This is a genomic window from Vibrio sp. 10N.286.48.B8 (assembly GCF_003050085.1).
GTDB classification, from domain to species: domain Bacteria; phylum Pseudomonadota; class Gammaproteobacteria; order Enterobacterales; family Vibrionaceae; genus Vibrio; species Vibrio crassostreae.
On sequence record NZ_PIGD01000001.1, the window covers coordinates 346,030 to 461,372 of the forward strand.

Consider the following 115,343-nt stretch of genomic DNA (forward strand, 5'->3'; position numbering starts at 1 on the left):
CACTGGTTGCTGGCGCGGAAGGTGCTACTCCTCCTCAAGGTATTGGTGAAGTTCTTCACACGCTTCTATTCAAGCTTGTAGACAACCCAGTTAGCGCGCTAATGAGCGCAAACTACATCGGTATTCTTGCTTGGGCGATCGGTCTTGGTCTTGCTCTGCACCACGCATCTGCAACAACCAAAGCGGTTTTCGAAGATCTAAGCCACAGTGTTTCACACATTGTTCGCTTCATAATTCGCCTAGCGCCATTTGGTATCTTCGGTCTAGTTTCAGCGACTTTCGCAACCACTGGTTTTGAGGCGCTAGCAAGCTATGGTCAACTTCTAGCGGTACTACTAGGTTCAATGCTCATCATTGCTCTAGTGGTTAACCCACTGCTTGTTTTCGTTAAAACAAAGCAGAACCCATACCCTCTAGTATTCCAATGTATTCGTGAATCAGGCGTAACTGCATTCTTCACTCGTTCAAGTGCTGCGAACATCCCAGTAAACATGAACCTTTGTAAGAAGCTAAACCTAGACGAAGACACTTACTCTGTATCTATTCCACTAGGTGCAACCATCAACATGGCTGGCGCTGCGATCACTATCACTGTGTTAACGCTGGCTGCTGTACACACGATGGGTATTGAGATTGATATCTTCACTGCAATCCTACTAAGCCTAGTTGCTGCGGTATCGGCATGTGGTGCATCTGGTGTTGCTGGTGGCTCACTGCTACTTATCCCTCTTGCATGTGGTCTATTCGGTATCTCAAACGATGTTGCGATGCAGGTAGTAGCGGTAGGTTTCATCATCGGTGTGATTCAAGATTCTGCTGAAACAGCGCTTAACAGCTCTACAGACGTAGTGTTCACAGCTGCAGTATGTAAAGCAGAGCAGAACAAAGCTTAATAAGCCTTTATTGGCTCTCAAGCCAAAAACTATATAAAGAAAAAGGGAAGCATCTGCTTCCCTTTTTTGTTGTCTAGATTTTCTAGATAAGAGTTAAAACTTAAATCAACTCATCGCTGATAGGTAGCAGGCTCAATAAATAAGCCGATGACCACCATCGACTAGTTTCTGTTCCAGTTGGACTGACTAAAATCTAGAGGGTCAATACTGTGATTGGCTTGTGTCTCTGAGGATGTTTGTTCGGTACTAGGTTGCTGGCTGTAATCGACATTCGCTTCCTGTGCAGTCGATACCGGTATTTCTAGATGGCTGGTCTCTACACTTAATGGCTCAGCCTCTTCATCAGACGCTTCTTTCACTTTCTTTGGAATCGGTATATTGCGTTTGTAAAGCTTGTTGAGCGCCTTAATAATTGAGTGCTTGGTGATTGCTTGTTGGGTCAGCTTGGTCATGATCGGTTTAGTCAATGCTTGTAAGCCCACAACCGCATCGACACCTAGCTCACCGCCCACTTTATCTCTCTGCTGCTTAGCTTCTGAGTAGCCAAAATGAGCAGATAGGAATAGCCAGATATAAGCAATTGCATTACCGTGTTCACCATGGTCGATCCACGCTTCACCCGCTCTAAACATCGCCTCTGCACTGTTCTTTTCTGCTGCTGTCTCAAACCAGTACACAGCCTCACCATGGTTAGGCTCTACGCCAACACCATTTAAGTAACTCATACCCAGTTTGATCTTGCCATCTAGGTTGTTTTTCTCTGCCGCTTTGCGATACCAACCAACAGAGCTTTCTGCAGAGTAGTCTGGGTTTTCTTTGTCTAGGCACCAGTCACCCATGAATAGCATCGCTTCGGTATTACCACCAGCGGCAGACTCTTCAATATAGGTGTAGCCTTTGGGGATGTTCTTCACGGTCCCGCGTCCATGGACCAGCGCTTTACCCATCTCAAATTTCGCCGACATATCGTTATCTAAGGCAGAGATCGCAAGCTGCCAAAAGTTGGCTTGTTCTCTCAAGATCAGATCTTCTTTGCGCTTCATACTTAAGCGAACAATGCCGTACATGCCGTTGACGTTATCCAAATGCGCCGCTTTATCGTACCAATACAACGCTTCCTTGATATTGTTACGTTCAGCCTCTTTCGCTAAATATAGAATCGACGGGACATGCCCTGTTTCTGCTTTAAAGTGGCGCTCTTTTTGCTCTTGGATACGTGCTTTTTCAATCGCCTTTCGGTAAGCGACAGCTCGCGCTTTACGTTCTTGTTCCAAGCGCTGCTTTCTTAGTGATAAAGAAATCAGCCACACAGCAACAAGTATTAACGAAAGAGCGGTCGCACCAATTGCGATTCCCATTGTACTCATAAAATGTTTAACCTAATTCGGTTCCGTTCTACCCTATATCGGCCACAAGCAACCTATATTGAGTAGTTAATTTCTGGGGCTATTAGCCCTGATGGTGACAAGAGACGCAGTCTCTATACGCTTCGCCTTAAACTCGGTTCAGTATCTCAGGAATACATAACGATAAGAAGTCTGCAAAGACTAATCCGTACGCACTCCATAAATCGTGTGATCTTGCTTCAATAAGGAGGGTTTCTCGAGCTTGCCTTTCATCAAGTTAGACTCAACCATTCACCAGAAACTGATGATTAGAAGCCTGTGCCTAAAGGCTGCGATGACTAGGTCAATTGACCATAGATGTAAGCTAACTCAGCGACCGTTTTTGCAGAAAACTTCTTCATCAAACTCGCTCGGTGAACTTCAACTGTTCTTACTGCGATGCACAGCTCATCGGCAATTTTCTGATTGCGTTTACCATCAATAATCTGTTTAAGGATGTCTATCTCACGCTCGGTTAACGAGGCATAAGCTTGACGGTAGACGTTCATTTGCAAATGCTTTTCTGATGCAACTAAGCCTTGCTTGATCGCCTCAGCTAACTCACTGCCTTTGACCGGCTTCTGGAAGAAATTCACCGCACCAGCCTGTAGCGCTTCAACCGCCATAGGTACATCACCATGACCAGTGAGATAGATAACCGAAAGTGGGCTCTGTGCTTTCAACATCAGTTCATGTACTTGCTGCCCTCTCATCTCAGGCATTCTGCTATCGAGCACCACACACCCAGCCGCACTTAAATCAACGGCATCAAGAAAACTCGGGCCATCTTGATAGGCTGACACCTTAAAATCATGCTCTTCCAGTAAGAACACCAATGAATCGCGCATTGACTCATCGTCATCAACCACATAGACCTGCAACGTTTGATGAAGTTCAGACATAACAAGATTCCTCATGAATCATTTGAAAGAGAGAAAGGTAACGTCACCGCAACATGACAACCATGTGGAGTGAGAGACGTTATGCTCATTTGACCGCAGTGGTCTTCAATGACGTCTTGGCATATCGCAAGCCCCAGCCCCAAGCCGTTTTCTTTGCTGCTCACAAAAGCTTGAGTCACTTGATGCTCGGTAAAATCTAATCCCGTGCCATTATCGATAACCGACATCATCATTTTATCGGGTTGATACTCGGTAATCACTTTAATTGTCGCTGGCTCATGGTTTTTATTATCAATATCAGACATTGCACGCTGCTGTTGGGTGTTACACGCATCGGTCGCATTGTTGATGAGATTAACTATCACTTGTTGGAGGCCCACAGGGTCAATATAGAGCTCAACAGGTTGACCCACGACGTAACGCTCAATGGTAATTTGGTGCTGTTCGAGACGGAATTGCAACAGTTCAATAGTGTCCGTGAGCAACTGCTCTATATCGCCTCTTGACTTCTCTGCTGAGCGTTTCTTTATCATGTTTCTTAGGCGCTGAATGATCGCGTCTGCTCGATCCACTTGCGATTGGATCTTCTCAAAGACCGGCTCAATATCGGTGATTGGTTTGTTTTTGGAAATACGTAGCAGACCACCTTCACTGTAGTTTCGAATAGCCGCCAAAGGTTGATTGATCTCATGTGCGAGGCTGCTCCCTAGCTCGCCCACGACGGCGATGCGTTGAGAATGCTCTAACTGTTCACTCTTCCTCTTTAGCTTGTTAAGTGTCGCTTCTAACTGCTTTTTGCTGCGGCTGAACTTGTATTCCAACCAAAAGTGGTAAGCATTCAAGAACACGACTAACAAGAAAAACGCCCATGCCCATTGCTGATTGTACTTAAGCCAGATTAACGCTTCTTTCCACCAAGGTTGTTGCAGTGGATGCATGTCGAGTTGTTGGTATAGCTTATCGATCGACAGCAGGCTTGTCGGTGAAGTCCAACCCGATGCATTCGCTGCAATGGCTGGCGCACTGCTTTTTGGCACCGCAAATAACACCTGACTCATTTGTTTCGCCAGTGCCGAAGACGCTCGCTCTGTTTTGGCAAACGACCAGTTAGGGTACAACGGCGTAGACACCTGACATCGGAACCCTTCTGGTGCTTGATTGTCGATAACACGATATTGACTAGCCACCAGCAAACCTTCGCTGATCATGCTCTCGACCAAACACGCAGGCACCACCGCAGCTTCAATGTTCCCTTCACGCAGTTGATACAAGCTGGCATCAATAGGGAAACCTAAGAACTGAGTATTAGAGAAAAAGTGATTGGGGTTGAGCCCTTGTTGCATTACTTGGTAACGCATAGTCAGGTAGCCACCAAACGCATTTTCAGAAACCGCGGCAATCGGCTTTCCGCTCAGTTGTTCAAACGAGATATACGGTGACATCCTTCTGACCACCAATGCAGAACCGATACTACGCGTGCTACTCACACCTTGAGCGTCGTAATTATGACTGGTCATGGTTGCCATCCAAGAGAGATCATACTGACGACCTAAACGAACCGCCTGACCTGGATTAGTGATTACAAAATCGACCTCGACCTTCTTTACCGCTTCGGCCATCTCTTCCAAGTTAAAGGGCTTGAGAACAAAGTGTTTTCCCGGGATACGCTCAGACAACCAGTCCATCGTTGGTTGCCAGCGTTGTTGCGCTGCAAGTTTGCCCCTGATGGCTAAAACACCCACTTCAATCGTCTGGTCTGATTCAATCGTATTTGTCGCTACCGAAACCGGTTCCGTTTGAGCAGCGAAACAAATACCTGCACTCAAACTCAGCCAGCACGTACTGATGAATGTAGTGAAGTTGCGAACAGTCACGGACATCTCTTTATTCAATCGGGTTACCTATTCAATGATTTCTCAATGCGTTGAAGCACTTTTAAATAAAGCATAACAGCTAGATAGCGAAAACCACATTTGTTCTAGATCAACTTTGATCTGGGAATGTGGAAATCCACAATACCCCGTGTAGGGTCAAAATCTGACAATGAGCTCAACAGAACCAATACCCATTTATAGGTACCAATATGGACTCATTGAAAAGACGGTTTCTCAGCCAGTTCGGCAAAGTTTCCGCCGGTGCTGCGCTCATTCCCATTACCGGAATCAACACCGCAGTCGCAAGCACAGCCATTCGCAATAACAACCAACCTGACCGCAAAGGCGAAGTAGGCAAACGCTACGCCATGGCGATTGATTTGCGTAAATGCGTAGGCTGTCAGGCATGTACTGTTGGCTGTAGCGTTGAAAACCAAGCGCCAATTGGTCAGTTCAGAACCACAGTAAAACAGTATGAAGTCTCCCTTGATGATGGTTCGACAGCTCGACAAGAGGTGAAGTCATTCATGCTGCCTCGCCTGTGTAATCACTGTGACAACGCACCTTGCATCAAGGTTTGTCCTGTTCAAGCCACTTTCCAACGTGAAGACGGCATTGTCATGGTCGACAACGAACGCTGCGTAGCTTGTGCTTATTGTGTTCAAGCCTGCCCTTACGATGCTCGCTTCATTAACCATGACACACTGACCGCCGACAAATGTACTTTCTGTGCACACCGCCTTGAAGATGGCTTGCTACCCGCTTGTGTAGAAACCTGTGTCGGCGGCGCGCGCGTAATCGGTGACCTTAAAGATCCAAACAGCGAGATCAACCGTCTGCTCAATGAAAACCAAGACGACATCAAGGTGCTTAAACCAGAACAGAATACCAACCCACATGTTTTCTATATCGGCATGAACGAGCGGTTCGTTAGTCACATTGAAGGCCAACCTGCGATTTATGATCCTGCCGCCATTGATAACTCATCTTCTAGCGAACAAGAATTGGCAATCGCGACACAAAGCAAACAAGGAGAGACAGCATGAATATCACTGAGGTGTTAGTTCCCGCTCAAGAGATCGCTTGGCTACCGTGGGCGGTTCAGTATTTCTTCTACATAGGTTCGGCTTACGCGGCTGCGATTCTGTTTTTGATTGCCCTGATATTTAAAAATTCAACCAGTCATCAATTTCGTGCAGCCCTTGTGCTTGTGATGGCCATCGGCGCGATTGTTGGACCATTAGCCCTTACTGGTGACTTACACCAACCTGGAAGGGCGTGGCACTTCTACGCTCACATCACGCCTTGGTCGTGGATGTCTCTAGGTTCTCTGTTTCTCCCTCTGTTCTCTGGTCTGGCTGTCGCGACGGCTTGGGTTTACTTACGTGATGACATCGCACAACTTAAAGAGAGTGAAAACCCACTTCTAAAACGTTTGTCTTGGCTAACCCTAGGTCAATGGCAGGTTTCAACAAAACTGATGATTGTACTCGCTGCTGCGACGGCTATTTCTGGCTTAAGTATCGCGCTTTACACAGGTGCCGAGATTGCAATTTTGGCAAGTCGCCCGCTTTGGCATCAACCGGCCTCTCCGCTGCTTTGGTTTACGACCGCATTCTTTGCTGCAACAGGTTTAACGTTGTTGATTTGGGCTCTGCTTCCTTCAACCAAGCCTAGCTTAAAATCGACAGACCTCGCTCTCGTACAAAGAACCATTACCTTAACGGGCGGCCTTGCCATCATTCTTACGTCGATTTGGGCCTCTAACCATGGTCACTTCAACCTGTATGAGGACGACGCTTGGGGTATTAATTTAGGCATCATGACCACCAGCATTTTGCTGTGCATGATCTTAGTTCTTCCATTGCAGCGCTTATCTCAAAGCAAGCTTGGAATTATCTGTGTAGCACTTGCGACCATAGTTTCTGCATGGGCGGTACGTTGGGTCACCATGATGGAAGTTCAAACCATTCCACGTTTCGATGTGGGTGCATTCCCTTATGAATTGCCAATGGGTAGCTCAGGTCTACTTGGCATTGTTGGTATGTGTGGTCTTTGGTTAGCACTTGCGTTGTTCGCCTCTGAAATCGTATCGACAAAAACAATATCAGCTAAATCAGCTAAATCAGCTCAAAAAACATCGTCACCACTTAACCGCTCACATAGCTTGTAGTCTGGGGAATCATCATGGATAACAAACGTCGTCAATTTTTAAAAGCAGGCCTTGCTGCCGGTGGTGTTGGAGCTTTTGCTGCAGGTTATGCGACAACCACAAAACACATGGTTCACGGTGCTATTGATGGCACCGCGGGTAAGAAAACCAACCACATCCACCACGGTAATTCGCTAGAAACGGAATACAGTGTCGATGAACAAGGTAAGATCTCGCCGAATCCAAATCAGCGCGTAGCACCATCAATGTGTTTCGGTTGCTGGACACTGTGTGGCTTGCGTGTACGTATCGATAATCGCAATGACGAAATTTTGCGTATCTCGGGCAATCCCTACCATCCGCTATCAAGTGATCAGCAAATCCCGTTCAAAACACCGGTAAAAGACGCCTACATTGGCTTGTCTGGAGAATCCGGTATCAATAATCGTTCGACAGCCTGCGCCCGTGGTAACGGCATGTTAGAGATTCAAAACAGCCCATACCGAATCACTCAACCGCTCAAACGTGTCGGTAAGCGTGGTGAAGGCAAGTGGGAACCGATCAGCTACGAGCAACTAATCACTGAGATCACCGAAGGTGGTGACTTGTTCGGTGAAGGCGAAGTGGAAGGCTTACGATCGATTCGCGATATCGAAACACCACTTGATCCAAACAACCCTGAATACGGTCCCAAAGCCAACCAATTGTTGGTGACTAATGCCGGTAATGAAGGCCGTGATGACATCTTGAAGCGCTTTGCATTCAACAGCTATGGTACACGAAACTTCGGTCACCACGGCTCTTACTGTGGCTACGCATTCCGTGCAGGTTCTGGCGCGATCATGAATGACTTGGACAAATTCTCGCACTTAAAACCCGACTTCAACAATGCGGAATTCATTCTTTTCATCGGCATGTCTCCGGCTCAAGCAGGTAACCCGTTTAAGCGTCAAGCACGACAACTTGCTGAGGCTCGTACCAACGGAAAACTCAGCTACACCATAGTGACGCCTAGCCTTCCTGCAGGTTCTTCAAGCCTTGCGGCAGGCGATCGCAACAACTGGCTTCCAATCAAACCGGGCACCGATTCAGCATTAGTACTAGGCATGATCCAATGGATCATCGAAAACCAACGCTACAATCACGACTTCTTGTCTCGCCCAAGCGCGCAAGCAATGCAAAAAGCCGGCACCACACACTGGTGTAATGCGTCTCACCTAGTGATCAGCGACGAAACGCACCCACAAAACGGACGTATGCTTCGCACATCGGATATTGGCTTGCTAGAAACAGGCGAACCGATGTCTGACGATGATGCATTTATCACACTAGATGTGACAACGTCACTATTAACATCAAACATTCAGGTCGATGAGGCGGCTCTGTTCGTCGATCAAGATGTAGAAATCGATGGTCAGGCTGTTCGCGTTAAATCTTCTCTACAAAGATTGAAAGAAGAAGCCTTCAAATTTGACCTTGCTTACTACAGCGAGCAGTGTGAAATCCCACAAGATCAGATCATTGCGTTAGCAAAACGCTTCACCAGTTACGGGACAAAAGCCGTCGTCGATACTCACGGTGGCAACATGCACACCAACGGCTTCTACAACTCATTCTCTATTCTGATGTTGAACGCTCTGATCGGTAACATCAACGCGAAAGGCGGCGCGATGGCGAAAGCGGGTGGCTACCCGACTTCTGTTGCAGGCCCTCGTTACGACTTTACCAAGTTCAAGGGTAAGACGAAGCCGCAAGGTGTGTTCTTGTCTCGCAGCAAGTTCCCGTACCAAAAAACCAGCGAATACAAACGTCGCGTTGCAGCCGGTGAGTCACCCTACCCAACTCGCGCGCCTTGGTACCCAATCTCAGCACCGCTGCTAACCGAGCATTTGTCAGCGGCGATTGATGGCTACCCATATCGCGCAAAAGCGTGGATCAACCACATGGCGAACCCACTTTATGGCGTTCCGGGGTTAGACAACCTATTAGGCGAGAAACTTAAAGATCCAAAGCAATTGGGTTTGATCGTCTCTATCGATGCCTTCATTAATGAAACCACAGCACTATCAGATTATCTCGTGCCTGACACGGTAACCTACGAAAGCTGGGGCATGGCAACACCTTGGCATGGCGTTGCAACTAAAGCGATCACTGCTCGTTGGCCGATTGTTGAACCTAAAACCTCTCGCACTCAGGACGGTCGTGCCATCAATCTAGAGAACTTCTTTATTGATCTGGCGAAAACACTCGAGCTGGGCGGCTTTGGTGATGATGCAATCAAAGACAGCCAAGGCAATTGGCACGGTATCCACAGTGCAGAAGACTTCTACCTTCGCTCTGCGGCGAACTTAGCATTTGCCAAAGGCGGCGTGCCGAATGTGGATGCAGAAGACATTGTTTGGTCTGGTCTTGAGCGCCTTGTTCCTGTGATGAACAAAACACTTAAGCCTGAAGAGATGTTAAAAGTGGCGTACATCTTCGCGCGCGGTGGTCGTTTTGAAGACGCTACCAATGCCTACACCAACGAAACCATGAAGTACAAATGGACCAAGCCCCTGGCTATTTGGAATGAAAAGCTTGGCACCTCTCGCAACACCATTAGTGGCGAGCGGTACATGGGTTGCCCAACATGGTATCCACAAAAACTGGCAGACGGCACACCACTGGCAGAGCAGTTCCCAGCAAAAGAGTGGCCATTTACCCTGACTAACTTTAAGTCCAACATTCACAGTGCGGTGTCTAACCTGTCACCACGCTTGGAGTCCATCAAAGGCGTGAACCCAGTGTACATTCACCCGCAAGACGCCTCTTCAGCGGGCATAAAAACCGGTGACGTATTTGCGATCGAAACGCCGAGCGCAACCACAAAAGCGTTGGCGATGGTGATTGATGGCATCAAGCCGGGCACATTAGGCTTTGAACATGGCTTTGGCCATAAAGAACTCGGCGAACGTGCGCACTGGATTGGTAAAACACAGCAACCAGTGAAGATGAAGTCCAACGATGGCGTTAACATCAATGATATTGGCTTAATTGACCCAACGAGAGAAGGCAAAGGCGTCATGTTGGATTGGGTTGTGGGCGCAGCGGCAAGACAGGCGCTTCCTGCGAAGATCTACAAGGTCTAGGTGTTAAAACCTCCCCTATTTCAGTCAAATCAAGACTGAGCATATTAGAGCAACTTCGTCATTCGAGGTTGCTCTTCTTTTTCTAACCTATTCAACACCAAACCATCAATTCTTCATATCACTTCCCTGCAAGTTTCTCACCTAGCCCCATCAACCGTCTATGCTTATACAATCGGTGCCATAAAGAGCCTTAACAAGCAGTCACACCGAGGCGAACATGGCAGTTCCCTTGCACTTCGTTAACGGCAGCTGGATTCGCCTATTGAAATCCACATCAATACCACCATGGTGATTGAGGTTATTAATGTGAGACTTACCTCAAGTTCCAAGTGAATTAATGTGGAAATCCACAATAGCGCGAGCAATCAATTATGTCGAAAATGCGTGCATTATAACCAATAGCGACGCCTCATGATTAAGCTGAATATAAAAACTCAAACTCTCACGCTTTGCATCGCTGCTTTAGGAAGCCTTTCTTTATCCGGTTTTGCACAAGCAGCGTCTAACCCAATGCCCGAAGCCGCAGAAACCTGTAGCGGGTGCCATCAAGCTGACGGGAAAGGGATGCCTAACATCGCCCCTATGCTTGCCGGGCTGAATGCTGACTACCTAGAACATCAATTGATTCTATTCTCTAGTGGAGAGCGTCAAAGCGCGATCATGAAAGGCATGGCCGATGGCGTGTCTGACCCAGCTATTCGTCGCGAAGTTGCCGAATACTTTGCCTCACTACCTTCATACGAATTCACAGATTTAGAGCAGCGCGGCTCACAAGCGGATATCGAGAACCCGTATCGCAAGCTTGTATTTCAGGGCGATTGGGACCGAAATATTCCAGCATGTGCTACCTGCCATGGACCAAGCGGAATGGGCGTAGACAAGTTTCCACGCCTTGCGAGCCAACATGCCGACTACATTCAATCTCAGCTTAACGCATGGAAAAACGGCACTCGCAAGGGTGATGATTTGAACATGATGGGCAACATCGCAGGCAAATTGACCGACGATGAGATCAAAAACCTGTCTTACTACTTCGCATCTTTTCGATACTAAAGGGCTAGCATGAAAACACTACTTTTAATCACCGCAACCCTTGCCTCTGGACTCGCTTATGCCGAAGGTGAATTACCCGATCGCCAAACCGAACTGCCAGCCGTCGAAAAAGTGAAAGACAACAAGTACCTAGTGCCACGCGACTTAGTGGATATCCCAGCAGGAGAATTTGGCGACAAAGTAAAATTAGGTTACTCACTGTTTGTTGACTCGCAACAGATGCGTGGCGAATACGTCGGCAACGAGCAAAACTGTGTTAACTGCCACATGCAAGCAGGCATGAAGCCCAATGCAGCGCCACTTTGGGGCGCGTACATGGCTTATCCGGCTTATCGTAAGAAGAACGACAAGGTCAACAGCTACGCTGAGCGTATTCAAGGCTGTTTCACCTATTCAATGAACGGAATCGCACCAGCCTTAGACTCAAAAGAACTGGTCGCACTCAGCGCTTACTCCTACTGGTTGGCGATGGGCGGCATCTTAGATAAGAACGGTATGCAAGATACGCCAGTTCCTGAGATCAGTGATGCAGATTTACAAATCGGTGGTAAAGCGGAAAGCTTCCCTCTTCCGGAAGAGCTGTTAAGTAAATACCCGATCGATGATCGCAGCAAGTTGGCAGGCCGTGGCTACCCTAAGATTGCTAACCCTGAACAAGAACCGTCAATAGCGCGTGGTGAGAAGGTTTACCAAACCAGCTGCCAAACCTGTCATGGTCAAAATGGTGAAGGTATTAAAGGAGCAGACGGCCGATCATACTTCCCACCATTGTGGGGCGAAAACGCGTTTAACTGGGGCGCGGGAATGCACCGTATAAACACAGCGGCTTATTTCATTTACGAAAACATGCCGCTCGGAAAGAGCCAGCAGCTTTCGATTCAAGATGCATGGGATGTGGCTGCATTTGTGAATAGTCATGAACGCCCACAAGATCCTCGATACAAGGGCGATGTGGCTGATAATGCAGAACGCTATCACAAACATCAGGGCTACTACGGTAAAGAAGTGGATGGCCACGTATTGGGTACAAAAGCTTATCCAAGTGGCAAAGAAGTGATTCATAATCACTAGCTTCACTTAAAGAGGGACTCTTTTCGAGAAAAGAGCCGTTCACACCAGCTATAGCTACACTTTACATTGTAAATCAGTTATAGCCTGAGAGTAAAAAGGAGCCAGTTCGTATGAAGTTCTGGCTCCTTTTTTTATTTGATATGGCATAGAAGCAGCTAACCTTGCTGCATCTTCTCCCAAATGGTTGGAGAGCCAATATAGTCTTGAACCGTAGTGATGAACTCTTTCACCAGCTTGGTCTGCTTACGGTGCGGATACACAGCGTAGATTGCGGTATCGATTGTAGAGATCGGATAATCTGGCAGTAAAGTGACCAAGCCAAGTTCTTTCATTGAGGCATACAGGTTTGATTGATCAAGGAAGCCATAACCTAGACCATCTTTCACACAAGACACCATGGTACGAACATCACTCACCTTATAGTTGCCACGAATCGTCAGGCTTTGGAAAGTATTGCCATGCGGCTCTTCACTGATACGCAGATGATCAACCGTCATATCGCCATTGGTATAAATCACCGCAGGCAAAGCTAGCAAATCTTGTGGTGTCTTAGGTTCACCGTGCTGCTTAACAAAATCATTCGACGCGACCAACATGAAGTTACTGTCAGCAATCTTCTTCGCAATCAAATTCGATTCAACAAGCTTGCTGAAGCGAAAGGCGATATCGAATTGGCCTGCGATGATGTTGGCGATCTTATCGTCCAGTGAAAGGACAATCTGAACATCCGGGTACTTTCTCATAAACTGAGTGATGATAGGTTGCAGGTATTGCTGACCAAAATAGATCGGAGATGTAATTCGTAACACACCTTTGGGTTCAGACTGGTATGAATCAGCAATGCCTTGGATCTGATTGATGGTGTCTTTCAACACATAGGTTTGCGCGAGAATATCTTCCCCTGCCGACGTCAATGAGAACGAGCGCGTAGAGCGGTTGAGCAACTGAACACCTAAGTCTTGCTCAAGCTTTTTGATCTGTTTAGAGAGTGATGAATTGTCCATATCATGCAAGGTTGCCGCTTTGGTGAACGACCCTTGTTGAACCACATCTAAGAACAATAACAACTGATTAGTATTGGGCACTTCGCCTCTCCTGCAATAAAACTCGATTAGCGTTCATCTTTAGGGGTATCCATCACAACCATAGTCGTTATGGATTGAACCTGAGCACATTCCCCAAGTACATCGGCATGAAACTTCTTATATCCCGGCAGATCTTTGGTTTCGACTCTCAATAAATACTCGTTAGCGCCAGTGATGTTGTGACATTCCACTACCTCTTTTTCCATGCTGACATGTTGTTCAAACTCTAGTTGAGCCGATTTGCTGTGGCTCGATAAACCAATCGAAACATAGGCAATAAAGCCGACACCCATTAGGCCATTATCCAAAACCGCGCGGTAACCTTGGATGATGCCTTTGCGCTCAAGATCTTGTACGCGTCTTAAGGTTGCAGAGGCCGACAAACCAATTCGTTCTGAAAGCTCAATGTTGGAGATTCTGCCGTCCAATTTAAGCTCTTGCAATATCCTTTCGTCAAATCTATCCATAGGTACTTATTATTGTGCAATTAGTGATAATAGATGAAATAAAAGCACATAATTGCCTCACTTTCCACCTACTATGTTTCTCAACACGTGAAAGTCATGACCGGTCAGTCACTTCGTTCATTTTATTGCTGGAGAACCATAATGCCTTTAGAACAACTTAGCGCACTTGCCTTATTTGCGTTTGTCTCGACCTTCACGCCGGGTCCAAATAACATCATGCTGATGACATCAGGTGCCAATGTTGGCTTTGCTCGTACCATTCCGCACATGCTTGGCATTGCTCTAGGTTTTGCCGCCATGTTGCTGTTAGTTGGCTTCGGTTTAATGGGCATTTTCAACGCGTATCCGGTGACTCACCAAATCTTAAAATACCTGAGCCTTGCTTACTTGGTTTACCTAGCGATTAAAATAGCAAAGAGTGGAAAAGCTAAAAGCACTGAAGCTTATAAACCGATGACCTTCATTGGCGCGGCAAGTTTTCAGTGGGTTAATCCGAAAGGTTGGTCAATGGCACTGACAGCCATTTCTGTTTATAGCAGCGGTAGTTCATGGTGGGAACTTGCAATCATCGCAGCGATATTCACACTAGCTAACTTGCCATCCGTAACTTTCTGGACGGCAGCAGGCAAGCAACTGCAACACTGGCTAACAACGCCAGTCCGCATCAAAAGCTTCAACTATGGCATGGCGGGGTTGCTGTTAGCCTCAACGATTCCGATGTTGTAGCCAGATAGCTTCCATATGATGGTTAGCAAGTGATTACTAACCATCAATTTCATTACAAGTATCCAATAACCTCACTAACCCAACGACCGAATATCGCCTGCCCACTCGGTGTTAACGTCCATATAAACACTGCTATATTCATCGCCACCGTCAGCCAATAAATCGCTCTGAACGGCTGCTTTTGCGTTTTATGACGCAGCTTGTCTTGTGCGAGCAAAGCCCCCAACCAACCACCAGCTACAGAAAAAATATGCAAAGTTTTCTCTGGCACACGCCAATTGCCATTGATTGCCGCTCTCTTGTCCTTCGCGTACACAAAAAACGTCACCAATCCGATAACCAAATACCACACCAACAGCGCTTTAGAACTTTCTGCAAACAACACAGATATCGCAACCAACATCAGATAGGTGATAGCAATTTTAATAGATGAAGACAACATCAACTCCTTTTGGGTAACAGCTCACATATTGTGGCAATTACGCCCTGTAGATTTTGATAGAAAGAGCTCAGTAGCACGGAGCTAGTCTACTAAGAAACCTCTTCCTAAACACACGTTGGATCTATCGTAATCGAAAGGATCTGAAAATAGAAATGACAGTATTTTCACACTTATGTGAATCCATTTTTAGTGTCAAAATATTTGTGGTTACTCCACACTAATTAATAGGGTTATTATTAGCTATAGTAGCAATAAAAACGGTAATAAATAAAACTTTATTGCCATTGAAAAATAAGAGCCAAAAAAAGTGGCATTCGTCTCACATTAATAAGGATGAGTTCTCATCCTTATTATCTACTCCTATCCTCTACGCCTTAGGTTATTGATTCCGAACATATGAGTCATTGATCCAATTAATCCAGCACTAACCAAATACAAAGCGTGATATTGACACTAGGTTTCTTATAATTACGAATTAAAAATAACTTTATACATTGCCATCACAAATAGTTGACCTTGGTTAAAGCTAGGATATTTATCTTCATAAAAAGTGAAATATGGATATCAAAACGTGAACAACATAAATATTAATAAAATTATATCTCTACGAAACACCTTCAATATGACCAAAAAGAGAAGCTTCAAGCGCTCGACTTTGGCCAAAGCGATTTTACCTCTATTCACCGCTACTTTGATCGCAGGTTGTGGCAGTGATAGCGACAATGACACAGACGCAGGCAACGATGGCTTATACAAAGCAGGCGAAAACGAAGTCGTTGTGTATTACAAACGTGATGTTGCAGCCGCGAGCACTTCGGGCTCAACTTACGACGGTTGGGGGCTTCACCTATGGAATGGCGAAGGCTGTACTAGCACAGACTTAAAAGGCATGGGGCTAAGCGAAACGGGTACTAACTGGGAAGCACCTTACGAATTTGATGGTATCAGTGATACCTACGGCGCTTACTATGTGTTGAAAGTCGATCCAGATGCTTCTGACCCACATAAATGCATGAACTTCATCTTACACAATGGCGACGAAAAAGCGTTTGGTAGTGCCAATTCAAAAATCGAGTTAACCAAACTTGGTGATTCGCAAGGTGTATTCGGGTTCCATGGCAGCAGCGAGCTGTACTACGACCCAATTTCAGAGCGCCCAGTGAATATTGATGGCCAAAAAGCGCATTGGTTAGACGCAGACACTATCGCTTGGGAAGCCGCTGGTAACGCCGATTCTGTCAAGCTGTTCTACGCACTCGATAACAGCATCACGATGAACGACGACAAAGAGATCGTGGGCGGCACTGCAATTGAACTAAGCAAAGATGGGGAATTGTCTTCTGAATTGAAAGAGCGTTTCCGCCACCTTGCAAGCTTACCTGCCCTTGCTATCGACGTTGACGACAACACATTACGCACCATCTTAAAATCTCAGATAATTTTTGTTGCCTATAATGCCAATGGCGATGTTATCTCTTCAACTGAGGTTCAAAAGCCAGGTGTGCTTGATGCGGTATTTGCTAGCGAAGATGCTGGTAACGCAATGGGTGAAGAACTAGGCGCGATTGTTGAAGGCAGTGCAGCGACCTTCAAGCTTTGGGCACCAACCGCGCAAGATGTAGAACTCGTCTTGTACAGCGAAGATCTGCAAAGTTCACAAGTGTTCCCAATGACGGAAAGCACTGAGACGGGTATTTGGGCGACTGACGCGGTACCTAACGCTGTCAACAGTTACTATCGCTACCAAGTGAAGGTTTACCATCCAACCACAGGTAACATTGAAACTCGCCTAGTAACCGACCCTTACTCACTCAGTTTGTCGAAAAACTCAGCATACTCTCAAGTGATCGATCTTGATGATTCAGCATTAATGCCTGAAGGTTGGGTTGGATATGAGCGTCCAACGGTAGAGAAAGATGAAGATCATGTACTTTACGAATCACACCTTCGTGACTTCAGCTTCAGCGATAAGCTCGGCACACCTAGCCTAAATGGAAAATACCTCGCTCTCACAGAAGCAGATCGCGAGTCGGTCAAGCACCTACAAGCTTTGAAAGATGCAGGTTTAACCACGCTGCATATCTTACCAGCATTTGATATCGCTACCGTTGATGAAGATGAAGCAAGCCGCGTCGATATCACCGACACCGTTGGCAAACTGTGTGATGTAAAACCGACTGCTGCCTTATGTGGAAACGAAGACGAAAATAAAGTCATCGAAGATGTACTCGATGGTTATGACCCTTCAACAGGCGATGCGCAAGCATTAATGAACGACCTGCGCATGCTGGACAGCTTCAACTGGGGCTACGACCCATTCCACTACACTGTGCCAGAGGGCAGCTACGCGACCGATCCTAATGGTTCTCAACGTATTCTAGAATTCCGTCAAATGGTGAAAGCCACGCACGACATGGATCTCAAGCTGATCATGGACGTGGTATACAACCACACCAATGCGTCTGGTGTGAACGATAAGTCGGTACTGGATAAGATTGTCCCTGGGTACTACCACCGTCTTAATGTGAACACAGGTGGCGTGGAAAACTCGACCTGTTGTGACAACACTGCGACCGAAAACCTAATGATGGGTAAGTTAATGGTCGACTCACTTAAGGTGTGGGCTGACGACTACAAGGTGGATGGTTTCCGTTTTGACTTAATGGGTCACCAACCAAAAGACGTAATGGTAGAAGCTCTTGCTGAAGTTCGTAAAATCGACGAGAACACACTGTTCTACGGTGAAGGGTGGGACTTTGGTGAAGTAGCTAACAATGCACGCTTCGACCAAGCGAACCAAATCAATATGGCAGGCACAGAGATAGGTACATTCTCTGATCGATTACGTGACGCTGTTCGTGGCGGTAGCCCGTTTGATGGTGGCGTCGATTCAGAAGGCAACCACCCACTTCGCTTTAACCAAGGCTTTGGTAACGCAGCGATTGCCAACGAAGAAACCAAAGTTGATCAAGATTCGATTAATGGTCGTTTGCATAACCAAGACCTTGTTCGTTTAGGTATGGCAGGTAACCTCGCAGAATACGTACTGATTGATTACAAAGGCGATACCAAACTGGGTAAAAACGTTGATTACAACGGCGCGCCAGCTGGTTACACTAAGATGCCTTCAGAGAACATTTCTTACGTTTCAAAACACGATAACCAAACGCTGTGGGACAACAACGCTTACAAGATCGCTGCAGGTACTAGTTCTGCAGAGCGTGCTCGCATGCAATCTGTATCGCTCTCTACCGTCATGTTAGGCCAAGGCATACCATTCATCCATATGGGCTCTGAACTGTTGCGCTCTAAGTCAATGCAGCGCGATTCTTACGACTCTGGTGATTGGTATAACCGCGTCATGTTTGACGGTACTGACAACAACTGGAATGTTGGCTTACCACGTGAAGATAAAGATGGTGCGAACTGGGATCTGATCAAAACTATCATTGCTGACAGCACTGCTAAACCAGACGCAGACGACATTGAACTGACTAAGCAGCAATTCCTAGAACTACTAAAAATCCGTAGCTCAAGTGAACTGTTCCGCTTAGATACAGCAGACGAAGTCATGAAGCGTGTCGATTTCCGAAATGTTGGCGAAGATCAAGTCGAAGGCCTGATTGTCATGTCTATCGATGATGGTGTGTCTGCGGGCGACGATCTTGACCCTGCAAATGATGCGATTGTGGCAGTTGTAAACTCAACTAATGAATCTCAATCGTTCAAAATCACAGGAGCGACAGGCTTTACACTTCATGACGTTCAACAAAACTCTGCTGATGATACAGTGAAAGGTGCAAGCTTCGCCGCTGAGACCTTCACAGTACCGGCACTAACCACCGCTGTATTTGTACAAGCTCAAGGTGATGCACAAGGTGTCGGTCTGCCAGTTGATAACTCTGATAAAGATGTGTCTAGCATTCCGCCATACGGTCAAACTACCGTGTATGTACGTGGTGATATGAATGGCTGGAACCCTGTTGAGGGTTGGGCAATGAGCTTTGTAAGTAACGGCGTTTATTCAGTAACAGGTAGCTTGGAAGCGGGTAACTATGGCTTCAAGTTTGCAGATGCTGACTGGAAAACACCTAACTTTGGTTGTGACTCCGTTGAACTTGCTAATGGGTCAATCAACCTAGGTAGTGATGGTAACTGCCAACTAAGCGTAGCAGAAGCTGGCAGCTACACCTTCACTCTGAATGCGATTAATGAGCTGGATGACAATGTAGAAAAAGCGGTCGTTTCAGTAACCAAGAATTAAGCCTTAAAGCTTACGATTCTAATAAACAGATAATAAAACCAGCGCAAGCTAGCCTTTTGGGAGACCTCAGTCTCCCTTTTTTTGTGCTCAACAAACACCAATCCCAACACGTCCCCCCCTTCCCTGACCTTGATTAACATAAATGTTAAGAGATAAACAAACCGCCTAAGTTCTTGGTTCTTGGTTCTTGGTTCTTGGTTCTTGGTTCTTGGTTCTTGGTAGAAAGTATAACGATGTCGTGTGAACGTATAACGATGTCGTGTGAACGTATAATTCCAGTGTACGTAAAGTTTAGGAGGCCGACTTTAGGTCACTAGATGAAATAGCGATTCGTCAATAGAGCTCGTATTCAGCTATTTGACAAGAGTAAAATAGACGAGAGTGTTTTTTAGTAGTTAGTAAATCAAAACTATAAACAACGAATTACGCCCATTTATATTAGCTATTGGTTATTGGTTATTGGTTATTGGTTATTGGTTATTATGTGTAAGCCTGAGATTATTTACATTCAAATATTCTGGTTAACATGAGTATTACTTTTAATTTATTACAATCAATAAAAAAGGCTCCCTACTAGGAGCCCTTCTCTTTATATCAATCAGTATTTACAAACTATTCGACTACTTTTTATTGACGGCTTTTACAAATACTTCTTGCGCGCCTTCAATACCTAGTGCTTTTGCTTCATCTAATAAGCTCAGAGCTTTAGGAATATTGTCTTCAGTTACAGCCGTTTGAATCGCATTGTGATAGTAGGTTTGCGTTTCAGGTTGAATGGTATCGATCTTAGTCGCAGCGGCTGGTTTAGCGTTAGATTCGCTGCTCGATGAACCAATAGAAAAGAAGCTCGCTTTATCGATTGTTACTTCTATCTTACCAACGTTAGCATTTGGAATCGGGATATCTTTCACTTCAGGTAAATAGTTACCACGACCTTCCGCATCTAAACGAGCAGGATGGATCACATCAGTAAAATCACCAATATCAGCTTGATCTGTATAGATAACTAAATAAACTGATTTTGCTGTTGTCGGTGGGTAAAAATCGTTCTCAGCAACGAGACGGTTCCCCAAGTGTAGTCTTGGTTTAGCGTACTCGAAACTCTCTTTACCGTAACGCTCTAGCTCACTACCGTTTTCGTCATAGATAACCGCATTAGGAACAAACGCTGTATCGCCGATAATGCTCGTGATATTAATCGAGTACTCACCGCGATCTGCAGGCAGTTCAATCGCTACTACAGGGCTGTTTATTCCTTGATAGTTTAATACTTGGCTATTTGGTGTCACATCAAAAATTGCCGAGCTTGGAAGCTTCATCGGGGCAAATTGAAGACCAGTAATCGAGTTAACTTGTTCAGCCTGTGCCACTTGCACTTGCTCGACTACTTGTGCAGATTGGCAACCGGCCAATGCAACACAACCACTCAACATCAGAGCTTTAAAATACATAACCCTTCCTTTTTATTTTTTTAAGAAATTTACTAACTTTAATTACCACAAAGAGAACTATTCACCTAGGGAACGATCAACTTAATCGTACATTCCTTAAAAAAATAGCCGACGCAAGCCGGCTATGAATTAGGACAGTTTAGGATTTTAAGCTAAGTGGCTTACCACCAAGCTTCAACTTGGATACCAACAACGAAGTCGTTGTCAGCACCTTTAGCTGTTACATCTCCGCTCGCATCTTTCACTTCGCCGAATGAATCACCTTCTAGATCCATTAGGTAGCTACCGTATACACGGATTTCAGGACGAGCCCAGAAGCTGTCACCCATTGCCCATGCTTGAGCAACAGTAAATTTAGCGCCACCAAAGTCAACGTTGTCTACTTCACCAGCGTTATAGCCAGCTTCGAAGATAGTACGCATTGTGTCGTTCCACTTATACATTGGACGAGCCACGATAGAGTATTGGCTTGAATCATGCTTATCAACACCTAGGTCTGAACCTGCTAGGTATGCAAGTTGGTGACCCATTTCCCAAGATTCGCCTAGGTTCATTACACCCCAGTTAAGAATACGGTAACCAAAACCATCATCTTGAGCACCAGAGCGATCATAGTAAGCACCAGAACCCCAGAAGTTAGCCATTTGAACGCCGTAACCAGCAGTACCTAGCTGAACAACTGTTTGGTTAAAACCATTGCTCATGTTTTGGTGGATAATACCTGTAGCAAGTAGACCATCATCACCATCGTATTTGCCATTCTTGTTTTCAGTACCGAAGTTGTAAACAACACCAAGCTCTAAACTAGCATCTTCCCATAAACCGATATTCGCTAGGCGAGCATCAGCCATGTAACCAGCACCGTTCTCATCTTCGCCATCTTGAATAATTGCTAAAGAAAGTTTTTGGTTACCAACTGAAATATTTTCAATACCACCACCAGTACCTGATGTATTTAGGAAGTAGAAGTCAGTGATGTGAATATCTTTACGTTGGTAGTATGTTTTACCAGCCCAAAGAGTCGCTTCTTCATCAAAAGATAACACGCCAGTTGCTTTAACAGCGAACTGAGCAACGTTAAAGTCACCGTCTTCCCAACCATTTGCGCCATCAGCACCAGAAGCAATCATTGACTCTAAACGCCAAGTTTGCTCACCAGTTTTTAGTTCTTCAGCCAAGCCAAACTCAGAGTAGTTGTCGTTTTCATTACCTAGACGGCCAATACCATTCTTCATGAATGAAACGTCACCACCATCATTTCCGCTAATACCAGTACCAGCACGCATGTAGCCATTAAAATCTACAGCGAACGCAGAGCCAGCAGCTAATGTAGTTGCCACTGCAGCAGCAATCAAACTTACTTTTTTCATTCTTAACTCCATTAAGGACGATTTATTTTAGGTTTTTATATTTTTGCTCTCTTGCGGCAACCAAAGGCAGTAATGGTAGTCGTAAGATAGAGAGGTTTAGGGTTTCCCCTGATTCGTTTCAACGGGGTCAATATTAAGAGGGGATGACAAGTTTGACTTCCTCCACCCCTAAGTTAATTAAGGGGGACTAGAGGGGAGTAGAAAATATACAGAACGGTGTTTTAAAGAGGTGGATCACTTAATCTAGGAGGAGTAGACAGCACACAGATCTAATTATTCACCTTAAGTGAGATCTACTTCAAATATATAATTTGAACCTAATCGGTAAATTATTTTTTTAACAATAATTATTCTATGAAGTTGCTTGACCTTACTGTGACAAAGCTTTTTACTTATAGTTCACTGATGTTGATAAACGAACAAGAAATCAAGCAATGACTAGAACGCTCGCTCGCCCTTATCCACTAGGCGCAACGCTAGGAAACACTGGCTGTAACTTCTCAATTTATTCTCCTGACTGTAAATCCCTCTCTCTTGCTCTTTTTGACGAGAACGATGAATTCACCACTTATAAGTTGGAAAATGAATACGCTGATATCAGATATGTTTTTATTGATGGTATAAAAGCGGGGCAAAAATACGGTTTCATTGCAGAAACGGACAATGGGCCAATCCTACTTTCAGACCCGTATGCCAAAGCAATCAGCGAACCGCTCGATTACGTCACGCCGTATACCAATGAGAAGAGCTTTGCTATGGCGAAATGTGTTGTTATTGATGACACTTTCGATTGGCAAGGCGTGGAAAAACCACGCATTAGCCGCGAAGAGACCGTTCTTTTTGAAACCCATGTAAAAGGCCTATCTCAACTTCATCCTGAAGTAGCGACCAATACTAAAGGACGTTACTTAGGGTTAGTTAGCCCTGAAATGCTTGCGTTCTATAAACAGCAAAATATCAATTCTCTACAACTTTTACCTATTGCTGCGTGTATGCATGAACCCCACCTATTGGATATGGGGAAAGTAAACTATTGGGGTTACAACCCATATCTGTTCATGGCGCCAGACCCTCGCTATGCAGAAAAAGACGCGGTTACTGAGCTCAAAACCGCGATTCGTGAACTGCACCGCAATGGTATCGAGGTCATCCTTGACGTCGTATACAACCACACAGCTGAAGGTGGTGAAGGGGGTACAACCTTCAACCTCAAAGCGCTAGATAGCCGCTACTACATTAAACATGGTTGTCATTACGCGAACTTCACAGGCTGCGGTAATACGGTCGACCTCACCCACCAACCGGCACTCAACTTAGTCATGGATACGCTTCGTTACTGGGTAAATGAGTTCCAAGTCGATGGCTTCCGTTTTGATTTAGCAGCAACACTGGGGCGCGAAGGTGACAACTACAACCCTGAGGCTGCTTTCTTTAAAGCCGTTGCTCAAGATCCTGTACTGAAAGAAACCAAGCTAATCGCAGAACCATGGGATATTGGACCTAATGGTTATCAAGTAGGTAATTTCCCGCTAGGTTGGAATGAATGTAATGACAAGCTTAGAGACATCACTCGTAGCTTCTGGCGTGGCGATCAAGGCTACCTGAAAGAGTTTGCAACTCGCTTGATGGGTTCACGTGACATCTATAGCGCTGCGCACTGGCCGTACAAATTAACCGTCAACTACATCACTTATCACGATGGCTTCACCATGCAAGATCTTGTTTCTTACAAGCATAAGCACAACGAAGAGAATGGTGAGAACAACCGCGATGGACACGGTGACAACCGCTCTGAAAACTACGGTGTTGAAGGTGAAACCGAAAACCTGTTAGTGATCGCGACACGTGAAAAGCAGAAACGCAACTTCATGGCGAGCTTGCTGTTTGCTTTTGGTATTCCGCATATTTTGACGGCCGATGTGTTATCTCATACTCAAAAAGGTAACAACAACGCTTACTGCCAAGATGGCGTAACCAGCTGGCTAAACTGGGAAGACTCTGAGCGCAAGACATACTTCAAGACTTGGCTATCGGAAATGATTTCTGCTCGTCAGCAATACATGGTGCCATTTATTAAGGCATTCAGTGGCGAAAAACGTAATTCTAACCGCATCTTCTGGAGCCGTGTCGATGGCACTCTGATGGAGCATGATGATTGGAACCGTTTAAGCTCAGTTGCGCTGCATTTAGGCATTGGTAAAAATGGTGACGAGTTGATTTATCTGATCAACCAAACCAACGCACCAGCACGTTTTTCTTTACCTAGTGATCGTGATCAAAACTGGGTGAAGATCTGCGATACTAACCTACGAAATGTAAAACCAGGTCATGCTGAAGGTGAAATGTTATTGTCGCCAACTTCGATGGCGATTTTGCATTATTCGCCAGGCAAAACTGAGTTAAGTTAAAAGTTAAGCCAACGTAATAAAACACCGAAAACCATAGAAGCCAGTTATATTTATGACTGGCTTTTTTGTTAGCCTAATATCACAAAACGCATTCATTTATATGGAATCATTTGCATTGATGTGATTACGAAAACTGTTTAGTATGGCCGTACTATAAAAATGAATCTATAACGTCTTTGGATATCATGGCTTTACCTAAAACATTAATTCGGCTTTTTAAACCATACATTATTTTATTAACTGGAGGGATGCTCTATCTAGCTGTGGCTCAGCTTGAAAAAGTAGAAACAGCAGCAACTGAACAATCATCGTCAAACATTCGTATCGCAAGCTCCACTATTCGTTCCAACATCGAAGCGACATTCGGCAAGCTCTATTTTTTAGAAACCAGTCTAGGCCTACCTAAAACGGCTCCAATCGGTGATAAAAAATTCAGAGAATTGAGCGATAATATTCTAAAAAGAACGCCAAACTTCTCCGATATCGTTCGATACCAACCACAATCCCAACAATATATATCAAGTCGTGGATTACCTCTTTCCCATGAACAAATCGATTCCATAAAATGGAACTCAATAGACAGTGTGGTTGAGGATTTCTACATCTCTTCGATTTACCAAAAAGCAGATGGTCGTTGGGTGTTCGCAGTTAAACATACAGCGGAAAGATTGAATGAAGAAATATGGATTGAGTTTGACCTTTTACACACCACACAAGGATTAAGAGACTTAAAAACGCTTAATCACGGCTATGTGTTTGTAGTTGACCGAGCAACAGAACGACTGGTCTTCCACCCAGACCCAAAGCGTATCGGATCTAAATCAGTCAGCTATCACGCAGGTATCAGCCATCAACTCTCACAAGGTGAAACCGTTGGTAAGCACGAATATTACTATCAAGATAACTTCAAAATATCGGTATTTGACGCTGACAACAGCTTGAACTGGGTATTCATCGCAGGCACCGATCGCCATGATATCTTAACCAGCTCACACCAATTTACGTTAACTGGCTTGGTACTTGGTTCACTGCTTCTATTGTGGATTGGCGCAAACTATCTGGCTTATCGTTTGAATGTGTCCTTGTCACAACTGAATAAAGTCGATGACCTTGTAAGCTTTAAGCGAGAGTTAAGATCCATACTGGACAGCTTCACCTACCAAAAAGGCATTCAATTCTGTCTCTATCAGCCTGAGAACCACGCATTCAGTACCATCGACTATCACGGAAACAAGTCAACGGTACATTGTGACAAAGCCCTTGCAGAGCGATTTACACCGGACACCATGGCTTACAGAAGCGGAAAATACGCCGACCCATTAGCGTGTAAACTCAAAATACACCAACGTCATTACTGTATTCCTTTGCACTCTCGTAAGCAGTTGATCGCAGTGTTGTACGTAAACGCAAACTTACCGATCAGCCAGAGTATTCTGCGAATGATCCGGGATTACACTGAGGTCTCTTTGTCGAACTTACTGCTTCAACATCAATTGAGTAGCAAAGATCTGATGACGCAGTTAGACAATAAGAGCAGTTTCAGTATCGCCATCGAAAACTACGCGAGCGAGCCCGATACCTATGTTGCTCTGCTTGATATCGATAACTTCGACCACGTAAACCGTGCCTACGGTGAAGCAGTCGGTGACAAGATGATCAAGCTGACTGCAGAATCGATACGTTATTACTTCCCGAAACCGAAAGGACTTTGCTTGGCGCGTGTTGGAGGAAAGGAGTTCGCGGTATTGTTCAAAGCCAATGATGTGAAAGATGCCAAATTCCAGCTAGACCAGTGCCGAGTCGGAATCGCGGAGAAAACCATCGTCACTCCAGATATCACCTTATCGCTAGGGGTTAGCGTGGGGTACTCACAAATAGAAGGCGAAACAGACTCAGCTTTAGCGCTAGCGGAACAGGCAAAGCTTATCGCGCAACAACTTGGTAAGAACCGAGTGGAAAGCCACATCAGAGCCGTTGCCAAAGCATCTTAAACGCATTCCAACAAGCCTGTAGATTATCACACACGACAAAGCACCTAGGGTTCCAAATTCAAGGTGCTTTTGTTTTTCTAGAAAGTCATTACAATGCGCCTTCGATAAGACAATATCCCCTTTTCTAACGACACGAATCTTATGAAGCTAAGTAACCGACTGCAAACTCTCCACTCCCTTGTCAGCAATGACTACCAGCATATTTGGGACTGTTGCTGTGATCATGGCTTTTTGGGTGTTCAACTGTTGTCGGATAATAAAGCACCTCAGATTCACTTTGTCGATATTGTCCCGTCTCTAATGAGTGAACTTGAAGACAAGCTAGCGCACTACTTTCCACAAGATAATAAAGCTGAACAAACGGTTACCAGTCAATGGCAAGTCTACTGCATGGATGTCGCCGCTATTCCGCTTGAGAAACATACTGGCAAACACCTAGTTATTATTGCAGGCGTCGGTGGCGATCTCACTCAGAAACTCGTCGATGACATTCATCGTCAACACCCAAACAAAGCGATCGATTTCTTGCTTTGTCCGGTGCATCAGCAATTCGAGTTGAGAAGCCATTTAAAGGCGCTCAATTTTGGTCTTATTGATGAAATTTTGATCGAAGAGAACCGTCGTTACTACGAGGTTTTATTGGTGAGTAATAACCAAGGTGATTCAGATAATAGCCAAAACGTTCGCGAGATATCGAACGTCGGTGACAAGATCTGGGCACCAAATTGTGACGAACAAATGAAGGTATCACAGCAATACAAAGCCAAAACATTGCAGCACTACTTACGTATCCATCAAGGACAGGAGAAGCAAGGCAAACCGAGTCAAGTGAAGCATGTTATTGATGCCTACCAGTCGGTTAAACCATAGTAAGTACTAACTTTATTGCTGAATATTAAGAATATTCAAATCAATAAAAAGCCGATAGTTCAATGAACTATCGGCTTTTTCAATACTATCAGTTTGGTTTGAGCTTACTGCTGTTGTTTCTTATGAACCGCATCTGTCTCATCAATCGATTCAGCCTCAGAGGGCGTATCAACCCCATAAACCGTATCAAGATAAGCATCTTTCTCTTTCCACGTGTTGTTCAACCAACTGTGGAAGCGACGTTTAAACGCTTTATCTTCAAAGTAATTACCGTTTACGTTCTCGTCCATCGGGTGCAATTTAATACGTACCACAACCTTGGTCATTTTGCCTTTCAACATATCTTCAAACGGAGAGACTTGGTTTTCAGGGTAAGCCAAAGTGACATCCACGATCCCATCTAAGATTGGCCCCATTGCAGATAGAGCAAACGCCACACCGCCGGTTTTTGGTTTCAATAGGTGTCGGTATGGAGTTTTCGCTGTCGCCAGTTTGTCGTGGTTGGCACGCGTTCCTTCCACAAAGTTAACTAATGTTGTCGGCGCTAGCTTGAACTTAGTACACGCTTTGTTGATTGCATTGAAGTCATCATTACGACGCTCTGGGTTACGTAGCAAAAACTCGCGAGAGTGACGTCGCATGAACGGCATATCCAAGCCCCAGCAGGCCAAGCCAACAAAAGGCACATACAGCAGTTCGTGCTTAAGGAAGAACTTCGTCATCGGCATCTTGTCTTTCAAGATTGAAGACAAAATCACAATATCCGCCCAGCTCAGGTGGTTCGACATCATCAAATACCACTGCTTAGTCGAGATATCTTCCCCGCCTTCCACTTGCCACTCGATGTCATTATTCACGTTCAACATCCAAAGATTGAGCGAAGCCCAACACCAGAATGTGAAGTTAGCTAAACGAGTACACGACTTTTGCACAACAGAGATTGGCAGAATCAGTTTGATGAGGCCAAAGAAACTCACGGTAAACGCAGTCATTGCGGTATTGAGGGTCACGAACAACACGTTCAAGGCCATACGAAGATTATCAAGCATAAAACACGGCTATATTGAGATCGAAAGCCGCCATTATACGCATCTATAAATTATTCTCTTTAGTTATTAGTGCAATACTTCAGGGGTCAAACCACTCTTCGGACTTTGCGAAAGCTCGGCTCTAAATCCCCCAAAACAACGCACCACGCACACAACAAACACACATATGAGTCATTTAGACCAATTTACAAAAGAGTCTTTTTGACACAAAAACAGTTAATTCCAGCCATCAAGTTAGTATTGATAAGCATTCTCATTATTGGCATGGTACATGCAACTCCAAAATGTAAATAGTTGAGTATCCTTAATGAGATAACTTCTCTTCTTAAAGGTGATGATATGACAGATATTCCTCATGGTTTGGTAACCGGAAAAGTCCTACACAAGACAGAGTGGACAGAACAATTGTTCTCACTCCAAGTCAGTGCTCCTGTCTCCCCTTATCAGGCAGGTCAGTTTACTAAGCTCGGTTTGCTAAATAGTGAAGATGAGTTCGTGAGACGTGCTTATTCAATGGTAAACGCACCAGAGCACGAAAAAGGTCATCAACATCTCGAGTTTTTAATTATTAAGGATCAGAACGGTCAGCTCTCTCCTCAGCTTCATGAATTGAAAGCAGGCGATGACATCTTTGTCGGCAAAGACCCAAGCGGCTTTATGACATTGGATGAGCTCCCAGAGAACGTCGACGATCTATGGATGCTTTCAACCGGAACCGCGGTTGGCCCATTCATCTCAATGCTCGAAAGCATGCAGATTCAACAACAGAATGGATTGGCTACAGAAAAAGCCGCCTCATTCAACAACCTTGTATTGGTTCATGCCGTAAGAACAGAACAAGACCTGACTTATCGAGACCGTATCACTCAACTCGTCGATCACTTTCAAGGAAAACTTAAATATGTGCCAATTATTTCTAGAGAATCAGTTACCGGAACTTTGCGCGGACGAATCCCAAGTTTGTTACTTGGAGGCGACCTCGAGCAAGCCGCGTCTGTCACTTTCAATCAAACCCGCAGTTTCTTCTACCTTTGCGGCAATCCGCAAATGGTTCGTGACACAAGTGACGCACTAACAAGTTTAGGTTTCGAAAAGCATCTACGTCGAAAGCCTGGTCAATTCAGCAGTGAAAATTACTGGTAAAGATAGGCTACCTAAAACACCGAAGTACCTATTTCAAAGAACAGTTAAAGTTAAATAAGAGGTTTTATATGAGTCATTTACGTATTCCTTCTCACTGGAAAATTCAACGTTCAACACCGTTTTTCACTAAGGACAACATCCCAGCAGCACTGCTCAATCATCACAATACAGCTAAAGGCGTGTTTGGTCAGATCTGCGTAATGGAAGGCACAGTGACCTTCTATGGTTTTGCTGATGCAGAAGCAACAGACCCAGAAACCGTTATCACTATCGAAGCAGGGCAATTTGCCACCAGTCCACCTCAATATTGGCACCGAGTAGAACTGAGTGACGACGCACAATTCAACATTAACTTCTGGTCAGAAAAAGAGACCAAGAAGATGTTCAACACTCGAAAGTAATATCTATTCGATATTGATGAACTTATAAGCAATCTACATCGTAATGTGATTTTTGATGTTCAGTAAATAACAACAAGAGACCAAATAACCCTAGTGATTACAATGACTAATGGTGATAGACAAGACAAAAAAACTCTAGCACACTGAACGGAGTTGTTAGTTTTTACCCCTTATCAAATAAACATAATTGGGGTATTCATTTTTTAGGTAAGAGAGGAAGCCATGCTCAACATTGCTTTTTTTAGCTCAAAATCATATGACGAAAAATCATTCAACCTTGCGAAAGGCGAACTCAACGCTGAGTTTCATTTCCATGATTTTCGCCTCACCACAACCACAGCGAAAATGGCGCACGACAATGAAGTGGTTTGTGCGTTTGTAAACGACGATCTATCACGAGAAGTGCTGGAGATTCTTGCACAAGGCGGCACCAAGCTGATTGCAATGCGCTGTGCTGGCTTTGATAAAGTCGACCTAGACGCAGCCAAAGAGCTTGGCCTGCAAGTGGTTCGCGTTCCGGCTTATTCACCAGAATCGGTAGCTGAACACACGGTCGGCATGATGATGTGTTTAAACCGTAAGCTTCACAAGGCATATCAACGTACTCGTGATGCAAACTTCTCTCTAGAAGGCTTGGTTGGCTTTAACTTCCACGGTAAAACCGTTGGTGTGATTGGTTCCGGTAAAATTGGCCTAGCGACCATGCGTATTCTGAAAGGCTTGGGCATGAACATCCTATGTTACGACCCATACCCAAACCCACTAGCCGTTGAGCTAGGCGCTACATATGTAGAGCTAGACGAGCTTTACAAAAAGTCTGATGTGATTTCTCTACACTGCCCTATGAGTAAAGAAAACTACCATCTATTAGATGCGACTGCATTTGAGAAAATGAAAAATGGCGTGATGATCGTCAACACTAGCCGCGGTGAACTGCTAGATTCAACTGCAGCTATTGAAGCGCTTAAGCAGAGTAAGATTGGCGCGCTTGGCCTTGATGTTTACGACAACGAGAAAGAGCTGTTCTTCCAAGACAAGTCTAACGATGTGATTGTCGATGACGTATTCCGTCGCCTATCTGCTTGTCACAACGTGCTGTTCACAGGTCACCAAGCTTTCTTAACCAAAGATGCTCTGTTCAACATCGCCAATACAACCCTAACCAGTGTTGATGCTTTCTTTGCAGGCAACACCAGCGGCAATGAACTGGTTTAATAGCTGAGTTGCTCTTAGATTAAATATGAAGCCACGCTAGCCCAAAAAATGAACTCGCGTGGCTCTTTCGTCTATTTAATACGTCTTAGTTCACTGTCTTCAAATGTCTTGACCTTCTGATGATAAAACCAATCATTTGGTAGCGCTTCACAGTGCTTTTTCAACTGAAAAGTCGTTGTAATGACATTATTCAGATAGTAAAAAATCTCACCTATTTATAGTCTATTGATAATAAACAGAACAAGTTTTGTACTTAAGTCTATATTGTTACTCCAAATCAAAACTGAACTTCTAGCCTTTGACAGCACCGGACGTTAGACCTGCAATCAGCTGTCGAGAACTGATAGCAAACAAGATCATCAATGGTAAAACCGCGACCGCAATACCAGTAAACATCGCGCCGTAAGGGATAAGCGCCGTACTGCCTTGCAGTGAACGAAGGGCTAGTGGAAGCGTGAACATCTCCATGTCGTTCATAACAACAAGTGGGCCCATAAAGTTGTTCCATTGGCCAATGAATGTCACCAGACCTAATGTTCCCAATGCTGGTGTGATCAAAGGAATAATGATTCTGAAGAAAATCGAGAATTCACCACACCCATCCATACGAGCCGCTTCAATCAACTCTCTTGGAATTGCAGAGCTGATGTATTGACGCATAAGGAAGATCCCCATCGCACCCACCGCCATTGGAATATATAGCGCTTTTGGTGTGTTCATCCAGCCTAACCAAGACATGATCAAAGCGGTAGGAATCATACTTAAGAACGCTGGCAGCATCATCGTAGCCATTACAAACACGAACAGACGGTTCTTATGTTTAAACTCGAACATTGCGAACGCATAACCTGCCAATGAACAGAACAGTAGATTCAATATCGTCGTAATCAGTGCGATGTAGAATGACCAACCTAAATTCTTCCAAAAGTGCGGAAGATAACCGATCAGAGCGTTAAGGTTCACGCCCAGCTGATCACCAAACCACATTGGCGGTGGGACAGAAAGAATCGCTTGGTTATCGTGAGTCGCAAAGATGAAGATAAAGTAAAACGGTATCAGCATCATCAACGCGCCCATTATGACAAATCCGTACGCGACAAGCTCACTAAGTGTAAATTTGATTTTCATGATTAGCTCTCGCTCTCTTTATCAGCAAAGATTTTGTTATTACCCCACGTAAGGGCCGCAATTATTAAGAATAAGAACCAAGATATTGCTGACGCTGTACCAAAATCACCCTCTTGGAATGCAGTGATGTACATGTGCATCGCGGCCGATTTTGCAGCTTGGTCGATACCACCAGTACCATCGGTAATAATGAATGGTTCTTCAAAGATCTGTAGGCTACCGATAATGGAAAGCGTAACTGCAAAGAACATCATTGGCTTAAGCATAGGCAGCGTAATGTAGAAGAACTGCTTAAGCTTGGTTGCCCCATCAATCGTTGCTGCTTCATAAAGATCTTTAGGAATTGTCTGCATTGCTGATAAGTACAAAATGGTATTCCAACCAACATAGCGCCAGAAAACAACAAACGACACCATCGTCTTAGTGTATTCAGGCTGATTCCAGTCAATATTTTCCGTTGGGAATAAGATCGCAAACGGTTGGAAGTCACCAATGCTGATCGTACCGATAGAGGTCAACATCATGTTGATCAAGCCATAGTCACGAGAGAATAGCGTAGTAAAGATCATCGCTACCGCTACCGTCGAAGTAATGTATGGCAAGAAATACAAACCCATGATGGTATTACGACCACGCTTGAAAGCGGTATGGATAAAGAATGCTAAAGGAATCGCCACTAAGTGCTGTGGAATACCCGAAGCAAGTGCCATCCAAAACGTGTTGTATAGAGATGTATGGAACCAATCATCACCAAGAGTAAAGATGTAGTTCTCAAGCCCTACCCACTCCATTGCACCAAATCCTGCTGCTGGCTCCCAGTAGTGGAACGATAGAAACAGAGAGAACAACATTGGGAATAAACCAAAAATTGCAAATACGATAAAGAATGGGCTGATGAATACGTACGGTATCCACTTGTGGCTATTGGCCTTTAGCTTCTCTATCCGAGAGACAGTTTGTACAGGCTCACTTTTAGTTATAATAGCGTCAGACATAATTACCCCTGCGCAGTGCCAGTAATTGTAAGACCTTCTAGGTCAAACAGGTGTGTACGGTTTAGGTCGAAGTAAAGTTCGATTTGCTGATTTTCTAACTCTTCTAAGCCCGTTGGAGATTCAACTTCCGCCAGAATATTTTGTCCGTCCAAAGAACAGTGAAGGTGGTAATTTGAACCCAGAAGCTCAACCATATTAACGGTGACTGTTAAGGTACCAATATTGTCAGACTGAACCGTTTGACGATTTAGATAGAAATCACTTGGGCGAATACCATATTCGATATCAAATGTTGGCAAATCGTGTGTTTTATTTAACGTAACGGTTTGCTCACCCACTGTCACAATCGTGTCATCTGATGACGTTGCTCGTGCAGAAAGAATGTTCATCTCTGGCGCGCCAATGAATGTCGCCACAAATTTACTGCAAGGCGATTCAAAGATTTCTTTTGGTGTACCTACTTGCGAAACATAACCATCTTTTAAGATAACGACTCGGTCAGCTAAGCTCATTGCTTCAACCTGATCGTGAGTAACATACAGTGTCGTAGTTTTAATCTTCTTATGCATTGCTTTAATCTCAGCACGCATGGTTCCACGAAGTTTAGTATCAAGGTTAGACAGTGGTTCATCAAACAAGAATACCGATGGCACTCGAACCATTGCACGCCCCATAGCAACACGCTGGCGTTGACCACCAGAGAGTGCTTTTGGGTAGCGCTTCAACAAAGGGGTAAGCTCTAACGATTCAGCTACTTCTTTAACGTGTTCAGCGATGACTTCTTTTTTAACACCGGCCATTTTCATTGGGAAACCGATGTTTTTTTCCACTGTCATGTGCGGATACAGCGCGTAGCTTTGGAACACCATCGCAGTGTCGCGATCTTTTGGATGAAGATCATTCACCAAACGATCACCAATTCGAATATCGCCTGAAGTAATGTCTTCTAGACCAGCAAGCATACGAAGTGTCGTTGATTTTCCGCAACCAGATGGGCCAAGAAAAACCACAAACTCACCATTATCGATATGAAGATCGAATTGCTTAACTACTTGCGTTTGACCGTACGCTTTTTTTACGTTTTCGAAAGTAACGGAACTCATTATTTGTACCTTTAGAAAAGTGGAACTTGCTAGCGAGAAACGCGGCTACAAGAGTCGTAGCCGCAAAGTTTATTTATTTTTAAATTAACGACGAGCGCGACGCTTAATCAATTTAGCTGCATCTGACAACGCTTTATCGATATCGACGTTATGGTTAATCACTTTTTCAAATGCATCATCAATAATGCGCTCTGCAATTGGGTCGTGACGGTGAGCTGAAATAGCAGGAATACGCTCTGCCGATTCACGCCAGATCAAGCGCGCTTTCTGATTACCAAGAATGGTCATCTCTTCGTTCATTTCAGGCGCTTGTTGCGCTTCAACAGAAGAAGGGAATGTACCGAACTCTAGTGCTGCAACCTGAGTTTCAACGCGATCAGACATGTACTTAATGAATGTCCACGCTTCTTCTTTATGCTCAGCTCGTGCTGGAATTGATAAGAATGTTCCACCCCAGCTTGCGTAAGTGCCACCTGGTAGTTGCGCAGTACGCCAATAATCAGTATCAGGCGAGATAAAGTCACGAATGTGTCCAACAAACCAAGACCCGAACATTTGAGTCGCGATATCACCACGGCGCAGACCTTCGTTCCACTCGGTACTCCACTGGTTTACTTCTGCAGACAAGTCGTTATCAAACAGCTCTTTGCCGACACGGAACGCTTCTTTGAAACGGTCACTTTCAACTAAGATCTTATTGTCTTCACCAAAATAAACGGACTGACCTTCGTCTAAACCGCTTCGTAGTACAATTTTCATTGCTGTCGAAGCATTATCAACAATGTAGCTGCCGTTGTTCTCTTTTAGCTTTTTGCCCATTTCGACAAAGCTATCCCAATCTTTCAGCATCTCTTCAGCGCTAATTCCTGCTGATTCCAACACATCAGAACGGTAAAAAATCGTGCCCGGACCAATATCCACAGGAATAGCCACTTGCTCACCGCGGTTATTTTTACCTAGTGGTACAGTAAATGGTGAGAATCTCTCGGCGAAACTACCCGCATTATAAGGGGCTTGGTTTAGATCTTCTAAGCCACCAGCATTTGCTAAACGACCAATGAAGCCCACTTCTAGTGCAGCAACATCAGGTACGTTAGCGCCTGTAGACAGTGATGTTGTCAGAGCGGTGTGGTGATCTTGGAACGACAGCGATCGTAGGTTAATTTTGATGTTCGGATATTGTTTTTCAAAATCAGGCGTAATCAAGCGAACAACTTGGTCATAGTTTGCAAATGCAGCGACATTAAGTGTCACTTGCTCTCCAGCAAGCGCAGCCGTAGAAAATAGAGCCGCAGCGATAACGCCAGATACAGTGCTTAATTGTAACTTTTTCATACCTATCCTTATTGTTTGTAGAGTATTCGGCTTTAACACCGTATTAGCTATTAAGAGCGTCAACAGAAATAATCTTCATATCAGTAAAGTGAACAGGGCCTAATGAGTTATAGAACCCAATTCCACCGCATTTGAATGTCTCTGGCATCGCTGCGTCTTTAACACTAAAGGTATCAACACCATTTATTGAACATTCAAAATGGTCATCTACAGCCTTGACCTTAAACTCATAAGCATTATGCGGTTGCCACTCAAACGGGGCGACAGCGATAATACGAGATTCACCAAATGATTCATGCATCAAAATCGCGGTGTCATCTTTTGTCAGTTCTATTCGGTAATAACGTGTGAGGCCGAGGTAGCGAACGATAGGACCAAACGCATTTTTTGTTTGCGGTACCAAGCGAATGCTCAGTTCATAGTCTTCAAAATCTTGGCTACCAAATGCGAATACACCAGGGTCTGTGATGTCATCATTTACGAAACGGTAGATGTCTTGATTATCAAACTTGATTTTGGTGTCCATCGTATTAATGAAACTACTTTCCCAAATTTCATGGTGCGGCGTATTATCAAAACCAATCGTCTGAGTCGGCGTACCTGTCCAGTCTAGAGAGTGAAGCTTGATTTGACCGTGTTGCGAGCTTTCTATAGTACCGGTAATCTCGATGCCAATATTCGCAATCATCTTGAAGTTAGCCTGAGGAATCGCCCATTGAAGGCTATTTCGCTCACCAGCATTTAATCGCACAAACTCGCTTGAAACTGTCGTGATGTTTAGCGCTGTATCGTACATTTCGATAAACAAACGAACATCAACGTCAGCATTTGCTTCTTTTGTAAGTTCAAGTTCCGCGACAACATCTTGACCAGGGTAAAGCGTTGGGCTGCCAACAACATGGTAAGATGATTCGTTAACCTTGCATTCTTTGTCTGTATGCGTGGCTGTTTTGACTTTCAGTGGAACACCGGAAATCAGATTTTTGTAATCAATCGTCAATGCACTATCTGGATTAGACAGTGCCGCTGTTCTTACATGGTTATGTTTGCTGTCTAATTGGAAGCCTTGGACTGCGCCCGGAAGAGAGAAGTGGAAACGCGGTTTTTTCGGTAGTGTTTCACCGGTATGCCAGCGGACAACCAATTCCATCATTTTGTCTGCTTCACGCAGCGCATCTGAAATATGTTCATGAATGTGAGCTGTAGGTAACAAGATACGATCAGCAACAGGACCACGCCAGTCATAACCGTCATTAATACTGTCTAGGTCTAAACGAATGCCGTTAATACAACCAACGTTTGCTGCATTACAGTCTGTATCCCACCCTGCGGTATTAACAATCATCATCGCTTTGTGGAAGTTGTCTTGTCCATAAAGTAGAGAAAGGATGATCAATCCATGATTAGGAACAACATGGCATGTACCGTCAAATTTATCGTAGCCATACTTTTCGCGAAGTTGAGTAAAAGCGTAGCGCCAATCCTGTGGGTTTTCACTGTGCCATTGGCGCACATCTGCAATGACTTTTTGGATGATACTGTCTTGGCTAATATGACTCAGTGCCGAATCAATCAATGTATCTAGATTCGTTTCGTTAAATGCTAAGGATTCGATCACAGCAATAACAACTGCAGCGTCAACCGAAGCACCATCGTGGCTAACTAAACCAGCTTCACGAGCCATATTTGCTGCTCTATCCGGCATATTTGGGTTAAGCATTCCCCAACCGTCAATGAAGATTTGAGCGCCAATTTGCTCCGCGACTGTTTGTCCGTTCGTTTTGATTGAACCACTTTTTGGGGCTGGAATACCATTTTTTAGATTTTGCCAAGCTGTATGCTCAGTTGATTGACCATACCCGCCCCACCAAAGAACGGTTTTCCCTTTGATCAGGATATCTAACCAAGTTTGACCGATATGTACTGAAGAGAAGTCCTTACGAAATAAATGATCTTCTAGAGCATGAGTGAACATAAATGTACCGGTAATATCATCATCGCTACAAATCAAAGGGTGATTGACTTCTTCGTTTACATAGCAATTGATATCGCCAAAGGTTTTACTTATTTGACTATAATCCCAACCCTCGAAAGGCCTTCCAACATATACACCGACAATCTTACCTAGTATTCCAGAATATATTTTACGGTATAAACCTTTGCTATACATCATACCTCCAACACTATTAATATTATTGTTACTTTATATTTAAGGAAGCAATAAAGAACTTCTCATCTGATGCGGATGATACAGAGTTATACCTCTATAAATTGTGATCCAAGCACTAAAATTTATTCTCGAGCCATTTACACCATCAAAAAACAATTCACAGTAAACAACTGATAAATAACAATTAAAATCAATTAAAACTGAATGATTTCACGCATTATTGGTTGAAAACGATTTACGTCACGCTAATACGGCCTATATTTGAACAAAATTCATACAACTTCATAATTCACATCACTCGCAATTATCCACCATCGCTAACCTCGTACTAGAAGAATAATAAATTTCACAATAAATCACTGAATTTATATAACAAAATATTGATAGCATAAAAACAATTCATGGAATCATACTAAAATGTGTACCGAATTTAGTTTTGAGTAATATAAAACCTTGAGTCATAAGAACAAGATCACGATCACAAACAAAAGAGGAATTTCAAAGGTAGTATCCGCCGTATTAGAAATCCATCAATTTATATTATTTAGGTGTTTATAATGACAATTAAAAATAGTCTTCCTTATTTTAAGGATTGGCCAACGATTGAATCAGCTATTAAGAAAGATCCTATTATTGAAGATAAAATAATTGAAATTCTTCAACAAATGACACTAGAAGAAAAAGTTGGACAGATGATCCAACCTAACCTGCGTGAAGTGACACCTGAAGAAGTGTACGAATATAAACTCGGTTCGATTCTTAACGGTGGCGGCGCTTGGCCAAACGAAAACAAACATGCTTCTGCTCAAGATTGGGCTGATTGCGCAGATACGTTCTGGGAAGCAACAGAAAAAATGTTTGAAGGTCGTGGCTTTAGAATACCTTTTGTATGGGCAACCGATGCGGTTCATGGTCACAACAACGTATTCGGGTCAACAGTCTTTCCTCATAACATCGGATTGGGATGTGCTCGAGATCCTGAACTAATCCATAGTATTGGTGAAGTAACCGCTCGTGAAGTTGTAGCAACCGGCCTTGATTGGACATTTGCACCAACCGTAGCAACACCACGTGATTATCGTTGGGGCCGCGTTTATGAAGGTTACTCTGAAGATCCTGCAGTGACCTTCGAGTATGCCGCGAAAATGGTACAGGGCTTACAAGGTGACGCGGAGCAATTAAAAAGCGAGGAACGTGTTCTTTCAAACGTTAAGCACTTTGTCGGTGACGGTGGTACACGCACAGGTATCGATCGTGGTGTAAATGGCTACAGTGAAGAGCTCCTGATCAACATCCATGCGATGGGTTACTTTAGTGGCCTAGAAGCAGGTGCACAGGTGGTCATGTCTTCTTTCAATAGCTGGGAAGATAATGCGAACTATGACCATTCACCTGAACAAGGTGAAGAATACAACCTAAAAATTCACGGAAGTAAGTACCTGCTTACCGACGTACTTAAAGAAAAAATGGGCTTTGATGGCCTAATTGTTACCGATTGGAACGGCCATGCAGAGGTAAGTAAGTGTACCGATACTGACGCCGTTTACGCGATTAATGCGGGAAATGATGTTCTTATGGTTCCAGTTCGTGAACACTGGAAAGGGGTAATAAAATCAACCTTGTCAGCAGTAAATAGCGGCGTTATTTCTATGGCTCGTATTGACGATGCCGTTACCCGCATTCTGCGTGTGAAAATGCGTGCTGGATTATGGAATAAGCCTCGCCCTAGCCTACGCCAATTTGCTGGAAAACAAGCGCAACTTGGTGCTCAATCTCACCGTAAGATTGCCCGTGAGTCTGTGCGTAAATCTCTTGTCTTGCTTAAAAACAACAATGATATTCTTCCTCTATCTCGTGACCAGAAAATCATTCTAACCGGCAGCGCTGCTAACGATTTACAAAAACAATCCGGTGGTTGGAACCTAACCTGGCAAGGGGATGAAAATACACTCGACGATTTCCCTGGTGCAACAACCGTTAAAATGGCACTTGAAGCTGAACTTGGAACAGAGAACGTAACCTTTGACCTAGATTTAAGTTCAGATATTAAAGCAGGTGATGTCGCTGTCGTTGTGTTTGGCGAAGATCCTTACGCTGAAATGATGGGAGATATCAAAGCGTGGCAATCGCTGGAGTTTTCAAAGCTCAAACGCAGCTATAGATCGGATTGCGAGAAAGTCGCTAAATTAAATAAGCAGGGCGTTAAAGTCATTAGCATTTTCTTTAGTGGTCGTCCTCTTTACCTCAACGAAGAAATCGCTCAATCAGAAGCATTCGTAGCCGCTTTCCTTCCTGGTAGCGAAGGCATGGGTATCACCGATGTCCTCATTCGTGATGAAAATGACAATATTCGTTATGACTTTGTTGGTCAACTTTCATACTCTTGGCCAAACAAAAAGCGCAGTGTGACAGTTAACCGCATTCCACAGCACATACCTAACTATGTTTGCCCAGAGAACGAGCAAGATCCAAACGGTGAACACGCTCCACTGTTCGAATACGGATACGGCCTTAACTATACTGATCGTAAGCAAACACGCGACCTTGATAACATTGAACTGGATATTGATGTTGTAAACCAAACAGAAACGGCAACTGAATCTAAGCATCTGTACGGGGTTCGTTCAAACATTGGCGACTACAACTTAAAAATCTCAGACCTCGGACATTGGATCGGTTCTGAAGTTTCAAGAAACAACCCAATGGCGATTGAAGCGATTAACACCGAACCCTATAACTATGAACAGCAACAAGATGCGATTAAGGTCAACTTTAATGAGCAATTTGGCGCGACGTATATCCAAGTCGGAGACGGTTCGGTAGAAGATTTCTCTCAATATCGTAACGGGTCAATTACCTTTGAAATTAAAGTAAAAGAGGCACCAACCGAGCCTGTTAAATTGTCACTACAGAAATGGACTAAGAACGAAGAGCCAATTGGAGTCGCATCTGTTGATATTACTGAGCTATTAATTGAAAGCGATGATTTTATTAAAGTCTCTGTTCCTTGTCAGGCCTTTATCGACCAAGGTGTTGACTTACGATATTTAGATACACCATTTATGCTGTATACAAAAGGTAAGCTTAATGTTGTCCTTGCAAATATCTCATGGAATGCCTAATAATTTAACTTCTGTCACATGTAATTTTTTATAATTAAAAAAAAAGCCCACAAAAATACGTGGGCTTTTATTTTCCTTGACAAAAAAAATAGAAAAAACAGTTCAATAAATATATTGACCCTCATCTCACATAGAGAAACAGTCATGAAACCAAGCAAGGGAGATTTAATTTATTACAATAAAAACATAAAGTTAACCATGAACCATTTTGATATGGTAAATATAAAGCCATTTTAAAAACTCTATTCTCCTCACATTAAACTACCTATAACAAAATATAGAATACTTCCATCCAATCAGTAGGGTTAGCCGATAAAAAACAGGCTTAAACACTGACAATAATTAATAAAATATTTTCTTAATTAGTCCTTTAATAAATATAGGTATAAAATGAAATTTAAACCAACTAAAATAACCTTAGCTTGTGGTGCAATGCTTTTCACATCAAGTGCAATGGCAACCTCTGATATTGATTTCTTTGGTTACATGCGTGCTGGTGCTCATATTTCACCAAACAGCAGTAACGGAAATGGTCACCCTGATTACATATCCGCTGAAGGTGCCGCGGGTAAATATCGCTTAGGTAACGAAGACGATTGGCTAGAGTTTGGTCTTAAATCAGATCTTTTCTCTGAAGGTAGTCAACGCGGAGAAATTGGCGTCATGATAGGTTCTTGGCATGATGTTCAAGAGTTTGGTGGTGGCATCTCTGACTCTTTCGATGTGATGCAAGTTTGGGGACAACTGCACGGTGTGTTCGGCAGCGACGTAACAAGTATGTGGGCGGGTAAACTCTACCCACGTTCTATTGCTGATGACATGCTAGATTACGAGTATTGGGATAACTACGGCCGTGGCTTTGGTCTTCGTGACATCGAATTGCCAGGTATGTTGATGGATGTCACTTATAACTACAACAACGGCGAGATGACAAACCCCGGTGATACACCAGCAGAAGATGAGCGATTCATTACCGCTGTCCACCTTCCAGAGCTGCGTGTTCATAACATCGAAGTACCGGGCGGTAAGCTAGCACTTGGTGTTAACCTTGCTAGTGTCGTTGATGATGAAGTTTTAAAAGAGACCGTCACGAACGCTCAAACGACCGGTTACATGTTAACGGCTTCTCACCGCGGTAACTTTGCGGGTTTTGATAACATCTTAACGTTGCAATATACCGACGGTATTGGTGTTGCTGGTTGGTCTGGAACTCAGATCGTTAACGTTGAAGCACCTGGCAGCAGTGTTCGACTGTTTAACCACGGTAACTACACATTCAACGACAAGTGGAGCGCTGGCTATTCTATTGCATTCGAAGACATTGACATGGACTTTGATAACAAAGATGGCAAAGAATGGTTCAATGCGGGTATTCGCCCACGCTACAACTGGAGCTCGTTCACTCAAACTGAGGTAGAACTTGGTTACCAACAAGCAAAATCAAAGACTTATGATGGTACAAATACATCAGCTAAAGCGACACTTTCTCAAAAATTCCATTTTGGTGATGTACCTCATATCCGCTTATACGTAACATACGCAGAGAAAGACACGCATTGGAGCGAAGTCTCTTTTGGCGAGCACTCTTCCGTAGCAAACGACAAGTTCGACTCTGTTAGCTTCGGCGCTCAGTTTGAAGCTTGGTGGTAATAAGTAACCCCATCTTGATTTTCTGCCTAGTCCATAGGGCATATTAAAAAGAAAAGGCAGCTACTTTTCTAAGTAGCTGCCTTTTTATCTCTGCCAAAGTCTAAAATATTCAGTCTAGGTGGACTCTCGAATAATAAGCTGCATTGTTGGCATCTTATATTTCGGTTTATTACCTGATATCAGATCCAATATGTATGCTATGGATAACTCGCCCATTTTCTCAAAAGGTAACCGAACAGTGGTAAGCGGTGGGACGGTATAACTTGAAAGTGGCATATCATCATACCCTATTAGAGCCACATCTTTAGGTACGTATAGTCCCTCTCGATAGAGACCGTGCATGGCACCAAATGCACTTTCATCATTACAAGCAAATATTGCTGTGAACTCATGATTATTAGAGACAAGTTGACGAACAGCTTGGCTACTTTTTTCTGAGTCAAAATCACCCCAAGTGACTAAATCATGCTCCACTGATAGCCCTGCACTTTCCATTGCCCTAACAAAACCAGAGTAACGAGCATCTGCATCGCTGTTATCTTTCGGCCCTCTAAGATGTACGATATTTCGATGACCTTTTTGAATCAAATGGTTTACAGCTAAATAGGCTCCCAGTTCATTATCCATGCTTAATTGCGGTAACTTTTTTTTGCCATGATTATTTGTCGATAATGCCGGTGTTCCAAAGATTAATGTTGGAGCACCTTTTAATAACTGACTTATTTCCTTCTCGCTTAGAAATGAGCCAATAACGATCATGCCATCCACTTTTTTAGCAACCATATCTTTAAGGATTCGACGCTCACGATCAATGTCGTAATTACTCACTTCTACATTAATTCGATAAACATGTTTTGATACCGCTCGATTCATTCCTGAAAATATACTGGTTACGTGATTGCTATCGTAACTAGGTGAAAGCACACCAATAACCATTGTTCGAGCCGCGGCTTGAGTATGAGGTTTCTTTTGTTCATATCCAAGTTCACTCATTGCATTTTCAATAGCCTGAACTTTTTCCTTTTCAATAAATGAACTGCGATTAAGATATCTCGAAACAGTACTAGGTGAAACGTTAGCGTGCGTAGCTATCATTCTAGATGTTACTTTTCCCATATTTTCATACCCCTAATAAATCATTAGTACCAACACACTAATCGTTATAGATCATATTAATATTCACTCCATAAAATCCAATCCAAAATCACAAAATATAGTTCTCTGACAAATAAATGACTTTATTGATTTTATAAAACAAATAAAGTCATAAACCATATAAATGCTTAATAAGGATTATCGCAATGCCAATGATAAAAAGTCGATTATTTATAACTTAATCGACGCGGCAGCTAAACGCAGAAATGACAATCCTCGGAATCCAAACCATAAACGCCTTTGCGAATGGCCAGATGCTCCGCACCTGCCTTCACGCCCATATGATAACCTGCGTCCAGAACAGTTTGATCCATGGTTAATCGCTTAACCGCGAACGCTTCTGGCGGCGCTATCACTTTAATGGTCGCATCTTTTGGAGGGTTACGAATGAACTCCAGAGACTGGTTGTAGTTTTCAGCACGCACTGCCATCGATTCTGCAATGTTAGGGAATTTCTTTAATAGTTTTTTCAGCATCCATTGGTGCTTTTGAGGCTTCATTCGGTAACTCAAAGGATGAGAAAGAATCACGGTAATGTCTCGTGCACCACGACGGTATGCTTCGCGAACCGGAATTGAATCCGCTACGCCACCATCGGTATAACAACCACCAGAGAAGCACGGTGTTTCACGGTAAGCGATAGGTAGAGCCGTTGTTGCTTCAACCACGTTAGAAAGGTTTTCAGGCTTGATATGGTAGTAGTCTGCACTGCCAGTATCGACGTTAGTTACAGCAGCAATTAAAGGAACACTTGAGAACAGCTGACCGTAATCAAGCGGATAACGTTGGTTAGATTCATCCCACAACCACTTAACGTCGACCAAATTGCCACCTTTAGCAAAGCGAGCAGGGTTAAAAAACGTCTTATCGGTCGCCATGGTAGTAATCACGTTATAACTACGCTTCGGTGCTTGAGATAAGTAACCAACAAGGTTCGACACGCCCGCAGATACGCCAATAGCAAAATCATAGGGACGGAAATCGTCTTGCATAAAGGCGTCCAACACTCCGGCTGCGAAGATGCCTCTCATTGCCCCACCTTCAACGATTAATGCGCTTTTACTCATCTCAAACTCTATTACTTTATAAACTGATAGCTGTAGGATAATCCCGTCCATTTTATAAAGATAATGGGATGTGTTTATCAATTCGATAGGTAAAAACTATCAATAGAAATGGTGCTAATTTTCAAGTAACTGATACTACTTACATGACTCACCTAATACACAGCTGATCAAAAAAGGCCGCTGAGTGATTAACTCAGCGGCCTTCTGACTATTTAAGCGAGTTTATTGATTACGACTTAAATTCGCTCACATCGATTTCAAGCAATTTACCAATGCCTTCACCGTATGCAGGGTCAGCTTTGTAACAGTGTCTTAGGTGACGAAGTTGAATCTCTTTAGGAACGCCGCCTAGGTTACGGGCAGTGTTATCAAACAGAATCGCTTGCTTCTCTGGCGTCATCAGACGGAACAAGTCACCCGGTTGCGAGAAGTAATCTTCATCTTCGCGGTGATCCCAGTGCGCCGCTGCGCCATCTAGGTTCAATGCTGGTTCAGCGAAATCAGGTTGCTCAGCCCATTGACCTTCGTTGTTTGGCTCATAACCCAATGTGCTACCGAAATTACCATCAACACGCATCGCACCATCACGGTGGTAGCTGTGTACTGGGCAACGAGGTGCGTTCACTGGGATATGCTGATGGTTAACACCCAAACGGTAACGCTGCGCATCACCATAAGCAAACAAACGACCTTGCAGCATCTTGTCTGGTGAGAAGCTGATACCCGGAACCACGTTGGCAGGGTTGAATGCCGACTGTTCAACTTCAGCGAAGAAGTTTTGCGGGTTACGGTTCAATTCAAACTCACCCACCTCAATTAACGGGTAATCCGCGTGTGGCCAAATCTTAGTCAAATCGAACGGGTTGTATGGCACTGTCGCTGCATCCGCTTCTGGCATCACTTGCACTTTCAACGTCCATTTAGGGAAGTCTTGGTTGTCAATACTGTCTAACAAGTCGCGCTGGTGACTTTCACGGTCATCGCCGATCACTTGTGCCGCTTCTGCATCAGACAAGTTCTTAATACCTTGCTGAGATTTGAAGTGGAATTTAACCCAGAAACGTTCGTTATCTGCGTTAATAAAGCTGAATGTGTGGCTACCAAAACCGTGCATATGACGGTAAGTCGCAGGGATACCACGATCACTCATCACAATCGTGATTTGGTGAAGCGCTTCAGGTAGAGAGGTCCAGAAATCCCAGTTGTTCTTCGCGCTGCGCATGTTGGTGCGTGGGTCACGTTTCACCGCGTGGTTTAGATCTGGGAACTTAAGAGGATCACGAAGGAAGAATACTGGCGTGTTGTTACCCACCATATCCCAGTTACCTTCTTCAGTATAAAACTTCAATGCAAAGCCGCGAATATCACGCTCAGCATCGGCAGCACCGCGCTCACCCGCTACAGTCGTAAAACGGGCAAACAAGTCGGTCTTTTTACCTACTTCAGAAAACAGCTTTGCCTTGGTGTATTTGGTGATGTCATGCGTAACAGTAAATGTACCGTAGGCACCAGAACCTTTCGCGTGCATGCGACGCTCTGGAATCACTTCACGATCAAAGTGAGCCAATTTCTCTAAAAACCAAACATCTTGTAGAAGCTGTGGGCCACGTTTGCCCGCCGTTTGAACATTCTGGTTATGAGCAACAGGACAACCCGCAGCTGTAGTTAGTTTTTTACTCATGGTCTATTCTCCTTAAGGTAAAAGATATCGCATCGTTGCCATATCTTCGATTAAAGTGGATTCAGTACTTTAAAAACCACTAAAATAATATGGATAAAGAATAGACCTGAGTGACTAGAAAATATAATCGTTTATATTTATCGTTGCTATCTATGAAACCTATCGAACAGGTGAGTTAACTAAGCCTTTGTATCACCGAACTTTATTTAAGAATTACATGGCCTAACCTCAGAGTTGAGGCAATGTTCCTCGCCGTTCTGGTTAGGTTCAATTCAGCTTCTCGTAGTACTTGCTCGAGTGGCTGAGGAGAGCGCACTGTTCCGAACAAGCTGCTCATTTCACCATATAAGGCTTCGACTTCAGTGCCCAAAGATCCTGCAATCCCTATCGTCGGAATGACTTGCAAGCTCGCACGTTTAGCAATGCCATAAGGCGTTTTTCCTTGAAGGGTTTGATTGTCCATCTGACCTTCGCCGGTAATCACAAGGTCTGCGCCTTTCAATACTTCATCGGCTTGTAAAACATCGAGTACCATCTCAATGCCCGGTTTAATCTGCATATTGAATAGCAAGCCAAGTCCCATCGGCGTACCACCAGCCGCGCCATAACCCGTGCGCTTGTGAACGGATTCATCGCCACTAACACAACCTTGCGCTTCAGCTACTTGAGCAAAGTTCGCAAGCGCCTGATCCAGCATCACAACTTGTTCTGGGCTTGCGCCTTTTTGTGGGCCGAATATATGGCTGGCACCATTATCGCCACACAGTGGATTATCCACATCGCACGCCACAATCAATTCGATATCAGCACAGCGTGAATCTAGATCGGTAAGATCGATAGATGCTAAATCAGCTAGCGCAGCGCCACCTCGGCTGAGTTCTTGCCCTGCACGATCAAGCAATCTACCACCTAACGCTTGTACAATTCCTGCACCACCATCATTGGTCGCACTGCCACCCAAGCCAAGAATGATCGTTTGAACGCCCTGCTGCATCGCTTCTAAAATGAGCTGACCTGTACCAAATGAAGAGGCTACCAATGGATCACGCTGCTCTGGTGTTAACAAATCCAAGCCTGATGCGGCAGCAATCTCAATCAGTGCAGTTTTTTTCTGATTGCTTGCGGATGGCTCAAGTATCGCCCACTCCGCGTTTACAAGTGCCCCCAACGGCCCTTCTACTTGGTGGCTTCGCTTCTGTCCTGCTAAACCTTGCAACAACACATCTACCGTACCTTCACCACCATCGGCCAGAGGTAAAGTCACATAGTCAGCGTCAGGAAAGATTTCACGAAAACCCTTTTCAATACACGCCGCCACCGATACCGCCGATAAAGATTCTTTAAACGAGTCTGGTGCAATAACAATTTTCATACTGATAAATCCAAGGAAATAATAATTTTGATAGGCTGTCGATCCAAAAATGCCTCTATGTCAGATTAGCAAGCCAATCAAGCAATAGGGGCAGTATATAAAGGTAAGCGGTATTAGTTAGTAACAGCTGCCTTTACTTGTGATTTCTCTTTGCTTTTTAGCCAGATAAATACTGCTGCTAAAACTGCAATTGGAATCAATGGATCAATCAGTGTACCGCCTTTACCAAACACCAAGTTTAGAACCATGATGATGCTTGCACCAATCGCCCATGCGATAGTTGAAGACACAGACCAGATCTTGATTTGGTCTGCTAGTTCAGTAATCCCTAGCGTACGGTTGATGATGTGGAAGTACGAATCGTTCAAATGAGAGAAGCCAACCGGGCCTACCGCACATGCAAGTGCTACGAATACTGGGTCTAGACCTAACGTTTCAACCAATGGCAGCGTCATCGTTGCTGCAACCATCATAGATGCCGTTGCTGAACCTTGGATTAGACGAAGCATTGAAGCAATGGCTAGTGGTACAAGTAGAGGTGGAATACCGCTGCTCGCGATAGCTTCTGCAACTTGAGGACCAGCACCAGATGCTTTAAGTACTGCACCCATTGCGCCACCACAGCCAGTTACCACAAGAATTAGACCTGTTGTAGATAACGCGTCATCCATTGAGCTAACCATGTCTTTACGTTCAATGTGACGAGTAAGACCGTATAGCGCCATAAGAACACCGATACCAACAGCAACCACTGGGTTACCAATTAGTGAAATAACGGTATGCATTGCAGTGTCACCTTGGCCAACAAGCGTGTTGATTAAGATGAATGCGATTGGTAGAAGGATTGGACCAAATGATAAGAAGTTACTTGGTAGCTCTTTGTCATCTGTCTCTTTTACTTTCTCTAGGTTTGCCCAATCAGCTTGGTTAGTAATCCATGTTTCACCGTTTGGTACGCGGTAGTACTCGTTACCTACTCGGCGAATGTAAATCATAGAAAGCAGCATCATAGGGATAGAAACCATCAAACCCCAAAGCATGTACTCACCGAGGTCAACGCCAAGAATACCGGCTACTGCAACTGGACCCGGTGTTGGTGGTACAAGTGCGTGAGTGATCAGTAGGCCAAGCGCTAGAGTCACACCTAGGCCAACCGCTGACTTACCAGTGTCACGTGAAATTGCGCGAACAAGAGAATGCAAAATGATATACGCAGAATCACAGAAAACCGGAATAGCGACAAGTACACCTGTAAAACCTAGTGCTAAGTCTTCGCGACCTTTACCACACAGCTTTACAAACGTTTTTGCCATTCGAACAGCGGCTCCAGAACGCTCAAAACACGCGCCCATGATCACGCCAAACGCGATAATCAAACCAATCCCGCCAAGTACGCCACCAAAGCCAGCTTTAATTGCGTTGATCAGCTCTGTTGGTGCCATTCCAGCAAACAGACCCATGATGATACTGGCAATAATCATAGCAAGTGCCACCGGGATTCTCGTTTTAATGATCATACCCATCATGGCTAAAATGCCAATTACGATGCCTATCAGTGCTCCATCCATTGTATTTTCCTTTTTGTACTATTTGTTGTGTAGGGTTTGCATGCGAGAGGCATAGGAGTACCGCCCGCAGCACTTTATTGTGCAGCGACTTTTATTTTGGGCCGCTTTATCTTATTTTTACGAGTTCAAATCTGCCTTAAAGGCTCAAGCTGGCTGCTTCTATAAATAGGGTTTAACCCATTCCAAACCAGCTTCAGTTGTATTTTTTGGGGTGTATTCACAGCCAATCCAACCTTGATAACCCGAATCATCCAAAACACTAAATAAGTGTGGGTAGTTCAGTTCGCCTTCCGATGGTTCATGTCTTTCTGGTACAGAAGCAATTTGGATATGACCGGTATAAGCGGCAACCTCACGAATCAAAGTACTTAAATCGCCATCCATGATTTGTGCGTGGTACAGGTCAAGTTGCAGCTTCACATTTGACCTATCGACCAACTTAATCAGTTCGACAGCATCACGTTGGTGAGCTACGAAGTAATTAGGAACATCACGGCTATTCAGCGGTTCAATCATCAATTCAATGTCTTGCTCAGCAAACTTATCTGCGGCAAAACGAATGTTTGAGATAAAGGTTTCAACGTGTTGATGCCTCGTGAAATTCGCATCATGTAGACCCGACATCGCGTGAACTTTCTTGCAATTCAGTGCTTTAGCGTACATAAGTGCTGTATCAACGCTGGCTTTAAACTCTTCTTCACGGCCAGGAATCGCTGCGAAGCCACGTTCACCTGCATCCCAATCACCTGGAGGCATATTGAACAGGGCCTGTTCAAAACCAAATTTCTGCATTTTTTCTGCGAGCTCGTCCGCTTCAAACGCGTAAGGGAATAAGTATTCCACTGCTTTGAAACCGGCTTGGTGTGCTTTTTCAAAACGCTCCAAAAATGGCACTTCTGTGAATAACATCGTTAAGTTTGCTGCGAACTTAGCCATTATTTGCCTCTCCCTTTTAAATCCATCACTTCTTCGTCCGTTAAGTAACGGATATCATTCCCTTTCAATAAGAATGCTAATTTGGCGGTCTCTTCTAACTCTTCTGCATTGTCCACGGCATCGACAAAATCAGTGCCTGTTACTACTGGACCATGATTCGCCAACAAAAAGGCTCGGTAGTCGCCAGCTCGCTTTGCAAGCTCTTCAGCGATCTGAGGGTCTCCTGGGCGCAAGTAAGGAATCACAGGTAATTCACCAATTCGCATCACAAAGTACGGCGTAAATGCCTTAATCGCGTTATTACGATCTAACCCTACAAGGCATGAAAGTGCAGTCAGGTATGTTGAGTGTAAGTGCACAATCGCATTGCACTCTGCATTGTTTCTATAAATCGCTAGGTGGAATGCCGCTTCTTTTGACGGTTTCTTGCCTGATATATGGTTGCCATCGATATCGACAACCGATAATTCCTCAGCCACAAGACGACCAAATGAAGAACCGGTTGGTGTTGCTAGAAAATGCCCATTTGGCAATTTGATAGAGAGATTACCGGCACCACCTGTCGCGTAACCTCGTTCGAACATCGAACGAGCGAGCGTTACCATTTGCTCTCTTAACTGCTGTTCGTTCATCAAAACTTTACTCATCTGAATCTCGCTTATGAAAAGAATGATTGCGCTCTAGCGAAGAAATTCTCGTCACCAAAGTTGCCCGATTTAAGTGCTAGTGAAAGATCACCTTCAACCGACTTAACCCAAGGCACACCCGGTGCGATTTGAGGACCGATATGGAAACCTTTAACCGCTAAACTTTGCGTCACAACACCTGAGGTTTCACCACCAGCAACGATGAAATTCTTCACACCATGTTGTTGTAGCTTGATAGCTAACAGGCTAAAGAATTGCTCTACGGCATGGCTTGAAGCTTGTGCACCGTACTCTTCTTGAATGGCTTTAAGTGCAGCCGCATCAGCGGTTGCATACACTAAAGGAGCAAGCTCACCTTGGTTGTTAGTCATCACCCAATCGAATACTTCATTGGCGTATTGATCGTTGGTTAAGCATGCCTTCACATCGATAGCGAAGTGAGGAGCGAGTTGCTTGTAAGCTGTAACTTGTTGGTTAGTCATTACCGAACAAGAACCAGAGAACACAACCGTTGGCGCTTTTATTGGACTACCTGCGTTTTTTGCATCGCTTTGGTCAGCAAGATGTTCAGTCCAGTTTTTTGCGATGCCCGCTGCTAAGCCTGAACCACCTGTGATTAACTTCAGAGATTTAGCTGCTTGGCCTAACGTCACCAAGTGTTCTGCGTTAAAAGCATCAACGACCGCATAACGGTTGCCTTGAGCTTTTAGTTCATCAAAATGAGCGGTGACTGCATCAGAGCCTTGTTCAATAATTTGGAAGTTAACCAAGCCAGAAACACCCTCTGATTGTGCATCCATCATTCGAACGACACTGGAATCTGTCATCGGTGTCACCGGGTGATTACGCATGCCTGAATCACTTAATAGCTCACCAAAAACAAACAAGTGGCCGTTGTAAACCGTGCGACCATTAACTGGCAATGCAGGACAAACCATAGTGAAAGATTCGCCAAGCTCAGCCAAAAGTGCATCGGTTACGGGACCGATATTGCCCTCAGCTGTGCTGTCGAACGTCGAGCAGTATTTGAAGTAAAACTGCTGGCAGCCTTGAGATTGAAGCCACTTAAGCGCAGTCACCGAATCGGTTACCGCTTCATCTACCGGGCAAGAGCGAGATTTAAGGCTGATCACGACCGCATCCGCTGAAGCATCAAAGTCACCCGTCGGAATGCCGTTCAATTGAATAGTGCGCATCCCGTTTTCAACTAAGAAACCAGCAATGTCTGTTGCACCTGTAAAATCGTCTGCAATAACACCTAATAACATGATTACTTCTCCACTTTTGGTGTATTAACACCCGGTAGGTCAATGCCTTGGAACACTTTGATTACTGCGCTATCGTCTTCTTGACCAAAGCCAGCATTACTCGCACTTAAAAACATATTCAGTGCTGCACTTGATAGTGGAAGCGGGAATTTTAGGTCTTGAGCGGTATCCGATACCAAGTTCAAGTCTTTTACGAAGATATCGACCATAGATTTTGGAGAGTAATCACCATCAACAACGTGCTTCATACGATTCTCGAACATCCACGAGTTACCCGCTGCGTTAGTCACAACGTCGTACATCAGATCTAGAGGGATATTCGCGCGAGCTGCTAATGCCATTGCTTCAGCGCCTGCAGCAATGTGAACACCTGCAAGTAATTGGTGGATGATCTTTACAGTCGCACCAAGGCCAATAGCTTCACCGATGTTGTAAACTTTTGCCGCCGTCGCATCGAGTACAGGAGCCAATGCCTCGAATGTAGTAATCGCACCTGAAGCCATGATAGTCATTTCACCTGCTTCTGCTTTTACTGCACCACCTGAAACAGGTGCGTCAAGCATCACAAGATCATGTTCAGCAAGCTGAGCTTCGATTTGTTTCGCGTCTTCTGCTGAGATCGTTGCCGAGACCATAACTGGCGTGTTAGGTCTTAGTGCCGCCGCAAGACCAGTCTTAAACAGTACCGTGTTAACTTGAGCAGCATTCACAACGAGTACCAAAACAGAATCAAGTTTGTCTGCAAACTCAACCGCATTCGTCGATACCGCTTTTGCACCATATTCACCCAAGGTTTCAAGCGCTTGCGGATTCAAATCGAAACCATATACATCAAGCCCTGCACGCACACATGACTTAGCTGCGCCCATGCCCATTGAACCTAAACCGATAACACCAACAGATTGAACTTCACTCATAACAAGATGCCTTTCACGTAATTATTGAATTTTAAATTTGTTAACTATTGTTTATGTTTGTGATTATATGTGAAGCAACCGAATGCGACTTAGTGACAAGTCACACTTTTAACAAAAGTTAACACGCATGGGTGATTTACCCCTTTCGAGGCATTAGATAATGGTAATTTCCGCAACAATCACAGTTCTTATTGCTATATCACAACAGATATTCACAGATATTCACAAAACAACGAAAGGTTGATAGGATAATGAAAAATAAGAACATAGAAGAAGAATCATGATTCCAGCAGAACGTCAGAGAACCATTTTGTCACTATTATCACATCAAGAAGTGATCAGTATTTCTGAGCTTGTTGAGCACCTAGAGGTGTCTCATATGACCATTCGTCGAGATATCGTAAAGCTAGAGACATCAGGGAAAGTGATTTCAGTTTCGGGTGGCGTTCAGCTGACTAAAGCACTTCACAGTGAATTGTCACACGACATCAAGGTAGAACAGCAAGCAAACGAAAAAGCTCAAATAGGTCAACTAGCTGCTCAATTAGTTCCTGAGTATTCGACTATCTACTTAGACGCCGGAACCACCTCTTTGGAGATCGCCCACCAACTTGCAGGGCGAGATGATCTGCTTATCATCACCAATGACTTCGCGATTGCCGCGTACCTAATGAACAGTACACAATCTGAGATTTACCATACTGGTGGTAAGATTGACCGTGAAAATCAATCGAGTATTGGGGGCAAAGTAGCGGAGTTCTTAGCAGGGATGAATATTGATATTGCGTTTATCTCTTCTTCATCTTGGAATCTAAAAGGGCTCTCGACACCTTGTGAAAATAAGGTATTAGTCAAACAAGCCATTGTTCAAGCAGCTCATTCAAACTATCTGATTTCAGACTCAACCAAATACGGGCGCATCGCTACTTTCCACGCCTTAGATTTAAGTGCGCTTGATGGCGTGATCACCGATATTGATCTTTCGAGTAGTGTGATTGATGAGCTTCAAGATAAAGGTATTAAGGTCATTAACTCGTAACTGTTCCCCCTTCAGCTTCAGGCTCACCAATCAAACATTCAGAGCCTGAATACCAAAACTCCAAAACCATCTATTTATCCACTCGATAAAAATAATTCTTACAATTAAGTTTCTATATTCATTAATAATATTATCAGCGGACGGCATAATGGGCACAAATCCCTTCAGCGAGTCTGGTTATGTTCTACAAGTACCTTTTGCCATTGGCTTTACCGCTTACTTTTGTGTTTCCCACCCATGCTGAAACGTTTGATGAGCGAATGGCGCGCATCGAACAAGAGAATGTACTGGCGAAATCCATGAGTGAAGAACAAGTCGAATTGATACAAAAAGTCGTACAGACCAACCACTGCGCTAAAGTGGCGTTAACCCACCATCAACGCATTTTAGGCCAATATAAGGTTGAAACGTCCTCTTCAGAGTTATTTGTAAAATGGCGTCAACTCGGTAAGCAGTTAGACGCTCAATACGAAACGGATTACCCCGGCTACCCTAAGCACGCTTTTCAGGAGCACCTTGCGGCTTCAAGCAAAGTCGATGGTTACCTTTTTGCTTTAATCGACAATGGATTAAACGAGCAATTGTGGATCGCCAAAGAGTTTAAGCAGTGTAAAAAGAATAAGCTGATATCCCGAACCTAAGCTCTAGTCTGCTCTGGTTCGAGAGTGCTCATTCGCATTGGTTTTAATAAAGTAAGAACAGTCCTTCATAACCGTTAATTTCTATTTCACTCACATACTCACCAACGTTACCGTTAGCATCAACAGGTTTCATTGGAACATCCAGCGCGATGGTGAGTTTTTCCGCGTCATAAAAACTCGGATTCTTACCGTGGAAATCCGTGCGATACAACACACGACCATTACTAAACTCTCTCGCTAACACCATGTCCTCAGGGCCACCAGCAACCACCTGATTATCAGATTGATATATAAAGTACGTGAACGTCGGTAGAACGTGAGTCATGCCATTGGGTAGATCAGCATGCACCATTTCGTTCATCGAGGAGTCGCCAACGATGGTGTAGTCAGCGGGCTGAGGTGTCGTTGTCGATAGCATCAAAGGGATCGGCTCAAAGCCTTGTGGAATTTGATGACTCGGCTCTCCCAAATCAACGGCCAATAACGAACTTGGTTGATAGGCGATGTTTTTAGGGACACCACTTTGCCAGAAAGTATCTGCAGTCGTGTTACCACTTCCATAGACGTAACCATTGTTCCACTGATTGAAATAGCTATGTTGAGCATGTCGATTGAGGTGGTAGATCGCTAGGGTCGAGTATTGGTCTTGCTTCCAGTTCTCTTCACTATTTCCAAGATACTGAACTCGCCCATAACGCGTTGTCGCCTGAAAAATAACACTTTGTCCATTGTAGGCGAGCGCAGAATTATCCCAGAATTTAGAGATTCCCGAATAACCACTAAACCCAGTAGATGGAAAAATGTAGTGCTCTCGTAAATACAGAGATCCCGCCTCGCTAAGATGAGACTGTCCATTTCGACCCAGCAAGTTCGCGGTTCCGATGTTCAACCCAATCGACGCATCACTTTCTAAAGCAGATAGATTTTTCAGAAACGCTGAAAACTGCTTTTTGTAGAGATCATCCGCTTGATTCGAACCCGCAACGGATCCTAACTCTTGAACATGCCCGCCAGAATGAACATAGAATTGGTTTGAACCAATGAGTTTATTTGTGTCGTCGTTGTACGCACCATTCAAACCTTGGCTTGTCCAGCTTTGCTTGTAGTAGCGATGAATGGCAGATAGATAATCCGTGTTTGCGACGTTCGTTAACGACCAAGATGAATTAGCGCTCCACATTCGACCAAATGGCACCACTCTTGATTCCCAACGAAAACGCGCTGTCGCGTTCTTATTGGTTCGATTTCGATACTCGCTCGGCGACAAGTAGTTATCGCCATCTAGGTCTGCAGACACATCAAAACCGCGGATTTTGCGCCATTGGCTGATAGCATCGCCACCCGGTGTTGTGCTCGGGGCATCGGTTAATTTGACGGTTGGAAAACTGTTTTTGAGTTCTACTTCTTTTAAACGCGGCCTGTCGTCAGCGTTCTCACTTTGCCAACGAACTCTCACAGCGTATAAGCGCCCACCATCTCTCAAAAAGGTTGAACCAAAATACTGGCCGCCACCATAACTCGCACCGCTCCCATCATGAGTTGTCGCTCTCACCCAATCATTAGGTAGGTTCCAAATCACAGACTGGTTTTTGGTCATATTGAGGGTTCTGTCTTTCTTAATATCAAGCCTTTCCCACCGAGACACCATTCCGCGAGAATCAATAACCGTTGGGTATTCAATCCAGAGTTCTCCGCTGCCAGCAAACTGTGAGAAATTGAAGGTAAGCCGTTCGAACTGCTCGGCATGATAGACGTACAAAGCCCCGCCCTGTTCAAAATTCTCAAACACATCGGCATCCCATGGAGGCTCTTGATACAGCCAAAATCCAGCATGATCTTCACCTGAGGTATAACCGACGATCATGGGCTTGCGATTTAGTAGAGTGTTTTCACCGTGAGTATTATCAACTTCGGCAATGACAGTATCTTCAGAAAAGTGTAGGAAATAATCTTCGAAATTGAGGCCTTCTACCTCAGCTTGGTTACGGAGATCGTTCTCCAACCAACCCGAGTTCATCGCCATGACTTGGTTGTACATATAACCAATTGTCGTAGCCCGCTCATTGTCGGCTTTGTCGGCATAGGCACCGAAGACAATATCACTGTTGGTAATTTCCCAATCAATGACAGCATTCGCAGATAGTGGGGAGCCCGAAAGATCAACACCAGCTTCATGTTGCCCTGGCAGCACAACTGCTGTACCAACAGCAAAAGCGTAGCCAGCGATTAAACATGACGGTATGAGTGCGAGCAGCCCAGAAGTGTAGGTTTTCATGAATCATATTTCCTAATCGATACTGTCATGCCTTAAATCACAAGACGAAAAGTCAGCCAACTTACGTGTCAATTTAGGAATCAAAATACGAAAAAAGTATCGACTACATTGCTGAATTGTTCAAGTGCTCGTCTGTCTTGTTTCATCGGTGGTAAGGAAAATGAGAAAATGTCGATTAAAAATCAAGATATTAAGGAAAAGATAAATTTTTGTGATTTTAATTTTATTTGGAAACCAAGTATCTCCGGCTAACGAAAAATCAGCTCAGATTTTCTCAAAATGAGAATAAAGCAGTTTGGAAGACAGAAGATTATCAGAACTTAAAGCTCAGAACGGGCTGAGATTTGCTGCATCGAATCTCAGTTTCAACGCCACACTGTTGAAACTCAATTTGGATAGGCTAGTCTCGGTCATCTAAACAAGAACGATGACAACAGAGAGTGGTAAATAAAGAGATGTACGTTGACTATCATAAGCGGCTTGTTCCCGTTATACGCTATTTAGAGAAGCACTTTAACGATCCGCTCAACCTGATCGAAGTCGCGGCATTAGCCAACTTTTCACCCTACCATTTTCATCGTACTTTTAAGGCCGTTCAAGGCGAGACGCTTGCTGATTTCACCAGACGGCTGAGACTTGAAGCGGCAGCCAACGATCTCTTCAAATCCAAACAACCTATTATTAATATTGCATTGGATTATGGATTCTCATCGTCTCAAAGCTTTGCCAAAGCCTTCAAGCAACACTTTGGTGTGACGCCTAGTGCCTTTCGTGATTGTGAAGACTACCAAGCTTTCGGTGAGTTAACTCGAAATAGCAAGATTGGACACACGTTGCGCAAGAATGGAACCGATGCAGTCGTCGGCAATTCATATACTGACTCCGAACTTTCAACATGGAGCATGACAATGAAAACACAACAATTCGAACCATCAAAACTGGCGTATGTGCGAGTAACAGGTCCCTATGGACAAGGGTATGAAGAGCCAAGCGGTCGTCTTTATCAATGGGCAGAAATTAAAGGGTTATCAGGCAATACCTGCATGTTCATTTATCATGACAATCCAGAAATTACACCGACAGATAAGTGCCGAACAGACATTTGTTTAATGGTCCCTGAAGATGTGGAAGTACCCAGCGGTATCGAACTGAAGGACTTTCCCGGCGGGCAATATGCGGTGATGAGACAAACGATTACCGAAATCGGCCAATATGCCAAAGCGTGGGATGATTTAATGAGTAACGTCATTGAGTCCGGTATTGAAACAGACGATCGACCTTGTTTTGAGCTTTACCACAGCTACGACCCGCAAACTCAACATTCAGATGTCAGCTTCTGTACTGCAATCAAGTAACGATAATGAAAGCCTACCTCGCGTAGGCTTTCATTTCTCTGGATCGCTTACCAAATAGCACGACCAATAAAGCGCCTTAAAGCCGTTTGTTCCACTTCCCTTGATGGTCGCGGTCGCAATTTTCTTGCGTATCGTAGCTAACATGCTTGTCGATATTCTTCAGTTGAATTCCAACCTGATTGAACGCTTGTTGAATAGCCTCAGAGACACTCTGTTGACCTTCGCCATTTAAGAAATTCGCTCTATCTTGATTGGTGTCGAATATGCAGACGATTTTTAAACTTTGCGGGAATGAAGAGAAATTGACCGTATGAGTCACCCAAAGAAAACCATCGTAGCTTTTCAACGTATCTTCACACACGTCCGTTAACACGTCTCTGATTTGATTTTCGATCTTCTTATCTGATTTGCGCATGCGGTAAAGGTCCTATTTAACACCTTAAAAAATAAGGTTTTTCTGTCAGTTTTGTACTGCCTGACATTGGACACTGTGGCGCTTTCAAATGCAAAGTATTTATTGAGGGTGATAGGCTAGAGGGATTAGAGAAACACCTCATGCTCGATAACTTACGAGGCATCAAACATGAGGCAGATACAGAATTTAGTTAATAAATTAGCTCGCCGCTTGCTCCCAATCAGTCAGTAACTTCATGATTACGCGAGAGTCTTGATGAGTTGCCATTGGCGCAGCAAGTTGTGTGTCACCTCGCTCAACCGCTTGGCGAATATTACGCACTTGATAGTGGAAACCGTCGCCTTGCGCTTCAACTTTCACTTCACGTATCGACGTTTCGTAGATCTCAACCGTGAACGAGTTTTCTTCGGTCGGTAACCATGGATTGGTGTCGAGTGTGATACAGCCTTTGCTGCCTAAAATCGTGAAGCCGTGCTTTAAGCCGTGGTCTTCTGCGGTATGAATTTGCGCGGTAAAACGCTCATTGAAGCGCATCATCGCCGACGATTCACAGATGTTGCCATCTTGGCCACGTCGACCGATTGCTGAGATCTGCACATCATCAAACACACTCTCACCAAACTGCTGTTGTGCGACAGAGTGGATCAGAGACATTGGGTAACAACCCAGATTATACAAAGCGCCTTTGCTCGCAGGGTTCACAAACTGATCAATCGCCGCAACGTATGAACCTTGAATTGAACGCACTTCGCCAATCTCACCGGTTGCCAACTCTTGATGAAGCTTGGCGATAAGCGGGTGGTTTAGATACATCAAGCCTTCTGCGAAGAATATGCCCGCTTCTTTTACCGCTTGCAGAGCTTGTTCGGTTTTTTCCATATCAACCGACAACGATTTTTCACACAGAATCGCTTTGCCTTTTTGAGCGGCTCTAATAACGTATTCGTGGTGAACGTGGTTTGGTAGAGCAATGTAGATGATGTCGACTGACTCATCTTCAATCAAAGCTTCATAGCTGTTGAAGGTCAATGTTGGTTGGTACTGCGCCGCAAACTCATTGAGTGTTTTCTCTGTGCGTCCAGCTACGGCATACAGTTCACTTTGAGCATCGCCTTTAATCGCATCCGCCATTACACCTGATATAAAGCTGGTTCCTAGGATTCCCCATTTCATGGTTTATTTCTCCTACTTCTGAGTTTCGAACGCTTGAACCAACTCGGTAATGTCACGCTCAATAAACGCTTGAGTGTGAGGCATTCCAAAGTGCTGATTGATCGCTTCACGGTTCTCGTATTGTTCCAACAAGATCACGCGATCACTTTGGTTTTGATCATAGGTTGCTATTGCTTGTAGGCAGCCCGGTTCACTCTGCATGTCTAAGCAAAACTGTTCGATGGCTTCTACTGCAGCATCACGTTCAATGTTCGTTTTTATCTTAAGTTCGGCAGTAACAAAGATGGTTTCATTCATTTGAGACATTTCAAGCTCTTATTTTAATTAATTATCGGTTTGCCATTAATATAATTAACCCCTAATAATTGATAAACTCACCTTTTGTTTATTATTTATTAACTGAGAGTGTTTAATGGATAAGTTAACCAGTATGAAGGTCTTCGTTTATGTGGTCGAGCAAGGCAGCTTTCGCAGCGCCGCCAACCACTTCAACTTGTCGGCGACCATGATCAGTAAACATGTCCATCATCTTGAATCGAGCCTTAACTCTCAACTGATTCATCGCACCACGCGTAAGCAGTCTTTAACCGATTCAGGTCAGCTTTATTATCGAGAATGTAAACGAATTCTCGAAGACATCAGCAATGCTGAAAACCTGATTCAAACCTTGGAAAACCAGCCACAAGGGACGGTAAAGATAAACTGCCCGGTCACCTATGGGAACAAGGTGCTTGCCCCGATTGTGGCTAAGTTCCTCGCACATCACCCAACCATAAACGTCGAGCTGATGTTGAATAATGACCTTGTTGATCCTTACTCATCCGACATTGATTTGATGGTGCGAATTGGTGACCTATCCGATTCAAGTTTGGTCGCAAGATATTTAGGGGACTATGAGATGTGTTATTGCGCCGCTCCCGATTACCTTAACCAACATGCTGAAATCAAAGTATTAGAAGACTTGGCACAGCACCCATCGCTTGGGTTCGGTTACAGCAGCCAAGCCCCTCACGCCACATCGAATAAAGAACGTGTTCGCTTGATGTCGAATAATGGTAATGTGTTGCGATATGCCGCCCTACAAGGTGTGGGCGTGTTGTTGCAACCGACTATCTTGGTATCAGAAGAGATTGATCGTGGTGCACTATTGGAAATCCTACCCGGCATGGCACCGTTACCCAAGCCTATTCACTTACTCTACAAAACCAAGCAACTGTCGTTGAAGAACCGAACCTTTGTTGAGTTTTTATTAGCCTCTCTTTCCAAGTAACTAAGCGCTGACTAATTCAAAAAAGGCTTTTAAGTAATGAAGGATTTCCGGAACAACAAAGACCGCTAGACTGTTTGCCAATGGCTCATCAAGCGCTTGCCAAGATCAGAAGGTGTGGTGTTATGGACGATCATCTCATCACATTGGTTGAACACCATGAAGTGTTTTAGCTCATCGCATAAAGCATGAACCAGCGACTCATGGTTTTTAATTCGCTCTTCCACAACCAAGTTACGGATATTGAGCAAACCACTCTTCCTATCAACTTTACAATCCATTCGTGCCACCAGTTCACCTTGCCACAAAATCGGTAAGCTAAAATAACCAAACTGACGCTTAGCTTCAGGTACATAACACTCAAGAAGGTAGTCAAAGTTGAACAATGATTGCATTCGCTTTCGTTGAATCAGCAGGTTATCAAACGGTGACAGTATCTTAAGCTTGGTTCTGGAAAGGGGTTGATACAGCAGATCAAACACACCTGGCAGGACATAATAATCAGAGCCTTGAATATCTACTTTCAAGACCTGCTTATCTTCAAGCATCTGTTGGAGTGTTTTCTGAATCAGAGGCTTAGTGTTCTTGAGTAGATAGCTAATTTCCGGCGCAATTCCCACACCGTTCGCTTCTAAATAACGCGTGATCAGATGCTCGATGTACTCTTGCTCCGTCGGTTCAGAGGTATCAATACCACTCGGCAAAACTCGTTCGGTTAGGTCATACACCTTATGAAAGTTCACTCGGCTCGGCACCATTAAATCACCTTGCATAAACAAAGTCTCTAGTGCCTGTTTGGCAGGTTTACCGCCCCATCCGCCGGGGTTTGGTCTATCCCCTTCAAAGTCTTTCGCCATTAATGGCCCTTCGCTCTCAATGCGTTTGAGAACATGCGCCATGAGTGCGTCATCCTTTTTATACCAATGTTTAAGCTTACCGCTCGCAAACCCGTTCTTTCGATGCAGGCTGAAGCGGTAGTCGCGCATAGGCAGATAAGCGGCGGCGTGCGACCAATACTCAAATACCTCTCGACGCTCTAACAACTTATCCAGATGATTCAGTTGGTAGTCTTGATTGCGATTCCACAACGTATGATGGTGGGCTCGCTGAATCACGGAAATGGTATCAATTTGGACATACCCAAGGTTTTCAATCGCAGACAGCGTGTTCGCCAAAGTGCCTCCATTGCGTTGCTTTTTGGGCGGCAATTTTTGCGAAAGCAGTACAATTTTTTGCGCTTGAGCGAGGGACAGTGATTCCATGAAATTCAGACTCTAATTGATACCAATGATCCGTTTATGATTCAGCAATCAGCTCTTGAAGAACCTGCTTGTAGGTTTCTACCGTCTGCGCGCCTGTCACAGCACTCTTACGATTGAACACCACAGTAGGAACCGCAGATATACCCATGCGTTGCCATTCAAACTCTTGCGCTTCAATTTGCTTTAAGTTGTCGATGTTCTTCAAGCGTTTCAATGCCTTCGTTGAGTCTAAGCCAACCGCTTCAAGTTCTTGCGCGATAACCTCAAGATCAGACAGATCTTTCTGCTCTGAAAAGTGCGCAGTAAAGAAGCGTAGCTTTAACTCAGTCTGTTTACCGTGCGCTAGAGCAAAATCAAGCAGCACATGTAGGTGACGTGAATTGACCATTCTCATGCTGTCATAGAAATTGAAATCGAACCCTACCGCTTTGCCACGAACAGCCAGTTGCTCACGGGAACTTTGGCTCTCTTCCGCACTAGAGCCGTATTTTCTCATGATGTGATCACGCAGGTTTTCACCTTCTTGCGGCATGTCTGGATTCAACTCAAACGGCTGCCATTCAAGTTCAATCTGCTCCGCTAAACCAAGTTCCGTAATGGCTTGCTCTAAGTTTTTGTAGCCGACCACGCACCATGGGCACATTACGTCAGAAATAATATCGAGTTGAAGTTTCTTGCTCATCGTCATTCCAAATGTCGTTGATAAGGCGCATCCAATACAAAGTGAATACCCATCTTTGTCACTAAGATTACAATAATCTGAACAATCGTTCAAATATCAATATCTTCCCTCTAAAATAACTTCAACTTCTGCCAATTAACCTTTGACTTAAAGTTAACTTTAAGTTGTAGAGTTATGCAAAACAGAGACTATGAGACAACGATATGAAGAGAAAAACACCACCCTACCTTACCGGACGTTTCTTTGATGGCATCAGCTCAGGGCTGTTTATGTTAGCGCTGCCTTGGTTAATGCTAGCGACACCTAACATGGGGACTTTTGTCGCACTGACCGCCCTGCTTTGTACCGTCACAACTTTTCTAGTAACCCCGTATTTTTCTGCGTTGATCGACCGCCATTCTCGTAAACACATTCTGATCATCGCGCAGATAATTCAAGCTTCAACCGCATTTATTGTCGCAGCTATATACTGGCTCGGATTTGGCTCGATTATGGTGTTAGGTGCGGCTCAGCTGATCTTTTGGGTCTCAAGTAGCCTTGCATGGCACACCAACAACGCCTTTACACAAGAAAATTACGATCACCACGAATACGCCAAAATCTCTAGCCACCAAGAAATTATTCTGCAGTCGACAACATTAGGTGCAGGGGCTTTGGGCGTTGTGCTACTAGAACAATGGAGCATCAATGAGTTTGCGATTTTTGCAGGTATTGCTTCGACCATTTCAGCTATCAGCTACCTAATGACACCGTACAGAAGACGAATCAAGGACAGCGTCAACACACCTTTCAAGCAGCAGCTAACCGAGATTAAGGAAGTATTTTCTCAGTCGCCACAATTCTACGGATTCCTGATTGTTTCTTGTCTCTCATATCCGATGATGACTTTTTTAAGTCGATTGGTTCCTATCTGGTTTTCAGAGCTCAATGTGACCGGAGATTGGCTCGCGCTTTACAACATCTCACTCGGCATGGGTGCATTGATCATTGGCGTGTCTTTACCATTAATTCTAAAGTCCGCTTCCCACAAAACAATCATCCAAATAGCCATGGTGATTATCGCCGTCTCTTTACTGCTCATGAGCCAAGTAGAAAACCCAGCGTATATCATTGTGCTGACATTCATCTTCGGGGCATTCAACGCGCTCAATAGAATCGCACGTACCAATTGGATGCACCACGCGGTGGCAATGAAACAGCGAGGAAGAGTGGATGGAGGGCTAGCCCTATTTGCCACACTCACACAAAGCCTAAGCTATGTGTTGATTGCGGTATTGGCGCAAGCAGATGCCATTGTGTACGGTTTTACCATTGCGGGGGTTGTGGTTCTAGCTGCTACATTTTGGATGAGTAAACTTGGTAAACAAATCAAACCTGAATGTACGTTGGCGAATCAATGTTAAGACGGATTATAAAGCTCAGGCTCACCAACAAAAAAGCCAACTCATCTTCACGAGTTGGCTTTGATAAAAATCGGATTGAGCTTAACCGCGTTACGCTAGCAGTTTCTCAAGTACTTGGAATACACCGGCATCGACGTTACTTGGCGCGCTAAAACGTGCGATCTCTTTTAACTTTGGATGCGCGTTTTCCATCGCGTAAGAGTGGTAGCTCTCTTTAAGCATTTCCAAGTCATTCAGGTAATCACCAAAACTCATGGTCTGCTCGTAAGTGAAGCCTAATGTGCTTTGTAGATGCTTAATCGCCGCGCCTTTTGACGCTTCAGCGTTCATCACATCTAACCAAATTTTTGCACTCACAACCACTTGGTAGTTCTCACCGAATTTGGCATCAATAGTTGGGTTCACTTTCTCTTGTGAACCGTCGAAGTGACAGATAGCCACCTTGATGAAATCGTCTTCTACCGCCAGTAAGTCTTCGACTTGCTCTCGGCGATGGTAGTACTTAGAGATCTCCGCTAAAGCACGCTCATCTTTGGTTTCGATGTACGCTGATTTCTTACCACAAAGCACCACATGTGCACCTTCAATGGCTCGCGCTTCTTTGATGATGTCTTTGATGGCATCAGTATCAAGTAAGCAGCTGTAGAGCTCTTGCCCTTTGTGCATCACCAATGTGCCATTTTCAGCAACGAACATCATGCGATCTTTTAGCGGAGAAAATGTTTCCATCAAGCTGTAGTACTGACGACCCGATGCCGCCGCAAAAATGATGTCTTGAGCTTCTAGTCGCTCATAAAGATTGAAGAATTCTGGGTCTAACTTTCCGTGTTCATTAAGCAGAGTGCCGTCCATATCAGCAGCGATAAATTTGATGTTCTGTTGTGGCATTTCAGGGCTTACCTATAAGTAAAGATTAAAGTGTAAATTATGATTTTTCGTTATCTTGTGTAACGGTTCTGCGTTCGATTATATCGCTAGAATAGCCAGTGAATGCAATGCTTTTCGGTAGGCTTGTCTGTTTGAGTCTGACTTTGAATCAAGCTGACCAAATTCACCTCTTACAATAAGTCCTTCGATAAAAGTCATAACCGATTCACTGCGTAATTCGAGTATTGCAGTGTCTACTTCTTCATTACCTCTTACCACATCACGAATGCTGTTTTTGAGCCAAACCTTGTGCTGTCGCGAGAGCATCGTAATGTCATCTTCCGACTCTTTAAATTCGGCTAGCGCGTGCATGAACATGCAGCCTTTGAAGTCAGGTTGTTCAAACCACGCAAGATGCCAATCTAACAGCGCATCCAGTTGGTTTTGTAATCCAGAAGTTGATAATAGTGCCGCTTCTAAACTCGACTCGAAACGCTGATGACGCCTTTCTAACACAGCTTCAATCAGCTTGGTTTTCGAGCCAAAATGGCGGTACATAGATGTTTTGGAAACCGCCGCTTCGTCTCGGATCATATCCACCCCAACAGCGGTATAACCAAACTGATTAAACAACGACTCTGCTACATCCAGAATCAAATCTTTTTTACTCATCGTTCATCAACCTCAAATCGCTCTGAAATCGTAGAGCTCAATTTATCATTGCAAGAAGTGTACAGATCTGTATCATCCAAATCAAATGGTACAGATCTGTACACTTAATATAAAAGAGATAACGAAGAGGAAACGATTATGATCAACAAACTATCTGGTGGTGGAGCCCTTCCTCCGAAAGCAAGCATTAGCCAGCTTATTAAAGGTTTTATTGGCGGTACGCTGGGCATCTTGACCTTGTGTCTATTAGCCGAAAGTTCTGGGTTCCCGTGGTTAATGGCTCCATTTGGTGCGACGTGCGTACTGCTGTTTGCGGTGCCAACATCGCCGTTAGCTCAACCTAGAAACGTCATTGCGGGACACTTTATTTCAGCTGTTGTGGGCTTAATCGCGTTATATGGCTTTGGGGATTCTTATTTGACTATGGCTATCGCTGTCGGCTCATCCATCATGCTAATGCAATACTGTCGAGCGGTTCACCCACCCGCTGGCGCCAATCCGATTGTGATAGCTTTGGCAGGTACCGCACATGTGGATTGGATGTTCTTATTCACTCCCGTATTAGTAGGCAGCATCGCTTTGGTTGGTATTGGTGCGCTATTGAATAACAGCTATTCAGAACAAAAGTGGCCGTTATACTGGTTTGGTTCATCCAAGTCTTAGTCCATTGAATTTCAATGATAAATATGGATTTTGACATCAAATTTAGAAGCAAATTGAAAGATCACATTGACCCTTATATAAAATGGGCTTACTATTAATCGTCTTTTAACGATTATGGAAAGCGAAACATCAATATGAACGAAACTTGCCCTACAACTGGTGGCTGTGCTCTGCCAATCGGACATGGTGATGCCGAAGCTGAAACACAAATGGCCGCTCTGGCTAAAGCGCTCGCTCACCCAGCAAGAGTTCGTATATTGAGTATCCTTTCAACGTTAGAAAAATCGGGGGGCTGTTTGAACAGTGACTTGGTTAGCGAATTAGGTTTAGCTCAGTCAACCGTATCAGAGCACCTAAGAATCTTGAAAACCTCAGGCTTCATCACTGCTGAATCAATACCACCGAAGATGTGCTACCGAATTAATCGAGATAATATTCAGCAATTTGAGTCGCTGATAGACACCATATTAAAATAGATTAACCACGCTTAGTTTGTCGAACACAATAAACTAAGCGTATTTTTTGCCTTTAAATATCGCTTTTCGACGATTAACGATAACAACCAAAGAGATAATATAATGAAACCAAAATTAGGTTTTCTCGATCGCTACTTAACGCTGTGGATCTTCATCGCCATGGGCATTGGTGTACTGCTTGGCACCTTGTTTCCACAAATCGAACAGTGGAACGAATCAATGTCTGTTGGCACAACCAACATTCCACTGGCAATTGGCCTTATCTTAATGATGTACCCACCTCTGGCTAAGGTTAACTACAACCTGCTAGGCACCGTGGTAAAAGATAAGAAAGCGATCAAACTATCTTTGATCATGAACTGGTTTGTCGGCCCAATTCTGATGTTTGTGTTGGCGCTAACATTCTTAGGCGACCACCCAGGTTACATGGTCGGTGTGATTCTGATTGGTCTTGCTCGTTGTGTGGCAATGGTTCTGGTTTGGAACGACATCGGCGGTGGTAACAAAGAATACGGTGCGGCATTAGTTGCTCTAAACAGTGCATTCCAAGTGGTGAGCTACAGCTTTATGGCGTGGCTATTCATCAGCGTTCTTCCACCAGTATTTGGTTACGAAGGCATGATGGTTGATATCTCAATGATCGATATTGCACACAGTGTTCTTATCTACCTAGGTATACCATTCCTAGCGGGCTTCTTAAGCCGTAAGATCCTAGTGTCGATGAAAGGCGAGCAGTGGTACAACGGTGTGTTCATTCCACGTATCTCACCAATCACACTGATTGCTCTACTGGCGACTATCGTGCTGATGTTCAGCCTAAAAGGCGAGATGATTGTTGAACTGCCAATGGACGTATTGTTGATTGCTGTTCCACTGACTATCTACTTCACAGCGATGTTCTTCATCAGCTTCTTCATTGGCAAGAAGATGGGCATTGAGTACGACAAGAACGCATCAATCGCATTCACAGCGACAGGCAACAACTTCGAGCTAGCGATTGCCGTTGCTATCTCAGTATTCGGTATCAATTCAGACCAAGCGTTTGCAGGCGTTATCGGTCCACTGATTGAAGTGCCAGTATTGATTTACCTAGTGAACGTTGCGCTTAAGATGAAAGACAAGTACTACAACGGTCTGACGGTTAAATCTAGCATCTAGCATCTAGCATCTAGCATCTAGCAGAAGATTAGAAAAACTAAGGGCTTACCTTTCGGGGTAAGCCCTTTCATTTGTCTATGGTTTGGAAAAGATCAATCGAGTAAGGTTTTGAGGTTGTCTTCCAACCACAGCAAGCCCGGCCCTTTCATCGCTTTCTTGGAGATCACCAAATCGACAGGAGGCGACCATGTTTTATGGTCAAACGAGACGTTTATCTGGTTAAGCTTTCCTTGTTGAATCTCATGTTCCACCAAGTAACTCGGTAAGTATGCCCAGCCAATATCGCTGCCAAGTACCATCTCTTTGATCACAATAAAGCTGTTTGACCACCATACCTTTCCGGCAATCAGCGGAAACTGATCCATCACCTTGCCTTTGTCTCCCCTCAACATTAACTGACGATGCGGGAGTAAGTCAGTGAGTTTCGCCACACCTGTTTTTGCGAGCGCATGACTTGGATGACACACAGCAATAAACGGTAAGTGACCGATAAAGCAAGGCTCAGAGCCGACATCAAAAGCCAAGTTGGTAAACATCAATCCAATGTCGGCCCTCTCTTCGATAATCAACGGATTGACCTCTGTCGTGGTACACGCAACCAGTTCAACTTCGGTCGCAGGGAATTGTTGACTGAACTGACTAAGGATCTTAGATAGGTTCGGAACCAGCAATGAATCATCTAATGCAATTTTGATGAGCCCCTCTTCACCGCTACCCATCGCGTTAACCGTCACATTCAGATCTTCAACCTGAAGCACGATTGCTTTCACCTGTTTAAATAACTGCTCGCCCGCTTTGGTTAGTGAAGGCTTTCGAGTCGAACGATCAAAAAGCTCAACATTAAAATCGATTTCAAGATTACTGATGCCTTGGCTCACCGCCGACTGTACCTTACCCAAATGACGAGCACTGGCAGAAAATGACCCTAATTCAACGGCATACACAAACATTTTCAGTTGTTCAATGTTGTACATTCGGTTTCTCCCAAACTTACTATCACTATATGTGATACTAACTATCTTTATATTATCACTTAAGTAGATATTATCTAGCCAAGTCATTAGCCCATCGGCGGCTATTTAATCGTAAAGAGAGTTAGAAAAATGTCACATAAAGAACGCATGTTGCACATGGTGCTATTTGAATTGGTTGCTTTGGTTCTAATGGCAGGGCTTGCAACCTATGTTACAGGAAATGGCGCAGGTGAAATGGCAGGCTTAGCGCTTGCAATATCATTGATAGCGATGGCTTGGAACTACGTTTACAACTATGGCTACGACAAAATTTACGGAACAGACCGAAGCAAAAGAACCACGAAAACACGTATCCTGCACGGATTAGGTTTTGAGCTTGGCTTAATGACAGTGACTCTACCTGTCTTGATGTGGGTTCTACAACTCGACTTCCTAACCGTACTGATCATGGACATCGGCCTAGTTATTTTCTTCGTACTTTACGCGATTGCGTTCAACTGGGCGTATGACTCGGTTCGAGATCAATTAGTAGCGAAAGGGAAAGTGGCAGCTCTGGTTTAGAGCGGTAAGTTCGTATCGTATAACAAGAACATACACCCAAATGAAAACTGCCAAACTACAACATAGTTGGCAGTTTATTCATTTATGCATATAAGCTCATTTGTTAACGCCCTTGTTACATAGCAAAAACATCACATAGCCCTCCCTAATTAAGTCTAATAATCCGCCACTCACGAAGTAGCATCACAAATCCAAACATAAACTCCTCGTACCAGTTGCGCATTCATTTACATATAGGTAGTTTGAGCGGCTTCGCAACCTATCAATTCGAGCAATGACGTTCATGCGAGCATCTTTTTCGAGCAAAAGTGTTCGGATTAACATTTCAAGTGACTTTAATTAACAATTTTACGCTCAAACGCTCAATTTTGATGTTCGTTTATTTTCGAGTTCGCAAATATATGCACAATACACGTGCTAGATAAGCAAAACTAAAAAGGACTCGAACATGACAACAAACAAACACCCTTCTTTATTTGGGCAATGCTTGGCTGAATTTATCGGTACAGGATTACTCATATTCTTTGGCGTTGGCTGTGTGGCCGCTCTGGTATTAACCGGTGCGACATTCGGACAATGGGAAATCAGCATCATCTGGGGCTTCGGTGTTGCGATTGCAATTTACTGTACTGCCGGCGTTTCAGGCGCACACATCAACCCAGCCGTAACGATTGCACTGGCCATGTTCCATGGTTTTGATAAAGCGAAAGTGGTGCCTTACATCATTTCGCAACTGCTTGGCGCTTTCTGCTCTGCAGCATTGGTTTACAGCCTGTACAGCAACCTATTTACTGACTACGAAATCGCACATAACTTTGTTCGTAGCAGCCAAGACGCACTATCAACTGCTGGTATCTTCTCGACTTACCCACATGCTTCACTTTCTTTCTTCGGCGCTTTTGCTGTGGAATTCGTGATTACTGCAGTGTTGATGTTTGCCATTTTAGCGTTAGGTGATGAGAACAACGGCGCATCTCGCGGTGCAATGAACCCTCTACTGATCGGTATTCTTATCGCGGTTATCGGTGGTTCTTTAGGTCCACTGACGGGCTTTGCAATGAACCCTGCTCGTGACTTCGGACCAAAACTGTTCGCTTACTTTGCAGGTTGGGATTTCGCACTAAGCGGTGCACGTGATATTCCTTACTTCATCGTTCCAATTCTTGCTCCAATTGCTGGTGCGTGTTTTGGTGGTTGGTTGTACCCACGTGTTATCGGTGCTTACCTACCAGTAGAAGGCCAAGGCTGCACAATTCCAAACCAATGTGAAACAGAAGAAGAAGCTGAACAAGCTCAAGCTTAATCCCTAAGCGACCTTACATTTACTAAAATATAAATAACGAAAGAAAAAGGATTCTTACCATGACCGAGCAAAAATACATTGTTGCCCTAGACCAAGGCACCACAAGCTCTCGCGCTGTAATCCTCGACCACGATGCAAACATCGTAAGCTCTTCTCAACGCGAATTTACTCAGATTTATCCAAAAGCTGGTTGGGTTGAGCACGATCCAATGGAAATCTGGGCGACTCAAAGCTCTACATTGGTTGAAGCACTTGCTAAAGCAGGCATCCGCAGCGATGAGCTAGCAGGCATTGGTATCACTAACCAACGTGAAACCACCATTGTTTGGAACAAAGAGACAGGCAAGCCTGTTTATAACGCAATCGTATGGCAGTGTCGCCGTACAGCAGACATCTGTGAAGACCTAAAAGCACGTGGCCTAGAAGACTACGTACGTGACAATACTGGCTTAGTCCTTGACCCGTATTTCTCAGGTACAAAAGTAAAATGGATTCTAGACAACGTTGAAGGTGCTCGCGAAGACGCTGAAGCAGGCAAATTGCTATTCGGTACGGTTGATACTTGGTTGGTTTGGAAGATGACTCAAGGACGTGTACACGTTACGGATTACACTAACGCGTCACGTACTATGTTATTTAACATCAACGACCTATGCTGGGATCAAAAGCTACTTGATGAGATGGGTATCCCTTCATCAATGATGCCAGAAGTGAAGCGTTCTTCTGAAGTGTACGGTCAAACGAACCTTGGTGGTAAAGGTGGTACTCGTATCCCAATCGCGGGTATTGCGGGTGACCAACAAGCTGCACTTTACGGTCAAATGTGTGTAGAAGCTGGCCAAGCGAAGAACACGTACGGCACAGGTTGTTTCCTTCTGATGAACACAGGCCAAGAGAAAGTAACCTCGAAAAACGGCCTACTAACAACACTGGCATGTGGCCCTAAAGGTGAACCTGCATACGCACTGGAAGGTGCGGTATTCATGGGCGGTGCATCAATCCAATGGCTACGTGATGAGATGAAGTTACTGGCTGGCGCAGAAGACTCTGAGTACTTCGCAACCAAAGTAGACTCTTCAAACGGCGTTTACGTGGTTCCTGCATTCACTGGCCTAGGCGCACCATACTGGGATGCTTACGCTCGCGGTACGATTGTTGGTCTAACTCGTGGTGTTAACTCGAACCACATCATCCGTGCAACACTGGAAGGTATTGCTTACCAAACTCGTGACGTACTGGATGCGATGCAAGCGGACTCTGGCATCAAGCTAGCAAACCTACGTGTTGATGGCGGTGCAGTAGCGAACAACTTCCTAATGCAGTTCCAATCAGACGTGCTAGATACAGAAGTTCACCGCCCTGAAGTAACGGAAGTGACCGCTCTGGGTGCCGCTTACCTTGCTGGCCTAGCGGTTGGTTTCTGGGACAGCATTGACGAGCTTCAAGACAAAGCCGTTTTGAATCGCACCTTCATGCCACACCACGACGAAGAGAAGCGTAACCGCCGTTACAAAGGCTGGAAGCGTGCAATCAAGTGTGCACAAGTTTGGTCTGAACTGCACGATGACGACGAAGAGTAATCTAAGCTTGAGTTAACAGAGGAGCACGAATAATCCCTTCTTAGTCGATTAGATTGTTCGAACCTCAGCAAACGAAACTAAAAAGAGCACTATTTTGTGCTCTTTTTTGCGTTTCAGGCTCAAATTCCATGTTTTGAGCAGCGTTTTTGCGGTTTAGACATGATTCCTTACCATCATTACTTCTCTCTTTTCATCAATTCGAGCACAATAGCGTGAGTTTATATTTTCGATTTTGACGCGCTAGAGCCCTTTGCGCGCAGGGAGTGGTAAGTTAAGTGAAGCAGATACCAAGACACCAGCAGATTGTAGACCTGGTAAAAACACAAGGATATGTGAGCACAGAAGAGCTCGTTGAAAAATTCGATGTCAGCCCACAAACCATCAGACGAGACCTCAATGAGCTGGCTGATAGCAACAAAATCCGTCGCTATCACGGTGGTGCAACCATTCCTTTAAGCTCGGAAAACACCTCTTATAACACGCGTAAAGCACTTAACTTCAACGAAAAAGACGTGATTGCCGATGAACTGGTTAAACACATCCCTGATGGTGCAACCCTGTTCGTTGATATCGGCACTACACCAGAATCAGTCGCCCGCGCACTCAACAAAAATCACAAACAATTGAGAGTCGTGACCAACAACATCAATGTTGCGAGCATCCTTCTTCCAAACCCAGAGATAAAGGTTATCTTGGCGGGTGGCGAAGTGAGAAACCGTGATGGCGGCATCGTGGGTGAAGCAACACTAGATTTCGTTAAACAGTTCCGTCTTGATTTCGGCATTTTAGGGATCAGTGGTATCGACTTTGACGGCTCACTGCTCGATTTTGACTATCATGAAGTTCGAGTGAAACAAGCCATCATCGAAAACAGCCGCAGTATCTTCTTAGCCGTCGACCACACTAAGTTTGGTCGTAACGCGATGGTTAAGCTCGGCAACATCTCTCAAGCGCACATGGTGTTTACTAATAAGCAGCCACCGGAAGAGATTCTCAACATCCTTAAAGATTCAGCAATACCATTAGAAGTGATTGATACCGCTCGTCCTGTGAGCGAATAACTCAACATAAGTGCTCAGTGAAGCCATTTTCTTAAACGAATCACGATTCTTTATAGAAAAGTTAAAAAAGTAAAACTTGCTCACTACCAGTGTCGCTTCTATGCTCGAATTAGATTTATTTGAACCTCTGCTTTCATAAGCAGAGGTTTTTTTATGTCCAAATCACATAAAACGCGCATAAACGAAAATAATAAATGACCGCAAACGAAAGTTAAGATAGGATTCACTTATGTTCTAAAATGCTCGTTCGCTCAGCAAGAGGTCAAAATCATGAGTGCTCAACAAAATAATTCAAACAACAGTACATCTTCCACTTTAGACTTGATCGTGATTGGCGGCGGCATCAATGGTGCAGGTATCGCGGCAGATGCAGCAGGTCGTGGTCTCAACGTTGGCTTATACGAAGCAAATGATTTTGCTTCTGCTACTTCATCTGCAAGTTCAAAACTGATCCACGGTGGCTTACGTTACCTTGAACATTACGAGTTTCGTTTGGTTTCGGAAGCGCTTGCAGAACGCGAAGTATTGTTAAGAAAAGCACCTCATGTTGCTCAACCAATGCGTTTCCGTTTACCTCATCGACCATTTTTACGCCCAGCTTGGATGATCCGCTGTGGCTTATTCCTTTACGATAACTTGGGTAAACGCACCACACTTCCTGGAAGTAAAACGGTGAACTTGGCTAAATCAGGTTTACTGAAGCCAGAAATGAAGACCGGTTTCGAATACTCAGATTGCTGGGTTGATGATGCGCGCATGGTATTGCTCAACGTATTAGCAGCAAAAGAAAACAACGCAGAAGTACGTAACTACTGCCGTGTTGAAAAAGCGCACCGTGAAGGTGGTATTTGGCATGTGACGATCCTTGATGTCATGACAAACCAACGCTTTGAACGCAAAGCAAAAGCGCTTGTTAACGCTGCAGGCCCTTGGGTTAAACAGTTCTTTGATGATGGATTAGAGCAGGCTTCGCCTCGTAATATTCGTCTGATCAAAGGCTCACACATTGTTGTGCCACGCATTCATGACGAACCACAAGCGTACATTCTGCAAAACAAAGACAATCGCATTGTGTTCATGATCCCTTACCTAGATAAGTTCTCGATCATCGGCACTACCGACCTTGAATACAAAGGCGACCCGCGTAACGTCGCAATTGATGATGTTGAAGTGGATTACTTGATTGATATCGTTAACCAGCACTTTGTTAAACAACTTGGCCGTGAAGATGTGGTTTGGACATACAGTGGCGTAAGACCGCTTTGTGACGACGAATCGGATTCACCACAAGCGATCACTCGTGACTACACGCTGGAATTAGATGCAGAGCTTGATCAAGCACCACTGCTTTCGATCTTCGGTGGTAAGTTGACCACTTATCGTAAACTCGGCGAAGCGGCACTTAAGAAGTTAGAACCACACCTAACCAACATGGGTGCGCCTTGGACAGCCAACAACACGCTTCCAGGCGGTAACTTTAGCTGCAGCAGAGAGCAGCTTGCGAAGATGATCCACACTAAATACCCTTGGGCATCTGAAGCGCTATTGCTTCGCTACGTGACTCAATTTGGTACTTACACGTGGAAACTACTGGAAGGTGCGAATAGCGAAGCTGACCTTGGCAGCCAATTCTCAAGCGAAGCCCATGGCGTTTATCAAGTTGAAATCGATTACTTGATCAATGAAGAGATGGCGATGACTGACGAAGACATCTTGTGGCGCAGAACCAAGCTTGGCCTGTACATGAGTGAATCAGAGCAGCAAGCAGTGACTGATTACTTAAAAGAGAAACTACAAAGTAAGGTAGTGAGCTTTTCTCAAGTAGGCTAACCCCACCAGCCTAAAAATGGTTCAAGAACATACTTAACAACGAAGCTTAGCGTCCCCCGCGCTAAGCTTTTTTTATACCCTATTTACAAAACCATAGTGCTAATTGAGTTTACCTATATCTAAGGTTTCTTGTATCCAAACATTCTTATGCGTTCAGATAGGGACTGGAGTGCAGAAACAAAAAAACTCCCGAAGGAGTTTTTATTATCTCAATCTGCAATTCGCTAACTAACTATTTAATTTAGCTATTCAGCAAAATAACCCGCTAGCTAGGCAATTAAGCGAGCATGCAGTGAATCTTTAAGCTCAGAACGATCATGTTTTAGTTGGTGCATCGAGCCGTCATCAATGGGTGAATCTTTCAGCTCTAGTTTACGAATCTCTTTATCAAGGTTGTCGTATGTCTTCATATCTGCTGCAAAGCCATCGTCAGTTTTAGCAAGCTCAGCAATTTTGTCTTTCATTTCAGGAAATTCGTGAACAAGAGAGTGATTTTCACCTAGCATAGAAACCTCTTAAGTTGAGTAAAGTGATTGGTATTACACATTCATTATTTACCTTAGCAAGGGACTCAAATGACAAATGAGATCCAGTACACAGCCTAGAATTTAAACAATTCAAATTAACAAATTTACAACCTTCCACCACAAAGCTATGGTATTGGATTGAGGTTTTTCTCAATAACAAAATCTGCCACTGACGATATGCCATATCACCAAGTTGTTTTTTATAGCCTTTGAATAAAACAAAACCTCACTTGATCGTGAGGCCTTAGACTGGTCGTTGTTATAAACGATAGCTAACAAATTTTGCTACATAAATTGGGGCTAGCTACTACAACCACCCGAATGTACTCGATTCATATCATCACCAACCTGTGATTCAGACCCCGTAGATTGGCATCCTGCCACGAATAATAGCGTTACAGATAAGATAAGCCATTTCATAATAATTCCTCTTTTAGTCATGACTAAAGCATAGTGCTTAAAAGCGCGGATACCTCAGCTATTAACTAAAGCCTTACCTGTCGATAAAGCCTTGGTTAATAAACAAAGCATTGCTTCATTAATTAACGACCTGCTTTTGTACAAAAAACTTTCACTCAACTAAATAAAAATCGATCAAAAACTGAAAGAGGACAGTTGTGGAGCCATGACGAGGATCTAAAAAACGAGTCGCTAAATGTTAGTCGCTCGTAGCCAAGCGCACCGCCGCTTCAGAGTGAATTGCTGTCGTATCAAACAACGGTACATCCGTATGTTGCTGCTGAATCAGTAAGGCGATTTCAGTACAGCCCAGAATAACGGCCTCTGCTCCTTGCTGGCTTAGCTTCTCGATGATTTGACGATAGACAGCTCGAGATTCTTCTCTTACTTCACCTCGGCACAGCTCTTGGTAAATGATGTTGTGCACTTTCTGTCGGTCATTCTCATCTGGAATCACAACACCAATACCGAACTTGTTAGTCAGGCGCCCTTTATAGAAATCTTGTTCCATCGTGAAAGCGGTACCGAGTAATCCTACTTTCTTTACGCCCTGTTCAAGCAGCTTCTGCGCTGTGGTATCAGCGATATGTAAGATAGGGATCGTGATCTTATCTTCGATCTCAGGAACGACCTTATGCATGGTATTGGTACAAATCAGAATGAAATCAGCCCCGCCCTTCTCTACCGACAATGCCGCGTCAGCTAAAATATCGGCCGTCTCAGCCCAACGGCCTTGGTTTTGTAACTTTTCAATCTCATCGAAGTTCACGCTATACATACAAATCTTTGCCGAGTTAAGCCCACCCAGCGTCGCTTTAACACCTTCGTTAATGGATTTGTAATAGCTCATGGTCGATTCCCAACTCATGCCACCAAGCAAACCGATCGTTTTCATTTTTTATTCCTTTAATTTCTGACTATCCCGATTAAAGCGTCATGCGTTAAAAATTTATAGTACGTTCTTGCTGAAAATGAGACGAAGCCTTCGCTATTTAGCAAAAAAGCTCGAATGAACCATCCGAGCCTTTGTTGTTTTATCTGAATGTTTATGAGCGTTAATACACTTCACACCAATCGGATTTCATGTCGATTAACGTCCAATCATCTCTAGAGTTCGCTTCATCGAGTGCTTTATCTAGCTTGCCCACATGGGACTCACGATCGTACTGCCACTCGCGCTCAGCATCAGTGTGATGAACAATCATCGCCATAGAGTTGGGTTGGCTCGTTGCCCATTGCATCATGGCTTGATCACCGTCTGAGTTACCGACCGCTAGAATAGGTTTCTTGCCGATAATATGCTGAATATTGGTGACCTTTCCGGCTTTATCATCAATCGTCAAAATGGACGAGTCTTTGGTTACAGTCGGGTTGCCGTCGTTGAAGCTGTAGTTGTATTTAAGCGCGCTGCCAATGATCTGTTCTGGCGGGATATTATAGGCCTCGGGAGCCCACACTCTCATGAAATCAACGCCGCCACCCGACACTATGTAAGTTTTAAAGTCATGCTCTTGCAAGTAAGCCAGCATCTCTTTCATTGGTTGGTAAGTCAAATCGGTATAGGCTTTGTTGAAACGAGCGTCTTTCGCTGCAGCTAACCATTGCTCAACATCTTTTTGGTATTGTTTGACTGTCATACCAGAGTGCGTCGCCATGATAATTTTCAATAAACCTTCTTCGCCGCTTCCTAGAACACTCTTAATGTCATCTTCAAGCACGAACTTAAACGGTGCTTCCGTTTTCCATTCAGGATGTTCAGGCGCCATCTCTTTTACACGATCTAGTGCAAAGGCCAGCTGGAAGTAATAAGGCTTTTCTGACCAAAGCGTACCGTCGTTATCGAATACAGCGATGCGATCTTGGGCCGCAACGAACATATCAGACTCCGCTTTCGTAGCTTGACCAACAAAATCCACGATAGCGGATTTACTCTCACTATCCTTCCATGAAGGCAGCAAATTGGGGTCGCAGTCTTTAGCAAAAGATGAGAAAGAGAGGCTAGATAAAATCGCAACTGACAAAAGGGTTATTTTCTTCATAGCAACTACCATGTTATTGAATTAATTGTAGGGTTTAATTCAATTCATCCTAATTGGTCTACTCTGATTTTCCACTTATGAACACTATAACCGCTGTTTATGTTGCTATTGGAACAGACGTAAAACGAGGGCTAACCTCACAGCTAACCCTCGTTGTTTTTATGCTAAATAGATAGCTTAAAGGCTAGGTGGAGTCCCTTCCCCATTGGAAGCAATCGCATCGATTTGCACCAAGGCACCCATAGGAATATCAGACACACCGATAACCGTGCGCGCAGGCAATGGACCTTCAAAGTAATGCGTGCAAACGTCATTGAGTACATCTAGATCAGCCATATATATTAATTGGATATTAAGCTTCACGATGTCATCCATGACATGGCCAACGCTCTCAATCACTTCTTTAATATTATTGAGGCACTGCATCGCCTGCTCTTTGGCACCATGCGTCACAATCGCACCAATTTTAGGGTCAAGCGGCAGCTGTGCGGAGATATTGTTGTAGTGAGAGAAAGCCACGGTTTGTGTTGAGATCTCGCTGATTGGTGCAGCTTTAGTGTTGTTTGCCTTAATCACTATTCCATGACGATCTTCAACAGCTTGTGGTGGTGTACCATCGCCATGTGACACGGTTGCATCCATTTGTACTAACGCTCCCATAGCTAAGCCTTCAACCACAGTTACTGAACGTGCTGGCATATAGCCCACAGATCTTGCAATCGCCGAGTCAGGGAAGAAAGTGGTGTACACTTCATTGATGGTAGCGAGGTCATCAAGGCTTCTCACATGGATGTTAACCTTTACGATGTCATCAAGTGGAACTTCAATACTTTCCAGTATCGATTTGATATTTTTTAGGCATTGAATCGCGTGCTCTTTTGCTCCACCCACAACGATATTGCCCGATTTAGGATCAATCGGCAGCTGAGCTGAAATATGATTATAGTGAGAAAAAGCGACCGTCTGAGTCGATAAAGAACTGGCTGGTGCGTTCTGGGTGTTTCTCGCGATTTTTACCAACTCACAAGCATCTTGTGGGTAAGTACCTTCACCATTAGAGATCACCGCATCCATTTGCAAATGAGCACCTTCGAGCGGTAAATCAGCAACAGCAAGTGTCGTACACGTTGGTGTGTAAGACTGGAAAAACGATGCATAAACTTCATTCACAGTGTCAAGATCGGCAATGTTTTTCAAGTATACGTTCACTCTCACAACATCATGCATACAATGTCCAATGCTCTCCACTATCGCTTGAATATTCAATAGGCACTGCTTTGTTTGATCCACTAAAGATCCAAAGACTAAGCTGCCTGTTTTAGGATCAGTCGGTAATTGAGCAGACAGGTTATTGTAGTGTGAGAATGCCACCGATTGTGTTGAGAAAGGGCTCAATGGTGCATCTTCAGTGTTTCTTGAAACTTTAATAATATCGGCACTCATGTCGATACATCTCCTATTCGAGTATTGATGTCAGATAGAGCCAATTAGCTACATGTTTACCGACATTTCAAAATAAAAGGTACAAAAATAGCCGAACCAATAAATCGTGATGAATACTGGTTCAGCCTGATTCGAGCATCACAGTGGAGGCTCTTACGCCCCCACAAATAAACCCCTACAGAGTGCTTAAGAAGCTGCTGATTTTTTCTTCGTGATGCTTAACGGTTTCTGGTGTTGGGATAACCGCATCTTTATGTGTGAAGTACACTAAAATCGCCATCTGAGCAGTGAGTCGGTTTTCAGCTTCATCGAACGCCACTGAGTATTCACTTTCTAGTGCGCCGCGAGTCACTTCTTCTTTGTCATTCGCAGGTAGGCAATGCAGCAACATTGCGCCCGGACGAGCCTTAGCCATTAGCTCTTCGGTAATCACATAGTTAGGCATGAATGCCGCAAGACGCTCTTCCTTCTCATCCATTTGGGTCACCCAGTAGAAGCTATCGCCGTACACCACATCACAGTCACTGATACGCTCTACATCATCAGTAATTTCAATCGTGCCACCAGACTCTTCACAGAAGTTCAGTGCCATGTCGATCCACTCTTGCTCCATGTGGTATTTCTTAGGACCAATTTGCTTGAAGCCCATGCCGTACTTAGCACACGTCAACATCAGCGAACGACACACATCTGTCGCATCGCCCATGAATGCCAAGGTGAGATCTGACAATCTACGTCCATCGGTGATGTGCTCTCTGATCGTGTAGAGATCCGCTAGCATTTGAGTTGGGTGGAAACGCGTATCAAGACCGTTGATTACTGGCACTGTCGACATTTCAAGTAGGCCATCGAGTGTTTCAGGGCTATTAGTACGAGCCATGATGATGTCGCACATACGTGATAAAACACGAGACGTATCATCAATAGACTCTTTACCACCTAAGTGAATGTCTTTTGGAGACAAGAATAGTGCGTGACCACCCAATAATGTTGCCGCCACCTCGAAAGAAACACGTGTACGAGTGGAGCCCGCTTCAAAGATCATCCCTACTGATTTGCCTTTGAACAGAGGTGGAATTGCATTGTCTTTACGTGCCTGTTTCAGGTGAGTCATCAGCTCCATCATGTTGTCCATCTCTTCGACAGAGAAGTCTTTCATGGAAACCATGTGCTCTAGGTTTGCTTTGTTTAGTTCAGTTGCGCTAGAAGAAGGTAATTTCATAATAAGTTCCTATTTTTCATAATTTTGTGTGCGGTTCTTTTTCAGTCACTTTCATGGCGATTTGATTTCGAATACCTGGCATCACTTTCAAGAACCGCTACGTTTGGATTAAATATTGGTGTTAACGACTTTTTTAAGTCTTTGTTTTCTTTTGATTCTTATTTCTAAATTGGTTTTATTGTTCCAACTAAACTCTTGGCACTTGTTGTGTGATGCAATGGATATTGCCGCCACCTAACAAAATTTCTCGCGCTGGGACGCCGTTCACTTCGTAGCCTGGATAAATATCTTCTAAGATCCCAATAACATCGTTGTCGTAGCGTTTGTCCAATAACGGCAGCACGATTTGGTTGTTGGTAATCAGGTAATTGGCGTACGACGCCGCTAAACGCTCACCCGCCTCTCGCTCCATTCCGTCTGCGATATCGATACCCGCCGCTTCTTCCTCGGTCATGAATAGAGGGCCTGGCATTGGCAACTTGTGTACCTTTATCTGACGGCCTTTGGCATCGGTCTGACTGGTGATGTAGTCATAGGCTTCATTGCTGATCTCATATTGAGGATCGTTCTTGTCATCGCACCATGTGAGAACCACTTCACCCGGCTTCACAACGTGGAGAATATTGTCGACGTGACCATTGGTTTCATCGTTGTATAAGCCACGAGGTAGCCAAATCACTTTCTCAACATTGAGGTGTTCACAAAGCACTTCGGTCAGCTCTTCTTTGCTCATATCTGGGTTGCGGCTTTCGTGTAATAAGCACTCTTCTGTTGTGTAAAGCGTGCCTTCACCATCGACATGAATTGAGCCGCCTTCTAGTACGATTGGAGCGCGGTATCGAGAGTCACGGATGGTTTCACACATCTTTTGAGCGACTTGGTTGTCACGATTCCAAGGAGAATACAAACCATCGACAAAACCACCCCAAGCATTGAACTCCCAATCCACACCTCGGCGCTCACCACTGTCATCAACAACATAAGTCGCACCGATGTCGCGCATCCAAGAGTCATCAGTGGAGATTTCCAACACTCGAATGTCCTCAGGTAAACGAGATACCGCATTATCGTATTGCTCAGAGCTCGCTAGCATGGTGACTGGTGTTGTATGGCTGATCTTGGTAGCAACGTCTGCAAAGACCGCTTGTGCTGGTTTTGCACCATTGCGCCAGTTGTCGGTACGTTCTGGCCAAGCCATCCAAATTTCGCTGTGTGGCTCGTGTTCTCCTGGCATTCTGAAGCCATCATGTTTTGGAGTAGTCTCAATCAGTTTTTTCATCGTTATGTCCCCTAAATTATGCTTGAGCTTCTTTTTTATCTTGCGAATCGGCAGTGTCGTTATCGTCCGAGCCTTGTTGTTTCTTGCGCTTTAGCGCGCCGAGTAGAATCCACTCACCAGCAAGAACGGTGGCAATCACGCCAATCAAAACAGGTCCTGTGTATCCCCAACCAGCAACGGTTAAATCAAGCGCCTCAAGGAATATGAATAAAATCACGGCTTGAAGGATGACGAAGAAACAAACAATGGACATGACCCACTGAGCCGCCATACCGCCCGGTACTTTGAATGGGCGTTCACGTTGACCATCAACCACTCGAAGCTTTAGGTATGCAGGGAACATGAACAGGTAAGGAAGTAAGAAAATGCAGCTAGAGAAGGCAAATATCGACCAGAACAGATCATCATTACCCTGAGCAAACAGCGCGTAAGACAGGATAACGACCGTTGATACTGTGCCTGTGATGTTGTTTGCGCCAACTGGAGAGCCTTTCTCAGACACTTTCGCGACTGGGGCTGGAAGTTCACCTTCTTGAGCGGCTTCAGCAGCAGCTCGGCTAGCGCCCATTGTCCAACTCACCATGTTGCCGATAAGCGTTAACAAAGCGAAAGTACCGAAGATGTACACCATCGCTGTACCAACCACACCAGTGCCGAAAAGTGTTCTAAATGTGTCGATAAGGCCAGACACCAAGCCAATGCTTTCGACAGGTAGCGCCATCAAAATGCCTACCGTACCGAAGATGTATAAGAAAGCGGTGATACCGATAGAGAGGAAGACAGCCTTAGGCATATCACGAACGTCTTTCATTTCTTTAGTCATGGTCGCAACCAGTTCAAAACCCATTAGGTTGAACACAATCGCGGGTAAGAAAGAGACCGCAGAATCCAATGAAGGCATCATAGCTGGCAACGTAAATTCGTTGGCAACGCCGTTTTTCATTGCATAGATGAACCCACCTACGCCTAATGTGCTGATCACGATGATTTTTAATACCGCGCCAATATTGGTGACCCAAACACCGATATCAGCTGACACATTACAAATCCAGACAGTTAGCCAGGTAAGTAAGATACAGATGGCGATTTGGCCCCATAAAGACAGGCCCGGCATAAAGAGTTCGGCAAACATACCTGCAAACATGATGTATACCGCTGGCATCCATAAACCAACGTTAATCCAGTAAAACCACGTTGTTCTGACTGCCCATTTAAAGTTGAAGGCTTGTTTTACCCAATCGTATATCCCACCTTCACCCGGGTAGGTGGTACTCAATTCGGAAGTAATTAGGCCATATGGGATGACAAAGAAGACCAGCATTAACACCCACCAACCAATGGCACTGACACCAATACTGGCTGACGCGGTTAATGTGTCGACCACCAAAACTGCACACAGTGTAAAGAGTGCAATTCCCGTAACCCCCATTTTTCCTTGCGTTTCGTTACTCATCTCTTAGCTCCTTAATCTCTAATTCGGGATTAATTAAACGGCAAAGCGATGAAGTGAACTGGGATGAGAATTGAATATCGGTTTTACATAAACGAGTTCGGGGTAAAAACAAAATAAACCCAACAAATATTAGATTTATAATGCTAAAAACCGGAATACTTGATTTTGGTCAATAACCATTCGATTAATAAATACATTTTCTATTTCAAAACCAAGATCACATATCTAGTTAATCTAGGGGTAATTAAGGATTTCTGTGACATATAGGCAACTAAAAACATCAAATATTGAGCACAAATCGAATTGTGATTTTTATCCCCACGACACCGACAATATTTAAATACAATTCAAGCTAACTTATTTGCACTGAGCAAAATATTATTTGGAGAGTTAAACATGTCGAAGCCTATTATTGTTGTTGCTGTCGGTGGGAATGCTTTACTACAGCGTGGTGAAGTAATGAGTTGCGAAAACCAAAAAAAGAGCATCGCGCAAACCGCCAGCTCTTTGGCTGAACTCAGCAAAGACTACCGTTTAGTGGTTGTGCACGGAAATGGCCCTCAAGTCGGCCTACTCTCATTACAGAACAATGCTTATAAAGATTGCCCCCCTTATCCATTTGATGTGCTTGGTGCCGAGACTCAAGGAATGATTGGTTACCTTATCCAGCAGGGGCTAAATGCTGCAATTAAAGACCGCTTTACGACCACGATTCTAACTCGCATCGTTATCGACGAGAATGATCCTGCAATTGCCGACCCAGCCAAGTTTATTGGCCCTATCTATACAGAAGAACAAGCCAAACAACTCGCAGAAGCCAACCAATGGGTTGTGAAACCTGATGGCGCACACTGGCGTCGCGTGGTGCCATCGCCTTCACCAAAAGAAGTGCTAGAAATAAAAGCCATCAAAGACTTGCTAGAGAAAGAGCACCTAATTATTTGTGGCGGTGGCGGTGGCGCTCCAGTCGTCGAAAAAGATGGCGCTTATGTGGGTTTTGAAGCGGTAATCGACAAAGACATGACAGCGGCTCTTATCGCAGAAGAAATCGGCGCAGAACATTTACTGATCCTCACTGACGGCTCTCATGTTTGTTTAGATTGGGGAACCCCAAAGGAAGAGAAGCTTGAGAACGTGTCAGTTGAACAAATGAAAAAGTACACTTTCCCAGCCGGTTCTATGGGGCCGAAGGTCGACGCATGTTGTCAATTTGTAGAAAAAACAAAACAGCATGGATACATTGGTGACCTGTCTAGTGCATTAGAGATCATAGAAGGAAAAACGGGGACACATATTAATGCTTAATATTGGGTTATAATGCTTTATATAAATAAAGGGTAATAAAGTCTAAGTTTCGATATTCCGATTGGAACTTTTCTTGAAAACCCTTTATGTTTTTTGTGTTCCAAATAAAAATGAGGATCATTAGATGCGCAAAGTAACAACCGAAGAAAAGTTAATTCGAATTCATGATGCTGTTGTGCAATTAATGGAACGCCGTGAAGCTACTGATATTTCAATGTACGATGTTGCCAAAGAGTGTGGAATGGCAACATCTACGGTTTATCACCACTATCCAAACATAGAGAACTTATTTCATAATCTATTAGATGACGTTTTTACTGATTTCGACTCTCTGCTCGGTAAATGTATAGATTACGAGCATGTTAATCATTGGACTGACATCAATCGCATGATTGAAACAGCGTATGTTAATTATTACAACAATAACCCGATTGCTAAAAAGTTAATTCTAGGTCGTCATACATTCACTGAACTAGGACATGCAGACACCGAGAATGACTTAATTCTTGGTAAAGAAGTAGAAACGATTTATCGACAGTTTTTTGATGTTCCTCAGTTACCACAATCCATCAATGTCTTCGCTATCTCATTGCAAGTCGCAGATAAAATATACTCGTTATCTTATCGCCAACATGGCTGCATCACACCAGAACTTGCCAACGAAGCAATCCGACTGACCGAGCCTTACCTTAAGCTGTATATTCCTCATATCTGTCAAAAAACAGAGCCTAGCATGATGCATACGCATTAAGAGAACCTGTAATCCCGATAACGTCTTACCTTTCTATTTGCGCTCGCTGACCAGGCTAAACTCGCTGACCAAACAAAAAAGCAGAACTTCAATTCCTCAAAATTCTGCTTTAACAATCCATGACTGCTTACGCTCTACGCTTTTTGAAAGCGTGCCAGCCAGCGCTGAAAATTGTTTTTAACACCACACCGAGTGCGCTTAGTTTTGGGTCGGCGTTCTTGCCAGAGGCAATGCGCCACATCTGATGTTCATACCAAACCAGCCCGACCATCGCCACTTTGTCTAATGCGGGTTTTCCTGTGGTTGGCACCGTTAGCGGCATGCCGTGGCTAGGGTTTTCAATTAACTTGTTTGGGAAATCAGGATCAACCGCCATTGTGCGCGCAATACCAATAAAATCGGTCGCCGAGGTGTTTAATGCGTCATTCATTGCTTGCGCGGTTCGAAAACCACCCGTGACCACCAGCGGAGTGCTGACGAGTTTTCTCGCCTTAACCATGTAATCCATAAAATACGCTTCACGTTTTACTGTGCTGGACTTGATTGGTTCAGCCTTATTCTTTGAACCCATCATTGATGGACTTTCATAGGTGCCGCCGGAGATCTCAATCAGGTCAATACCGTTATCACTCAATGTTTGCACAACTTGCATTGACTCTTCTTCAGTGAAGCCACCTTTCATGAAGTCGGCGCTGTTGAGCTTAATCCCGACAGGGAAATCGTCACCGACCTCTTTTCGAATCGCGCGATAAACCTCAAGCACGAAACGAAGTCGGTTTTCGAGTGAGCCACCCCATTTGTCTTGGCGTTGATTGTGTCTCGAAGACAAAAACTGACTTACAAGATAACCATGAGCACCGTGAATCTGCACGCCAGTAAAGCCTGCTTGTTTTGCAAGCTTTGCACTCAGCGCAAATTTATCAATGATTGCGATTATTTCTTTTTCAGTCAGAGCTCGTGGCGTATTGAAGCCCTTCTCTAATCCACGCTCTAAAGAGATAGCCGAAGGCGCAACCGGGCTATCACATAAGAATTTAGGGATTTGCTTACCTGGGTGATTCAGTTGCATCCATATCTGCGAACCATTCTGTGTTCCGGCACTCGCCCACTCACGAAATACGGTTAAGTCACTGTGCTCATCTAACACAACGTTTTTAGGTTCACCAAGCGCACCTCTATCGACCATCACGTTGCCCGTCATGGATAGACCAATTCCTCCTTGAGCCCAACGCAGGTAAAGCGTGACCAAACCTTGCTTAGGGTTATGGTGTTTATCACCTAGCTGTTCACTCATTGCCGATTTGAACAGGCGATTTTTGATTACTTGACCATTAGGAAGAGAAAAAGGGTCGTTGAGGCAGATTGGATTCATGCGCGTGGTTACTTTCTTTGGTTTATATATTCAGTCCAGTATGCCCTATTTTATCTGACTGTTCTGAGCATTTAACGCCTATTTCGAAGCAATTTCTGCTCAACAATCAAAACCAGCAGCATAACAACCGACATGAATCAATTATCAACAGGAGCTCAAAAATCGGAGCTAGCACTACAACATTACGCTAATCAGAAAGGCTCTAACGCCCTTTACGCTCATAGTAATTGTCGTTATTGTGATTCTCTACACCATCATCACAAGGACTGTCTGAGAGTTATGAACAGCACGATTGAAACTATTCTGGGGCACCGCTCCATTCGTCAATATACCGATCAACCAATAGAGAAGGAGCACCTCGATTTAATTGTCCAGGCAGGTCTCGCTGCGTCATCATCAAGCTTACTGCAGGCTGTTTCTATCATCAGAGTGACAGATAAAGATAAGCGAAAACTGTTAGCCGAATACGCAGGTAACCAAGCTTACGTTGAGAACGCGGCAGAGTTTTTGGTGTTCTGTATCGACTATCAACGCCACGCTCAAATCAACCCTGAAGTGAAAACCGACTTTACTGAACTGACCCTGATTGGCGCAGTCGATTCAGGCATCATGGCGCAAAACTGCATGCTGGCTGCTGAGTCTCTAGGTTTGGGTGGCGTGTATATTGGTGGGCTGCGTAACAGCGCACAACAAGTGGATGAACTGCTAGAACTGCCACAACACACCGCCGTATTGTTCGGAATGTGCTTAGGTCACCCGGCACAACAACCAGAGGTGAAGCCTCGCCTTCCAGCTCACGTGGTGATGCACGAAAACCAATACCAACCGCTGAGCCTAGATGAAATTGCCAGCTACGATGATTCAATGCAGAGCTACTACGCAAGCCGTTCAAGCAACCAAAAGCAGAGCAGTTGGTCACAGCAGATCACGCAAAAGCTGTCTGGCGAATCTCGCCCACATATTCTGCCGTATTTGAACAGTAAGCAACTGACTAAAAGATAACGTTCAAGACGCTGCTTAGATAAATAAGCTACCTTTCCATCGCCACAAACAAAAATGTCAGCGTATTATACGCTGACATTTTTATTTATCCGGAGGCGGCTAGCTTACAGATATTTCTCAATCGGTAGCAATTGCAAAAAGCCTGACTGCATTCGTTCCCACTTACCGGTTTCTGGTTCGCTATCCCAGCTTTGTTCACCTGAATACCAATACACGTCTCCGTCTTCGAGTTCCAAGCGCCAGCTGTTGTCTTCATTCATCGCTTGTTCGATGGTTTTTGCTAACGTTTCAGCAATCTCTTTATTCTCGATGATCAAAACCGATTCAGTATTGAGATAGGTAGAGCGCAAGTTGAAGTTAAATGAGCCGATGCTCGCGATGCTGCGGTCAAATACGACTGATTTAGCGTGCAAGCCATAGGCCGTCTCAGGCGCACATTTAGACGCGTCTTGCGTCGATGCTTCACACAGCTTAGATTCTGGTTTTAGCTCAAACAGGTCGATGCCATGCTCCAACATGTCGTAACGTCTGCCCGCATAAGCAGAATGATTAGTCACCAGATCATTAGAAGCCATAGAGTTCGTTAGCGCTTTTATCTCAACGCCCTGGTTGTTCAATACCTGCCACTCTTCAAGCTGACCGTCATCGAATACAAGGTAAGCTGACTCAAGCAAGATCTCTTGCTTCGATTCGCTGGCCAATTGCCCTAATAGAAGCGCGGTCGCTTTCGGCTGAGCGGTATTGTCTGAGTCAACAGGAACAGGTCGGTCATAAGCAAAACTCGCATTAACCCAAGTCATCTCACCAAGTGCCTTTTTTAGCAGGCTATCTGCCGCTTCACGATCTAGTGGTAGCTCTGGGTAATTCAGATATTGCGGAGCAGCGATATTCTCAATTGCTGAGATATCTGGTTGTTCTTCATCGCCCAACATATCTACCGGATAAGACCAGCGGCTGTTCCAGTATTCAATAAAGCTGGTTTGGATAGTCGTGACGACGGAACCCATGACTAATACATCGCGGTCTCGGAAATTGATTTCATCAGAAAGGTCGAAGTATTCATCACCGATATTACGGCCGCCAACCACAGACAAAGTGCCATCTACGGTAAACGACTTATTGTGCATACGGCGATTTAAGCGAGAAAAGTCACCGACAAAGCTCAACCATTTACTGAAGCCACGACGTGTTGGCGTTGGGTTGAAAATACGAATCTCGACGTTCGGGTGCGCATCCAGTGCCGACAGCAAACCTTCACGTTCGTTGAGGTTGATATCATCCAGCATTACGCGAACCTTCACACCACGCTCGGCCGCGGCTAACAAACGGCTGGCTAGGTAGCTGCCCGATTCATCAGAGTTCCAGATGTAGTATTGAATGTCGATGGTGTGCTCGGCACTTTCGACCAGCGCTAATCGCTGTGCCAAGGCATCCCAACCAGACTCTTGCAGGCGAACCGCGGTGGTGCCTTGCTCTAAAGCTTCAGGCTGAAATTCATTGGTTAGAACCGATAAAGAACTAGGTGCAGGAGAGGTTGGCGGTTCTGTTGGATGCTCGATGCCTTCAGGAAGTGAAGAACACCCGCCTAAAACGGCGATTAAGATTAACGTTAAACTGATGCGTTGGAGCACAGGCATGTATCTGACTTCCTTTTCACGGTGACATCTTAGAAACTGTCCCTACAGCTTTGCGACTCACAAGCTGTTCAGGTCTATTCATTGATTATTACTGCTAAAGCCTGAAATTTATAGGTAATTATCCACTATAAATGAAACATCAGTACTCCATCGAGAGCAGCACATAGCTAAACCGCGCCCTGAAACCCTCACCTTTGCTCTGAAATTACTGCGATCTCAACTGTTCGATAGCCAAACAATAAAGGCCTAAAGGCTTTCTTACCATCTCAACCGTAATCTCTGTTCTATCCGGGTTACAGTTCAATGCAAGCGCATAACCGTGCAAATAGTCCACTAGCAAGTGAAGGGCGTCTTCGGTTTGTTCTGATGTAAGGTTCAGCGGACTCAACACCGCTTCAAAGCGTTTACCAAACACCTCAACAGGCCCAAGCGATTTCATCGTTAGTAGAGTTTCTAGCAACCCACGGTAGTCATTCAATACCGACAAGTAACTCACACTAAGCTGATAAAGGTTCTCTTGCCACACTTGGTTTTTCTCAGGCTGTGCCACTTCACCTACTAATGAAACAGTGATCGACTCCAATAGATCATTTTTGTTTTTGAAGTAATGGTATATCGCCATCGCATCGACGCCGAGCTCTGTGGCTAACCCTCTGATACTCGGCACTTTACCACCTTCCCGCATCATGCACTTTGCCGTATCTAAGATCTTTTCGGCACTTAGTTGGCTTGATCCACTCTTTGGTCGACCTCGCTTTTGATCCTTGACAGTCATAACACCACCTCTTAAACTTATATTTCTACACTGTAGAATATTTTAATTTAATACAGCGTAAATGCCAAGTTTCTGTTCAATTTCGGAGTTAACAATGTCAAATATTGTCTTTATCGGTGCGAGTCTTGATGGTTACATTGCAGACAAAAATGGTGGTCTAGATTGGCTACAAGCCATCCCAAATCCAGAGGGTGATGACATGGGGTACAACGCCCATATCGATCGTATTGATGCTTTGGTAATGGGCCGAAACACAATGGATATGGTGCTGAGCTTCGGTATTGATTGGCCTTACACAAAACCTGTTTATGTATTGAGTAACACGTTGACGGAAGTACCTAAAGAGGTTGAAGGAAAAGTGTTCTTGATAAAGGGTGAGCTCACTCAGATCATCGAAGAGCTGAACGGTAAAGGCTTTAACAACCTGTATATTGATGGCGGTGTGACCATTCAAAACTTCCTGAAAGAAGACCTGATTGATGAACTGATCATCTCGACGATTCCCGTTGTTCTTGGTGGCGGATCTCCGCTATTTGGTAACTTAGTCTCTCCTCTCGACTTTACGCTCAAAAACGTCACGACTTACCTTGATGAGATCGTCACTACTCACTACTTACGTAAGTGTTAAATCTGTTGTTCGCATAAAGGTTATGTACCGATCAACACTGAATGACTGCACACATTAACAAACAACAAAAGCCCGTTCAGAACACCTGAACGGGCTTTTTCATTGAACTTGATATTCTCTAAACTACTGACTCGCTCAGTGCAGGCTCAAGCACTGTCTTTTGTTGTTTCTGCCATTTATCCACGACCAGTGCAGCAATCATGTCACCTTCAACGTTAACCGCGGTACGGAATGTATCTAACGGGCGTTCAATAATCAGCAGAATCGCGATTGCTTCCAGTGGTATACCAGCGGCCAATAACACCAGCTGCATGCCAGACATAGATCCAGATGGCATACCCGGAGCCCCCACAGACGAGACCATCGCCATAATGAAGATCATCACCAAGCCAGAAGTCGTGAGGTCCACACCAAACAGTTGAGCCAAGAAGATTGCCGCGACACCTTCGAAGAGTGCCGTACCATCCATGTTCATCACTGCGCCAAGCGGTAACACCATGCTACTTGTACTTTGCGATACGCCGAGCTTTTCTTCTGCGCTCTGCATCGCCAGTGGCAAAGTAGCAGAGCTTGATGACGTTGCGAACGCCATCGCCATCGGTGCCGAGATACCTTTGAATAGTGTGCTAAGACGAATCCCAGTCATCACCTTCGCAATAGTCGGCAAGACAATCGCTCCGTGGATCAGAGTCAGCACAAACACGAGCAAAGCAAACAGTGCCAATTGCTCAAACAGTGACTCACCACCACGAACGGTAAAATCGAGGACAATGGCGAAAACCGCTAGTGGAGCTAAACGAATTATCCAACCAACAATGGTATTGATGCTCTTGTTCAAGCCATGAAGCACCTCAAAAATCGGGTGTTTTTCTGGCAATGAAGAAAGCAGAGCAATACCCAACATGAATGAGAACACAACAATCGCGAGCAAGTTACCATTGGTTAATGCCGCTACCGGGTTCACTAATGCCATGCTAAACAGCTTGCTGGCAATAGCAGCTCCTCCTGCCGCATCTTCGCTGATAAGCTGAACATCGTCTCCAATCGCAGCAACGCTGGTTAAAGGTTCCCAAGCAGGCAACAACAGTGAAGCCCCCAAGCCCAAAGAGATGGCTATCAGCGTCGTGAAGCTATAGAAAAGTACGGTATTTCGGCCAATTTGCTTCAATCGAGTTATCGAACCAATGCTTGTTATACCTTGCAATAGCGAGAATAAAACTACCAAGCCAACGACCATTTTTAGCAAGCCGATATAAGTAGTTTTGCCAAGCATTAAGAACTGATACCACCCCGTTTGGGTAATGCCAGAGGTTGAAGCAATAAGTTGTGCAAAAAGCCATGCAAGCAAAGCAGCTAACATTAACTGAAGAGGTAAAGAGTGGCGAAGTTTAGTCAACATAAGGACAATTCCAGTAACCCTGTAGGACAATTCAGATACCTTTATTAAAGGGAACAACCTTTAATAAAAATATTCCTTGGTAAAGTGTGCCTAGGAAAAAATAAAGTCCGTTAGAGATTCAATCTAACGGACTTTATGAAAACCAGATGAGGTTTAAGATTTAAGGCTATTTATCCATGTGTAGAACAGTACGGATAGACTCGCCTTTGTGCATTAGTTCGAATGCTTCGTTTACGTCTTCAAGACCCATAGTGTGAGTGATGAACTCTTGTAGTCCGAACTCACCCGCCATGTAACGGTTTACGATTTCTGGAAGCTCAGAGCGGCCTTTAACACCACCGAAAGCAGAACCACGCCATACACGACCTGTTACTAGTTGGAACGGACGAGTTGAGATCTCTTGGCCTGCACCTGCAACACCAATCACAACTGATTCACCCCAACCTTTGTGGCAACACTCAAGCGCTTGACGCATCACGTTTACGTTACCGATACATTCGAATGAGTAATCAACACCGCCGTCTGTCATCTCAACGATAACGTCTTGGATTGGCTTGTCGTAGTTCATTGGGTTGATGCAGTCAGTCGCGCCAAGTTGTTTCGCTAGCTCGAATTTGCTCTCGTTGATATCAACACCGATGATTTTGCTTGCACCAGCCATACGAGCACCGATGATTGCAGATAGACCGATACCGCCTAGGCCGAATACAGCAACAGTGTCGCCTTTTTCAACTTTAGCTGTGTTCAGTACCGCCCCCATACCAGTGGTTACGCCACAACCTAGAAGACAAACTTCCTCAAGAGGTGCTTCTTTGTTTACTTTCGCTAGTGAGATTTCTGGAAGTACTGTGTACTCAGAGAAAGTAGAACAACCCATGTAGTGGAAGATTGGCTCACCGTTGATAGAGAAGCGGCTTGTGCCATCTGGCATTAGGCCTTTACCTTGAGTTTCGCGAACTGCTTGGCAAAGGTTAGTTTTACCAGACTTACAGAATTTACATTCGCCACACTCAGCTGTGTAAAGTGGGATAACGTGGTCGCCAACTTCAACGCTTGTTACGCCTTCGCCAACCATTTCAACGATACCGCCACCTTCGTGACCAAGGATAGAAGGGAAGATACCTTCTGGATCGTCACCTGAAAGAGTGAATGCGTCAGTGTGACAAACACCAGTAGCAACGATACGAACAAGTACTTCGCCAGCCTTTGGCAATTCAACGTCAACCGTTTCACGTTTTAGTGGCTCACCCGCTTTCCAAGCAACCATAGCTTTAGATTGGATATGAGTTTGACCAGGTTTGATTTCGATAGTCATGTGATTTTCCTATATTAGTCAGTCAACGTTGAGCTTGTTTGTTATCGCTCTCTCGTTTTGTTGGGGCTAGTATAGGTAGGGATACCAATTTTGATAATCCCCTATTTTTGGAAATGATTATTACGTATTGGTAATAATTAATCGAGAAAGCTAAGTCCCTCACGTACACATAGAGAATCGCTCTAATGTAGATGATGAAAGTATTCAGTAAACTTAGTCGTTATCGATCGATTTCAGCACTTTACATGGATTGCCCACTGCAACCACATTGGCTGGGATGTCTTTGGTCACGACACTTCCGGCGCCGATCACGCTGTTTTCACCGATGGTGACACCAGGACAGATAATCACACCGCCACCCAACCAAACATTGTCACCAACGTTAATCGGTGTACCAAATTCCACACCTTCTTCAACTCGGCCTTTCACATCTAATGGATGGCCTGCTGTAAGGATTTGTACATTAGGACCAAGCAGTACATTGTCACCAATGGTGACTTCAGCCACATCCAAAATCACGCAGTTAAAGTTAGCGTAGAAATTCTTGCCCAACTTGATGTTCGAGCCGTAATCACACCGAAATGGAGGCTCTAAGTGCGCATTTTCACAGCCGGGAATAAGCTCTTGAGTCGCCGCTTTCCATTCAGATGTATCAGGAATACTGTTGTTGAGTTTTTGAAGTACCTTACGACACTCGATTCGCTCGCCATACAGCTGCTCATCCCATGCTAAATAAGGCTCACCAGCTAACATTTTTTGTTTTTCTGTTTTCACGTTACTTACCTCTTTTCACACTACTTACCTAAAAATGGTCAATTCAACGACCAAAGAACGCAATATCGCATATCTAATAAAGCGGAGTAAGCAAGGCTTTAGCACGATTTCAGAGATGTATAGCCCATCACTTTTTGTAGGCCAAATATGAAATCGACTCTCTGTTAATTGAGCTTAAATACGCTGAGCAACTGAATCGCGCAGCACCAAACTGCCGGTAGTGTTGATGGCCTCAGCTTGTTCAGCATCACCAACAATTTGCAGAATCGCTTTTTGCGTCATTTGCTCAAGTGGCACACTCACAGAGGTTAAGCTTGGTGTTAAAAACTCACCCACTTTGCTGTTATCAAAACCGACGATAGAGATATCTTGAGGTAATGAATACCCTAGCTCCGTTAACGCCTTAATCGCGCCAATCGCCATGTCATCGTTTTCAGACAGAATCGCAGTGAAGCTTGCCTTGCTTTCCACTAAAGCTTGCGCGGCAAGGTAACCACTCTCCATCGTCCAATCGCCTTGAACCACACTAGACTCGTTCAGCTCAATACCATGCTTCGTGAGCACATCTTGATAGGCTTGATAACGCTGTTCATCGGTCGATGAGCCAGCTTTACCACGAATCACCGCAATCTCTGTATGTCCCAGATCTATGATGTGTTCAACCATCAAACAAGCACTGTGATAATGATCGGTAGTGATAGCATGCTCAGGCTTCGAAGGCATTTCCCGGTTGAGCACCAAAATCAGTGTATCCGTGCTTTCGATGATCTGAGCGATCTCGCTTTCCGTTAAACATTGCGGATAAATGATGATGCCGGCGCATTTCATATCGAGTAGGAAATTGATCGCCTTTCTTTCGTCTTCAGCACTGTGTTTGCCATCGGTGATCACCAATTGGTGACTCGATTTTTCACTGTAAGAAGCCGCGTGATACATCAAAGAAGAGAAGTAAGGACCGTTGAACAGCTCATTGGTGATCACAAAGCCGATGAAGTTGGTCTTCTTGGTCGCCAATTGCTGAGCTAATAAGTTCGGTCGATAGCCCGTTTCTTGAATCGCATCAAATACCTTTTTCACCACATCTGGGCGCACGATATTCTTGCCGTTTAAGACACGAGAAACCGTCGACTTAGATACCCCTGCGCGGTTCGCGACATCAAGCATTGTGACCATTTGCTTCTTTTCCTTATATAAAAAATTAGCCGACATAAGCCGACTAATTTAATGCTAGTTCATATTGCGCGTATCTTTATATTACGTAGAACGACGCAGTAAGAGGCATTCTAAATAGAGGCACCATTAGATGCAATCACGCCTTTGTACCACTCAAAAGACTTCTTGCGCTTACGCTCTAGTGTTCCTGACTGGTCGTTGTGTTTGTCTACATAAATGAAACCGTAACGTTTTTTCATCTCACCGGTGGTGAACGACACCAAATCAATACAGCCCCACGGGGTGTAGCCCATTAGATCAACGCCATCGATCGCAACGGCTTTTTTCATCTCTTTGATGTGATCGCCAAGGTAAGCAATACGATAGTCATCATTAATGCTGCCATCTTCTTCGATGGTATCAACCGCACCAAAACCATTCTCAACGATGAACAGTGGCACTTCATAGCGCTCGTAAAGAGACGCTAAGCAGTAACGCAGGCCTGTTGGGTCAATCGGCCAGCCCCAATCGCTCGACTTGATGAACGGGTTCTCTACTGAGTTTTCATGACCACCGTCCATCACTTCTTCTGTTGATTGGTGAGACGACGAATCCAAGGTATTCGACATGTAGTAGCTAAAACCAAGATAGTCCGCTTTGCCTTCTTTTAGGATTTGCTCATCTTCAGGCTGCATTTCGATATTGAAGCCTTTGATAGCCCAATCACGCTTGGCGTAACTTGGGTAGTGACCACGAACCATGACATCAGAGAAGAAGTAACGATCACGCATCGCTTGCTGCGCCACCATGATGTCTTCTGGCTTTGAAGAACGAGGGTAGAAAGGCACCATCGCACACATTGCACCGATCTGAAGATCTGGGTTGATCTCATGACCTTTCTTAACTACCAATGCGCTTGCAACAAACTGGTGGTGAACCGCTTGGTACATCGCTTCTTGCGGTTTTTCGCACTGTGGGAACTTCACGCCAGAGCACAACCAACCGAAGATATCTGCCGAGGTATTCATTTGGTTGTTGATCTCGTTAAACGTCATCCAGTATTTCACTTTGTGCTGGTAACGCTCCATCACCGTGGTTGAGTACTTAACAAAGAAGTCGATCACTTTACGGTTCATCCAGCCACCGTATTCTTTGGCTAGATGGTAAGGCATTTCAAAGTGGCTCAGCGTCACAACTGGCTGAATATCGTATTTCAGAAGCTCATCAAACAGGTCATCGTAAAATTTTAAGCCCGCTTCACATGGCTCAGCTTCATCACCATTCGGGAAAATACGCGTCCACGCGATACTAGTACGGAAACACTTAAAGCCCATCTCAGCAAATAACTTAATGTCTTCTTTGTAGCAATGGTAGAAATCAACCGCCACTTGGTTTGGGTAGTTTTCACCATCGATTACACCATCGGTGATTCGACGTTGTACACCGTGAGCGCCCGCTGTCAATACATCAACAACACTGACACCTTTACCATTCGCATCCCAGCCGCCTTCTAGCTGATGCGCCGCAACCGCGCCACCCCATAAAAAATCGTTTGGAAATTCGTTGTTCATACCATCACTCGCTACAAGTTATTCGCTAGAAAATAGATAGGTTTAAGATAACAAACTTAAAAGCTGCAATTCTGAAACCGGTTTCAATGTGCAATAAAGATACACACCGAAACCGGTTTCAGCAACTGTTTTTGATCTTTTTTTGATCTTTTTTTGATCACAAAGTGAATCTAAGGGAAGTGCTCATGATTTACAGCTAACGTTCAAAAACGCCAATAATAAATACAAAAAAACCAGCTCAACTAAGATTGAGCTGGCTTTACATTGTTCAAGAAAAAATAGAGCAGGCTAAGACAATGGCAATTGACGGATCATTTGCTGTACTTCATTACCATATTTTATGCGCTGTCTGGTCTCTTCGAGTGCGTACATTTGGGTCTTCTTAGCAGCAGGGTTAGCACTTCTGCCTTCAGTTACCATATTATCCGCTGATGACTTTTCCTGATCCAAGCGCCCAGGTATCGTTTTGACCGTAGACCAGCCCAAACTGCCAATCGAGCGCGCCGTCATTATACCTTGATAGATGGTATAGCCTCGTGCACCAACCTTTACCTGCCCAAGGAGGATCTTTGTGTAGCCACCGTGAATCGGGGGAGGCGTGTACGTCATCGTCTTGCCGCCCTGAGTCATTCTGGTCGCAATCACCCGTCCCTCAGAGCTGCCTATTCGCATGGCCGGGTTCGTTTTACTCGCCCATGCCACATTGTACTCACTCGAAGGCCTGATTTTATTCATTAAGCGAGAGCCAAGGCCTGGCTGTGTCACATCTTCCAGAGCACCGCCAGCTCTTACCCAACGCAGATTCTGAACCGACTTATAGGCCGAATACCCGCCACTTACCACACCAATAATATCGAAAGGAATCGTCGCTATATCAAGCTTACGGGAAATGTCCCCATCATCGATAACACCAGATGCAATTTGCAATGCACCACTGGTCATCCCAGCAATACCACCGATGATACCAGCCGCCAACACCAAGCTTGAACCACCAGTAGGTGCCGCCAATGCAATACCAACTATCCCAGCAAGTACACCAAAAGCACCAAACAAGATCTTGCTGATATTCAAGTGCCCACTTGGGTCAGTGAAATTAATAGGATCATTGTGACAATACACATAAGCATTATGAACACCCTCATTAAAAGGCGCCAAACTGTCGGGGGCATTGAAACGCATCAGCTTAGGTTGGTAAACACGATAGCCTTGTCCTAAGTGATAACCTTGCAACACGGGGTCTAGCCACTCACCATTGAAGCCAATGTCTGAATGAGAGATTGTCATCGACTGCGCCATCGCCAAACGAACTGAAGTCGGTAGCAAGGATATGCCACCAGCCACTGCCGCTGTTTGACCAATTTTAATCAGAAACTGACGGCGATTAAGTGGGGTAATAAATACCGAGTCTTTATTCTTCATTTACATTCCCCGCTTGATCGCGTTGTCCATATGGAGAGTAACGGTACATCGAACCCGCTTTCCCTGAAGTATTAGAGGCAATGACAGAACCATTTTGATCCGTCGCCAACAACGTGGTTTCCGAGTCCATCTCTGACCATTTAGGCACTCCTTCGTGATAGATATACTGAGTGAGTTTGCCATTTTCCTCGATCGAAGCGAGGTCACCCCATAGATAGTTAAAGTGACGAGATTCAGAAACGGACTGTTGTGTAGACAGTCGGTCGTTGCTGTCATATTGATAGAGCCATTCGGTATTATCAGCTAACACACGCTGTAATCGGTCGAAATTGTCATATTCAAGAATTCGACCATCCGCATCTTGAGTCATGTTGCCATTCAAGTCGTACTCGATTGATATTTGGCTATCAAGTTTTGGATGAGAGTGAGTAATACTGGTCAACCGACTAGGGTCATCCGACTCGTAAAAATAACGAGCGAAATCTTCAGATTCGGCCGTCAATGTACGCTGAGTCAACATATTACCCAGCTCGTCATAGCTCCATTCAATTGAAGTCATTGGCTGTCCCCAATCACTCAAAGGTCCCGCCCCAAAGAATTCGACTTTAGTAAGCTGAGCAAGCTCTTCATAGGTATAGCTTTCTGTCAGGTTGCCTAATGTCGCACACTCTTTGGTACGAGATTCGAGCATACCCAGCGCGTTATATTCTTGTGATTGCTCAAAGATATAATGGTTGTTCAAGGCAACAGCACGATTCACTTCACGGCTGTACTCATCCCAATCAAGCTCCGTAATTTGGGTTTGATTACCAGACACTAAAGTCTCGACGATCACCCGATCAAACTCGTCATACTCGTAATAAACCGTTGTCGAGTTTGAGCTCAGCTTCACCAAGCGTCCGAGTTCATCATAACCATACTGTCGAGTATCCGTGTCGCTATCAACGGCAGCGATAACCCCGCCATCCGAATAGCTGTAGTAACGAATCTGTCCATCATTTACCTCAACTTCAGGCAACCCCTTCGACGAATAGGTGATGGAACTTTGATTGCCTTCACTATCTTGACTCCCGGTTTGCAAGCCGGATATTGGGTCATGACTATAGTTAGCAACCTGCCCATCAGACGACTTGGCACTCAATACACCCAATTGACTATCGCGAGTAAACTTACGCACTGGCGCTGACAAGCTAGTTTCAGTTTCAGGAATATTACTGCTGTCTGAGTAGGACCAACTCAGCGCCGCTTGAGTACTCGCACCGCGTCGTAGTGATCGCTGACGCCCTAAGCCATCAATGTCACGTTGTCCCACCGTTGTCCCACCAATCTTCAGGTCTACAACCTGTGACTGATCGGTATGCTCAGCATAGGTGATGTCGTGATCGACACCGTTCGCTTGAGTCATGCGAATCACGCGATCAAAACGGTCGTAATGGTAGTGCTTAGATTGAGCAAACGGGTTGGTTTCTTTGATCAGCCTTCCCCACGAGTCATACTCATAATTCCAGCTATGGATCCCTTGCTCTTTTTTATCTTCAAGGCCCCAAGTGTTTAGAGAGCTCACCGTCATGGTTAAGCCTTCAATACCTTGGGTTTTCTTACGCGATGCAAGGTTGTTAAATTCAACGCGACGTTTTCCGTTCGCAAGCAGTGTCGATTTAACCTGCCCCCAATCATCGTATTCATAGCTCTCAGTTAACACTACAGGCGCTGATCTGGAGTTTCGATCGGGCAGCACATCATAGGTACTCTTGCTTTGCAGCCTGCCAAACGCATCGTACATTTTGGTCCATACGACTGAACTTCCAACCTTGGCTTCTAATTCTCGCCCTTGACCATCCCAGCTCTGCTCACACAAGTTACCTTTGCAGTCAGTTAACAGCAGAGTTTGTCGGCTCAAGCCAGTATCAACAATGTATTGGTACGAACGGGAAGCACTTCCTTCAATTCGCTCTTCGGTGGTTCTTCGAAGCGTGTCATAAGCAAATGAACAGCTGACACCGTCAGAGTCAACATGTCGTGCTAACTCACCAATATCAAGGTAGTGACCAACAACAAGATTGGTTTTCGTATTATCATGACAAGTCAGTTCTTCGTGTTCTTCAAGAACATCATTATCCAATGCATACTGATAACGTGAAGTAGCAGAATAGACACCGTTAGGGTGAAGAATGTCATTTTGTACCGAAGCCAGTCGGCTAAATGAATAGGTATCACTAGTATCAGTTTGATAAGCGTAATGAGTTTGGTAACGTTGTGTATCTTCTTCTAGGCTCAGCACTACGTCTCGCTGACCATTTAACCCCTCTAGAGAAGCATACTGGTAAGCAATCACTCTTTGTTCAGAGCCATTGTCTAACGTGCGGGATTTAACGAAATTAACCATGCCCGTTGGTGATGCAGGACAGCCCGCTTCTCCATTTTTAGCGAAGTATTCATAGTGTTCTGTAATACTATTCTCGTCGACAAACCTGAGCATGTTGCCGTATTCGTCATAGTCCCAGAATCTATTTTGAGCTTGGCTATCCGCTCCAGAAAGCCAAACCTGCTCCTCTTTACTGATCAATGAGTACTGAGCGGGTTGAGCGGAGAACTCTTGATTATCAAGGGCGGGGTAATCCAACCTTTTCAAATGAACCAGGTTGCCATCGACGCGTCGAGCTTCTTCAACAAGCAAGTGGAATTGATTGTAGGTTTGAGCCGTGACAATAGAGCCATTTTCAATTTTTTGTACGCGATAGCTGTACTCTCTGCCGCGCTCCAGCAAATTATCAAGCCCTTCGCTCAATTCTCCACCGGGCGATCCGTACCCCATAAAATTACGACTATCGGTACCAATACTGTCATAGGTCGTCGTGATGACAGGAGAGTTGAGAGTCAGTACATCATGAGAAGTCACCGCAGGCAAATAGGTCATCGAATTAATTCGAATGCCATTAGCTTTGTATCGCAGACTTTCCGTTAAACCACAAGGATGAACCACTTTCTCAATTAGCGTGTATGTACCAATGTTTAGATAACCAAAGCTATAGCTACCAGCGCGCTCAGGTAAGTCACACTTAACCAGCTTACTGTTATTTAGCGTAAGACCAAAAAAGGCCTCGTGGGTACTGCCAAGATTGGTAAAAATATTGACGCGACCTGTGCTCACATATTCAATCCACAGCAGCGCTGTTTGCTTGTTTGTTCTATCGTCCCAAATTTTGTCCAAGCGTTTCTTGCCGCCAACATTGAGCCAAGAGAAATAGAGGGCATGCCCATTGCTTTGGAGTACCTTAATGATGTCACCATCTTTATCTAAAATATCAGTACGGCCATTTTTATAAGTAATTTCGTAACCATTCGCGCTAGACGATACCGAAAAATCGAGCAACTTTTTGTAACGAATACTCATTTCTAGATTGGCATTTAATTCAGCGCGATAAGATTGCCCGTTGGCTAGATAGAGTTGTTTATTTTCAATATCGTATCTCGGAAGATTTAACTTCCAGCCTTTACCAAAACCAAGGTTATCTGCTGAGTATGGTGAGAATTGAATAGAGATATCGAGGTTTGGTCCCTTGAGCCAGTTACCAATAAGAGAGCCAAGTAAGATTTGGTATGAGTAGCTTCTGGTCCTTTGGTCTACACCGCCCGAACAAAAACTATCAAAGTTAAAAGCATTTGAAGTCCAATTAGACATAAATTTCCCCTAAAGTGGATGAGTTAGCTCAAATGCTTGAGCTAACTCTGTTTTGTTCGAGTGTTATTGGCTAACTAGGGTCCAACGGGTGTAATCCCACTTCTGACCACCACCAGTAAATTCACTTTGAGGATAAATAAGCTTCAATGGTCCCTTGTTACCGTATTGGTCGAATACAGTAAATCGGTACTCTTTTTGCGAATCGTTGTTTGACGTTCCGTTGTTCGAATATAACAGCTTGCTAAGAGTCACTGATCTTAGCTGTTGGTTAACACGCCACACAGCAGTTCGGCCTTCACCAGCAGCACTATTCCAAACATACTCGTCAGAGACATTGCGCTCTGAACCTGGAACAAATATATAGCCTTTCACAGAGCGATTATCGTCTGGGCAATCTGAGTAGCAGCCCAACCATTCATCGTTTAGGAACACTTTATCGCTATCCGACTCGTCAAAGTTATCCATAGCAACCTGAACCAGTTGAACGGACGTATCTTTCGGCGTCACATAAAAGTTACGCATCTCTGCTTTATCAAAATAGAACCCGTCGGCGTTGGCTTCTTCCCACACCAACTCACCTTCTCCAAGCTCAGAAAAATCAGCAGCGCTGTAAGACTTAGGCTGCACGCTTTGGTAGAACGCACTGCTTTCATTCGGGAAGGCACAGCTATCGTAGTAATTGTTGTCATACTGGCTTCCGGCATCGAACTTAACCTTCATACACACTTCACGATATTGAGCGACTTCGTTGCTATACACCCAAGCGGTTAATTTAGTATCACTTGCTGAAACACGAGACGTAGGAAGGGTTTTCGAGTAACCGTAACTGCTGCCCATTTGGTGAGAGTAGTCATTTGGATTCAACGTGTATCCCCAACAACCGCTTCCGTAACTGCAGTCTTTATCTTTACCTAACTCCTGCCCACTATTCTTTAGGTAAAAAGATATCGCTCCCTCTAAGTCACTCTTAGATACGGTCACTGGTCTGCCGTAGCTATCCGCAAAAGAAACAGAAACACTGAGTTTGGACTGCATTCTCCCGTTAGCATAAAAAGGCATCGGCACACCGTTGCTTTCGTTATGATCAGCCGTTAGGTCATCATCTACCACATGATAGTCGCCATTAATTTCAGCAACACTTACATTAGAAAAAACACACGCTGACATTGCTATTAACAATGACTTATTTATCGACAACTTCATAGTGTTGACCTTACATATTATTTATTAAGAAAATTAAAGAACAGACAACGTTATCACTGTATATGACGATTTTTTGATAATTAAACTCATCCTAAGGTCTTCACCTTATTTTTAAATTTATATTATCAACTATTACAAGTGGCATTATCCATTCTGATAACTATTGCTTACACGCTATTTAATTATTAAACAGCCAACACAAACTTAATTAATAACTTAATCAATGTAAAATCAGCCAGCATTCATGACACCTACCACATAACAGAAAAAAATGAACAACAATACCAAACATAAACAAACACTTAAATTGACAAATGCAACATCAAATCAAGATTATTCATTTATCAACCACGCTAATAATATAAATTTAATTATTTTTTTGTAAAAATAGCATATTTATTTGTCGTGACTCGCATCGTTACACTACCTTACTGTCAATACTATCACTGATTTTACATTGTTTTTATATTAACAAGAACTATTCGAGATAAATACCCTTATCAATAAAATGGGAATATTCATGATTCAGCTTATTCCCTCAGAATTTATCCAGCTCGTTAATTACGTCAAAATATGAAAGTTGCCGTGGAATTACGAACATGTTCATTTATTAACCGAGATTTTTATGTTTTCATCTGATTTCTATTAATATAAATAATGACAAGTTAATGAGTTCTATTAATGATTCCTCTCAATATTTTGAAAAGCTTGTTTGACCCGTCTACCAGTGTAGGCTTTAGACTTCATACTCAATTTACATCGAGGTATGTCATGTCTATAAATCGTTCCTTTGCAGTGCCTCAACCACTGCTGTCATTTTTTAATTCGCTATCCGACCCAGCCAAAGGAATTGCACTCGCGCTTATCTCGAACGCGCTGTCTATTTTAGTGGGTGTGATCGTGCGAGAGTTAAGCCAAACCATCGACATCTTCCAAATTCTACTGTTTCGTCAGCTTGTTTTTGTGACTCTGTTAATGCCTTCTATGGTCAGTAACATGGATGCGATGCTCAATCCTAAGATGGTGTCGATGCATGTGTGGCGCGTCACCGGGGCGTTCATCGCCCTCTACTTTAGCTTCTTAACCGTGAGTAACATTCCCTTTGCCGACGCGACCGCGTTAGGGTTTATGAAGGTGTTGTTTGTGGCAGTCATTTCCCGCCTGTTCCTGCAAGAAAACGTAGGCTGGGCACGAATGGCAACCATATTGGTAGGGTTTACTGGGGTGATGTTGGTCGTGCAACCGACGTTAGAAAGTGAGTCTTTGTTCTATATCGGGACGGGGTTGGTTGCTGCGTTAGGTGCGGCGATAGCGGTTATCTGTGTGAGAAGAATGGCTAATATAGAATCCAAGGTCGTGGTGTTGGCTTATCAAGCGATATTCGTTGGCGCAGTCGCTCTAGTTCCGGCAATTATTGAGTGGAAATGGCCAACAGGTTCTGAATTCCTGCTGTTGATATTGGTTGGTGTGATCTCGTCTATTGGTCAATGGTTTGGTGTGACGGCCTACAAATGGGGAGAAGCGAACGTGGTGTCGAATGTCGAATACTCACAAATGATCTACTCAATGGTTCTAGGCTATCTGTTGTTTGCTGAACTACCAAACTCACTCGCTTTGATCGGTGCGAGCTTGATTTTATTCAGTGCCATCCTACCGTTTATCATCAAAGTGAAGCGGAAACACTAACAGTCCATTGTTCAGGCTAACTGTTAACTGATTACCTATTTATGCCCCAAACCGCATTTAGCAAGGGGCATTGATCATGCGTTTATTAATGGTGCTCAAAATACTGATCATGTTGTGATTTAGCAGACTGATCTTGAGTTCCCGGATAGAACTGGACGAGTGTCTGGTCAGCGAGCGTAAGATGAATCCAACCTTCTTTTACCCTTAACCAATTGGTGCCGTTTTTATCATAGACAATAGGAAAACGGCCCCAACCAGAATACGACACCTGCAGCTCTTGAAAACGTTCAATCGAGGTAAGCTGATCGCTCTCGAAACTTGCACTCGAATAAACAGGCAAAGGTGCAATAGCGTCGCTTGGCTTAAAGGTATAACAACTTACAGACGCAGAAGTGCGATCAAACCATTGATACGGTTGAGCTCCGGTTAGATCGTAAACCGTACAATCATTGAATTTGATAGCCCAGTTTTGATGATCTTTGAAGCCAAGGTAGCCAATCGATTGAGATGGTTCGATTGTCGTCTCTGGTGCATAAACCTGCGCTAGCTCCGAAGACGCACATCCCACCAAACTCAGACTAAAAACAAAAGCCAACATGCACTTCATCACTGCCCCCTCAAATCCGTAAGTCATTCAATCAAGTCCTTACATTAAACGGTAAGTTCCAAGCGATTACCATCAGGATCGAGGACACAGCTCTCATAATATCCATCGCCCGTTCTTCTTGGACCGTCTAAACGTTCATAACCATCTTCGACTAAGCGGTGAGTCAGTTCATCGACGGCTTGTTCTGACCCCAACGAAATCGCCATATGAACAAAGCCAGTGAACTGATCATAGATGTCATCTTTCGATTCAGGAACCGAGTCCATCTCCATCAGTTCCAAACGACTACCGGTATCAAAAGATAAGAAGTAAGAAGAAAAGCCTTTAGATGGATTATGGTATTTCTGGTTAGCCGTAGCACCGAAGTAATCTTCATAAAATCGTTTCAGTACTTCGAGTTGTTTGGTCCAAATTGCGATATGTTCAATCTTCATTTCTAACACCTAATGTGGATATTTAGCATTAGGTTACTCCGCAAATAAGGCGCAATAAACAGAACAGAAAACGTCAAATACCTTCCTATTTATTTGGTGATATTTCACCCAGTCGCTGCGCAATATTGGCATATCAATTTGTGTAATAGATAGCTTTGCTCCATAGTCGGTGTTTTACACAATCGAGATTCAAACTGTGAGCTATTTTAAACTGATCATGCTAGCTGCTATATGGGGAGGCTCGTTCCTTTTCATGAGAATTGCAGCGAATCCTTTAGGCCCTGCGGTCCTAATTGAAGCGCGAGTTTTGTGTGCGGCAATCACCCTACTTTTGGTTTCTTTTTATCTAAAGAGAAAGCTCTCATTTAATGCTCATTCGAAACACTTTTTCATTCTCGGTTTGTTTAACACCGCACTTCCTTTTTTGTGTTTCGCTTATGCGGCTCAAACACTGAATGCTTCAACCCTCGCGATTCTGAACTCCACAGCACCGATATGGGCGGCAATCATTGGAGCCATATGGACCAAAACTGCACTTGAGAGCAAGGTATTACTTGGGCTAGGTATTGGTGTTACTGGGGTTAGCGTATTAGTCGGATGGGATGCGTTCAATATTGGCCAAGAAGCAATTCTTCCAATCTTTGCAGCCGTGATGGCCGCATTTAGCTACGGTATCGCGTCTAACTACACCAAAACAGCACCTAAAGTTGAAGCCTTCAACAATGCCCACGGCAGCATGTGGGCAGCGGTGTTAATCGTATTGCCATTTGTATTTTTCATGCCAATGCGAGAAGCCCCCGATCTCACTATCACCACATCGGTCATCTTATTGGGTGCAGTATGTACCGGGTTAGCGTACCTACTTTATTTCAACCTCATCAATGAACTTGGTGCGCCTTCTGCTCTATCTGTCACCTTCTTGATTCCTGTTTTTGGCATCTTATGGGGCAACCTTTTCTTAGATGAAGCGATTGGTATCAACACAGTGGTTGGTTCAATTCTTGTTATCACTGGTACTATGTTAGTAACCGGAATGACGCCGTCTAAGATGATAGAGGGCGCCAAACAGAAACGAGCAGCAAGAGCGGCTCGTTAGTCGGCCATGTATTGTTGAATCCTGTTTCTCAACCACTGATGAGCAGGATTCAAATCGGTTCTCTTATGCCAAATCATATACTGCTTCATAGGCAAGACCTCGAAAGGCTGGTCGAGCACTTGCAGTTGGAATCGCTCCGCAAACTGATTAGCAAAATCACGAGACGTACTGCCTACACAATCTGAGCCCGACACCAACACACACATGGTCATCAATGAATCACATTCGGAACTGACTTTTCGTTGCTGTATCGGGCTTTTTGTAAAGTAATCTGCGGTATAGAGGCGAGAGCGACGCATTCTGAAGGTGATGTGTTTCTCATGATAGTACTGCTCTTCCGTTACCGAACCATCAATCCTTGGGTGCCCTTTCTTGGCGATCAATACGAGCTCATCTTCGATCACTTGCTGGTTCATATAACCATTCACTTGTGGGTAGTGAATATCGATCGCCAAGTCGGCTTGTTGCATGCTCAAACTCTGCAGAAGATCTTCCTCATTGCTTGGCACCATATTGAATTCGATTGAGATATTTCCCAGCGTTTCATCTTGCTCGACAAGGGGCTGAAGCTTGGTTAAACCGATCTCATTCACTAGAAGTCTGAATACATGATGCTGCTGGTTATCGAATTGCTTTAAAGTACTGACTGCGCTGGTTATCCCCTCGAGTGCGGGTTCTACTCGGCTTGCCAGTTGCACCGCAGCGTTAGTCGGAATGATCCCTCGACCTTCACGAATAAACAGGTCAGTATCAAGCTGAGATTGGAGTCGCTTCAATGCACCACTCACTCCTGGCTGAGTCATACCCAGTGATTCCGATGCTAAGGTAATCGACTTTAATCGGTATACTTCCAAAAACACGTTCAGCAAATTCAGGTCTAACTTTTCAACATCACTCACAATCACTCTCCATGTCAGGTGTGGTCGCATCGAGCCTACGACGAGCTTTCGGCTTCAATATGTCACTATTAAGCATACAACACATAACAGTTCGTGATGTGTTAAATAAAGCTTACTTTATTTTTTGCTATATGTCTTATTCCTATAATCGCCTCAACGAAACAAAATTCTGAAATGAAGAGGCTATTATGAAAACTTCTCGCACATTCAAAAATGCATCACTGTTCCTAGCTATTTCTCTCGCATTCCCTGCGGTTGCAGCCAATCATGACCACGCACACTTCAGCGAAATTGGCGACCAAGGTGGCAAAAATGCAACCGAAATGACCACTAAAGCAAACAACGAGTTCGCAAAAACTCTTAACTTTGCTGATATTCGCGCTTTTGAGAATAACAACAAAGGCTTGATTGCTAGCTTTGACCAAGAGACTGGCGACATCATTCGCAATAGCTTTAACTTCATCGATCCAAGTGTTAATAACGCAGACCAAGCACCTGATTCGGTAAACCCTTCACTTTGGCGCCAAGCGGTATTAAACCAAGCGGCTGAAGGTTTATATGAAGTTGTTCCGGGTAAAGTATACCAAGTTCGTGGTGCGGATTTAGCGTCTATCTCTTTCATTCGTAGTGACAGTGGTTGGATTGCTTACGACGTTCTTCTTACCAAAGAAGCAGCAGCTAAAGCTCTTAAATTTTTCCAGAAAAACGTACCTGATGGCGGTGAACTGCCAGTCGTTGCAATGGTTTACTCTCACTCTCACGCTGACCACTTTGGTGGCGCGAGAGCAATCAAAGATGCATACCCAGATGTAAAAGTGTACGGTTCGAAAAACATCACTAAAGAAATCGTAGATGAGAACGTATTGGCGGGTAATGCAATGTCTCGTCGTACCGCTTATCAGTACGGTGCAACGTTGAACCGACACAAGCACGGTATTGTCGATGCGGCGCTGTCTAAAGGCCTATCAACAGGTAGCATTACTTACGTACTGCCAGACTACGAACTAAACCATAACGAAGAGATTGAAACTCTGGTTATTGATGGCCTAGAAATGCAATTCATGGATGCATCAGGCACCGAAGCGGCATCAGAAATGGTCACCTACATTCCTAGTATGAAAGCACTTTGGACTGGTGAGCTGACTTACCAAGGCATGCACAACCTGTACACACTGCGTGGTGCAAAAGTACGTGATGGCTTGAAGTGGTCGAAGAAGATCAACGAAATGTTGGTGACATGGGGCGAAGAAACTGAGGTGTTATTCGCCTCCCACTCAGCTCCAGTTTGGGGTGAAGAAGAGATTTCTGACTACTTAAAAATGCAACGTGATGCTTACGGTTTTACTCATAACCAAACGCTTCGCTTAGCGAATAACGGTGTGGTTCTGCAAGACATCGGTGATGCGATTTACGAAGTAATGCCAGACAGCATTCAGCAGACTTGGCACACAAACGGGTACCACGGTACTTACTCTCACAACGCTCGCGCTGTGTACAACATGTATCTTGGTTACTTCGATATGAACCCGGCGAACCTAAACCCATTACCAATCGAGCCAGAATCGGTGAAGTTTGTTGAGTACATGGGCGGCAGCGATGCTGTGATTGAAAAAGCGCAACAAGATTTCCAAGAAGGTGAATACCGCTTCGTTGCAACCGCATTGAATAAGGTGATTCAAGCAGAACCAGATAACAAAGTTGCACGTGGCCTATTGGCAGATACTTACGAGCAATTGGGTTATCAATCAGAAGGTGCAGGTTGGAGAAACATCTACCTAACGGGCGCTCAAGAGCTTCGCATTGGCACTCAGCCGGGCGCACCAAAAACGGCATCTCCGGACGTGTTAGCGAACATGACGATTGAAAACCTACTCGATTACTTAGCAGTAAAAGTGGATTCTCTAAAAGCGCAAGAAACACCATTTACATTGAATATTCAGCTACCAGATGTGCAAGAGTTCTACTACGTTGAGATGTCTAACGGTAACCTGAATAACATTCAAGTAAGCGAGCTACAAGACGCTGAAACGACACTGATCATCAATAAGTCTGACGTGTCTGATATCGTGCTTAAGAAAACAAGCCTTGGAAAACTGTTAGAAGACGGACAAGCAGGCGTGAAAGGTGACAAATCATCTCTGAACAAACTGTTGTCTTCCCTGACTGAAGCTGACACCTCATTTGAGATTGTGCCGCGTCCAAACAAAGGTGAAGAAGTTGATGCAGAGCTATACCAAGATTCAGCGGTACACGCGCATTAAGCCGCTCTAAGGTAAAATAATTACAACGTCAAACTGGCCTATATAGGCTGAAACAAGGCTAATAACGACCAAGCCTCAACCACTAAACCGGTTGAGGCTTTTTTGTGATTTAGGCTTTATTCAATATAAAGAACATTTAGGGAGAAATTCCACTTACAGCACTCAATAAGCATTTAGCAAACTTTCTTAGCAAGCCCTGAAAAACAGTACTGTGTTTGTTAAACCACCCCCTTATTTCACGGTTTCTCAATAGCAACACACATCCGCGCTTTCTATATCTCAGCATGTGAAGTAGTAGAAACTTTGCGCAATAAAACTTTGTTATAAAAGTTGTCCGGACTCTTTATTCAAGGAAGGAATATGCGAAAAAAGATCATGATTACAGGTGCTACAGATGGTATCGGTTTAGAGACCGCGAAAATGTTAGCCCAACAAGGGCATCACATCCTTATCCATGGACGTAACCCAACAAAACTCAGCAAAGTAGAAACCGGCCTTTCTCGATTATCCAAGGATGCGATTATCGAAAGTTATGTTGCCGATCTCTCTTCTCTTTCTGAAGTTGAAGCCCTCGCCAACCAAGTAAAATCGGAACATGAAAAGCTCGATGTACTCATTAACAACGCTGGCGTCTACAAGGTTTCCGAGATCACCACCAAAGACAATCTCGATGTCCGCTTTACCGTCAACACCATTGCCCCTTATCTACTAACACAGAAGCTGCTCCCTCTTTTTGGTGCGACAGGTCGCATCGTCAACCTATCTTCAGCAGCCCAATCAACCGTAGATTTAGAAGCGCTTACCAGTCCGAACGCAGGCAAATTAGATGGCCCAGTTTACGCGCAAAGTAAGCTCGCGCTGACAATGTGGTCTATCGAATTGGCCAACACTCTATTAGATAATGGACCTGCGGTGATCCCGGTGAACCCTGCTTCTTTCCTTGGCAGCAAATTGGTCAAAGAGGCTTATGGCGTGGACGGGAATGATCTGGCAATTGGAGCCGATATCCTTTGTCGCGCGGCACTCAGTGACGAGTTTGCCAGCGCTTCCGGTCAATATTTTGATAATGATTCTGGGTTATTCAAAGATCCCCATGCCGATGCATTGAATCCCGCTAAAAACCGTAAATTAGTGGAAACGCTTGACCGGTTGCTATAAGAGAAATTGTGCATGGCACCCAGTTGATTCTGGTAGACACATAGCATCACACATGCTTGATAAAGGCTTGGCTTAACTGCTGGAAGAGTGAGTCTACGTTGGGCAGAGGCGTCACATGCTCAGACAACGGAGTATGAACGTGCGGATCTACAACGGTCAGATTGTCGCAAATTTGATTATAAAAATTTACGGGTGCAACGATGTTCTCTAAGTCGACATCTAACAAGATACAGGCTTGTGAAAGTACTATTTGACCGCCCCCTCGTTTAAGTAAAACGCGCTGAGCAGTGCCCACTATTTTCTGTTTGTTGATATTGAGGTTGTAGTCGCCATCACAGTAAGAACCGGGAGTTGCATGCACATCCACATCGACACCTAGTTCTTTAAAAAACAGGGTTAAGACATTGCACAGATGTAGATACGCTTTTTGAATATTGTACGCTTCGTCACGAGGCCAATGATAAATGTGCGATAGGTTAATGATCCCCGGCAGTTGAGGAACGGGAGCACCACCTGTTTTACGCGAGGTGAGCTGCCAGCCTTGTGCCTCAAGTTGCTTTCTAGATTCTACCGTCACTGGCCACTTTTTACCTGCGGGCAAAACGAGTGTTGGCGTTTTTGCTTGCCATAGCATTAAGGCTTGTCCAATCTCTCCAGCCTGTATTTGCTGCAATAATTCAGCTTCTTTTTCAAACGCACGATCAACATCAATGTGCGGGTAACGTACGAGTTTATTCGTTAACTTCAATGCACTTTTCCTCAACAGATTGTGGTGACTTAGTATTTAACGTTCTGGGATGGTTGATGAGATAAACATATATCTTAAACCCAATGCAGCATAGCACCGATTACCTCTCCATCCTTTTTTCCTTTCGCTATTGAGATGTATTGATTTAGCTAAACCACTTCCACTTTGATGGCTTCAGTCTTACAAGGTTGTCTGATATGGTGGCGGCAGAACTTCAGCAATTGTTTAGATAGTATTGAATATGAAAACACTAACCATACTTGATGGCGGCATGGGCCGAGAACTCAAAGAAATTGGCGCGCCATTTTCTCAACCACTTTGGAGTGCTCAAGCGCTGATTGAAGCACCCGATTTTGTTAGCCAAGCGCATCAAAACTTTGTCGATGCAGGTGCTGAAATCCTGATCACTAATAGTTACGCGTGTGTGCCTTTTCATTTGGGTCAAGAGCTCTTTGAACAACGAGGCTTTGAACTAGCCGCACTTTCTGGCGAACTGGCTAAAGCAGTTGCTGACAATACTTCTCACACTGTGAAAGTTGCTGGTGCGATTCCGCCACCGTTTGGCAGCTACCGACCGGACTTGTTCAAAGTCGAAGAAGCGGCGCCAATCATTCAAACCCTTTACGATGCACAAGATCCGAACATCGATCTTTGGATAGCGGAAACCATCTGCAGCCTGCAAGAGTTCGCCTCCATTCATGCGGTACTTAAGCAATCAAATAAGCCGTGTTACTACGCATTCAGTTTGAAAGACACCAAGGGCGATTCTGCCAGCATTCGTTCTGGCGAAAGTGTAAAAGATGCCATCAAACTTGCCTGCCAATCAAACGCGACAGGCATTATGTTTAACTGCTCAGTGCCTGAAGTGATGGATCAAGCTATTATCGATGCTCAACAAGTGATCGACGAGTTAGGCAGTGATTTGGAGATTGGTGTCTACGCCAATAACTTTGCTCCTATCAGCAGCGAACATGAAGCCAATGACATGTTTCAGGAGATGCGAGAGCTGGATGGCCAAGGTTACTTAGCTTACGCAAAACGTTGGCACGCATTGGGTGCCAATATTGTCGGTGGTTGCTGTGGTATTGGGCCAAAACACATTCAAGCCTTAGCCGAGTGGAAACGCTCCATACCGAGCTGATACCGAGCTGATACGGAGCTTCAACTAGAATAGAATTAAATAGAGAACAGGTTGAGAAATCTGTTCTCTATTTGTATGTGGCGTCTCTGAGTACACTGATACAAAACAACGATTTGGAGCAACTGATGAGCGACACGCAACGCAAGATTAAATGGGGTATCGCAGGGCTAGGCAATATCGCCAATCGATTCGCAACCGCAGTCACAGAGCACTGTCTGCATGGTGAACTTTATGCCGTTGCCGCAAGAGATCACTCCCGCGCAGCCACGTTCGCCAATACGTTTGGTTGCAACAAGGCTTATGGATCTTATGAAGTCATGGCGCAAGACCCGGATATTGAAGCGGTGTACATCGCTACGGTTCACCCATACCACCAGCCACTCGCCGAACTGTTTCTAAAGAATAAAAAAAATGTATTGGTCGAGAAGCCGGCTTTTACCAACCTCAGTGATTGGCTAGAGATGAAAACTCTTGCCGAACAAAACGGTGTGATGCTGCTAGAAGCGATGAAGACCGTGGTGTTCCCTGCTTATCGTGAGCTCACGTCATTCTTAGCCAACAACAAGATTAAGATTGATTCGATAGAAGCCAGCTTTGGTAACCATCACGATTATGAGCCTGATTTGTTTATCTTCAACCCGGACTTAGCAGGCGGGGCAACGCTCGATGTTGGCGTCTACGGACTGTGGTTTTTCTACGATTTGTGCCGCACGCTCGGAGTTACACCTTCCAGCCCTCAAGTAGAGATGTCGAGCCTTTATGAAGGTTCAAATGTCGATACCGATTCATGCTTTC

93 protein-coding genes (2 of these 93 only partly in view) are annotated in these 115,343 nt (G+C 44.4%); 39 read left to right on the top strand and 54 right to left on the bottom strand.

What is annotated here, in order from left to right; translation table 11 throughout:
* Positions 1-893, top strand: the 3' portion of a protein-coding gene (sstT, locus tag CWO08_RS01445; RefSeq protein ID WP_108019560.1) for a serine/threonine transporter SstT. It extends 322 nt beyond the left edge of the window; the window shows 893 of its 1,215 coding nt (coding positions 323-1,215); its start codon lies off the left edge, out of view; it ends in the stop codon at positions 891-893.
* 161 nt (positions 894-1,054) lie between these two features.
* On the opposite strand, the gene CWO08_RS01450 is transcribed toward sstT, so the two are convergent.
* The 3 genes from CWO08_RS01450 to CWO08_RS01460 all read right to left on the bottom strand — a co-directional run bounded on the left by CWO08_RS01450 (position 1,055) and on the right by CWO08_RS01460 (position 5,054).
* Positions 1,055-2,251, bottom strand: coding sequence for a tetratricopeptide repeat protein (locus CWO08_RS01450; RefSeq protein ID WP_108019562.1), 1,197 nt, complete (start codon positions 2,249-2,251; stop codon positions 1,055-1,057).
* 326 nt (positions 2,252-2,577) lie between these two features.
* On the bottom strand, positions 2,578-3,180 hold the full coding sequence (locus tag CWO08_RS01455) for a response regulator transcription factor (protein ID WP_108019564.1): 603 nt from the start codon (positions 3,178-3,180) through the stop codon (positions 2,578-2,580).
* A gap of 11 nt (positions 3,181-3,191) precedes the next feature.
* The gene (locus tag CWO08_RS01460; protein WP_108019566.1) at positions 3,192-5,054 is read right to left on the bottom strand and encodes a sensor histidine kinase; all 1,863 of its coding nucleotides are present in this window, start codon (positions 5,052-5,054) and stop codon (positions 3,192-3,194) included.
* Between the two features lie 209 nt (positions 5,055-5,263).
* Between CWO08_RS01460 and dsrO the strand changes: the two genes are divergently transcribed.
* The 5 genes from dsrO to CWO08_RS01485 all read left to right on the top strand — a co-directional run bounded on the left by dsrO (position 5,264) and on the right by CWO08_RS01485 (position 12,458).
* Positions 5,264-6,100: a sulfate reduction electron transfer complex DsrMKJOP subunit DsrO gene (gene dsrO / locus CWO08_RS01465; protein WP_108019568.1), complete on the top strand. Its 837-nt coding sequence runs from the start codon at positions 5,264-5,266 to the stop codon at positions 6,098-6,100.
* Positions 6,097-7,227, top strand: coding sequence for an NrfD/PsrC family molybdoenzyme membrane anchor subunit (gene nrfD / locus CWO08_RS01470; RefSeq protein ID WP_108019570.1), 1,131 nt, complete (start codon positions 6,097-6,099; stop codon positions 7,225-7,227). The genes dsrO and nrfD overlap by 4 nt, the downstream gene beginning before the upstream one ends.
* 14 nt (positions 7,228-7,241) lie before the next feature.
* Positions 7,242-10,334, top strand: a complete 3,093-nt coding sequence (locus CWO08_RS01475) for a tetrathionate reductase subunit A (RefSeq protein ID WP_108019572.1) — start codon at positions 7,242-7,244, stop codon at positions 10,332-10,334.
* 411 nt (positions 10,335-10,745) lie between these two features.
* Positions 10,746-11,387 carry a cytochrome c gene (locus CWO08_RS01480; RefSeq protein WP_108019574.1) on the top strand — a complete coding sequence of 214 codons (642 nt, stop codon included), beginning with the start codon at positions 10,746-10,748 and terminating at the stop codon, positions 11,385-11,387.
* A gap of 9 nt (positions 11,388-11,396) precedes the next feature.
* Positions 11,397-12,458, top strand: a complete 1,062-nt coding sequence (locus CWO08_RS01485) for a c-type cytochrome (RefSeq protein ID WP_108019576.1) — start codon at positions 11,397-11,399, stop codon at positions 12,456-12,458.
* Between the two features lie 155 nt (positions 12,459-12,613).
* On the opposite strand, the gene CWO08_RS01490 is transcribed toward CWO08_RS01485, so the two are convergent.
* Both CWO08_RS01490 and CWO08_RS01495 read right to left on the bottom strand, forming a co-directional pair.
* Entirely contained in the window at positions 12,614-13,543 is a 930-nt protein-coding gene (locus tag CWO08_RS01490; protein ID WP_004732134.1) for a LysR family transcriptional regulator, read from the bottom strand.
* 26 nt (positions 13,544-13,569) lie between these two features.
* Entirely contained in the window at positions 13,570-14,010 is a 441-nt protein-coding gene (locus CWO08_RS01495) for an Lrp/AsnC family transcriptional regulator (RefSeq protein ID WP_010431662.1), read from the bottom strand.
* Between the two features lie 141 nt (positions 14,011-14,151).
* Between CWO08_RS01495 and CWO08_RS01500 the strand changes: the two genes are divergently transcribed.
* Positions 14,152-14,736, top strand: a complete 585-nt coding sequence (locus CWO08_RS01500) for a LysE family translocator (RefSeq protein WP_065675799.1) — start codon at positions 14,152-14,154, stop codon at positions 14,734-14,736.
* A gap of 52 nt (positions 14,737-14,788) precedes the next feature.
* On the opposite strand, the gene CWO08_RS01505 is transcribed toward CWO08_RS01500, so the two are convergent.
* Positions 14,789-15,178: a DUF1294 domain-containing protein gene (locus CWO08_RS01505; protein WP_108019578.1), complete on the bottom strand. Its 390-nt coding sequence runs from the start codon at positions 15,176-15,178 to the stop codon at positions 14,789-14,791.
* Between the two features lie 622 nt (positions 15,179-15,800).
* Between CWO08_RS01505 and pulA the strand changes: the two genes are divergently transcribed.
* The gene (pulA, locus tag CWO08_RS01510; RefSeq protein ID WP_108019580.1) at positions 15,801-19,442 is read left to right on the top strand and encodes a pullulanase-type alpha-1,6-glucosidase; all 3,642 of its coding nucleotides are present in this window, start codon (positions 15,801-15,803) and stop codon (positions 19,440-19,442) included.
* 620 nt (positions 19,443-20,062) lie between these two features.
* On the opposite strand, the gene CWO08_RS01520 is transcribed toward pulA, so the two are convergent.
* Positions 20,063-20,893: a MalM family protein gene (locus tag CWO08_RS01520; RefSeq protein WP_017078578.1), complete on the bottom strand. Its 831-nt coding sequence runs from the start codon at positions 20,891-20,893 to the stop codon at positions 20,063-20,065.
* 161 nt (positions 20,894-21,054) lie between these two features.
* The gene (gene lamB / locus CWO08_RS01525; RefSeq protein WP_102478861.1) at positions 21,055-22,263 is read right to left on the bottom strand and encodes a maltoporin LamB; all 1,209 of its coding nucleotides are present in this window, start codon (positions 22,261-22,263) and stop codon (positions 21,055-21,057) included.
* A 434-nt stretch (positions 22,264-22,697) separates the two neighbouring features.
* On the opposite strand from lamB, the gene glgX reads away from it, so the two are divergent.
* The 3 genes from glgX to CWO08_RS01540 all read left to right on the top strand — a co-directional run bounded on the left by glgX (position 22,698) and on the right by CWO08_RS01540 (position 27,532).
* Positions 22,698-24,671 (top strand): glycogen debranching protein GlgX, encoded by a 1,974-nt coding sequence (gene glgX, locus CWO08_RS01530; RefSeq protein ID WP_108019582.1) that lies wholly within the window; start codon positions 22,698-22,700, stop codon positions 24,669-24,671.
* Between the two features lie 248 nt (positions 24,672-24,919).
* Positions 24,920-26,662, top strand: a complete 1,743-nt coding sequence (locus tag CWO08_RS01535) for a diguanylate cyclase (RefSeq protein WP_102478806.1) — start codon at positions 24,920-24,922, stop codon at positions 26,660-26,662.
* Positions 26,663-26,803: 141 nt separating this feature from the next.
* A complete protein-coding gene (locus CWO08_RS01540) occupies positions 26,804-27,532 on the top strand; it encodes a tRNA (adenine(22)-N(1))-methyltransferase TrmK (RefSeq protein ID WP_108019583.1) in 729 nt (242 codons plus the stop codon).
* Between the two features lie 104 nt (positions 27,533-27,636).
* On the opposite strand, the gene CWO08_RS01545 is transcribed toward CWO08_RS01540, so the two are convergent.
* Complete coding sequence (locus CWO08_RS01545; RefSeq protein ID WP_102431444.1) at positions 27,637-28,581, bottom strand: acyltransferase; 945 nt, start codon at positions 28,579-28,581, stop codon at positions 27,637-27,639.
* Between the two features lie 339 nt (positions 28,582-28,920).
* Between CWO08_RS01545 and CWO08_RS01550 the strand changes: the two genes are divergently transcribed.
* From CWO08_RS01550 to CWO08_RS01560, 3 genes are all read left to right on the top strand, one after another.
* The gene (locus tag CWO08_RS01550) at positions 28,921-29,724 is read left to right on the top strand and encodes a ferredoxin--NADP reductase (protein ID WP_108019585.1); all 804 of its coding nucleotides are present in this window, start codon (positions 28,921-28,923) and stop codon (positions 29,722-29,724) included.
* Between the two features lie 68 nt (positions 29,725-29,792).
* Positions 29,793-30,125, top strand: a complete 333-nt coding sequence (locus CWO08_RS01555) for a DUF1971 domain-containing protein (RefSeq protein WP_108019587.1) — start codon at positions 29,793-29,795, stop codon at positions 30,123-30,125.
* Between the two features lie 222 nt (positions 30,126-30,347).
* On the top strand, positions 30,348-31,340 hold the full coding sequence (locus tag CWO08_RS01560) for a 2-hydroxyacid dehydrogenase (RefSeq protein WP_108019589.1): 993 nt from the start codon (positions 30,348-30,350) through the stop codon (positions 31,338-31,340).
* Between the two features lie 291 nt (positions 31,341-31,631).
* Here the strand turns inward: CWO08_RS01560 and CWO08_RS01565 are convergent, their stop codons facing one another.
* The 5 genes from CWO08_RS01565 to CWO08_RS01585 all read right to left on the bottom strand — a co-directional run bounded on the left by CWO08_RS01565 (position 31,632) and on the right by CWO08_RS01585 (position 38,074).
* Positions 31,632-32,468 (bottom strand): carbohydrate ABC transporter permease, encoded by an 837-nt coding sequence (locus CWO08_RS01565; protein ID WP_060980646.1) that lies wholly within the window; start codon positions 32,466-32,468, stop codon positions 31,632-31,634.
* Between the two features lie 2 nt (positions 32,469-32,470).
* Positions 32,471-33,463, bottom strand: a complete 993-nt coding sequence (locus CWO08_RS01570) for a carbohydrate ABC transporter permease (protein WP_102431446.1) — start codon at positions 33,461-33,463, stop codon at positions 32,471-32,473.
* Between the two features lie 2 nt (positions 33,464-33,465).
* Positions 33,466-34,566 (bottom strand): ABC transporter ATP-binding protein, encoded by a 1,101-nt coding sequence (locus CWO08_RS01575; protein WP_102431447.1) that lies wholly within the window; start codon positions 34,564-34,566, stop codon positions 33,466-33,468.
* Between the two features lie 84 nt (positions 34,567-34,650).
* Positions 34,651-35,901, bottom strand: a complete 1,251-nt coding sequence (locus tag CWO08_RS01580; protein WP_102431448.1) for an ABC transporter substrate-binding protein — start codon at positions 35,899-35,901, stop codon at positions 34,651-34,653.
* A 43-nt stretch (positions 35,902-35,944) separates the two neighbouring features.
* Positions 35,945-38,074, bottom strand: coding sequence for an ADP-ribosylglycohydrolase family protein (locus CWO08_RS01585; RefSeq protein WP_102431449.1), 2,130 nt, complete (start codon positions 38,072-38,074; stop codon positions 35,945-35,947).
* A 554-nt stretch (positions 38,075-38,628) separates the two neighbouring features.
* On the opposite strand from CWO08_RS01585, the gene CWO08_RS01590 reads away from it, so the two are divergent.
* Both CWO08_RS01590 and CWO08_RS01595 read left to right on the top strand, forming a co-directional pair.
* Complete coding sequence (locus tag CWO08_RS01590) at positions 38,629-41,193, top strand: glycoside hydrolase family 3 protein (RefSeq protein WP_108019591.1); 2,565 nt, start codon at positions 38,629-38,631, stop codon at positions 41,191-41,193.
* 390 nt (positions 41,194-41,583) lie between these two features.
* Entirely contained in the window at positions 41,584-42,843 is a 1,260-nt protein-coding gene (locus tag CWO08_RS01595; protein ID WP_102530027.1) for a carbohydrate porin, read from the top strand.
* A gap of 114 nt (positions 42,844-42,957) precedes the next feature.
* Here the strand turns inward: CWO08_RS01595 and CWO08_RS01600 are convergent, their stop codons facing one another.
* The 9 genes from CWO08_RS01600 to ltnD all read right to left on the bottom strand — a co-directional run bounded on the left by CWO08_RS01600 (position 42,958) and on the right by ltnD (position 53,454).
* The gene (locus tag CWO08_RS01600) at positions 42,958-43,959 is read right to left on the bottom strand and encodes a LacI family DNA-binding transcriptional regulator (protein ID WP_102431796.1); all 1,002 of its coding nucleotides are present in this window, start codon (positions 43,957-43,959) and stop codon (positions 42,958-42,960) included.
* 233 nt (positions 43,960-44,192) lie between these two features.
* On the bottom strand, positions 44,193-45,065 hold the full coding sequence (locus tag CWO08_RS01605) for a patatin family protein (RefSeq protein ID WP_108019593.1): 873 nt from the start codon (positions 45,063-45,065) through the stop codon (positions 44,193-44,195).
* A gap of 229 nt (positions 45,066-45,294) precedes the next feature.
* On the bottom strand, positions 45,295-46,746 hold the full coding sequence (locus tag CWO08_RS01610) for a catalase (protein ID WP_108019594.1): 1,452 nt from the start codon (positions 46,744-46,746) through the stop codon (positions 45,295-45,297).
* Positions 46,747-46,948: 202 nt separating this feature from the next.
* The gene (locus CWO08_RS01615; protein ID WP_108019596.1) at positions 46,949-48,118 is read right to left on the bottom strand and encodes a glycerate kinase; all 1,170 of its coding nucleotides are present in this window, start codon (positions 48,116-48,118) and stop codon (positions 46,949-46,951) included.
* Positions 48,119-48,231: 113 nt separating this feature from the next.
* The gene (locus CWO08_RS01620; protein WP_102431792.1) at positions 48,232-49,686 is read right to left on the bottom strand and encodes a GntP family permease; all 1,455 of its coding nucleotides are present in this window, start codon (positions 49,684-49,686) and stop codon (positions 48,232-48,234) included.
* A gap of 159 nt (positions 49,687-49,845) precedes the next feature.
* On the bottom strand, positions 49,846-50,622 hold the full coding sequence (otnI, locus tag CWO08_RS01625) for a 2-oxo-tetronate isomerase (protein ID WP_108019598.1): 777 nt from the start codon (positions 50,620-50,622) through the stop codon (positions 49,846-49,848).
* Positions 50,622-51,269, bottom strand: a complete 648-nt coding sequence (locus tag CWO08_RS01630) for an aldolase (protein WP_181359905.1) — start codon at positions 51,267-51,269, stop codon at positions 50,622-50,624. The genes otnI and CWO08_RS01630 overlap by 1 nt, the downstream gene beginning before the upstream one ends.
* Positions 51,270-51,280: 11 nt before the next feature.
* Entirely contained in the window at positions 51,281-52,537 is a 1,257-nt protein-coding gene (gene otnK, locus CWO08_RS01635; protein ID WP_102431790.1) for a 3-oxo-tetronate kinase, read from the bottom strand.
* Between the two features lie 2 nt (positions 52,538-52,539).
* Complete coding sequence (gene ltnD / locus CWO08_RS01640) at positions 52,540-53,454, bottom strand: L-threonate dehydrogenase (RefSeq protein ID WP_108019600.1); 915 nt, start codon at positions 53,452-53,454, stop codon at positions 52,540-52,542.
* A 280-nt stretch (positions 53,455-53,734) separates the two neighbouring features.
* Between ltnD and CWO08_RS01645 the strand changes: the two genes are divergently transcribed.
* On the top strand, positions 53,735-54,493 hold the full coding sequence (locus CWO08_RS01645) for a DeoR/GlpR family DNA-binding transcription regulator (protein ID WP_102479567.1): 759 nt from the start codon (positions 53,735-53,737) through the stop codon (positions 54,491-54,493).
* Positions 54,494-54,672: 179 nt separating this feature from the next.
* Positions 54,673-55,134 carry a hypothetical protein gene (locus CWO08_RS01650; protein WP_108019602.1) on the top strand — a complete coding sequence of 154 codons (462 nt, stop codon included), beginning with the start codon at positions 54,673-54,675 and terminating at the stop codon, positions 55,132-55,134.
* A 43-nt stretch (positions 55,135-55,177) separates the two neighbouring features.
* Here the strand turns inward: CWO08_RS01650 and CWO08_RS01655 are convergent, their stop codons facing one another.
* Positions 55,178-57,409, bottom strand: coding sequence for a hypothetical protein (locus CWO08_RS01655; protein ID WP_108019603.1), 2,232 nt, complete (start codon positions 57,407-57,409; stop codon positions 55,178-55,180).
* Between the two features lie 455 nt (positions 57,410-57,864).
* Between CWO08_RS01655 and CWO08_RS01660 the strand changes: the two genes are divergently transcribed.
* On the top strand, positions 57,865-58,764 hold the full coding sequence (locus CWO08_RS01660) for a GyrI-like domain-containing protein (protein ID WP_048662464.1): 900 nt from the start codon (positions 57,865-57,867) through the stop codon (positions 58,762-58,764).
* Positions 58,765-58,840: 76 nt separating this feature from the next.
* On the opposite strand, the gene CWO08_RS01665 is transcribed toward CWO08_RS01660, so the two are convergent.
* The 3 genes from CWO08_RS01665 to CWO08_RS01675 all read right to left on the bottom strand — a co-directional run bounded on the left by CWO08_RS01665 (position 58,841) and on the right by CWO08_RS01675 (position 60,658).
* Positions 58,841-59,179: a Fis family transcriptional regulator gene (locus CWO08_RS01665; RefSeq protein ID WP_108019605.1), complete on the bottom strand. Its 339-nt coding sequence runs from the start codon at positions 59,177-59,179 to the stop codon at positions 58,841-58,843.
* 198 nt (positions 59,180-59,377) lie between these two features.
* The gene (locus CWO08_RS01670) at positions 59,378-60,352 is read right to left on the bottom strand and encodes a Gfo/Idh/MocA family protein (RefSeq protein WP_108019607.1); all 975 of its coding nucleotides are present in this window, start codon (positions 60,350-60,352) and stop codon (positions 59,378-59,380) included.
* 12 nt (positions 60,353-60,364) lie between these two features.
* The gene (locus CWO08_RS01675; RefSeq protein WP_108019609.1) at positions 60,365-60,658 is read right to left on the bottom strand and encodes a putative quinol monooxygenase; all 294 of its coding nucleotides are present in this window, start codon (positions 60,656-60,658) and stop codon (positions 60,365-60,367) included.
* A gap of 106 nt (positions 60,659-60,764) precedes the next feature.
* On the opposite strand from CWO08_RS01675, the gene CWO08_RS01680 reads away from it, so the two are divergent.
* The gene (locus CWO08_RS01680) at positions 60,765-61,622 is read left to right on the top strand and encodes a LysR substrate-binding domain-containing protein (RefSeq protein WP_108019611.1); all 858 of its coding nucleotides are present in this window, start codon (positions 60,765-60,767) and stop codon (positions 61,620-61,622) included.
* A gap of 65 nt (positions 61,623-61,687) precedes the next feature.
* Here CWO08_RS01680 and CWO08_RS01685 read toward each other — a convergent pair whose 3' ends face one another.
* The gene (locus tag CWO08_RS01685) at positions 61,688-62,881 is read right to left on the bottom strand and encodes a winged helix-turn-helix domain-containing protein (RefSeq protein ID WP_108019613.1); all 1,194 of its coding nucleotides are present in this window, start codon (positions 62,879-62,881) and stop codon (positions 61,688-61,690) included.
* Between the two features lie 34 nt (positions 62,882-62,915).
* The gene (locus CWO08_RS01690; protein ID WP_108019616.1) at positions 62,916-63,563 is read right to left on the bottom strand and encodes a DsbA family oxidoreductase; all 648 of its coding nucleotides are present in this window, start codon (positions 63,561-63,563) and stop codon (positions 62,916-62,918) included.
* Between the two features lie 203 nt (positions 63,564-63,766).
* On the opposite strand from CWO08_RS01690, the gene CWO08_RS01695 reads away from it, so the two are divergent.
* Positions 63,767-64,966: an MFS transporter gene (locus CWO08_RS01695; RefSeq protein WP_108019618.1), complete on the top strand. Its 1,200-nt coding sequence runs from the start codon at positions 63,767-63,769 to the stop codon at positions 64,964-64,966.
* Between the two features lie 90 nt (positions 64,967-65,056).
* On the opposite strand, the gene CWO08_RS01700 is transcribed toward CWO08_RS01695, so the two are convergent.
* Positions 65,057-65,854, bottom strand: a complete 798-nt coding sequence (locus tag CWO08_RS01700; RefSeq protein ID WP_108019620.1) for a Cof-type HAD-IIB family hydrolase — start codon at positions 65,852-65,854, stop codon at positions 65,057-65,059.
* A 78-nt stretch (positions 65,855-65,932) separates the two neighbouring features.
* Positions 65,933-66,505 carry a TetR/AcrR family transcriptional regulator gene (locus CWO08_RS01705; protein WP_102478790.1) on the bottom strand — a complete coding sequence of 191 codons (573 nt, stop codon included), beginning with the start codon at positions 66,503-66,505 and terminating at the stop codon, positions 65,933-65,935.
* Positions 66,506-66,643: 138 nt separating this feature from the next.
* Here CWO08_RS01705 and CWO08_RS01710 point away from each other — a divergent pair, with 138 nt between their 5' ends.
* The 3 genes from CWO08_RS01710 to arsB all read left to right on the top strand — a co-directional run bounded on the left by CWO08_RS01710 (position 66,644) and on the right by arsB (position 68,802).
* Positions 66,644-67,168, top strand: coding sequence for an HPP family protein (locus tag CWO08_RS01710; RefSeq protein WP_108019622.1), 525 nt, complete (start codon positions 66,644-66,646; stop codon positions 67,166-67,168).
* Between the two features lie 134 nt (positions 67,169-67,302).
* Positions 67,303-67,644: a helix-turn-helix transcriptional regulator gene (locus CWO08_RS01715; RefSeq protein WP_060980666.1), complete on the top strand. Its 342-nt coding sequence runs from the start codon at positions 67,303-67,305 to the stop codon at positions 67,642-67,644.
* 102 nt (positions 67,645-67,746) lie between these two features.
* On the top strand, positions 67,747-68,802 hold the full coding sequence (gene arsB, locus CWO08_RS01720; RefSeq protein WP_108019624.1) for an ACR3 family arsenite efflux transporter: 1,056 nt from the start codon (positions 67,747-67,749) through the stop codon (positions 68,800-68,802).
* A gap of 92 nt (positions 68,803-68,894) precedes the next feature.
* On the opposite strand, the gene CWO08_RS01725 is transcribed toward arsB, so the two are convergent.
* Positions 68,895-69,776 (bottom strand): LysR family transcriptional regulator, encoded by an 882-nt coding sequence (locus tag CWO08_RS01725; RefSeq protein ID WP_108019626.1) that lies wholly within the window; start codon positions 69,774-69,776, stop codon positions 68,895-68,897.
* Between the two features lie 129 nt (positions 69,777-69,905).
* Here CWO08_RS01725 and CWO08_RS01730 point away from each other — a divergent pair, with 129 nt between their 5' ends.
* The 5 genes from CWO08_RS01730 (at position 69,906) to glpD (ending at position 76,111) form a co-directional block, all read left to right on the top strand.
* A complete protein-coding gene (locus tag CWO08_RS01730; RefSeq protein ID WP_048610473.1) occupies positions 69,906-70,337 on the top strand; it encodes a PACE efflux transporter in 432 nt (143 codons plus the stop codon).
* 448 nt (positions 70,338-70,785) lie between these two features.
* A complete protein-coding gene (locus CWO08_RS01735) occupies positions 70,786-71,640 on the top strand; it encodes an MIP/aquaporin family protein (RefSeq protein WP_004732234.1) in 855 nt (284 codons plus the stop codon).
* Between the two features lie 59 nt (positions 71,641-71,699).
* Positions 71,700-73,220, top strand: coding sequence for a glycerol kinase GlpK (gene glpK / locus CWO08_RS01740; protein ID WP_017064019.1), 1,521 nt, complete (start codon positions 71,700-71,702; stop codon positions 73,218-73,220).
* 275 nt (positions 73,221-73,495) lie between these two features.
* Positions 73,496-74,281 carry a DeoR/GlpR family transcriptional regulator gene (locus tag CWO08_RS01745; protein ID WP_004732237.1) on the top strand — a complete coding sequence of 262 codons (786 nt, stop codon included), beginning with the start codon at positions 73,496-73,498 and terminating at the stop codon, positions 74,279-74,281.
* A gap of 270 nt (positions 74,282-74,551) precedes the next feature.
* On the top strand, positions 74,552-76,111 hold the full coding sequence (glpD, locus tag CWO08_RS01750; RefSeq protein ID WP_048669081.1) for a glycerol-3-phosphate dehydrogenase: 1,560 nt from the start codon (positions 74,552-74,554) through the stop codon (positions 76,109-76,111).
* A 269-nt stretch (positions 76,112-76,380) separates the two neighbouring features.
* Here the strand turns inward: glpD and CWO08_RS01755 are convergent, their stop codons facing one another.
* The 7 genes from CWO08_RS01755 to CWO08_RS01785 all read right to left on the bottom strand — a co-directional run bounded on the left by CWO08_RS01755 (position 76,381) and on the right by CWO08_RS01785 (position 84,533).
* On the bottom strand, positions 76,381-76,617 hold the full coding sequence (locus CWO08_RS01755) for a YdcH family protein (RefSeq protein WP_012600119.1): 237 nt from the start codon (positions 76,615-76,617) through the stop codon (positions 76,381-76,383).
* Between the two features lie 679 nt (positions 76,618-77,296).
* Positions 77,297-77,992: an aspartate/glutamate racemase family protein gene (locus CWO08_RS01760; protein WP_108019627.1), complete on the bottom strand. Its 696-nt coding sequence runs from the start codon at positions 77,990-77,992 to the stop codon at positions 77,297-77,299.
* Positions 77,993-78,152: 160 nt separating this feature from the next.
* Positions 78,153-79,136: an HAD family phosphatase gene (locus CWO08_RS01765; RefSeq protein ID WP_108019777.1), complete on the bottom strand. Its 984-nt coding sequence runs from the start codon at positions 79,134-79,136 to the stop codon at positions 78,153-78,155.
* A 177-nt stretch (positions 79,137-79,313) separates the two neighbouring features.
* Complete coding sequence (locus tag CWO08_RS01770) at positions 79,314-80,579, bottom strand: RidA family protein (RefSeq protein ID WP_108019629.1); 1,266 nt, start codon at positions 80,577-80,579, stop codon at positions 79,314-79,316.
* A 175-nt stretch (positions 80,580-80,754) separates the two neighbouring features.
* Positions 80,755-81,801, bottom strand: coding sequence for an ornithine carbamoyltransferase (argF, locus tag CWO08_RS01775; RefSeq protein ID WP_102530207.1), 1,047 nt, complete (start codon positions 81,799-81,801; stop codon positions 80,755-80,757).
* Positions 81,802-81,988: 187 nt separating this feature from the next.
* Positions 81,989-83,080, bottom strand: a complete 1,092-nt coding sequence (gene aguA, locus CWO08_RS01780; protein ID WP_102530206.1) for an agmatine deiminase — start codon at positions 83,078-83,080, stop codon at positions 81,989-81,991.
* Positions 83,081-83,096: 16 nt separating this feature from the next.
* The gene (locus CWO08_RS01785) at positions 83,097-84,533 is read right to left on the bottom strand and encodes an APC family permease (protein ID WP_108019631.1); all 1,437 of its coding nucleotides are present in this window, start codon (positions 84,531-84,533) and stop codon (positions 83,097-83,099) included.
* 396 nt (positions 84,534-84,929) lie between these two features.
* Between CWO08_RS01785 and arcC the strand changes: the two genes are divergently transcribed.
* The gene (gene arcC, locus CWO08_RS01790; RefSeq protein WP_004732260.1) at positions 84,930-85,838 is read left to right on the top strand and encodes a carbamate kinase; all 909 of its coding nucleotides are present in this window, start codon (positions 84,930-84,932) and stop codon (positions 85,836-85,838) included.
* A 124-nt stretch (positions 85,839-85,962) separates the two neighbouring features.
* Positions 85,963-86,589 carry a TetR/AcrR family transcriptional regulator gene (locus CWO08_RS01795; protein ID WP_108019633.1) on the top strand — a complete coding sequence of 209 codons (627 nt, stop codon included), beginning with the start codon at positions 85,963-85,965 and terminating at the stop codon, positions 86,587-86,589.
* A 127-nt stretch (positions 86,590-86,716) separates the two neighbouring features.
* Here CWO08_RS01795 and CWO08_RS01800 read toward each other — a convergent pair whose 3' ends face one another.
* Positions 86,717-87,961: an NADH:flavin oxidoreductase/NADH oxidase family protein gene (locus CWO08_RS01800; RefSeq protein WP_108019635.1), complete on the bottom strand. Its 1,245-nt coding sequence runs from the start codon at positions 87,959-87,961 to the stop codon at positions 86,717-86,719.
* A gap of 279 nt (positions 87,962-88,240) precedes the next feature.
* Here CWO08_RS01800 and nfsA point away from each other — a divergent pair, with 279 nt between their 5' ends.
* Positions 88,241-88,963, top strand: coding sequence for an oxygen-insensitive NADPH nitroreductase (gene nfsA, locus CWO08_RS01805; RefSeq protein WP_108019637.1), 723 nt, complete (start codon positions 88,241-88,243; stop codon positions 88,961-88,963).
* A 104-nt stretch (positions 88,964-89,067) separates the two neighbouring features.
* On the opposite strand, the gene CWO08_RS01810 is transcribed toward nfsA, so the two are convergent.
* Together CWO08_RS01810 and CWO08_RS01815 are read right to left on the bottom strand one after the other, a co-directional pair.
* The gene (locus tag CWO08_RS01810; protein ID WP_108019639.1) at positions 89,068-90,600 is read right to left on the bottom strand and encodes a phospholipase D family protein; all 1,533 of its coding nucleotides are present in this window, start codon (positions 90,598-90,600) and stop codon (positions 89,068-89,070) included.
* Positions 90,601-90,805: 205 nt separating this feature from the next.
* Positions 90,806-91,375 (bottom strand): TetR/AcrR family transcriptional regulator, encoded by a 570-nt coding sequence (locus CWO08_RS01815; protein ID WP_108019642.1) that lies wholly within the window; start codon positions 91,373-91,375, stop codon positions 90,806-90,808.
* 61 nt (positions 91,376-91,436) lie between these two features.
* On the opposite strand from CWO08_RS01815, the gene CWO08_RS01820 reads away from it, so the two are divergent.
* Positions 91,437-92,003 carry a dihydrofolate reductase family protein gene (locus tag CWO08_RS01820; protein WP_102431537.1) on the top strand — a complete coding sequence of 189 codons (567 nt, stop codon included), beginning with the start codon at positions 91,437-91,439 and terminating at the stop codon, positions 92,001-92,003.
* Between the two features lie 118 nt (positions 92,004-92,121).
* Here CWO08_RS01820 and CWO08_RS01825 read toward each other — a convergent pair whose 3' ends face one another.
* The 8 genes from CWO08_RS01825 to CWO08_RS01860 form a co-directional block, all read right to left on the bottom strand.
* The gene (locus CWO08_RS01825) at positions 92,122-93,402 is read right to left on the bottom strand and encodes a dicarboxylate/amino acid:cation symporter (protein ID WP_108019644.1); all 1,281 of its coding nucleotides are present in this window, start codon (positions 93,400-93,402) and stop codon (positions 92,122-92,124) included.
* 166 nt (positions 93,403-93,568) lie between these two features.
* Entirely contained in the window at positions 93,569-94,717 is a 1,149-nt protein-coding gene (locus CWO08_RS01830; RefSeq protein ID WP_017631496.1) for an S-(hydroxymethyl)glutathione dehydrogenase/class III alcohol dehydrogenase, read from the bottom strand.
* A gap of 213 nt (positions 94,718-94,930) precedes the next feature.
* Positions 94,931-95,491 (bottom strand): sugar O-acetyltransferase, encoded by a 561-nt coding sequence (locus CWO08_RS01835; protein ID WP_108019645.1) that lies wholly within the window; start codon positions 95,489-95,491, stop codon positions 94,931-94,933.
* Between the two features lie 174 nt (positions 95,492-95,665).
* Positions 95,666-96,664, bottom strand: a complete 999-nt coding sequence (locus CWO08_RS01840) for a LacI family DNA-binding transcriptional regulator (protein WP_108019647.1) — start codon at positions 96,662-96,664, stop codon at positions 95,666-95,668.
* A 110-nt stretch (positions 96,665-96,774) separates the two neighbouring features.
* On the bottom strand, positions 96,775-98,214 hold the full coding sequence (locus CWO08_RS01845) for a 6-phospho-beta-glucosidase (RefSeq protein WP_108019649.1): 1,440 nt from the start codon (positions 98,212-98,214) through the stop codon (positions 96,775-96,777).
* A 288-nt stretch (positions 98,215-98,502) separates the two neighbouring features.
* Positions 98,503-99,633: an RHS repeat-associated core domain-containing protein gene (locus CWO08_RS01850; RefSeq protein WP_004736818.1), complete on the bottom strand. Its 1,131-nt coding sequence runs from the start codon at positions 99,631-99,633 to the stop codon at positions 98,503-98,505.
* Positions 99,623-103,315 carry an RHS repeat protein gene (locus CWO08_RS01855; RefSeq protein ID WP_108019651.1) on the bottom strand — a complete coding sequence of 1,231 codons (3,693 nt, stop codon included), beginning with the start codon at positions 103,313-103,315 and terminating at the stop codon, positions 99,623-99,625. Before CWO08_RS01855 ends, CWO08_RS01850 begins: the two co-directional genes overlap by 11 nt.
* A gap of 63 nt (positions 103,316-103,378) precedes the next feature.
* Entirely contained in the window at positions 103,379-104,506 is a 1,128-nt protein-coding gene (locus CWO08_RS01860) for a hypothetical protein (RefSeq protein WP_108019779.1), read from the bottom strand.
* Positions 104,507-105,289: 783 nt separating this feature from the next.
* On the opposite strand from CWO08_RS01860, the gene CWO08_RS01865 reads away from it, so the two are divergent.
* On the top strand, positions 105,290-106,204 hold the full coding sequence (locus CWO08_RS01865) for a DMT family transporter (protein WP_108019653.1): 915 nt from the start codon (positions 105,290-105,292) through the stop codon (positions 106,202-106,204).
* A gap of 85 nt (positions 106,205-106,289) precedes the next feature.
* On the opposite strand, the gene CWO08_RS01870 is transcribed toward CWO08_RS01865, so the two are convergent.
* Both CWO08_RS01870 and CWO08_RS01875 read right to left on the bottom strand, forming a co-directional pair.
* Positions 106,290-106,814, bottom strand: coding sequence for a hypothetical protein (locus CWO08_RS01870; protein WP_108019781.1), 525 nt, complete (start codon positions 106,812-106,814; stop codon positions 106,290-106,292).
* Positions 106,815-106,855: 41 nt separating this feature from the next.
* Entirely contained in the window at positions 106,856-107,245 is a 390-nt protein-coding gene (locus CWO08_RS01875) for a VOC family protein (protein ID WP_108019655.1), read from the bottom strand.
* A 253-nt stretch (positions 107,246-107,498) separates the two neighbouring features.
* Here CWO08_RS01875 and CWO08_RS01880 point away from each other — a divergent pair, with 253 nt between their 5' ends.
* Positions 107,499-108,341: a DMT family transporter gene (locus CWO08_RS01880; RefSeq protein ID WP_258185272.1), complete on the top strand. Its 843-nt coding sequence runs from the start codon at positions 107,499-107,501 to the stop codon at positions 108,339-108,341.
* Here CWO08_RS01880 and CWO08_RS01885 read toward each other — a convergent pair.
* The gene (locus CWO08_RS01885) at positions 108,338-109,240 is read right to left on the bottom strand and encodes a LysR family transcriptional regulator (RefSeq protein WP_108019657.1); all 903 of its coding nucleotides are present in this window, start codon (positions 109,238-109,240) and stop codon (positions 108,338-108,340) included. The genes CWO08_RS01880 and CWO08_RS01885 overlap by 4 nt on opposite strands.
* A 188-nt stretch (positions 109,241-109,428) precedes the next feature.
* Here CWO08_RS01885 and CWO08_RS01890 point away from each other — a divergent pair, with 188 nt between their 5' ends.
* Together CWO08_RS01890 and CWO08_RS01895 are read left to right on the top strand one after the other, a co-directional pair.
* Complete coding sequence (locus CWO08_RS01890; RefSeq protein ID WP_102432577.1) at positions 109,429-111,501, top strand: alkyl/aryl-sulfatase; 2,073 nt, start codon at positions 109,429-109,431, stop codon at positions 111,499-111,501.
* Between the two features lie 360 nt (positions 111,502-111,861).
* On the top strand, positions 111,862-112,659 hold the full coding sequence (locus CWO08_RS01895) for an SDR family NAD(P)-dependent oxidoreductase (protein WP_181360029.1): 798 nt from the start codon (positions 111,862-111,864) through the stop codon (positions 112,657-112,659).
* 46 nt (positions 112,660-112,705) lie between these two features.
* On the opposite strand, the gene CWO08_RS01900 is transcribed toward CWO08_RS01895, so the two are convergent.
* Positions 112,706-113,407: a lipoate--protein ligase gene (locus CWO08_RS01900; protein ID WP_102480603.1), complete on the bottom strand. Its 702-nt coding sequence runs from the start codon at positions 113,405-113,407 to the stop codon at positions 112,706-112,708.
* A gap of 241 nt (positions 113,408-113,648) precedes the next feature.
* Here CWO08_RS01900 and CWO08_RS01905 point away from each other — a divergent pair, with 241 nt between their 5' ends.
* Both CWO08_RS01905 and CWO08_RS01910 read left to right on the top strand, forming a co-directional pair.
* Positions 113,649-114,548: a homocysteine S-methyltransferase family protein gene (locus tag CWO08_RS01905; RefSeq protein ID WP_108019661.1), complete on the top strand. Its 900-nt coding sequence runs from the start codon at positions 113,649-113,651 to the stop codon at positions 114,546-114,548.
* 125 nt (positions 114,549-114,673) lie between these two features.
* Positions 114,674-115,343 carry the 5' portion of a Gfo/Idh/MocA family protein gene (locus CWO08_RS01910; protein WP_108019663.1) on the top strand. It continues 341 nt past the right edge of the window, so 670 of the gene's 1,011 nt are visible here — the first part of the coding sequence; the start codon lies at positions 114,674-114,676; its stop codon lies beyond the right edge, outside the window.

Excerpts from the sequence above, each read along its gene's own strand:
- CWO08_RS01840 (WP_108019647.1), bottom strand. The coding sequence starts at position 96,664 with ATGGTCACAATGCTTGATGTCGCGAACCGCGCAGGGGTATCTAAGTCG.
- CWO08_RS01580 (WP_102431448.1), bottom strand. The coding sequence starts at position 35,901 with ATGAAAAAGTTACAATTAAGCACTGTATCTGGCGTTATCGCTGCGGCT.
- CWO08_RS01615 (WP_108019596.1), bottom strand. The coding sequence starts at position 48,118 with ATGAAAATTGTTATTGCACCAGACTCGTTTAAAGAATCTTTATCGGCG.
- argF (WP_102530207.1), bottom strand. The coding sequence starts at position 81,801 with ATGAAATTACCTTCTTCTAGCGCAACTGAACTAAACAAAGCAAACCTA.
- CWO08_RS01830 (WP_017631496.1), bottom strand. The coding sequence starts at position 94,717 with ATGACTATCGAAATCAAACCTGGTCAAACTCATATCCAATCTAAAGCT.
- CWO08_RS01855 (WP_108019651.1), bottom strand. The coding sequence starts at position 103,315 with ATGTCTAATTGGACTTCAAATGCTTTTAACTTTGATAGTTTTTGTTCG.
- CWO08_RS01865 (WP_108019653.1), top strand. The coding sequence starts at position 105,290 with ATGTCTATAAATCGTTCCTTTGCAGTGCCTCAACCACTGCTGTCATTT.
- glgX (WP_108019582.1), top strand. The coding sequence starts at position 22,698 with ATGACTAGAACGCTCGCTCGCCCTTATCCACTAGGCGCAACGCTAGGA.
- CWO08_RS01875 (WP_108019655.1), bottom strand. The coding sequence starts at position 107,245 with ATGAAGATTGAACATATCGCAATTTGGACCAAACAACTCGAAGTACTG.
- CWO08_RS01570 (WP_102431446.1), bottom strand. The coding sequence starts at position 33,463 with ATGTCTGACGCTATTATAACTAAAAGTGAGCCTGTACAAACTGTCTCT.
- CWO08_RS01685 (WP_108019613.1), bottom strand. The coding sequence starts at position 62,881 with ATGGAATCACTGTCCCTCGCTCAAGCGCAAAAAATTGTACTGCTTTCG.
- CWO08_RS01485 (WP_108019576.1), top strand. The coding sequence starts at position 11,397 with ATGAAAACACTACTTTTAATCACCGCAACCCTTGCCTCTGGACTCGCT.
- CWO08_RS01565 (WP_060980646.1), bottom strand. The coding sequence starts at position 32,468 with ATGAAAATCAAATTTACACTTAGTGAGCTTGTCGCGTACGGATTTGTC.
- CWO08_RS01895 (WP_181360029.1), top strand. The coding sequence starts at position 111,862 with ATGCGAAAAAAGATCATGATTACAGGTGCTACAGATGGTATCGGTTTA.
- CWO08_RS01670 (WP_108019607.1), bottom strand. The coding sequence starts at position 60,352 with ATGAAATGGGGAATCCTAGGAACCAGCTTTATATCAGGTGTAATGGCG.
- CWO08_RS01800 (WP_108019635.1), bottom strand. The coding sequence starts at position 87,961 with ATGAATCCAATCTGCCTCAACGACCCTTTTTCTCTTCCTAATGGTCAA.
- CWO08_RS01905 (WP_108019661.1), top strand. The coding sequence starts at position 113,649 with ATGAAAACACTAACCATACTTGATGGCGGCATGGGCCGAGAACTCAAA.
- CWO08_RS01820 (WP_102431537.1), top strand. The coding sequence starts at position 91,437 with ATGCCAAGTTTCTGTTCAATTTCGGAGTTAACAATGTCAAATATTGTC.
- CWO08_RS01585 (WP_102431449.1), bottom strand. The coding sequence starts at position 38,074 with ATGATGTATAGCAAAGGTTTATACCGTAAAATATATTCTGGAATACTA.
- CWO08_RS01575 (WP_102431447.1), bottom strand. The coding sequence starts at position 34,566 with ATGAGTTCCGTTACTTTCGAAAACGTAAAAAAAGCGTACGGTCAAACG.
- otnK (WP_102431790.1), bottom strand. The coding sequence starts at position 52,537 with ATGTTATTAGGTGTTATTGCAGACGATTTTACAGGTGCAACAGACATT.
- CWO08_RS01590 (WP_108019591.1), top strand. The coding sequence starts at position 38,629 with ATGACAATTAAAAATAGTCTTCCTTATTTTAAGGATTGGCCAACGATT.
- CWO08_RS01705 (WP_102478790.1), bottom strand. The coding sequence starts at position 66,505 with ATGAGTAAAAAAGATTTGATTCTGGATGTAGCAGAGTCGTTGTTTAAT.
- CWO08_RS01630 (WP_181359905.1), bottom strand. The coding sequence starts at position 51,269 with ATGAGTAAAGTTTTGATGAACGAACAGCAGTTAAGAGAGCAAATGGTA.
- CWO08_RS01660 (WP_048662464.1), top strand. The coding sequence starts at position 57,865 with ATGTACGTTGACTATCATAAGCGGCTTGTTCCCGTTATACGCTATTTA.
- CWO08_RS01650 (WP_108019602.1), top strand. The coding sequence starts at position 54,673 with ATGTTCTACAAGTACCTTTTGCCATTGGCTTTACCGCTTACTTTTGTG.
- CWO08_RS01730 (WP_048610473.1), top strand. The coding sequence starts at position 69,906 with ATGTCACATAAAGAACGCATGTTGCACATGGTGCTATTTGAATTGGTT.
- CWO08_RS01665 (WP_108019605.1), bottom strand. The coding sequence starts at position 59,179 with ATGCGCAAATCAGATAAGAAGATCGAAAATCAAATCAGAGACGTGTTA.
- CWO08_RS01505 (WP_108019578.1), bottom strand. The coding sequence starts at position 15,178 with ATGTTGTCTTCATCTATTAAAATTGCTATCACCTATCTGATGTTGGTT.
- CWO08_RS01655 (WP_108019603.1), bottom strand. The coding sequence starts at position 57,409 with ATGAAAACCTACACTTCTGGGCTGCTCGCACTCATACCGTCATGTTTA.
- CWO08_RS01605 (WP_108019593.1), bottom strand. The coding sequence starts at position 45,065 with ATGAGTAAAAGCGCATTAATCGTTGAAGGTGGGGCAATGAGAGGCATC.
- CWO08_RS01560 (WP_108019589.1), top strand. The coding sequence starts at position 30,348 with ATGCTCAACATTGCTTTTTTTAGCTCAAAATCATATGACGAAAAATCA.
- CWO08_RS01595 (WP_102530027.1), top strand. The coding sequence starts at position 41,584 with ATGAAATTTAAACCAACTAAAATAACCTTAGCTTGTGGTGCAATGCTT.
- CWO08_RS01815 (WP_108019642.1), bottom strand. The coding sequence starts at position 91,375 with ATGACTGTCAAGGATCAAAAGCGAGGTCGACCAAAGAGTGGATCAAGC.
- CWO08_RS01540 (WP_108019583.1), top strand. The coding sequence starts at position 26,804 with ATGAAGCTAAGTAACCGACTGCAAACTCTCCACTCCCTTGTCAGCAAT.
- CWO08_RS01555 (WP_108019587.1), top strand. The coding sequence starts at position 29,793 with ATGAGTCATTTACGTATTCCTTCTCACTGGAAAATTCAACGTTCAACA.
- CWO08_RS01825 (WP_108019644.1), bottom strand. The coding sequence starts at position 93,402 with ATGTTGACTAAACTTCGCCACTCTTTACCTCTTCAGTTAATGTTAGCT.
- CWO08_RS01695 (WP_108019618.1), top strand. The coding sequence starts at position 63,767 with ATGAAGAGAAAAACACCACCCTACCTTACCGGACGTTTCTTTGATGGC.
- CWO08_RS01760 (WP_108019627.1), bottom strand. The coding sequence starts at position 77,992 with ATGAAAACGATCGGTTTGCTTGGTGGCATGAGTTGGGAATCGACCATG.
- CWO08_RS01755 (WP_012600119.1), bottom strand. The coding sequence starts at position 76,617 with ATGCTAGGTGAAAATCACTCTCTTGTTCACGAATTTCCTGAAATGAAA.
- lamB (WP_102478861.1), bottom strand. The coding sequence starts at position 22,263 with ATGAAAAAAGTAAGTTTGATTGCTGCTGCAGTGGCAACTACATTAGCT.
- ltnD (WP_108019600.1), bottom strand. The coding sequence starts at position 53,454 with ATGAGTGAAGTTCAATCTGTTGGTGTTATCGGTTTAGGTTCAATGGGC.
- CWO08_RS01480 (WP_108019574.1), top strand. The coding sequence starts at position 10,746 with ATGATTAAGCTGAATATAAAAACTCAAACTCTCACGCTTTGCATCGCT.
- otnI (WP_108019598.1), bottom strand. The coding sequence starts at position 50,622 with ATGGCTAAGTTCGCAGCAAACTTAACGATGTTATTCACAGAAGTGCCA.
- CWO08_RS01455 (WP_108019564.1), bottom strand. The coding sequence starts at position 3,180 with ATGTCTGAACTTCATCAAACGTTGCAGGTCTATGTGGTTGATGACGAT.
- CWO08_RS01795 (WP_108019633.1), top strand. The coding sequence starts at position 85,963 with ATGCGCAAAGTAACAACCGAAGAAAAGTTAATTCGAATTCATGATGCT.
- CWO08_RS01645 (WP_102479567.1), top strand. The coding sequence starts at position 53,735 with ATGATTCCAGCAGAACGTCAGAGAACCATTTTGTCACTATTATCACAT.
- CWO08_RS01550 (WP_108019585.1), top strand. The coding sequence starts at position 28,921 with ATGACAGATATTCCTCATGGTTTGGTAACCGGAAAAGTCCTACACAAG.
- glpK (WP_017064019.1), top strand. The coding sequence starts at position 71,700 with ATGACCGAGCAAAAATACATTGTTGCCCTAGACCAAGGCACCACAAGC.
- CWO08_RS01880 (WP_258185272.1), top strand. The coding sequence starts at position 107,499 with ATGAGAATTGCAGCGAATCCTTTAGGCCCTGCGGTCCTAATTGAAGCG.
- CWO08_RS01600 (WP_102431796.1), bottom strand. The coding sequence starts at position 43,959 with ATGGGAAAAGTAACATCTAGAATGATAGCTACGCACGCTAACGTTTCA.
- CWO08_RS01890 (WP_102432577.1), top strand. The coding sequence starts at position 109,429 with ATGAAAACTTCTCGCACATTCAAAAATGCATCACTGTTCCTAGCTATT.
- CWO08_RS01700 (WP_108019620.1), bottom strand. The coding sequence starts at position 65,854 with ATGCCACAACAGAACATCAAATTTATCGCTGCTGATATGGACGGCACT.
- CWO08_RS01620 (WP_102431792.1), bottom strand. The coding sequence starts at position 49,686 with ATGGATGGAGCACTGATAGGCATCGTAATTGGCATTTTAGCCATGATG.
- CWO08_RS01500 (WP_065675799.1), top strand. The coding sequence starts at position 14,152 with ATGCCTTTAGAACAACTTAGCGCACTTGCCTTATTTGCGTTTGTCTCG.
- CWO08_RS01475 (WP_108019572.1), top strand. The coding sequence starts at position 7,242 with ATGGATAACAAACGTCGTCAATTTTTAAAAGCAGGCCTTGCTGCCGGT.
- aguA (WP_102530206.1), bottom strand. The coding sequence starts at position 83,080 with ATGAAAAAACTGATTGAGACTACTCCAAAACATGATGGCTTCAGAATG.
- nfsA (WP_108019637.1), top strand. The coding sequence starts at position 88,241 with ATGAACAGCACGATTGAAACTATTCTGGGGCACCGCTCCATTCGTCAA.
- dsrO (WP_108019568.1), top strand. The coding sequence starts at position 5,264 with ATGGACTCATTGAAAAGACGGTTTCTCAGCCAGTTCGGCAAAGTTTCC.
- CWO08_RS01450 (WP_108019562.1), bottom strand. The coding sequence starts at position 2,251 with ATGGGAATCGCAATTGGTGCGACCGCTCTTTCGTTAATACTTGTTGCT.
- nrfD (WP_108019570.1), top strand. The coding sequence starts at position 6,097 with ATGAATATCACTGAGGTGTTAGTTCCCGCTCAAGAGATCGCTTGGCTA.
- arsB (WP_108019624.1), top strand. The coding sequence starts at position 67,747 with ATGAAACCAAAATTAGGTTTTCTCGATCGCTACTTAACGCTGTGGATC.
- pulA (WP_108019580.1), top strand. The coding sequence starts at position 15,801 with ATGACCAAAAAGAGAAGCTTCAAGCGCTCGACTTTGGCCAAAGCGATT.
- CWO08_RS01770 (WP_108019629.1), bottom strand. The coding sequence starts at position 80,579 with ATGAGTGCCGATATTATTAAAGTTTCAAGAAACACTGAAGATGCACCA.
- glpD (WP_048669081.1), top strand. The coding sequence starts at position 74,552 with ATGAGTGCTCAACAAAATAATTCAAACAACAGTACATCTTCCACTTTA.
- CWO08_RS01710 (WP_108019622.1), top strand. The coding sequence starts at position 66,644 with ATGATCAACAAACTATCTGGTGGTGGAGCCCTTCCTCCGAAAGCAAGC.
- CWO08_RS01680 (WP_108019611.1), top strand. The coding sequence starts at position 60,765 with ATGGATAAGTTAACCAGTATGAAGGTCTTCGTTTATGTGGTCGAGCAA.
- CWO08_RS01545 (WP_102431444.1), bottom strand. The coding sequence starts at position 28,581 with ATGCTTGATAATCTTCGTATGGCCTTGAACGTGTTGTTCGTGACCCTC.
- CWO08_RS01725 (WP_108019626.1), bottom strand. The coding sequence starts at position 69,776 with ATGTACAACATTGAACAACTGAAAATGTTTGTGTATGCCGTTGAATTA.
- CWO08_RS01715 (WP_060980666.1), top strand. The coding sequence starts at position 67,303 with ATGAACGAAACTTGCCCTACAACTGGTGGCTGTGCTCTGCCAATCGGA.
- CWO08_RS01810 (WP_108019639.1), bottom strand. The coding sequence starts at position 90,600 with ATGCCTGTGCTCCAACGCATCAGTTTAACGTTAATCTTAATCGCCGTT.
- CWO08_RS01850 (WP_004736818.1), bottom strand. The coding sequence starts at position 99,633 with ATGAAGAATAAAGACTCGGTATTTATTACCCCACTTAATCGCCGTCAG.
- CWO08_RS01520 (WP_017078578.1), bottom strand. The coding sequence starts at position 20,893 with ATGTATTTTAAAGCTCTGATGTTGAGTGGTTGTGTTGCATTGGCCGGT.
- CWO08_RS01690 (WP_108019616.1), bottom strand. The coding sequence starts at position 63,563 with ATGAGCAAGAAACTTCAACTCGATATTATTTCTGACGTAATGTGCCCA.
- CWO08_RS01675 (WP_108019609.1), bottom strand. The coding sequence starts at position 60,658 with ATGTCTCAAATGAATGAAACCATCTTTGTTACTGCCGAACTTAAGATA.
- CWO08_RS01845 (WP_108019649.1), bottom strand. The coding sequence starts at position 98,214 with ATGAACAACGAATTTCCAAACGATTTTTTATGGGGTGGCGCGGTTGCG.
- CWO08_RS01610 (WP_108019594.1), bottom strand. The coding sequence starts at position 46,746 with ATGAGTAAAAAACTAACTACAGCTGCGGGTTGTCCTGTTGCTCATAAC.
- arcC (WP_004732260.1), top strand. The coding sequence starts at position 84,930 with ATGTCGAAGCCTATTATTGTTGTTGCTGTCGGTGGGAATGCTTTACTA.
- CWO08_RS01495 (WP_010431662.1), bottom strand. The coding sequence starts at position 14,010 with ATGGATAGATTTGACGAAAGGATATTGCAAGAGCTTAAATTGGACGGC.
- CWO08_RS01765 (WP_108019777.1), bottom strand. The coding sequence starts at position 79,136 with ATGAAGAAAATAACCCTTTTGTCAGTTGCGATTTTATCTAGCCTCTCT.
- CWO08_RS01535 (WP_102478806.1), top strand. The coding sequence starts at position 24,920 with ATGCTCTATCTAGCTGTGGCTCAGCTTGAAAAAGTAGAAACAGCAGCA.
- CWO08_RS01735 (WP_004732234.1), top strand. The coding sequence starts at position 70,786 with ATGACAACAAACAAACACCCTTCTTTATTTGGGCAATGCTTGGCTGAA.
- CWO08_RS01785 (WP_108019631.1), bottom strand. The coding sequence starts at position 84,533 with ATGAGTAACGAAACGCAAGGAAAAATGGGGGTTACGGGAATTGCACTC.